Source organism: Kitasatospora sp. Ki12, from assembly GCF_054601375.1.
The window spans coordinates 2,606,470-2,719,328 of sequence record NZ_BAAIHT010000002.1 but is presented as its reverse complement, the minus strand read 5'-3'; the positions used below and the strand labels follow the sequence as shown (position 1 = coordinate 2,719,328).

Sequence of the window (112,859 nt, the reverse complement as noted above, 5' to 3'; positions counted from 1 at the left end):
TCGCCAGGTGGTCGTGGATGCTGCGGAACACCAGCGCCCCGCCGTCGGGCACGTCGTGCTGGACCACCGGGAAGAGGTGTTCCTCCTCGGCGGCGCAGTGGGCGAACAGCAGGTCGGTGAGCCGGGCCAGCCGGTCGGCGCGCTCGGTTCCGCCGGCCGGGGCGGCCTGGACCGCGTCGAGCAGTTCGGTGACCGCCCGGTGGTCGGCGGTGAATTCGCCGAGGATGTCCGGCCTGCTGCTCATGGCGGGTCCGCCTCTCGCACGGAAACTGGCCCCCTACCTTCCAGTATCCGGCGCCGGGCCGGTCGGCCGGCCGGCCCGCGGGGGTGGGCCTTCGGTCACCCTCCGTCGCGCCGCCCGGTGAGGGCGAGCAGCCGGGTCTGCGGGGAGGCGTCGTCGGCGACCGGGACCGGCGGGTCGAAGAGTCCGCTGGCGGAGAGGTCGCCGTAGCCGGTGATCTCGCCGAGCGCGAAGTCGACGAGTTCGGCCGGGAGCCGGGTGAGCCGGCCGGTGCCTTCGGCGAGGTCCCAGGTGTGGATGACGAGGTCGGTGGTGAGCTGGTCGAGGTAGTACTGGCCGGTGACGTCGCCGAAGGAGAGGTGCACGGTCAGTTCGGTGGCGCCGGGGACGGCCCAGGCCTGTCGGGCGGCCTCGGCGGCGTCGGTCCAGGCGGCGAGGGGGTCGTCGCCGAGGACGTCGCCGTCGAAGCGGCCGCCGACCTCGGAGACGGTGGCGCCCATCAGCAGCTCGGGCACCCAGAGCTGCTCGCCGACGAGGTGGTTGACCAGGTCGCGGACGGTCCAGTCGCTGCACGGGGTGGGGGAGTCCCACTGGTCGGGGGTGATCAGCCGGACGCGTTCGCCGAAGGCGGCCAGGGCCTCGGGGTACGGGGTGCCGGTGCGGGTCTCCCGCTGGTGTTGCCTGCGTTGAGCCATGTCTCCACCCTGCCCCGGTGCGGGCGGGGGCCGCGAGTCGCCCACGGGGTGTCAGTTGTTCAAATTCGAACTCCAAGGTACGGTCGGGGGAGCGGCGGTTCAAATTTGAACAATGGGCGCCGGGGTGACGACCCCCGCCCGCCGCACACCCGCACCCCTCACGCCGGCCCCGCCGGCGACGACCGACCTTCGATCGATGGAGACGCGCATGCCGAGCAGCAGCCCGAGCACGACCGCCGCCACCAGTCCCACCCTCCGCCCGGCCCGGGAGTCCGCCGGGTCCGCGACGACCTCCCCGCACGCCTATGACGCGGGCCTCCTGTTGCTGCGCCTGGTCCTCGGCCTGACCATGGCCGCGCACGGCAGCCAGAAGCTGTTCGGCTGGTTCGGCGGCGGCGGGATCGACGGCACCGGTCAGTTCTTCACCATGAGCGGCTACCCGGCGGGCAACGTCATGGCCGTGGTGGCCGGTCTCACCGAGACGCTGGGCGGACTCGCCCTCGCCGTCGGCCTGCTGACCCCGCTGGCCGGTGCCGCGATCGTCGGCACGATGGTCAACGCGATCGCCGTGACCTGGGGCGGCGGCTTCTTCCTGCCGAAGGGCAACGAGTACGAGCTGCTGCTGACGGCCGGTGCCGCCGCGCTCGCGCTGACCGGTCCGGGCCGCTACGCGGTGGACCGCTTCCTGCCCGTGGTGCGGGCGCACCGGCTGGCGTACGGGGTGGCCGCGGTCGTGGTCGGCCTGGTGACGGCGGGTGTGATCCTGCTGCTGCGCAAGTAGCCCGGCCGGGCGCTCAGGGCGCCCTGGTCCGACAACAGACCGGCCCGGAGGCCGTGGTGGCGAACCGTCACCACGGCCTCCGCGCGTTTTCCCCGCGAATCGCGCACAGCAGCCAGGGTTCCCAAGGCCATGTGATGTGTGCCATGGTACATGTCACACTCCCCACCGTGTCCCCGACGGAACCGCCCCCACGCGGCGCCGTCGCCAACGGTCCTCGCCACCCCCACCGGCCGCGCCCCAATCGCGGCCGAAGACGGCCCGGAGGCCCCCACGTGAGTCCCGCACGGCTGCTGCGACTCCCGCAGGCAGCACGATTGCTGACGCTGTTCCTGTCCCTCTTCCTGGCGGTCGGCCTGTTCGCGCCGCAGAGCCAGGCCGCGCCCGCCGCCGCTCCCGGTGGCGCGCCCGCCCCCACCAGCCCGGCCGGACCGGCGCCGCAACCCGCCACCGGCACCGCCACCCCCGAACGCGGCGACGGCGAGGGGCAGTTCGCCTCCGCCGACCAGCGCGCCCCGCTGCCGCTGGACACCCGGCCCGCCGAGGTCCGGCCGGCCGCCACGTCCTTCCGGCTCGGCGCGGCGGCCGAACAGGCCTGCACCATCGGTGACTTCACCGGCCGCACCGGCAGCGACCTGGTCCAGCACATCAAGGCCGCCGACATCCAGTGCGTCAACAGCCTCTTCCAGCTCACCGGCGGCGACGCGCGCGGCGCGTTCCGCGAGGAGCAGATGACCACGGTGGCGTACGCGCTGCGCGACGCGGCGGGCAGCTACCCGGGCGACAACTCCACCTCCGTCGAGCAGTTGGTGCTCTTCCTGCGCGCCGGCTACTTCGCGCAGTGGTACCACCCGGGTGACGTCGGTACGTACGGCACCGCCCTGCAGACGGCGATCCGCTCCGGGCTGGACGCGTTCTACGGCAGCGCCCACTCGCGCGACGTCGCCGCGGGCAACGCGCCGATCCTGAGCGAGGCCGTCACCCTGATCGACAGCGCGCAGGAGAACGTCCGCTACCTCCCGGTGGTCAAGCGGCTGTTGACCGACTACGACAGCGCCAGCTGGAACGCGGCCGGCATGGCCTGGTCGGTGAACCCGGTGTTCACCGTGCTGTTCCGCGGCCACCAGGTGGCCGGCTTCGACGCGGCCGTCGAGGCCGACCCGAGCCTGCTGGACACCCTCTCCGCCTTCGCCACCCGCAACAACGCCCTGCTCGGCGGCGACTTCGGCGTGCTGGTCTACAACGCCACCAAGGAGCTGGGCCGCTTCCTGAAGGACCCGGCGCTCCAGGCCAAGGTCCGTCCGCTGGCCAAGGCGCTGGTCGCCGGGGCGGCCCCGAACGGCCGCACCGTCTTCCAGTGGGCAGCCGTCGCCGAGGCGGTCGGCTACTACGACGCCGCCAACTGTTCGTACTACGGCACCTGCAACGCCGCCGACCAGCTCAAGGCCGGTGTGCTGACGGTGAACTACACCTGCAGCCCCAGCATCAAGCTGATCGCCCAGGCCCTGGACAGCACCCAGCTGGGCACCGCCTGCACCAGCCTGACCGGCCAGGACGCGTACTTCCACTCGGTGGCCAAGGACAAGGGCCCGGTCAAGGACGACGGCAACACCACGATCGAGGTCGTGGTCTTCCACTCCTCGCTCGACTACCAGGTGCTGGCCGCCGCCATCTACGGCATCGACACCAACAACGGCGGCATGTACCTGGAGGGCAACCCGGCGAAGGCCGGCAACCAGCCGCGCTTCCTCTGCTACGAGGCCGAGTGGGCCCGGCCGTCCTTCCAGATCTGGAACCTCAACCACGAGTACACCCACTACCTCGACGGCCGGTTCGACATGTACGGCGACTTCAACGCCGGCATGACGACCCCGACCGTCTGGTGGGTCGAGGGCTTCGCCGAGTACGTCTCCTACTCGTACCGGAAGGTGAGCAACGACGCCGCCATCGCGGCCGCCGGCCGGCACACGTACAAGCTGAGCGACCTCTTCGACACCGTCTACGGCGACCAGGACCGGGTCTACCGCTGGGGCTACCTGGCCGTGCGCTACATGCTGGAGCAGCACCGCTCCGACATGGACGCGGTCCTCGCCAAGTACCGGACCGGCGACTGGGCCGGCGCCCGCACCCTGCTGAAGACCACCATCGGCACCCGCTACGACGCCGACTTCGACAGCTGGCTGACCAGGTGCGCGAACGGCGCCTGCGCCACCACCCCGACCGTCCCGCAGGTGCCGGAGTGCACGGCGGCCGACACCCGGGTGCTGGACGCCGGCTGTGCCCGCAGCAACGTCGCGGCCACCACGGGCAACTACGCGCACTTCTACCTGCTGGTGCCGGCCGGTACCAAGCAGGTGAAGATCACCAGCAGTGGCGGCACCGGCAACGGTGACCTCTACTACAACCCGAGCGGCTGGGCGTACACCGGCAGCTACGCCACCCGCTCGGCCGGCCCGGACAACTCCGAGACGCTGACCGTGACGAACCCGCCGGCGGGTTACGTCTACTTCAGCCTCTACGCCCAGCAGGGCTTCAGCGGGGTGACCGTCACGAGCGAGATGTGAGCCGGACACGGCGAACGGACAGGTGACCGCCCCGGCGGAGCGCTTCGGCGCCCCGCCGGGGCGGGTCCGTGCCGGGGGTCACAGCGCCGGGGGCCGACGGGCCGAGGGGCCGCGCGCCCTCAGCCGCCGACCCGGATCAGGGCCAGCGTGATGTTGTCCGGCCCGCCGGCCTCGATCGCGGCCTTCCACAGCTCGAACGCGGCCTTGCCGTCGGAGCGCTCGCCGTCCTCGGGGGAGCGGGCCAGCAGCGCGGCCAGTTCCTCGTCGGGCACCGGGTCGGTCAGGCCGTCGCTGCACACCAGGTAGCGGTCGCCGGGGGCCAGCGGGGCGGTCCGGACGTGGGGTTCGACGAAGGTGAGCCCGAGCGAGCCGCCGAGGGTCTGGGTGACCACCGAGGTGGTGCGCCGCCCGGGCGGCAGCGGCGGGCTGTCGTCCACGCTCACCCGGAGCAGCCCGTCCGGGGTGATCCGGTAGACCCGGCTGTCGCCGACGTTGAAGGCCACCGCCCGCTCGGGCAGCAGCACCAGCCCGGCGACGGTGGTGCCCATCGCGGCGAGCTCCGGGTCCCCGGCGGCGGCCGCGTAGACGGCCCGGTTGCACTCCTCCAACTCCTCCCGGACGGCCTCCTCGCCGTCCAGGGCTTCCCCGTCGGCGGCGAGCCGGCGGGCGACGAGGGCGCTGGCCACCTCGCCGCCGGGGTGGCCGCCCAGGCCGTCGGCCACCGCGACCACGCAGGGCGGGCCGAGCGGGAAGAGCAGGGTCTGCGGGTTGGCGGTCACGGTGGCGCAGAGTGTCCACGGCCCGACCGTGAGGCTGTCCTCGTTGTGTTCCCGCACCAGGCCCTCGTGGCTCAGCGCGCTCACCGCGATGTACGGCGCCATCGTCCGTCGCCCTTTCCGGAGCCCCCGTCCCCTTGCCGATGCCCCGCCTTCCATTGTGGGCGGGAATAACCATCCGCACCCGGCTGCTAAGGTGGTTGAAAGTTGGACTACCTGGGACGTGGTGAGCAGCATGCAGTTCGGAATCTTCTCCGTCGGCGACGTGACGACCGACCCCACCACCGGCCGCACCCCGACCGAGCACGAGCGGATCAAGGCCATGGTGGCGATCGCGCGCAAGGCCGAGGAGGTCGGCCTGGACGTCTTCGCGACCGGCGAGCACCACAACCGGCCGTTCGTCCCGTCCTCCCCGACGACCATGCTCGGCTACATCGCGGCGCAGACCGAGCGCATCATCCTGTCCACCTCGACGACCCTGATCACCACCAACGACCCGGTGAAGATCGCCGAGGACTTCGCGATGCTGCAGCACCTGGCCGAAGGCCGGGTCGACCTCATGATGGGCCGCGGCAACACCGGCCCGGTCTACCCGTGGTTCGGCAAGGACATCCGCCAGGGCATCCCGCTCGCGATCGAGAACTACGCGCTGCTGCACCAGCTGTGGCGCGAGGAGGTCGTCGACTGGCAGGGCCGCTTCCGCACCCCGCTGCAGGGCTTCACCTCCACCCCGCGCCCGCTGGACGACGTCCCGCCGTTCGTCTGGCACGGCTCGATCCGCAGCCCCGAGATCGCCGAGCAGGCCGCCTACTACGGGGACGGCTTCTTCGCGAACAACATCTTCTGGCCCAAGGAGCACTTCCAGAAGCTGGTGAACCTCTACCGCGAGCGCTACGCCCACTACGGCCACGGCACGCCCGAGCAGGCGATGGTCGGCCTCGGCGGGCAGGTGTTCATGCGGAAGAACTCGCAGGACGCGGTGCGCGAGTTCCGTCCGTACTTCGACAACGCGCCGGTGTACGGGCACGGGCCCTCGCTGGAGGAGTTCACCGAGCAGACCCCGCTGACCGTCGGCAGCCCGCAGGAAGTCATCGAGAAGACGCTGACCTTCCGCGAGACCTTCGGCGACTACCAGCGCCAGCTGTTCCTGATGGACCACGCTGGCCTGCCGCTGAAGACCGTGCTGGAGCAGCTGGACCTGCTCGGCGAGGAGGTCGTGCCGGTGCTGCGCGAGGAGTTCGCCAAGGGCCGCCCGGCCGCGGTGCCGGAAGGGCCGACCCACGCCGCGCTGGTCGCGGCCCACGACGAGGAGAAGGTGGAGGTGGCGGCCAAGTGACCGTCCACAAGCTGGTGGTGGTGAGCGCGGGGCTGAGCAAGCCGTCCTCGACGCGGCTGCTCGCGGACCGGCTCGCCGACTCGGCCGTCCGCCGACTCGCCTTGGAGGGGCGGGAGGTGGAGGTCACCGTGGTCGAACTGCGGGACCTCGCGGTGGAGATAGCGAACAACTTCGTCACCGGCTTCCCCGGCGCCGCGCTGCGCGAGGCGATCGAGGCGGTCACGGCGGCGGACGGGCTGATCGTGGTGACGCCGATCTTCACGGCCTCCTACAGCGGTCTGTTCAAGTCCTTCTTCGACGTGCTCGACAACGACGCGCTCACCGGCAAGCCGGTGCTGATCGCCGCCACCGGCGGCACCTCCCGGCACTCGCTCGCCCTGGAGCACGCCGTCCGGCCGCTGTTCAGCTACCTGCGCGCGGTGGTGCTGCCGACCGCCGTCTACGCGGCCACCGACGACTGGGGCGGCGCCGGGGACGGGCTCACCGACGGGCTGCCGCGCCGGATCGACCGGGCGGCGGGCGAGCTGGCGGCGCTGCTGTCCGGCCGCGGCCCGGCGGCGCCGGCGGTGCCGTCGCAGGCGGCCTCGCAGCAGGTGGTGCCGTTCGCGCAGCAGCTGGCGGCGCTGAAGGTCTGAGGCAGGCCCGGCGGGACGGGGGCGGGTGCGCGACCAGGCGCACCCGCCCCCGCCGTGTCGCCGGACGGAACCGGGCGCGGCTCGGCGCACCTGACGTGCCCTCGAAGGGACGGCCGCTCACTCGAACGGCCCTGTCGGACCCACCGTCCGACGGGGCCGCCCGGCCTGCCCGGCGGGGCCGTCCGGATGAGCGTCGGCCGCGCCGAATCGCCCACCGTGCGGTGTACTGGCCCCGGCGTCCCGAGGAGGCCCGAACCCATGCCGTCCGAATCCCAGCCCGAACCGCAGGCCGTGCTCTCCCCGCAGGCCGCCCCCGAACCGCAGGCCGTGCTCTCCCCGCTGACCGGCGCGGCCGTCTTCCTGGTGCTCACCGTCGGCCCGGGCGGCGAGGACGCCGTCCGCGAGCTGCTGCCCGACCTCGCCGGACTGCGCCGCTCGGTCGGCTTCCGGGCCCCCGAGGGCGGCCTCACCTGCGTCACCGGCATCGGCTCCGAGCTCTGGGACCGCCTCTTCGGCGGCCCCCGACCGGCCGAGCTGCACCCCTTCCGGGAGGTGGCCGGCCCCCGGCACCGGGCCCCCGCGACCCCCGGCGACCTGCTGCTGCACCTGCGGGCCGAGCGGATGGACCTCTGCTTCGAGCTGGCCGGGCAGCTCACCGGCCGGCTCGCCGGGGCGGCCACCGTGGTCGACTCCGTCCAGGGCTTCCGGTACTTCGACGACCGGGACCTGCTCGGCTTCGTCGACGGCACCGAGAACCCCGAGGGCCGGGCCGCGGTCGGCGCCGCGCTGGTCGGCGCGGAGGACCCGGACTTCGCCGGCGGCAGCTACGTCGTCGTCCAGAAGTACCTGCACCAGCTGGACAAGTGGAACGCGCTGAGCGTCGAGGAGCAGGAGGGCGCGGTCGGCCGCACCAAGCTCACCGACATCGAGCTGGCCGACGACGTCAAACCGGCCGACTCGCACGTGGCGCTCACCGTGATCACCGGACCGGACGGCGAGGAACGGAAGATCGTCCGCTTCAACATGCCGTTCGGCTCCTTCGCGCACGGCGGCGAGTACGGCACCTACTTCATCGGCTACGCGCGGGACCCCGGGGTGACCGAGGAGATGCTGCGCAACATGTTCGTCGGGGACCCGCCCGGCACCACCGACCGGCTGCTCGACTTCTCCACCGCCGTCACCGGCTCGCTGTTCTTCGTCCCGACCGCCGACTTCCTCGGCTCCCCGCCGTCGGCGCCGGGCGCCCCCGGGCCCGGCACCCTCGCGCCAGGCACCCCCGCGCCCGGCAGTCCCGCGCCCGGCACCCCCGCGCCCGCAGCCGACGGCTCGCTGGGCATCGGCAGCCTCAAGCAGACCCCCTGACCGCCGCCCCGAACAGGACCCCGCGCATGAACAACCTCCACCGGGAGCTCGCCCCCGTCTCCGCCGCCGCCTGGGAGGAGATCGAGGAGGAGGCCCGCCAGACCTTCAAGCTGCACATCGCCGGCCGCCGGGTGGTCGACCTGAACGGCCCCGCGGGTGCCGAGCTCGCCGCCGTCGGCACCGGCCACCTGACCGGCATCGAGCCGCCGGTGGACGGGGTCCGGGCGCACGCCCGCGCCGCCCAGCCGGTGGTCGAGCTGCGCGTCCCCTTCACCGTCGGCCGCGACGCGGTGGACGACGTCGAGCGCGGCTCCCGGGACTCCGACTGGCAGCCGGTCAAGGACGCCGCCCGCACCCTCGCCCTCGCCGAGGACCGCGCGGTCTTCGAGGGCTACCGCGCCGCCGCCGTCGACGGCATCCGGGCCGCCTCCACCAACGCCCCGGTCCCGCTGCCCGAGGACGTCCGCGAGTACCCCGAGGCGGTCAGCCGCGCCCTCACCGCGCTGCGCCTGGCCGGTGTCGGCGGCCCGTACTCGCTGCTCCTCGGCGCCGCCGCGTTCACCGCCGTCAACGAGACCAGCGACCACGGCTACCCCGTGCACAACCACCTGGCCCGTCTCCTCGACGGCGACATCATCTGGGCCCCCGCGATCGAGGGCGCCTTCCTGCTGTCCACCCGCGGCGGCGACTTCGAGCTCTTCCTCGGCCAGGACGTCTCCGTCGGCTACCTCTCCCACGACGCCGGGACGGTCCGGCTGTACCTGCAGGAGTCCCTCACCTTCCGGGTCTACACCGGGGAGGCCGCGGTCGCCCTGGGCGGTGCGGCGCAGGGCGAGGGCGGCCCGCGGGCCCCGGGGCACCGGGAAGGGTACTGAGTTCCTTTACGAGGGGTACTGAGTGCCGTATTCTCTCGGTGGAGCCTCTGACGCCAGTCGAAGAGAGCCGACACGGTCTGCCGGTCCAGGTGGCGCTCGCGGCGCGCGGGTCGCGCCCGGCCGGACTTGGCACTCAGTACCCTCGGCACGATCTGAGGCCATGGATCAGTGCATCCGTGCACCCGTGACAGGAGAACCGCTCATGAGCTTGAGGATCGTCGTCTGTGTGAAGTACGTGCCGGACGCGACGGGTGACCGTCGCTTCGCGGACGACCACACCACCGACCGGGACGGCGTGGACGGCCTCCTGTCGGAGCTGGACGAGTACGGCGTGGAGCAGGCGCTGCGGATCGCCGAGGCGAACGAGGGTTCCGAGGTCACGGTGCTGACGGTGGGGCCGGACGACGCGAAGGACGCGTTGCGCAAGGCGCTGTCGATGGGTGCGGACAAGGCCGTGCACGTGAACGACGACGACATCCACGGTTCGGATGTGATCGGGACGTCGGCGGTGCTGGCGAAGGCGCTGGAGAAGACCGGGTTCGACCTGGTGATCGGTGGTATGGCGTCGACGGACGGCACGATGGGTGTGCTGCCGGCGCTGCTGGCGGAGCGTCTGGGTGTGCCGCAGGTGACGCTGCTGTCGGAGGTCTCGGTCGAGGGCGGTGTGGTGCGGGGCCGTCGTGACGGTGACGCGGCGACCGAGCTGGTCGAGGCGTCGCTGCCGGCCGTGGTGTCGGTGACGGACCAGTCGGGTGAGGCCCGGTACCCGTCGTTCAAGGGGATCATGGCGGCGAAGAAGAAGCCGGTGCAGTCGCTGGACCTGGACGACCTGGGGATCGAGGCGGATGAGGTCGGTCTGGCGGGTTCGTGGACGGCGGTGGAGTCGGTGGCCGCGCGTCCGGCGCGCACCGCGGGCACGGTCGTCAAGGACGAGGGCGAGGGCGGCAAGGCGCTCGCGGGCTTCCTCGCCGACCAGAAGTTCATCTGAGACCAGAAGCCCAGCTGAGCCGCACCCACCACCCCTCGAACCTGCGAAACACGGAGACATTGAGCAATGGCTGAGATTCTCGTCCTGGTCGACCACGCCGACGGTGCGGTCCGCAAGCCGGCCCTGGAGCTGCTGACCCTGGCCCGCCGTATCGGCGAGCCGTCCGCCGTCGTCCTGGGCGCCGGTGCCGCGGCCGGCGACATCGCCGCCAAGGCCGCCGAGTTCGGCGCCGCGAAGGTGTACGTCGCCGACGGCGCCGAGTTCGCCGACCAGCTGGTCGTCCCCAAGGTGGACGCCCTGGCCCAGATCGCCAAGGCCGGCGACGTGGCCGCCGTCCTGGTGACCTCCTCCGGCGAGGGCAAGGAGGTCGCCGCCCGCGTCGCGCTGCGCCTGGGCTCCGGCATCATCACCGACGCGGTGGACCTCCGTGTCGGCGACGAGGGCCCGGTCGCGACCCAGTCGGTGTTCGCCGCCTCGTACACCGTCGAGTCGCGCGTCAGCAACGGCGTGCCGGTCATCACCGTCAAGCCGAACGCCGTCGCCCCGGAGGCCGCTCCGGCCGCCGGCGCGGTGGAGTCCGTGTCGGTGGAGTTCACCGGCAACGCCGCCAAGGTCACCGCGCGCACCCCGCGGGTGTCCACCGGCCGCCCGGAGCTGACCGAGGCCGCGATCGTGGTCTCCGGCGGCCGTGGTGTCGGCGCCGCCGAGGGCTTCGGCGTGGTCGAGGAGCTCGCGGACGCGCTCGGCGCGGCCGTCGGCGCCTCCCGTGCCGCCGTCGACGCCGGCTGGTACCCGCACAGCAGCCAGGTCGGCCAGACCGGCAAGCAGGTCTCCCCGCAGCTGTACGTGGCCAACGGCATCTCGGGCGCCATCCAGCACCGGGCCGGCATGCAGACCTCGAAGACCATCGTGGCCGTCAACAAGGACCCCGAGGCCCCGATCTTCGAGCTGGTCGACTACGGCGTGGTCGGCGACCTCTTCCAGGTGCTGCCGCAGCTCACCGCCGAGGTGACGGCCCGCAAGGGCTGATCCCGCGGGAACACCAGGAGGGCGTGGCACCGGGTACTCGGTGCCACGCCCTCCGTCGTTCGGCCGCCGGCTCGAACCGCTCCGTTCACTCCGCGAAAGCCGCCAGGTGCTGCGTGAATCCTCCCTGGGAGGGCGGCAGCGGACGCGGCTCCTGGTCCTGCACCACGGGCGGTTCCTCCACCGTCAGCAGCCGCAGCTCCGGCTGGTCGGAGTCGGCGGAGGGGAGCAGCCGCACCCGGGTGCCGACCGGCACGGTGCTGCGCAGCCCGTCCACGATGCACCAGACGTCGAAGCCCTCCGCCATGCGGATCAGCGACTTCTGCCGGACCAGCGGCGTCCGGGCCTGCTCGACCGCGCAGCGCCGGACCACGCCGGTGCCCTCGCTGGGCTCCAGCCGGAGATCGGTGGAGCCGCAGGTGGGGCAGAGCAGCCGCTGGAAGGTCGGGTTGTTGCACCACGCGCAGCGCTGGAAGTACAGCGTCGTGCTGCGGGTGTCGGCATCGATGGCTGAGGGGACCACGCTGTCATCTCCCTGCGCTCGGAGCGGCTTGTTCGGCAGAAGTTCCGCAGAAGTTCGGCACGGAAAGGATAGGGAACTCAGTACCGCCAAGGGAAGGCACTGAGTTCCCTTTTTGCCGCACGCATGCATAATGAAGGGTACTGAGTACCGTCGTGAAACAGGAGTGACGATCATGAGCCAGGACTTCGATCTCTTCCGTATCTCCGAGGAGCACGAGATGCTCCGTGAGGCGGTGCGTTCGCTGGCCGAGGCGAAGATCGCTCCGTTCGCGGCGGAGGTGGACGAGCAGGGGCGGTTCCCGCAGGAGGCGTTGGACGCGTTGCAGGGGAACGACCTGCATGCGGTGCACGTGCCGGAGGTGTACGGCGGTGCGGGTGCGGACGCGTTGGCGACGGTGATCGTGATCGAGGAGGTCGCGCGGGTGTGCGCGTCGTCGTCGTTGATCCCGGCGGTGAACAAGCTGGGGTCGCTGCCGGTGCAGCTGTCGGGTTCGGAGGAGCTGAAGGCGAAGTACCTGGGGGCGCTGGCGCGGGGTGAGGGGATGTTCTCGTACTGCCTGTCGGAGCCGGAGGCGGGTTCGGACGCGGCGGGGATGCGGACCCGGGCGGTGCGCGACGGGGACTTCTGGGTGCTGAACGGTGTGAAGCGGTGGATCACCAACGCGGGTGTGTCCGAGTTCTACACGGTGATGGCGGTGACCGACCCGGAGCTGCGGTCGAAGGGCATCTCGGCGTTCGTGGTGGAGAAGGGCGACGAGGGTGTGTCGTTCGGTGCTCCGGAGAAGAAGCTGGGGATCAAGGGGTCGCCGACGCGTGAGGTGTACTTCGACAATGTGCGGATCCCGGCGGACCGGATGATCGGTGCGGAGGGGACGGGTTTCGCGACGGCGATGAAGACGCTGGACCACACCCGGGTGACGATCGCGGCGCAGGCGATCGGGATCGCGCAGGGGGCGCTGGACTACGCGAAGGGGTACGTGAAGGAGCGCAAGCAGTTCGGGAAGGCGATCGCGGAGTTCCAGGGGATCCAGTTCATGCTGGCGGACATGGCGATGAAGCTGGAGGCGGCGCGTCAGCTGACGTACGCGGCGGCGGCGAAGTCGCAGCGTGGGGACGGGGATCTGACGTTCTTCGGGGCGGCGGCGAAGTGTTTCGCGTCGGACGCGGCGATGGAGATCACGACGGACGCGGTGCAGTTGCTGGGCGGGTACGGGTACACGCGTGACTACCCGGTGGAGCGGATGATGCGGGACGCGAAGATCACGCAGATCTACGAGGGCACCAACCAGGTCCAGCGGATCGTGATGGCCCGCAACCTCCCGTAACCCGACCCGGCCCGACGTGCGCCGACGGCCGGACCGGGCACCGCCCGGCCGTCGGCGCCCCGGCAGTGAGCCGGTGTTAGGTTGCGGAGAATGAGCGAGAAGGAAGAGCAGGACCTGCCCATGAACGACGGGCCCACCAAGCCCGCGATGCGCGAGGCGCTGGTGGCCGCGGCCTTCGAGCTCTTCCTGGAACGCGGCTTCGAGCAGACCACCGTCGACGACATCGTCTCGCTGGCCGGCGTCGGCCGGCGCTCCTTCTTCCGCTACTTCCCGGCGAAGGAGGACGTGGTCTTCCCCGACCACGAGCGCAGCCTGGCCGAGATGACGGAGTTCCTGGAGTCCGGCAACGGCGAGGAGGACCCGGTCAAGCACGCCTGCGACGCCGCCCGCCTCGTCCTGCGGATGTACGCCGAGCAGCCCTCCTTCTCCGTCCAGCGCTACCGGCTCACCCGCAAGGTGCCCGGCCTGCGGGCGTACGAGCTGTCCGTGGTCTGGCGCTACGAACACACCCTGGCCGCCTACCTGCGCGGCCGCTTCGCCGACCGCCCGGACGGGCCGCTGCGCGCGGACGTGATCGCGGCGGCCGTCGTCTCCGCGCACAACCACGCCCTGCGGACCTGGCTGCGCTCCGGCGGGGAGAGCGACTGGGTGGCGGAGGTGGACGCGGCGATGGCCTTCGTCACCGGCACCTGGAGCGACCGGCCGTCCGAGACCGCCGGGGAGGGCGAGTCCGACGAGGTGGTGGTCCTGGTCGCCAGCCGGCGGGCGCCGCTGTGGCGGATGGTCCAGGGCATCGAGAGCGCCCTGGGCAGCGAGACCCGCCAGGTGTGACCCGCCGGGTGTGACTCGCCTGGTGTGACTCGTCGCGGGTGACTCGGGACCCCGGCGGGCCGTACCCACCGCTCACCCGTACGGCGCAACCGTTGCGGCGTCAGGGTCCGCTCCGGGCCCGCTCGAAGGCCCGCGCCGCCGTGCGGCGCCCCCGGCCCGGGGCGAGACTCGGTCGCAGGACGGGCCGCCGGGCAGCGGGCGGCCGGGAGCGCGAAGGAGCGGTCATGCCGGGGACGCCCCCGCAGCGGAACGGCAGTCCGACCCTTCGTGAGGTGCTGCTGCACAAGGGCTACCTCCGCCTGCTGCTGGTCTCGGCGCTGGTCGGCATCCCGGTCTCGCTGGCCGCCTTCGGCTTCGTCGGCCTGGAGCACGAACTCCAGCACTGGATCTGGGAGAGCCTGCCGAAGACCGCCGGCTACGACCGCGCCCCCTGGTGGTGGCCGCTGCCCGCCCTGCTGCTGGCCGGCCTGCTGCTCGCCCCGGTTGTCACCCGGCTGCCCGGGCACGGCGGCCACGTCCCGGTGGACGGGCTCGGCGGCCCGCCCACCCTGCCCCGGGCCGTTCCCGGCGTGGTGCTGGCCGCGCTCGCCTGTCTGCCGCTCGGCGCGGTGCTCGGCCCCGAGGCGCCGCTGATGGCGCTCGGCGGCGGCCTCGCCCTGCTCGCCGTCCGCTCCGCCAGGCGCGCCGAACAGCCCGAACTGGTGGCCGTGTTGGGCACGGCGGGGGCGTCCTCGGCGATCTCCACCATCTTCGGCAGCCCACTGGTGGCCGGCGTGATGCTGATCGAGGCGGCCGGGCTGGGCGGCCCGCGGCTGATCGCGCTGATCCTGCCCAGCCTGCTGGCCAGTGGGATCGGCGCGCTGGTCTTCACCGGCTTCGGCCACTGGACGGGCCTGGCGATCGGCGCGCTCTCGCTGCCGAAGCTGCCCGCGAGCGGCGTCCCCGACCCCGGTGACTTCCTCTGGGGCGTTCCGCTGGCCGCCGCGATCGCCCTGGTCTGCGTGGCCGGGCAGACGATCGGCAGACGGGTCAAGGCCTTCACCGCGGCGGACACCGCCCGTACCACCGCCGCCCGGACGGTGCTGTGCGCGGTCGCGGTCGGCTGCTGCCTCGCCCTCTACGCCCTCCTCACCGACCGCTCCCCGGAGGAGGCCGCCCTCTCCGGCCAGGCGACCCTGGGCGCGCTCGCCGCCGACCCGGCCGCCTGGCCGATCGGCGCACTGCTCGCCCTCGTCCTCTGCAAGGGGCTCGGCTGGTCGATCGCGCTCGGCAGTCTGCGTGGCGGCCCGATCTTCCCGGCGATCCTGCTCGGCGCCGCCCTCGGCGTGGCCTGCGCCCCGCTGCCCGGCTTCGGCACCGCGCCCGCCCTGGCCGTCGGGCTGGCCGCCTCCGGCGCGGCCGTCACCCGCCTCCCGGTGACCAGCGCCGTCCTCGCCGCGGCCCTCCTCGGCGGCGAGGCGGCGGCCGCGATGCCGCTGCTGATCGTGGCCACGGTGACGGCGTTCATCACCGCGGAGGCGCTCCGGGGCCGGCCCGGACGGGCGGGGACGGCGGCCGGAGTCGGCTGAGCCGAGCCGAGCTGAGGCGGGCCGGAGCTGGGCCGAGGTCAACCGGGACGAGGGTCGTCCTCGCCTTCCGGTTCCCAGCCCTGGCACACCGACGGCCGCACCGCCCGCACCGGCCCCGCCCGCACCCGGAACCACCGCCGGCAGCAGCCCGCCGACACGCCCTGGCTCCCGGCGGCCGACGCCGAAAGGGCCTCCCCGGTGCGGACGGTGGTCCGGCCGGGGAGGCCTTCGGTGCTCCCTCGCCGCCTGCGGGGGTTCAGGCGGGTGAGGAGCGGTGTGTCGCGGACGCCCGGATCGCGGGGTCCGCCGGTCGAGGGGGTCAGCCGGCCGCGGGGGCCTCGGCGCGGCGCTCGGAGCGGGCGACCAGGCGCCAGGCGAAGAACGCGCCGAGCAGGTAGGCGATGCCGACCAGGACGAAGGAGACGGAGGCGCCCTCGCTCCAGTCCGAGGTGGCGTGCAGCACCACGCCGACCACGGCGATGCCCACCAGCGAGCCGATCTGGCGGTTGGCGTTCAGCACCGAGCCGGCGACGTTGGCGTGCTCCGGCCCGGCCGAGTCCACCATGGCCGCCGTCATGCCGGGGGAGATGATGCCGGAGCCGAGGCAGGCCACGCCGATGCCGAGGGCGATCAGCCAGTACGGGGTCGACGCGGAGATCCCGGTCAGCGCGAGCGAGCAGACGCCCGCCAGCAGCATGAAGACCGTCAGCAGCGGCCCGTTGGCGTACCGGCCGGAGATCTTGGAGTACACCACGTTCGCGAGCGGCGACAGGATGGTGATCGGGATCAGCTCCAGACCGGCCACGAACGGGCTCGCGCCCTGGGCGTGCTGGAAGAACAGGCCGAGCATGAAGATGGTGCCGAACAGCGCGAAGTTGAAGCAGAAGCCGACCAGGTTGGCGCCGGAGAAGCCGGGGCGGCGGAACAGCGTCCACGGCATGACGAGCTTGTCACCGCGGCGCTCGCGCCGGACCAGGAGGGCGGCGGCGACCAGCGCCACGCCGTACGCGACGAGCACCGGGGCCGCGGCCCAGCCGAGCTGCGGGCCCTCGATCAGGGCGTAGCTGACTGCCGCGAGGGCCACGATCCAGATCAGGTGCCCGAGCGGGTGCGGCCGTGCGGAGCGGGCCTCCGGCGCCGCGATGAACCGCTTGGTCATCAGCATGCCGACCACGCCGATCGGCAGGTTGAGCAGGAAGATGCTCTGCCAGCCCAGCGAGCCGACCATCAGGCCGCCGAGCGTGGGGCCGATGCCCGAGGAGGTGGCGACGATCGCGGACCACAGGCCGAGCATCTTGGTGCGCCGGCGCTTCTCCGGGAACGAGAACACCAGCAGGGACAGCGAGCTGGGCATGAACAGCGCCGCGCCGGCGCCCTGCAGCATCCGGGCCGCGATCAGCAGCTCCGGTGAGGTGGACAGCGCGCAGCCGAGCGAGGCCAGCAGGAACAGGCCCATGCCCCACATGTAGACGGTCTTGGCGCCGAGCCAGTTGGCGAGGCCGCCGGCCAGCATCAGCAGGGACGCGAAGGTCAGGATGTAGCCGTCCACGACCCAGGTGAGCTGGGTGAGCGTGGCGCCCAGCTTCTCCTGGAGGGTCGCGCCGGCGACGTTGACGATGGTGACGTCCAGGGTGGCCATCACGAAGCCGGTGGCCAGCGCGGCGATCTTCAACCCGCTGGCGGTGGTCGGTGGGTCGGCGGGGGAGACCTCGGTCTGCGCCGGGCTGGTCTCGGCGGTTGTCATCGCTGGTTCCTTCGGTGCGGGTGACCGCTGCGCGGCGGGCGAGCGCGGGGGGCGAGCGCGGGGGCGATCGCACGGCGCGGGCAACTCGCTCTCGGAGCGGTCGAGTTGATGGGGAGGCGCGGTTCAACTGAAGGGCATATGACGACGCATGTCAAATTGGATGGTGGTCGTCATATGCCCGGGGTCGGGCGACGGAATCGGGCCGGCGGGGTCGTACGATGGGCGTCGTACGATGGACGTGCAGCGAGACCCTGAGAGGTGCCACGTGACCGCCGCCCACGCCGCCGTCGACCGCATCGGTGACCACCCCGACGCCGCGGACATCACCCTCCAGCGCATCCTGGAGGCCTTCGCGGACCCGGTGCGCCGCAGCATCGTCCGGCAGATCGCCAACGCGCCCGACGACACCGCCTGCGGCACCTTCGACATCTCGGTGACCCGGTCGACCGGGACCCACCACTTCCGGGTGCTGCGGCAGTCCGGGCTGATCCGGCAGTACTACGTCGGCACCTCCAAGATGAACACCCTGCGCCGCGACGACCTGGAACAGGCCTTCCCCGGGCTGCTGGACGCCCTCATCGCGGCGGCGAACCGGGAGGCCGCCGCCGCGCGGGGTGCTCAGGACGCTTCCCAGGAGCCCTAGTCGAGCTAGTCGAGCGAGGCGAGCGCCGCGGCGTCGAACGGGCGCAGCCCGTCCGTCCGCCCGGTGCGCACCTGTTCGGCCCAGGCCGGGTTCGCCACCAGGGCGCGCCCGACCGCGACCAGGTCGAACTCGCCCTCCGCGAGGCGCCGGGCCACCAGGCCGATGTCGTCGACCTCCGCGCCCTTGCCCTCCACGTACCCGAGGAAGTCGCTGTCGCGCAGGCCGACCGAGCCCACGGTGATGGTCGGCCGCCCCGTCACCTTCTTCACCCAGCCCGCCAGGTTGAGCCCGGAGCCCTCGAACGCGGGCTGCCAGAACCGCCGGGTGGAGCAGTGGAAGACGTCGACCCCGGCGTCCACCAGCGGGGCCAGGAAGGTCTCCAGCGCCCGCGGGTCGTCGGCGATCCGGGCCTGGTAGTGCGCCACCTTCCACTGCGAGACCCGCAGGATGACGGGGAAGTCCGGCCCGGTCGCCGCGCGGCAGGCCCGGACCACCTCGGCGGCGAACCGGGTGCGGCCGGCCGGGTCGCCGCCGTAGCCGTCGGTCCGGTGGTTGGTGGCCGTCCAGAAGAACTGGTCGAACAGGTAGCCGTGCGCGGCGTGCAGCTCGATGCCGTCGAAGCCCAGCCGCTGGGCGTCGGCGGCGGCCCGGGCGAAGGCCTCGACGACCTCGGCGATGTCGGACTCCGACATCGCCCGCCCGGCCGGGCTGCCCGGCTCCAGGCCGGAGGGGCTGATCAGTCCGCCCGGCGGGTCGAAGAGCTCGACGCCCTTCGGTGCCGTACGGCGGGCCTCCGCCAGGGACTTGCCCCACAGCAGCGGGTCCTGGCCGACGTGCCACAGCTGGGGCACGATCCTCCCGCCGGCGTCGTGCACCGCGCGGACCACCCCGGCCCAGCCGGCCAGCGCGTCGACGCCGTGGAAGCGCGGCACCGACGGCCGGTTCCCGGCCGCGGGGTGGCCCACGAAGGTGCCCTCGGTGATGATCAGCCCCACGCCGTGCCGGGCCCGGCGGGCGTAGTACTCGGCGACGTCCGCGCCGGGCACCCCGCCGGGGGAGAGGTCCCGGGACATCGGGGCCATCACGATCCGGTTGTCCAGGGCCAGCCCGCCGGCCTTGAAGGGCTCGAAGAGCGGTGCCGCGGCCGGGTGAGGCGGTTCGGTGCTCACGTGACTGCCTTTCTTCCAGACGGCCGGGCGGTCAGCCGGCGAGGCCGGTCAGCGCCCGCATCTCGCCGGGGGTGAACATGTGCGGGAACAGCACGCCGCCGGGGTCGAGCGGCGCCGACTCGTCCAGGCCGCCGAGGTCCACCGGGGTGAACCCGGCGTCGTGGACCAGCCCCGCCACCACGGCCTTGGCCGGGGCGTCGTCGCCCGCGATCGCCATGGCCCAGAAGTGGCGCTGGCGGGTGCCGCGCGACCAGAGCAGCTCGTCCATGACGTGGGTGAACGCCCGGACCACGGTGGCGGCGGGCAGCTGCTTCGCGACGTGCCGGCCCTGGGTCACCCCGGGGGTGAGCGTGGAGACCACCCGGCCGTCCTCGGTGAGCGACACCGGGTTGGTGGCGTCGATGACGATCTTTCCGGCCAGGTGCTCGCCGACCTCGGCGAGCACCCCCGCCGCGGCCTCGTACGGGACGGACAGCAGCAGGACGTCGGAGGTCCTGGCCGTCTCGGCGAGCGTCGCGGCCGTGGCGCCGGCGCCCAGCGGTCCGACGAAGGGGGCGAGCTGCTCCGGGGTGCGGGAGCCGAAGGTCACCGAGTGGCCCGCGGCCAGCCAGTGGCGGCCGACGGGCCGGCCGATGTTGCCGGCGCCGAGGACGCCGAGCTTCAGCGGCGTCGTGGAGTTGGTCATGGCGGTGGATTCCTTCCGGGGCGCCGGATCAGGCCGCGGCCTGGGCGGCGAGGGCCTCGGCGGCGGCGTTGCGCTCGGCCTCGGTACGGACGTCGAGCTGCGCGTAGTCCTTCTTCGCCGCCTCGATGGCGTCCTCGATCGACATGACCCGGGGGAGGCCGAAGACCTCGGTGATGCCCTCCAGCCGCTCCGGGATCGTGCCGCCGATGATGTGGGTGGGGATCTTCAGCTCGTCCAGCACGTTCAGCAGGTGCTCGTCGGAGAGCACCCGGAAGCGCTCGTTCACCGGGCGGTGGCCGTTCGGGTCGAGCGGGAACTCGATCGGCAGGTGCACGAAGGCGTCGTAGGTCTCCTTGGCGTACTGCTTGAGCGCCACGCCGAGCTGGGCGACGACCTGCTCGTAGAAGCGGATCTCGTCGGTCTTCTCCACCGACTCCAGGCCGATGGACTCGTTGGGGTTGATGCCGACCGTGACCCGCACGGTGGCGTAGGTCCACTCGTGCAGCGAGGAACCGTCGGAGATGTAGCCGCCGGGCAGGTGGCTCTCGTGCACCGCCCGCTCGACGTAACGGCGCATCACCAGCTGGATCAGCTCGGCCGCGTTGCACTCCTCCAGGGTCTTGCCCGGTACGGCGTGCGGCAGGATCTCCCGCATCGTCTTGGCGTGGGTGCGCGGGACACCGGTCAGCTGGGCCAGCGCCATGGTGGTCAGGGTCTTGCCGGAGGAGTAGGTCCCGGAAATCGCGAGCTTCATCGTGTGCCTCTCGGAGGACGGAAAACACGGAAAGGGAAACGGGGGGAGCGGAGTTCGGAAAAGCGGACCGGGCGATCGGTGACCGGGGATCGGTGCCGGGGAATCATGAACGCGGCGAACGCGGGGAGAAGCGGAAGACACGGCCTTCGGCCCGGGGGCCGTCACCGGCGGTCCGGTTCGTGGTGTCCGGTCCCGCGGGAAGCGGTGCGTGAGAAAGGCTAGCCGCCGTGGAACTCGCGGAGCCAGGTCTCCCGTTTGCACATCCCCGCCTGATTTCGCGGGCCGTCCGATTCCGCGCCCGAAGAGGAATGGCGGCGTAAGCGGACGAGTGACTGTACGGCTGGATGGCTGTGCGACTGATGCCCGGTCCGCAGTTGCACACGGCCGGTGCCCGCTCGGATCGGCTCGGTCGCGGACAGACCCGAGCGCGGCCGGGGGAAGGGGAGTCGCCGGTGGTCAGCCGAGTCGGAGGGCGGTGCGCAGCACGTGCCAGGCGTCGTCGGGCTCGACCGGCACGCCGTGGGTGTCGTCCCAGGCCGGCATGTAGGAGAAGCCGTACAGGACGACCAGGATCAGGTAGGCGAGGGATTCCGCCGGGTAGGACGGCGTGATCTCCCGTTCCTCCTGGGCTCTGCGCACGCTCGTCACCATCTCCCGGCGGATGTCGCCGAAGAGGCCGTCCGGGTCGCCCTCGCAGCGGTCGCAATCGGCGGCGAGCCGGAGGGCGGCCCGGAAGCGGACGTTGGTCTCGAACTGTCCGCGCATCCGGCCGATGAGTTCGGTGAGCGCGGCTCCCGGCGACGGGCGGGGGAGTTCGGCGGGGGGAGCGTCCCGGAGCCGCTTCCAGTGTTCGACGCTCTCGTCGACCAGCGCGGAGGCGAGCTGGTGCTTGGAGCCGAAGTGCGCGTAGAGCGCACCCTTCGTCATGCCCGTCCGGGCCACCACGGCCTCGACCTTGGTGGCCGTGAAGCCGTGGACGGCGAACTCCTCGGCCGCGGCGTCCAGTACGCGTTCACGGGTCAGCCATGCCCGGGCCTGTTTCACCACCGTGGCAACCTCGTCACTCTGTTCACCCCTAGAAACCTACCTATGCGAAGGTTTGTTGTCGAGGGTAGCGGACCCCGGGGGCCCGGTCGGCCGTCCGGCGGGTCACCCGCCCGACGGACGGCCAGTGATGACGGACCGTCAACGACCGTCGGCGGGGCTCACCGTCCGTCCGGGGCGGGCGGGCCGAGCACGGTGTCCGCGTACTCGGCGGCCGCCGCCGCCGGCCCCAGCGCGCCGTGGGTGGCCGCGGTGGTGATGTCCCGCCAGTAGCGTTGGAAGGGGGAGCCGTCGCGGTGGACGTGCGAGCCGGCGGCGTGGAAGAGGCGGTCGACCGCGGCGGCGCACCAGCGTACGGCCGTGACGGCGTCCCGCCGGTTCTCGGCGACCAGCAACGGTGTCACCTCATCGTGGTCGGCGCGCCGGGCGGCCCGTTCCAGCAGCAGCCGGGCCGCCGCGATCTGCGCCGAACTCTCGCTCAACGCCTGGTCGGAGGCCGCGCTGCGGACCGGCCGCGGGGTGACCGCGGCGGCGCGCCAGGCGTCCAGCGCGCCCTGCGCCGCACCCGCCACCGGCGCCGCGAACATCAGCGTGCCGGCCAGCTGCACCGGGACCCGGTGGCAGCGGGCCGCGTCCGTCGCCACCGGGTGCGCCAGATCGGCCATGGTGAAGGAGAGCCGCTCGGGGACGAAGGCCTCCGCCACCTCCACCGCGTGGCTGCCCGTCCCGCGCATGCCCAGGCTGCGCCAGGAGTCCAGGACGGTCCAGTCGGCCCTGGGCACGGCGAGGATCCGGTGCTCGGGGCGGTCCGGCGCTCCGGTGCGGCTCGCCAGCAGCAGCCAGTCGGCGTGGTCCACGCCGCTGGCGGTGTCCCAACGGCCGCTGAGCAGCCAGCCGCCCGGCACCGGGACGGCCCGCCCGCGCGGGGGCATGATGGCCGTGGCGATCGGCACGTCGGGGGAGTGGCCCCACAGCGCCTTCCGGCCCTCCGCCGGGAGGTAGGAGGCGAGCCGCCCGTGCGCGGCGAACAGGGTGGCGCACCAGGCGGTGGACGGACAGGTCCGCCCCACCGTCGCCGAGGCGTCGAGCAGCGCGGAGAAGGTCCCCGCGGTGCCGCCGAACTCCCGTGCCACGAAGTGCCGGAGGAACCCGGCGGCGGTGATCCCGGCCATCGTCTCCGCGCCGAGCCGGCGCCGCTCCTCCAGGGCGGGCAGGTCGCGCTCGGCCGCCCGGACCAGCCGGTCGACGGCCCCGGCGGGGAGCTCCGCGGCCGTGGGCTCGGCGGCGGGGTCCTCGGCGGCGCGGATCTCGGCGGCGCGGTTCTCGGCGGTGGACCCGCTCACCGGGCGTCCCGGCGGGCCGTCGGGTCGTCCACCGGCTCGTACCCGAGCAGGGCCGAGGCGAGGGGCGTGCCGCCCTGGACGGCGGTGACCTCCGTGGTCCCCGCCGCCGGACCGGGGCGCGCGGTGACGGTCACCGGCACGTCCGGCTCCCCGAACGCGGTGAAGGCGGCCCGGATCCGGGCCGGGTCCTGCGGAGCGCCGGTGGCGTGGGCGGCCTGCCGGAACGCCTCCAGCAGCACCATGCCCGGCACGTGGTCGGAGGGGTGGTCGAAGAGCACCGGGTGGTCGGGGGCGGGGGCGAGCAGGAACTCGCCGGGCGCGCCCTGCGGGCCGCGGGCGAGCAGCACGTGCCGGTCGTCCGGGTAGCCCGCCACCCAGGGGGCGAGCCGCCAGGACTCCCCGGCGGACGGGCCGGTCGGCCGGGCCGCCGTCCGCCGGGCGCGGTCGCGCACCAGGGCGTAGAACTCGGGGTGCCGGACCTCCCAGCGGAAGCCGCCCCGGCCGAGCGGCACGCCGTCGACGGACACCACGGCGTCCAGCGCGAGGCCGGTGCGGTGCGGGGTGGTCAGCGTCCGGGTGTGGACGGCGTCGAGCAGGACCTGCTGCGGTCCGGCGGGCCGGTGCGTCGAACCGGCCCGGGTCAGTTCGAGGTCGAGGGAGTCGAGGACGAACGGGTGGCCCTGCGGAACGCCGTGGAAGCGGTGGGACAGGTGGATCAGCGCCTGGCGGACCGTCTCGACCAGCAGCAGCGGGTCGACCGGCAGGCCCGCCCCGCCGTGGTGCAGGAAGCGGTGGCGGTGCCAGACGGCGGCGACCCGGAACCGGTCGTCCCCCGTCCGGGCGGCGTCGGTGAGCAGGACCTCCGCCGGCGCGGTCTTGTGGACGGCGGCGGCCGGCAGCCGGTGGCGGAACGAGAGCCGGCGGTCGCGCGCCGCCGGCGCGGTCGTCGGCAGGTACCTTGGCGATGCGGTGATGCTGGACATTACGAGCACGTCTCCCCGTCGGTGAGCCGTTCCCTAAGGTGGTGCCACCCCGCTCCGGACGCGGGTCACCCCCCAGGTGGCCGTTGATCACGGCCCGAAAATATACCTGGGAGAAGGTATATAGCCAGGATCGACGGGATGCGAGAGAGGAACAGAGAACAGTGAGCCAGAGCAAGAGCGCCGCCACCGAGCCGCTGTGGCCGGCGCTGCGCACCGGCGCGACCGGGCCGTTCCTGCGCCAGGAGCGCGCCGAGCGCACCAGGGAGCAGATCCTGCACTGCGCCGCGCGGATCTTCGCCGAGCGCGGTTACGAACGGACCGGCATCAAGGACGTGGCCGACGAGGTCGCCATGACCAAGGGCGCGGTCTACTTCCACTTCCCCAACAAGCAGGCACTGGCTGTCGCCGTGGTCGAGGAGCTGTACTCGCGCTGGCCGGTGACGCTGGAGGCGGTGCGGGGCAAGGGCCTCTCCCCGCTGGACACGGTGATCGAGATGTTCAACGCGGCCACCACCGCGTTCCTCGAGGACCCGATCATGCAGGCCGGCACCCGGCTGCAGAACGAGCGCGCCGCCATCGACGTCGAGCTCCCGCTGCCGTACGTGGACTGGACGAACCTGATCTCGATGCTGCTGCGCGAGGCCGCCGCGCAGGGGCAGTTGGCGGAGCACGTGGACCCGGACGTGGCCGCCCGGGTGGCCGTCGCGGCCTTCTTCGGGTCCCAGCACATCTCCGACAACCTGTACGCCCGCGCCGACTTCGCGGAACGCTGGCGCGAGGTCCGGGACACCCTGTTCCCGGCGCTGCGCGCCCGGCCGGCCGCCACCCGCGGCACGACCGGCACCCGTGGCCCGGCGGGTGGCCGCGCCGCGGCCGGCACCCGTACCGCCCGAAGCGTCACCCCCAGGTGACCCGAGCCCCCGAGGAGCCCCCCGTGGCCCTGCCCACCCGTCTGGCGTTCAGCGACGTCGACGAGACGCTGATCGACTGCAAGAGCATGTTCGACTTCCTCGACCACTACCTCGGCGCCCGGTACGGCAGCGAGGGCGTCCGGCGCGGCCGTCGGGTGCGGGAGGAGCTGACCGCCCGGGCCGCCGCCGGGAGCCCGCGCGAGGAGAACAACCGCGCGTACTACCGGGAATGGGCCGGGGAGCCGGCCGAGTCCGTCGCCGCGGCCGGCCGCGCGTGGTTCGCCGAACGGGCCGCGGAGCCGGACTTCTACATCGCCGCCGTCCGGGACGCCCTGACGGACCATCGGGCGGCGGGCGGTGCGATCGTGCTGGTCTCCGGCTCGTTCCCGGCGATCCTCGACCCCATCGCGGCGGACATCGGCGCGGCGCACCTGGTGTGCAGCCGCCCCGAGGTGCGCGGGGGAGTGCTCACCGGCGGGCTCGTCGGCGAGCCGGTCATCGGGGAGGAGAAGCGCCGGGCCGTGCGCGCCCTGTACGAGGCCCACCCGCAGGTCGATCCGGCGGACTGCTACGGCTACGGGGACCACGCCTCCGACCTGCCGATGCTCACCGAGGTCGGGCACCCGGTGGTCGTCGGCGACCCGGGGCTGGCCGAACTGCTACCCGGTGCCCGGCTGTTGCTGCTCGACGGCGCCCCCGCCGGAGGCTGAAACGGGTGGGCGCGGTGGCCGTCGTGTGACGGTATTGCTGCCGTACGTTACGCGCTCGTTAAAATACCTTCCCAGAGGTATGTTCGTGTGTCACGATCACGATGGAGCATTCGGCAGCGGCCGTCGTGGAGCCACCCGGAGGTCCGTGCCGACGAACCCGCCCCCACGGGCGTCGTCGGCCGGCCGGGTCCTCGGCGGCCCGCGCCGGTGCGCCTTTGGCCTGTCTCGACGAGGAGACGACCCAGCAGACCCAGGGAAAACGGGGCGGTACTTCCCCAAGGCGGGTGGTGCCGGTACGACGCACCGCCCGTCCGACCGCCCTCCCGCGACGCACGCCAGAGGACTCGCCGTGAAGAAAGAGACCGTCAGCGACAGCGCCGAACCGCCCTTCACGTCCCGGCCCGGTTTACCGTCCCCGGCGGCCGGTCCGGTGGCCAGTCCGGCGACCGGCCAGGTAGCCGGTTCGGTGGCCCGGGAGGCCGGTGCCGTGACCCGGGAGCCCGGCCCGGTGGCCCCGGAACCCGGACCGCCGCCGTCCCAGGAGTGGGCGCCGGCCCTGTCCGAGGTGGTGCCGGTCCCGGTCGCGGCACTGCTGCCCGCCGACTCGCCGCGCACCGGCGGAGAGGACCCGGAGCACCTCAGGGCGTTGGCCGAACTCGACCGGGACCTCCCGCCGATCATCGTCCACCGCCCCAGCATGCGGGTGATCGACGGCATGCACCGGCTGCGGGTGGCCGCCGCCCGGGGCCGGTCCGTCATCCCCGCCCGCTTCTTCGAAGGCTCCGAACGCGACGCCTTCGTCCTCTCCGTCCAGAGCAACACCCGCCACGGCCTCCCGCTGTCCCGGGACGACCGCACGGGCGCCGCCAGGCGGATCCTCACCTCGCACCCCGAGTGGTCGGACCGGATGGTCGCCTCCGTCGCCGGGCTCTCCACCAAGGCGGTGCGCGAGCTGCGGCGCAGCGAGAGCGGCACCATCCCGCACGCCGCGGCCCGGGTCGGCCGGGACGGGCGGGTCCGGCCGCTGGACGGCACGCTGGGCCGGCGGCGCGCCGTCGAACTGATCAGCGCCAACCCCCGGGCGTCGCTGCGCGCGATCGCCGACGAGGCGGGCATCTCCCCGGGGACGGTCCGCGACGTCCGGGAGCGGCTGCGGCGCGGCGAGGACCCGGTGCCCACCGGGCGCCGCACGGCCCGGCCCGCCTCCCAGACCCGCCCCGCGTCCCCGCCGGGCCAGGCCGCCGGCGGCCGGCGCACCGGCCCCGGCCCGCAGCAGCCCGGCCAGGACCTCGCCCGCGTCATGGAACGGCTGATGAGCGACCCGGCGCTCCGGCTCACCGAGAGCGGCCGCCATCTGCTGCGGATGCTCACCAGCAGCCTCCTCCCGGCCGATCAGCGCGACCAGCTGGCGCGCAGCATCCCGCCGCACTGCGCCGGCCGGGTCTCCCAGCTCGCGCTCGAATGCGCGGCGGCCTGGCGGGAGTTCGCGCACCAGGTGGAGACCGCCCGGCCGGAGCCGGACCTCGACCTAGGTCCCGGCCCTGGCCCTGGCCCGGGCCCTGGTCCCGGCGCCGATCTCGGTGCCGAGCGGCCGTCGGCCCCGCAGAGCACGGTGGGGAGGGCCGGTGTTCCGGCAGCCGTCTGACCCGGTGCGCCGCCGCCCGGCCGGCGGCGCACCGCCCCCGGCCGGGGCGTGCAACCAGGGACGGTCCGCAGTCGCACAGCCGCTCGCCCCGGTCGGCGGCCCGGGTGGCGGTTTCGACGAGGGCGGCTTCGACGAGGGCGCGGGCGGGGGAGCGGACGGCGGCCCGGTCACCCTGCTCGGGCTGCACCCGGCCGGCGGCAGTACGGCGTTCTTCTCCGGCTGGCAGCGGGCGCTGGGGGAGCGGGTGAACCTCGTCCCGGTCCGTATCCCCGGGCGGGACCCGGCCGGCGGCCACTGCCGGCAGGGGCTGCCCCGGCTCGTCGCCGAACTGGAACGCGACCTCGGCCCGCTCCTGGAACGGCCCTACCTCCTGTACGGGCACAGCATGGGCGCCCTGCTCGCCTACCGGCTCACCCGCCGCAGGGCCGAGCACGGGCGCAGGCTGCCCGAGCGGCTGCTGGTCGGTGCCTACCCGGCGCCCCACCTGCCGCACCCGCTGCGCCGGGCGACGCGGCTCACCGACGCCGAACTCGTCTCCTGGCTCGTCGACTTCGGCTCGCTCCCGGCCGCCCTGCGCGCGGACACCAGCTGGCTGAGCGAGCGGATCGCCCTGGTGCGGGCGGAGATCGGCCTCTGCGCGGGCGATTCCGAGGGCTTCACGCACCGGCCGCTGCCGTGCCCGGTCGAGGTGTTCGCCGGGCGGGACGACCCGCTGGTCTCGGCCGCGGACGCGGCCGCCTGGGCCGAACACGCCGACGGGGGTTTCGCGTTGCACCCGGTCCCGGGCGGGCATTTCTTTCCGAGGGAATCCAAGGACGCCTTCTTCGGCCGTCTCGGCGGCCTGATCGCGCCCTTGGCCGCGGTCTGAACGAGCCTTTCCGGCGGGAAAGCCGGGTGCGTCCCGGGTGCGTTCCGGGCGTGATCCGGGGGGCATTCCGGGCTGGGTTCCGAGCAGGGTTCCGGGGCGGTCCCGGTATGCGCCTCGGAAGCGGCTCCCCCACCCGGCGCGGGTGTTTTCCACCGAGTGGAATCCACTGCTTGCGTGACGGCGTGGGCGGCGGGCAGAGTTCTCCGTACCGGGTCGAACTCCACGGGAAACAACGGGAGTTCGGATGCCGAGGGGGTCGGGGCGAGAAGCCAGCCGCCGGCCGTGCCTCCCGTCCCGCACCGCCGCCCGGCACCGTTCCGGGCGAGCCGCTCTCCCCGTGCCCGCGCCGTCGGCACCGAGGCCCTTCCGCCCGGTCCGCCCGACGCCGCCCGTCACGCCCCGCACCGTCACGCACGGCCCGTCACGCCCCGCCCGTCATGCCCCACCCATGAGGAAGGAGGTCGCCATGCCGCACGCGCACACCCCGGCCGACGCCGTCCAACTGCTCACCCCGGACGGCGAGCGGAAGCACCACCCCGACTACCCGCTCGATCTGACGGACGATCAACTCCTCGGCCTCTACGAGTCCATGGTCCGCGCCCGCCGGATCGACGCCGAGGGGGTGCTGCTCCAGCGCCAGGGCGAACTCGCCCTCTGGCCCTCGCTGCTCGGCCAGGAGGCGGCCCAGATCGGCTCCGCCCTGGCGCTCGACGACGAGGACCACGTCTTCCCCAGCTACCGCGACCACGGCGTGGCGCTCGCCCGGCAGGTCGACCCCCTCGACCTCTTCGCACTGTTCCGGGGCACCACCAACGGCGGCTGGGACCCGAGGGAGCACAACTTCCACCTCTACACCCTCGTCATCGGCGCCCAGACGCTGCACGCCACCGGCTACGCGATGGGCGTTGCCAAGGACGGCGCCGACACCGCCGTCATCGTGTACTTCGGCGACGGCGCGACCAGCCAGGGCGACGTCAGCGAGGCCTTCAACTTCGCCGCCCTCAACGACGCCCCGGTCGTCTTCTTCTGCCAGAACAACCAGTGGGCGATCTCCGAGCCCACCGAGAAGCAGAGCCGGGTGCCGATCCACCGGCGGGCGGCCGGCTTCGGCTTCCCCGGGATCCTGGTGGACGGCAACGACGTGCTGGCCTGTCTGGCCGTCACCCGGCAGGCACTGCGGCGCGCCCGCAGCGGGCAGGGCCCGACGCTGATCGAGGCGTTCACCTACCGCATGGGCGCCCACACCACCTCCGACGACCCCTCCCGCTACCGCGACGCCGAGGAGGTGCGCGCCTGGGAGCTGAAGGACCCGATCACCCGCCTCCGGGCGCACCTGCTGGCCGACGGCCGGGCGGACGAGGAGTACCTCGCCCGGGTCGACCGGGAGAGCGAGGAGGCGGCCCGGGCCGTCCGCGCGGCCGTCCGGTCGATGGCCGCGCCCCCGGCGGAGGCGATGTTCGGCCACGTCTACGCGGACGGCCACGCCCTGGTGGCGGAGGAGGCCGCGCAGTTCGCGGCCTACACCGCCGCCCTCGCGACCGCGGAAGGGGTCTGAGATGGTGGCGACGAACCGCGATCCGGCCGCAGGGCCCGCCCGCACCCTCGCCCAGGCGGTCAACTCGGCCCTGCGCGCCGCGCTGGAGGAGGACCCCAAGGTCCTGGTGATGGGCGAGGACGTCGGCAGGCTCGGCGGCGTCTTCCGGGTGACCGACGGCCTGCAGAAGGACTTCGGCGACGGCCGGGTGATCGACACCCCGCTGGCCGAGTCCGGCATCGTCGGCACCGCGATCGGCCTGGCCTTGCGGGGCTACCGACCGGTGGTGGAGATCCAGTTCGACGGCTTCGTCTTCCCCGCCTTCGACCAGATCGTCACCCAGCTGGCGAAGCTGCACGCCCGCTCGAACGGCCGGCTCACCCTGCCGGTGGTCATCCGCATCCCGTACGGCGGCGGCATCGGCGCGGTCGAGCACCACAGCGAGTCCCCCGAGGCGCTGTTCGCCCACGTCGGGGGAGTGAAGGTGGTCTCGCCGTCCAACGCGGCCGACGCGCACTGGATGCTCCGGCAGGCCATCGCCGGGAACGACCCGGTCGTCTACTTCGAGCCCAAGCGCCGCTACTACGACCGCGCCCCGGTGCCGCCCGCCGCCGAACTGCCCCTGCACGCCGCCCGGGTGGTCCGGCCCGGCCGGGACCTGACGCTGCTCGGCTACGGGCCGACCGTGGCGACCTGCCTGGAGGCGGCGGCGGTCGCCGCCGAGGACGGCGACAGCCTGGAGGTGGTCGACCTGCGCTCGGTGTCCCCGATGGACTTCGACACCATCGAGGCCTCGGTGCGGCGCACCGGGCGGCTGGTGGTCGTGCACGAGGCGCCGGTGTTCTTCGGCGCCGGCGCCGAGATCGCGGGCCGGATCACCGAGCGGTGCTTCCACCACCTGGAGGCGCCGGTCCTGCGGGTCGGCGGCTACCACATGCCGTACCCGCCGGCCGCCTTCGAGGAGTCGTACCTGCCGGACGTGGACCGCGTCCTGGACGCCGTCGACCGCGCCCTGGCGTACTAGAGGAGAGGAACCGTGACCACAACCGCGCAACGCGTCCGCGAGTTCCCCCTGCCCGATGTGGGCGAGGGGCTCGTGGACGCGGAGATCCTCACCTGGCACGTCCGGCAGGGCGACCGGGTGACGGACGGCCAGGTCGTCTGCGAGGTGGAGACGGCCAAGGCCAGCGTCGAACTGCCGATCCCGTACGACGGCGTGGTGCACCGGATCCACGTCGAGGCGGGGACGACGGTCGCGGTGGGCGCCGTCATCATCTCCGTCGACACCGGGGCGGACGGCCCGGAGGGCCCCGACGGCCCCGGTGCGCCCGCGGCCGGAACCCCGGACGCCGAGGCGCCCGAGGCCCGGCAGCCGGTCCTGGTCGGCTACGGCGCGGCTCCCGGGCGGTCCGGCCACCGGCCCCGCCGGCGGAACGGGACGCCGGCGCCCACCCCGGCGGCACCGGCCGCCCCGCCCGCTCCGGCCGCGCGCACCGAGCGGCCCGCCGCCAAGCCGCCCGTCCGCAAACTGGCCAAGGACCTCGGCGTGGACCTGGCCGCGGTCGTCCCCACCGGCGCCGACGGCGTGGTGACCAGGGCGGACGTGCACGCGGCCCACGACGCACCGCCCGCTCCCGTCCCCGCACCCCCGGTGGCCGTCGCCCCGGCCCCCGCACCCCCCGTGGCCGTCGCACCCTCCCCGAGCGGGGGCGAGACCCGCATCCCGGTGAAGGGCGTGCGCCGGGCCACCGCCCGGGCGATGGTCGCGAGCGCCTTCACCGCCCCGCACGTCACCGAGTTCGTCACCGTGGACGTGACCCGCACCATGACCCTGGTCCGGGAGCTGAAGCAGGACCCGGAGCTGGCCGGCCTGCGGGTGAGCCCGCTGCTGCTGGTGGCCAGGGCGTTCCTGCTCGCGATCCGGCGGCACCCGGAGGTGAACGCCCGCTGGGACGAGGAGAACCAGGAGATCGTCCGGACGGACCGCATCAACCTGGGCATCGCCGCCGCCACCGAGCGCGGTCTGCTCGTTCCCAACGTCAAGGACGCGGGCAGTCTGACGCTGCCGCGACTCGCCCGAGCGCTGGGGGAGTTGGTCACCACGGCCCGCGAGGGCAGGACGACCCCGGCCGCGCTGGCGGGCGGCACGGTGACCCTCACCAACATCGGCGTCTTCGGGGTGGACACCGGGACGCCGATCCTCAACCCCGGCGAGTCGGCGATCCTCGCCTTCGGCGCCGTCCGGGAGCGGCCGTGGGTCCACAAGGGCGAGGTCCGGCCCCGGCAGGTCACCACCCTGGCGCTCTCCTTCGACCACCGGCTGGTCGACGGTGAGCTGGGGTCGAAGGTGCTGGCCGACACCGCCGCCGTCCTGGAACACCCGAAGCGCCTGCTCACCTGGGCCTAGCCGGACGACCGGGCCCAGTCGACTCCGAGCCCGGCCGGACCGGGCCCGTCGAACCCGGGCCCGGCCGTACCGGCCCGGCCGACTCTCCGAGGGAAGCCATGACTGACACCGCAGCGCAGACCCGCCCCCGTCGCGTCACCGTCGACGACTACCTGGGGCCGGGAGAGAAACGTTTCTTCGGTGAGGGCTACAAGCGCGCCCACCAGCGACTGACGGACATCCGGGTCAGCGGCGGCCCGGACGGCACCGGCTCCGTCCGCGCCCTCGCCTCCGTCCGCTACCCGGACGACTGGTCGAAGAAGGGCAAGCACAACCAGCGCCCGCACCTCAGCAGCATCGACGTCCTGCTGCTGGCCGGCGAAGCCGCCGAGGTCCACCTCGCCCACGTCCTGGGCCTGGACGCCGAGCAGCGCGGCACCGCGCGGCTGCGCCGGGTCCGGATGAAGGCCGGCACCAGCCCGGTGGAGGAGGAACTCGACGAGTTCCCGGTGGCGGCGACCGTCACCGAACTCCCCGGCGCGAGCCCCGACCCGAGCCGACGGGTGTCCGCCGTCGACTGCCAGGTCGGCGCCCTGCGGGCACGCCTGGAGATCGAGCACCCGGCCGGCGCCGCCCGCACCGAGCCCGGCTCGTACGCCGACCCCGACGAACTGCTCGGCAGCGCCGCGCTGCGCCCGTACGGGGCGGCGCACCGGAGCAAGTACCAGGTGATCGAAGGACTCTCGGTCGACTTCCCGGCGAACTCGGCCGCCGCCACGGTCAGTTCCCGGTTCCGGTCGGACCAGGACCTCCCGGTGCGCGGGCTGGAGGGCTACAGCCACCGGGCGACCTCGATCCTCGACGTCTTCGTCGCGGCCATCCAGCTCGGCCAGATCCTGCTCTACGAGATCGACGGCGTCCCGCGCTCGGAGAGCAACACCCTCTGGATGCGGCAGACCGTGCTCGACATCGGCGACCCGCGGCAGCCGGTCACCGTGCCCGACCGGCTCACCGTGCGCCTCGACGATGCCGAACTGCTCACCTCGCGCGACGGCGAGACCTGGCGGCTGGTCGACATCGTCGGCGGCTTCCGCCACATGTCGGTCCGCTGCTCGGCCGCCCACCGGCTGCCGTGACGACGCCGCCTCCCGCTGCCCCCCACCACCTCCTTCGGACGCCGACCGTGGAAAGGACCCCGAACATGACCGATCGACTCCGCCGCGCCACCCCCGGAGGCCGGTCATGAGCCGGGCCGCCGTCCTCGCCGGCCTCGGCGCCATGGTGCCGGAGCGGGCCGTGGACAACGAGGAGATCTCCCGGCTGGTCGACACCAGCGACGAGTGGATCCGGACCAGGACGGGCATCAGCCGCCGCTACTGGGCCGCCCCCGGCACCGCCACCGGCGACCTCGCCGTGGTCGCCGGCCGGCGGGCGCTGGAGTCCGCCGGGGTCGACACCGTCGACCAGGTGATCCTGGCGACGAGCACGCCCAACCGGCCGATGCCCGCGACCGCCCCGGAGGTCGCGGCCGCACTGGGACTCGCCGGGGTGCCCGGCTTCGACCTGTCGGCCGCCTGCGCCGGCTTCATCTACGGCCTCCACTCCGCGGCGGGCGCGATCGCCGCCGGGTTCGCCGAACGCGTCCTGGTGATCGGCGCGGACATCTGGTCGACCCGGCTGGACCCGGGGGACCGGGCCACCGCGATCATCTTCGGCGACGGCGCCGGCGCGGCGGTGCTGCGCGCCGGGGACGCCACCGAGCCGGGCGCCCTGACCGGCTTCGACCTCGGCAGCGACGGTGCCAACCGCGACCTGGCCTTCCTGCCCGCGGGCGGGTCCCGGCAGCGCTCCGAGCGGGCGCCGCTGCGCGAGGAGGACAACTACCTCGCCATGCGCGGGAAGGAGATCTTCACGCACGCGGTCTCACGGATGGCGGGCTCCTCGGAGACGCTGCTGAAGCGGATCGGCTGGACCGCCGAGGACCTCGACTGGTTCGTCGGCCACCAGGCGAACGTCCGCATCCTGCACACCGTGGCCGACGTGATGGACGTGCCGCGCGACCAGGTGGTGGTCCACCTCGACAAGGTCGGGAACACCTCGGCCGCCTCGATCCCGCTCGCCCTCACCGACGCGGCCGCCGAGGGCCGGCTGGAGCCCGGCCAGAAGATCCTGCTGACCGCGTTCGGCGGTGGCCTGAGCTGGGGCTCGGTCGCCCTCAGCTGGCCCGACATCAAGGTGACCGGCATCGAGACCGCCTGATCCGGGCCTTCCCCTTCCCCTGCTACCTCCCTCCCGAGCTGTGTGAAAGGACCGACGATGGACCGCATCACCGAGCGCATCCTGACCATCCTGCAGGACAAGTTCTCCCTGGACGGCGAGCTCACCGCCACCACCGCCTTCTCCGACCTCGACCTCGACTCCCTCGTGCTGCTGGAGCTGTCGGTGATCCTGGAGCGCGAGTTCGGGGCCCGCGTCCCCGAGGACGAGATGGCCGAGGCGGGCAGCGTGGCGGGCCTCGCCGCCCTGATCTCCGCCCGCACCGCCGCGGTCTGACTCCCGCCCTCACCCCGCCCCTTCCGACACCCCTCCGACTTTTCCGATCAACAGGAGTCACCGATGACGCTGAAGAACCGCTCGGGACAGCCCGTCGAGCAGGCCCACATCGACGCCCTCCGCGCCGCGGTCCGCGGCGAGGTGTTCGCCCAGGACGACGAGGGGTACGCCCAGGCGCGGCTGGTGTGGAACGGCTACTTCAACCGCCGCCCGGGCCTGATCGTGCGCTGCGCGGGCGCCGCCGACGTGGTCGACGCGGTCCGCTTCGCCACCGAGCACGACATCCTGCTGGCCGTGCGCAGCGGCGGCCACAGCTACCCCGGGCACTCGACCATCGACGACGGCCTGGTCGTCGACCTGAGCCGGCTGAAGGGCATCCGGGTCGACCTGCAGCGCGGCGTCGCGATCTGCGAGCCGGGCCTGCTGCTCGCCGAACTCGACGACGAGACCTACCGGTTCGGGCTCGCCGTCACCGGCGGCCAGGTGTCCCACACCGGCATCGCCGGGCTGACGGTCGGCGGCGGGATCGGCTGGCTGTGCCGGGCCCAGGGGCTCACCGTGGACAACCTGGTCGCGGCGGACGTCGTGCTGGCCGACGGCGAGGTACGGCGGGCGAGCGCGGAGGACGACGCCGACCTGTTCTGGGCGATCCGCGGCGGTGGCGGCAACTTCGGCATCGTCACCTCCTTCGAGTACCGGCTGCACCCGCAGGGCGCCTGCCGCACCGGCGTCGTGGCCTACCGCGCCGCCGACCACGCGGCGGTGGCCCGCGGCCTGTCCGCCTTCGCCGCCGCCGCCCCGGACCGGCTGGCCCTGGCCGCCGGGTTCTTCGACCTGGAGGACGGCTCGACCGGCATCGCCGTCCGCTACGTCGACACCGCGCCGGCCGAGGACACCGACGCGCTGATCGACGCCCTGGCCGCGTTCGGCCCCGAGCCGGTGCTGCGGACCACCGAGACCCTCCCGTACCCGAAGGTCCAGCAGCTGGCCGACGCGGACATGGCCCACCACCGCCGCTATTACACCCGCTCCTTCATGGTCGACACCGTGACCGAGGAGGCCCTCGCCACCCTGATCGAGGGCTACCGGAGCCGGAAGTCGGAGCTGTCCCAGATCGGCCTGATGCTCCTCGGCGGCCAGGTCGCCCGGGTTGCCCCGGAGGCCACCGCCTTCCCGCACCGCGACCCCGGCTTCCTGGTCACCCTGCTCGGCGGCTGGACCGAGGAAAAGGACGACCGCGCCAACACCGACTGGTGCCGCTCGGTCTACGACACCCTGCAGCGGTTCACCTCGGGCGGCGTCTACGTCAACGAACTGGTCGACGAGGGCGAGCGCCGCATCCTGTCCGCCTACGGCGAGGACCACTACCGCCGGCTCTCCGAGCTGAAGGCGAAGTACGACCCCAACAACGTCTTCCGGGTCAACCAGAACATCAAGCCCGCCAAGCCCGCCGAGCCCGCCCGGGCCTGAGCCGGAAGGAACCCCGGAAACGAAAAGAACCCCAGACGAATCTGGGGTTCCTGCCGGTGTCCGAGGGGGGACTTGAACCCCCACGCCCGATAAAGGGCACTAGCACCTCAAGCTAGCGCGTCTGCCATTCCGCCACCCGGACTAGGTGTCGTCCTCGCGGCTTCCGATCTCTCGTCCGTCGCGCTGACAGATGTAACTGTAGCAAAGATCGGCTTGGGCTCCCAAAACGGTTTCCGGCCGGGGTGCGGCGCGGGTGGCGGGAGCAAGGGCCGACGTGTGGCGGGGGCGTGACCAGCGGGTTTCGGGAGCGTGCGGGGGCTGGATCCGGGTCGGGGGCTGGGGGAGGATGGACGGACGTGCTCGTACGGCCCGGGTGCAGGTCCCGGGGGTGGCGCGCTGGTGCGTCGGTGCGGGCCAAAGACGAGGAGTGACCGTGAGCGAGCGGAGCGAGTCGGCGGCGCCGAAGGTGACGGCTGAGTCGGAGGTCGCCGGGATCTGTCGCGATCTGATCCGGATCGACACCAGCAACTACGGTGACGGCTCCGGCCCGGGCGAGCGCAAGGCGGCCGAGTTCGTGGCCGAGCAGCTCGCCGAGTTCGGGCTGGAGCCGCAGATCTTCGAGTCGGCCAAGGGCCGGGCCTCGACGGTGGTGCGGATCGAGGGCGAGGACCGCTCCCGCCCGGGCCTGCTGATCCACGGCCACACCGACGTGGTGCCGGCCAACGCCGCGGACTGGACGTACGACCCGTTCGGCGGCGAGATCGCCGACGGCTGCGTCTGGGGCCGTGGCGCGGTCGACATGAAGGACATGGACGCGATGACCCTGGCGGTCGTCCGGGACCGGCTGCGTACCGGGCGCAAGCCCCCGCGCGACATCGTGCTGGCCTTCCTCGCCGACGAGGAGGCCGGCGGCACGTACGGCGCGCGCTACCTGGTGGACAAGCACCCGGGGCTGTTCGAGGGCGTGACCGAGGCGATCGGCGAGGTCGGCGGCTTCTCCTTCACGGTCAACGACCAGGTCCGCCTCTACCTGGTGGAGACGGCCGAGAAGGGCATGCACTGGATGCGCCTGACGGTCGAGGGCCGGGCGGGGCACGGTTCGATGGAGAACGACGACAACGCGATCACGGAGCTGTGCGAGGCGGTCGCCCGGCTCGGCCGGCACCAGTTCCCGCTGCGGATCACCAAGACCGTCCGGGCCTTCCTGGACGAGCTGTCGGACGCGCTCGGGGTCGAGCTGGACCCGGAGAACATGGACGAGACGCTGCGCGTCCTCGGCGGCATCGCCAAGATGATCGGCACCACGCTGCGCAACACCGCCCAGCCGACCATGCTCGGCGCCGGGTACAAGGTGAACGTGATCCCCGGTCAGGCCACCGCGCACGTGGACGGCCGCTTCCTGCCCGGCTACGAGGAGGAGTTCCTGGCCGAGCTGGACAGCGTGCTCGGCCCGCGCGTGAAGCGCGAGAGCCTGCACTCGGACAAGGCGATCGAGACCGGCTTCGACGGGGCGCTGGTCGAGGCGATGCAGACGGCGCTGCGGGCCGAGGACCCGATCGCCCGCGCGGTGCCGTACTGCCTGTCCGGCGGGACGGACGCCAAGTCCTTCCAGGACCTGGGGATCCGCTGCTTCGGCTTCGCCCCGCTGCAGCTGCCGCCGGAGCTGGACTTCGCCGGGATGTTCCACGGCGTGGACGAGCGGGTGCCGGTGGACGGCCTGAAGTTCGGCGTCCGGGTGCTGGACCGGTTCATCGACGCCTGCTGATCAGGCGACTGGGTCGGCCCGCTCCCGGGGTGCCGGGGGCGGGCCGACCGCATTGTCGGAGCTGATGATTGTGGGATGGGCTCAGGGCGATCAACAGAAACGATTCTCCCTGGAAATCCAGGCTGATCATGTGTGCGAGTCATCACCGTTGCGGGTGAATGGCAAATCTGTTCCGTACCCCGTTTGCCGCAGCGTCGTTCATTCCTGTGTAGCCCGCCGAACGGGTTGCGTTGTCCATACAGGAGGAATGATGAAGGTCAAGAAGATCGCCGCCGTCGCCGCCGCCACCGGTGGTCTGGTTCTCGCCGCCGCCGGCGTGGCATCCGCTCACGGCGGTGCCGGTGCCGAGGGTGTGGCCGCCGGTTCCCCGGGCATCGTGTCCGGCAACCTGGTCCAGGTCCCGGTGCACATCCCGGTGAACGCCTGTGGCAACACCGTCAGCGTGATCGGTGTGCTGAACCCGGCGTTCGGCAACCACTGCGCCAACTTCTGAGTCGACCCCGGGCTGCTGAGGCCCGTTGAGAGGACTCGACCCGGCCCCCGGGCGGCGGACGCGCCGCACCGGGGGCATTCGCGCGTCCGGAGCGCCGGACACGTGTGCGGAGCGGGTGAGCCGGACGGGTCGGCCGGGCGGATAAACCCGCCGGATACAAAAGGCACGACACGATCGCTCGATCGGGTGAAGCTGCCGCGTTCGGCCCAACCTCGCCGTTGGCTTCTCGTTAACTCCTGTGCAGCCGAAGACCTTGCGTGATTTACGGATATATCAAAATTCCGACTTTCATAAGGTTCATGTCAACGTCGACATCTCGTCTCGAAACGTCAGGGGAAAACATGAGGAATGTAGCCAAGAAGGGGATCCTCACGGCCGTGGCCGCCGGCGGCGTGCTGGCCTCGACCGCCGGCTACGCCTACGCGGGCGCCGAGGCACAGGGGGGTGCCATCGGGTCGCCGGGTGTCGCCTCGGGCAACTCGGTGCAGGTGCCGGTCGAGGTGCCGATCAACGCCTGCGGGAACACCGTCGACGTGATCGGCGCGCTGAACCCGTCGTTCGGCAACCGGTGCGCCAACGCCGGCGGCGGTCGCCACGCGGCGCCCCAGGGCGGTCAGGCCGGCCACTCCGGTCAGACCGGCGGCGGCACCGCAAGCTCCGGCACCGGCGGGAACCGGGGCACCACCGCCGCGGGCTCCTCCGCCTCCGGCACCGCCGCGGGCTCGCCCGGCGTCGCCTCCGGCAACAGCATCCAGGCCCCCGTGCACATCCCGGTCAACGCCTGCGGCAACTCCGTCAACGTGGTCGGCGTCGGCAACCCGGCCTTCGGCAACGAGTGCGGCACCGTGGCGCACCCCGCCCCGGCCCCGAAGCCGAAGCCGGGCGACGACTGCCCCGAGAGCAGCCACCCGACCCCGCCGCAGACCGGCGGCGAGAACGCCCCGGGCAACCCGCGCAACGGCGGCCCGTCCACCGCGAGCCCGGCCGCGCCCACCGTCAACGGCGGCCCGAGCGCCCCGGCGGTCGTCCCGGCCGCCGCCCGTACCTCGGCCCCGGCCGCCGCCGCGCCGGGCGCCACCGCTCAGGGTGCCCCCGTCGGCAGCCAGCTGGCCTCGACCGGCGCCGGCGGCGTCGAGCTGCTCGGCGCGGCCGGGCTGGCGCTGCTGCTCGGCGGCGGCGTGCTCTACCGCCGCGCCCGCGCCGGGGCCCGCTGACCGGGTAGGCCGGCGGCCCGGGTGCCCCCACCCGCGGCCGCGCGCCCCCGCCGGGGAAACGACGGACCCGCGGCCGCCCGAGGAACGGGCGGCCGCGGGTCCGTGAAGGCCGTGTGCCGGAAGGCCGCGTACGACAGGTGTGGCGCCGGTGCCCGCTCGACGGGGAGCGGGCCGCCCGTCACCAGTTCCGGACCTGGCGGATGATCCTCCGCTTGAGCCGGACGGTCCGGCTGCCGTCGGGGAACAGCCTCAGCCGGTCGAGCTCCCAGTGCCCGTACTCGGCGTGCTCGGTGAGCAGTTGGCGGGCCGCGTTGCGCGAGGTGCCGCGCGGCATGCGCAGCGACTGGTACTCGTACTCCGGCTGCCGGACCGGTTTGCGTGGGATCAAGACGCTCCTCCTGGGGATCACCTACGGGCAAGCCTACGGCCTGCCCCGGACAGTCGGCCCGGGTATTTCCGGCCGTCCTCCCGCACGGGAACGGCACCCCGGGAGGGTCGCGACCAGGGCCGCCGACTGACAGTGGATCAGTTCTGTTGCTCCTGTGGAGGGGATACCCCGATCCCGGCGCGCGAAGCGGTGCCCGAACGGCCCCGGCGGCCCCGCCGCGCGCCCTCTGCGCGGGTTCCACGCCGGTACCGCAGGGGGACGTTCCCACGCAGATCGGACATCAGGGCGGAAGTTGCGGTGAAATCGCGGGTGTAGGTGACAACCGCTGTGCGTACCGACACCGCGGGGAGATAGCGTCTGCACCATGTCTGATGCCGCGCAGCCCACCATTGCCGAGGTACGCGCCGCCGCTGAGGCGGTCAAGGCCGCCATCGACCGTCATCTGGAAGCGGTGTCAAGCCCCAACGCAACCGATGATCCCGACGTGTCCGCCGCCTACGAGCAGCTCGCGACGGCGGCCATCGCCTACGACCAGCTCCTGTACGAGGCCTACGACGAGGTCACGCCCTTCGAGATCCCCGGGGACGAAGGGCCCGGCGGGTACCACGGCCCCGAACAGCCCGAGGCGATCAGCGTGTTGATCCGCCGCGACTACCACGTCGTCGACCCCGAGCGGCTGCGCGCCCAGGCCGAGCGCCTGGACGAGTCGCTGACCCCGGGCGGCGCCGGCGCGAGCGGGGTCAACGCCGCGATCGGCGTGCTGTTCGGCGAGTACGAGCCGGACGAGATCGCCGCCCGCAGCGAGGAGTTCGGCCTGGAGGAGGCGGACTCGACGCTCTGGGTCGCGGCGGCCGAGCCGACCGAGCCGGGGGAGTGGCTGCCCGAGCCCTTCGAACACGCCGATCCGCAGCTGCTGATCTGCCGCTTCGACGTGAGCGAGGTCTACGACGACGAGGACCCGGACGACTGACGGACGGCGTCCGGGACGGACGACGGGCGGGCCCCTGGCCGGGGGCCCGCCCGTCGCGCGTTCGCGGTCCGTCGGCGGTCCGCCGCCCGCCCGTCGTCAGCCGACTCAGTGCCTCAGTACGCCGAGGCGGCGTTCTCGGCCAGGACCGCCCGCAGTCGGGTGGTACGTGGCTGCGCCGGGCGCTCGGTGACGGCCTGGACGAGCGCCGGACCCGCCGCGTGGACAACGGACAGGTGCCGCTCACCGCGCCCGAAGGCGGTGTAGACCCACTGCCGGGTGAGCCCGGGAGCGGCGTCCTCCGGGAGCACCACCACCGCGCCCGGCCAGCGGCGGCCCAGCGCCTGGTGGACCGTCAGCGCCCAGCCGTGCCGCAGCCGGGCGGCCTCGGCGGGCCGGACCGTCCGGCGGGAGCCGTCCGCGTACTCCAGGTGCAGACCGGTGGCGTCGCCGTCCAGCACCCGGGCCGGGTGGGTCACGCCGGGCGCCGGGGAGTCGACCACCCGGTCGCCCGGGTCGAAGCCGCCGAACCGGCCCGGGCCGGGGTTGAGCCGCGCCTTGGCGGCGGCGTTCAGCGCCCGGGTGCCCGCCACGCCGCCGTGGCCCGGGGTGAGCAGCACCACCTGCTCGGCCGGGATGCCGAGGGCGCGCGGGATGGAATCGGTGAGCAGCTGGATGGCGCGGTGGACGGCCTCGCCGGCGTCCTTGGCGGTCAGGATGACCACCTCCTTGTCCGGCGCCTCGACCGGCTGGAGCTCGCCGATGCCGACGCCGGAGACCAGCTCGCCGATCGGGCCGAAGTCCGGGGTGCGGGAGGCGACCGCCGGGCAGACCTTGGCGGCCAGCAGGTCGGCGAAGAACCGGCCGGGACCGGCCGACCAGAGCTGGCCCGGGTCGCCGCTGAGCACCAGCCGGGTGCCGTCGGCGAGCGACTCCAGGACGGTCGCGGCCAGGTCGACGTCCAGCAGCGGCGCGTCCAGGACGACCAGCAGGTCCAGGGCGAGCGTGCCGTCCGGGGCGCGGCCGGGGCCGGCGGCGCCGGAGAGCAGCTCGGCGAGGGTGGCCACGGGGGTGTCCGCCCCGGCCGTCCCGCCCTCGACGAGTGCGGCGAAGGAGTCCCGGCCCTGGTCGGTCCAGGTGGCGGCCCAGGCGCGCAGCCCGAGCCCCCGGGCGGCGGTGACCAGCGCGGCCGGTTCGGCGCGGGCCGCCTCGCCGCCGGTGTGCAGCACCAGGGCGCTGTCGGCGACGGCACGGATCAGGGCCGTCGAGGAGGAGGACGCTGCGGCCTCGGCGGCGGCCTCCCAGGCGGCCTGGCCGGGGGCGACCGGGGCGGCGGGGATGGCGGCGGACTCGGGCTCCTCCGCGTCGCGCTCCGCGCTGCTCTCCGCGTCGCCGTCCGCGGCGTCGTCCGTCGCGTCGGCATCCGCGGGCCCGGCCTCGCCCGGGGCCGGGTCCTCGCCCGGGACGAAGGTGGCCATCAGCTGGAGCAGCTTCTCGGCGAGGCTGTCCTCCGCCATCGCCAGCCCCTCCAGCGCGAGCAGGGTCCGGGTCGGCGGCTCCTCCTCGTCCTCGCTCTGCACGCCGCGCCCGTCGGCGCCGGTCAGTGCCTCCTGGAAGGGCAGGACCTGCCCGTCCTCCACGGCGGCCCCGATCGCGGCGGCCGGGTCGGGCACGCGGAGCCGGCCGAGCCCGGCCGCCACCTCGTTGAGCTCCAGGGCCGAGTCCCCGCGCAGGGACGCCTGGGCCAGCAGCCAGAGCACCAGGGCGTGGGCGCGGCGAGGGTCCTCGGGCCGGGCCTCGGCGCCGAGCAGCCCGCGGGCGAAGCCGTCCGCGTGCTCGGGGCGTACGCCGGGCAGGCCCAGCACCGCCCACGGGTCCTCGCGCAGGCGGTCGGCGGCGTCGCCACCGAGGGCGGCCACGGCGGGCGCCGCGAGGTCGGCGGGGGCGCCGCCGGCGGCCAGCACCTCGGCGACGGCCCGCAGCGCGTCGGCGTCCGCCGGAGCGGGCGAGGCGGCCCTGGCGGGAGCGGATGCGGCCGACCGGGGCGAGGCCGGGGTGGCCGCCTGGGTGGGCACCTGGGCCGACGCCTGGGGGTCGACGGCCTCCCGGGTGTCGTCGGTCCCGTCGGCCTCGGGAGCCTCCGCGGCCTCCGGCTCCGGGAGTTCGACCGGCGGCGGCGTGCCCGGCGACTTGAACGGCGCCATCCCCCGGATCTGCTCCGCCAGCTGCGCGAACTTCGCCGCCTTCTCGGCGTCCCCCGGAGCGCCGCCGCCCGTCTCAGTCATCGTCGTCCGCTCCAAAGGTCACTCCACGTGCTTGAAAGACAGGACCTAGAGCTCGCTCCAGCCCTGGTCCGGGTAGCGGTGCACCGGCGACGAGATGTCGTCCAGCGCACCGCGGATCTCACCCGGAAGCGTAAGCGCCTCCACCGACAGTGCCGCCTGCAGCTGTGCCACCGTCCGTGCCCCGATCAGTGCGCTCGCGACCCCCGGCCGGTCCCGGACCCAGGCCAGGGCGACCGCCAGCGGGCTGCTGGCGAGCCCGTCGGCGGCGGTGGCGAGGGCATCCACGATCCGCCGGGAGCGGTCCCCGAGGTACGGCTGGACGAACCCGGACAGGTAGGGCGAGGCCCCCCGGGAGTCCTGCGGAACGCCGTGCCGGTACTTGCCGGTGAGCACCCCGCGGCCGAGCGGCGAGCCGGCCAGCACCCCGGCCCCGGCGTCCTGCGCGGCGGGGAGCGCCTCCCGTTCGATCCCGCGCTGCAGCAGCGAGTACTCCAGCTGGGCCCCGGCCAGGGGGACCCGCCCGTGGTGGGCGCGCTGCCAGGTGGCGGCCCGGGCGAGCTGCCAGCCGCTGAAGTCGCAGACCCCGACGTAGCGGGCGCGCCCGGAGGAGACGGCGATGTCGAGGGCACTGAGCGTCTCCTCGACCGGGGTCGCCGGGTCGAAAGCGTGCAGTTGCCAGAGGTCGACGTAGTCGGTGCCGAGGCGGCGCAGCGAGGCGTCGAGGGCGGCGAGCAGGTGGCCGCGCGAGCCGTCGAAGCGGCGGGCGGAGCCGGGGACGCTGCCGGCCTTGGTGGCGATGACGAGTTCGGAGCGCGGGATCAGGTTGTCGGTGAGCCGGGAGATCAGGTACTCGGCGCCGCCGTCGGCGTACACGTCGGCGGTGTCGACCAGGTTGCCGCCCGCGTCGACGAACTCCTTGAGCTGCTCGGCGGCCTCGTGCTCGTCGGTGTCGCGGCCCCAGGTCATGGTGCCGAGGCCGAGCCGGGAGACCTGCAGTCCGGTACGGCCGAGGTGACGCTGTTCCATCGGACGGGCCCTCCACTGGCCGTGGCCCCGGGAGCCCCCGGCGGCCCTGTGAACGCGCAGGTGGGGAGAGTGCTCCCCACGTCGGCTGAGCGTAGCGGCCGGTGGCGCGCACAGGTGCGAAGACCCGCAGGACGTCGACGGCGGGTGAGCGGCGAGTGCGTGGGGGCGAGAGTGTGGGGGCGGCCCGGGGCCGGGCGAGGACCGGGAACGGACCGGATGTGACCCAGCCCACCACTACTCGTCAGTAGCATGGCGGGCGCGGGCGCGGCTACCCTCGGCCCGACCCCCAACCCACTGGAAGGTGCGGCAGATGCGACTCGGGATCAACCTCGGCTACTGGGGACTCGGCATGGACGCCGACAACATCGCCGTGGCCCAGGAGGCGGACCGGCTCGGTTACGCCGTCTGCTGGGCGGCGGAGGCGTACGGTTCGGACGCCGCGACGGTGCTCAGCTACGTCGCCGCGAAGACCGAGCGGATCGACGTCGGCTCGGCCATCTTCCAGATCCCGGCCCGGACCCCGGCCATGACGGCGATGACCGCCGCCACCCTGGACACCCTCTCCGGCGGCCGGTTCCGGCTCGGCCTGGGCGTCTCCGGCCCGCAGGTGTCCGAGGGCTGGTACGGCGTGAAGTTCGACAAGCCGCTGGCCCGCACCCGCGAGTACGTGGAGATCGTCCGCAAGGCGATGTCCCGCGAGCGCCTGGTGCACGAGGGCGCGCACTGGACGCTGCCGCTGCCCGGCGGGCCCGGCAAGCCGATCAAGCTCACGGTGCACCCGGTGCGCGAGCGGATCCCGCTGTACATCGCCGCGATCGGCCCGAAGAACCTGGAGCTGACCGGCGAGATCGCCGACGGCTGGCTGGGCATCTTCTTCTCGCCCGAGCACGCCGCGATGTCCCTGGACCCGCTGGCGGCCGGCCGCGCCAAGGCCGGGAAGTCGCTGGAGGACTTCGACCTCTGCCCGACCGTGAACCTGGCGGTCGGCGAGGACATCAAGGCCGGGGTCGACGGCCTGCGCTCGTACGCCGCGCTCTACATCGGCGGCATGGGCAGCAAGGAGAAGAACTTCTACAACCAGCTGACCCGGCGGATGGGCTACGAGCAGGCCGCCGACGAGATCCAGGAGAAGTACCTGGCCAAGGACTACGCGGGCGCCGCGGCCGCCGTCCCGCACGACCTGATCGACGCCACCTCGCTGATCGGCGACACGGCCCGGATCGCCGACCGGATGCAGGCCTACGCGGACGCGGGCGTCACCACGCTCACGCTGGCTCCGTCCGGGTTCTCCCTGGACGAGCGGATCCACGCCCTGCGCACGGGCGTCGAGGCGCTGGAGCGTGCCGGACTGGCGTGACCGGACTGGCGGACCGGCGTGACCGGACGCCGGGGCGGGCGGCGGGCGGCACGACAGGCGCTGTCAGGGCAGCATGGGCCCTACAGCCAGTCGTGCCGCTTGAACACCCGGTGCAGGCCCACGCAGACCACCGCCATCAGCACCAGGACCGCCGGGTAGCCCCAGGGCTGGTGCAGCTCGGGCATGTCGTCGAAGTTCATCCCGTAGACGCCCGCGATCATCGTCGGCACGGCGGCCAGCGCCGCCCAGGCGGAGATCTTCCGCATGTCGTTGTTCTGCTGGACGCTGACCTGCGCCAGGTTGGCGCTGAGGATGTCGGACAGCAGCCGGTCCATGCCGTCCACCTGGTCGTTCACCCGGGCCAGGTGGTCGGCGACGTCCCGCAGGTAGGGCGCCGTCTCGGGGCGGACGAAGCGGGCGCCGCGCTCCAGCGTCAGCATCGGCTCCAGCAGCGGGCCGGTGGCACGGCGTACGGACATCACCTGGCGCTTGTAGCCGTAGATCCGTCCGGCGGTGTCGCGGCCGACCCGGCCGGGGGCGAAGATGTCGGCCTCCAGCTCGTCCAGGTCGGCCTGGAGGCCGGTGGCCACCTCCACGTAGCCGTCCACGATGGTGTCGGCGACCGTGTGCAGCACCGAGCTGGGCCCGTAGCGCAGCAGTTCGGGCTCCTGCTCCAGCCGGGACCGCAGGCCGCCGAGCGGGGAGTCCTCGCCGTGCCGGACGGTCATCACGAAGTCGTGGCCGAGGAAGACCATCACCTCGCCGACCGTGACGACGTGGGCGCCCGGGGCGTAGCCGAGGGTCTTCAGGGCGATGAACAGCGAGCCCTGGTAGGCCTCGACCTTGGGGCGCTGGTGGGCGCTGACGGCGTCCTCGACGGCCAGCGGGTGCAGCGCGAACTCCTTGCCGACGTGGTCGAGTTCCTCGACGGTCGGTTCGAAGAGGCCTATCCAGACGAAGCCGTCCGGACCGGCCGCGCGGGCGGCGGCGAGCGCGCCGGCCAGGTCGTCGGGGGCCTCGATCCGGCGGCCGTCGCTGTAGGCGGCGCAGTGGACGATCATGCAGGCCATTGTCACCCGATCGCGGCCGTCGGGCACGGACCCGGGCGGAACGCGTTCACCGGCCGGGGGCCGCCGGGTTGGCCGCAGGGCCGGCTGCCCGGGGCCGCCGGACGGCGTGCCGGTCGGATAACCGGTCGGTAACCCGCCGCCGCGGCGGGGCCGGGAGGCCGTAGGCTGAGCCCCATGCCCACCCTGCTGCTCGTCCGTCACGGCCGCTCCACCGCGAACACCGCCGGGATCCTGGCCGGTTGGACCCCCGGCGTGGACCTCGACGACACCGGACGCGCGCAGGCCGCCGCGCTGGCCGACCGGCTGGCCGGCATCCCGCTGGCGCGGGTCGTCAGCAGTCCGCTGGAGCGCTGCCGCCAGACGCTGGAGCCGCTGCTGGCCGCCCGGCCCGAGCTGGGCGCGCCGACCGAGGACGAGCGGCTGGGGGAGTGCCACTACGGCGAGTGGACCGGCCGTCCGCTGGCGGAGCTGGCGAAGGAGCCGCTCTGGCGCACCGTGCAGGACCACGCGGCCGCCGCGGCCTTCCCCGGCGGGGAGTCGCTGCGCGAGCTGAGCCACCGTACGGTGAGCGCGGTCCGCGAGTGGAACGGCAGGATCGCCGCCGAGCACGGCGAGGACGCGGTCTGGATCGCCTGCTCGCACGGTGACGTGATCAAGGCCGTGGTGGCCGACGCGCTCGGCCTGCACCTGGACCACTTCCAGCGGATCAGCGTCGAGCCCTGCTCGGTCACCGCGATCCGCTACACCCCGCAGCGGCCCTTCGTGCTGAGGACGGGCGACACCGGCGACCTCGGGTCGCTGGCGCCGAAGAGCGGGCCGGAGCCGGTCACCCCGGCCGGTGACGCGGTGGTCGGCGGCACCACCTGAGCGGCAGCACCCGAGCCGTACCACCCGAGCGGCACCACCCGAGCCGCACTCCTTGAACGGCACCGCCCGGGCAGTCCCCCGTCCGAGCGGCACCGCCCGGGCCCGCGGGTGCCACCCGGCCCGCGGCCGTCGGCTCGGCTCCCCGGCCGGAGCCCGGAGGTCGTAGGGTGACTAACGAGTCCGAATGGCCACGATCCCCCACGGCGGATCCGCGCCGACCGACACGATCCGGAGCGAGAGCGTGACCCGTCAGGTCTTCTTCTACGACCAGCCCGAACGGTTCGTGGCCGGCACCGTCGGCCAGCCCGGCGCCAGGGCGTTCTACCTGCAGGCCAGCGCCCGGGGCCGGATCACCAGTGTGCTGCTGGAGAAGACCCAGGTCGCGGCGCTCGCCGAGCGGATCGAGGAGGTCCTGGACGAGGCGCTGCGGCGCAGCGGCGGCGACTCCGCCATCCCGGCCGCCGCCCCCAAGGACCTGCTGGACACCGCTCCGCTGGACCTGCCGCTGGAGCAGGAGTTCCGGGTCGGCACGATGGCCCTGGCCTGGGACAGCGCGGACGGCTGCCTGGTCGTCGAGGCGCAGGCGCTGGTCGAGGAGGAGGAAGAGGAGGAGGCCGCCGAGGTCTTCACCGACGACGACGCCGGCCCGGACATGCTGCGGGTGCGGCTGTCCGGCGCGATGGCCCGGGTGTTCGCCAAGCGCGCCCTGGACCTGGTCGCGGCCGGCCGCAAGCCCTGCCCGTTCTGCAACCTGCCGCTCGACCCGGAGGGCCACCTGTGCCCGCGCGCGAACGGCTACCGGCGCTGAACACCGACACCCCGCCGCAGGCCGACCCGGCGGCCGCCGCCGCGCTGGCCGCCGACGTGCCCACCGCCCTCGCGCTGCTGCGCCAGGGCGAGCTGACGGTGCACGGCCGGCTCACCGAGGCCTCCAACGCCGCGCTGTACTGCACCGTCGCGCACGGTTCGCTGAGCGCCCAGGCCGTCTACAAGCCGGTGGCGGGGGAGCGCCCGCTCTGGGACTTCCCGGACGGCACGCTGGCCGGCCGCGAGGTCGCCGCGTACGAGCTGTCCGCCGCGACCGGCTGGGCGCTGATCCCGCCGACGGTGCTGCGCGACGGCCCGCACGGGCCGGGCATGGTGCAGCTGTGGGTCGAGCCGGACCCGGCGGCCGAACCGCTGCTGGCGCTGCAGGACCCGCGCGGCCCGGAGGAGGGCTGGCTGCCGATCGTCCGGGCCGAGGTGGAGGGCGGGCGCACCGCGCTGCTGGTGCACCACGACGACCGGCGGCTGCGCCGGCTCGCGGTGCTGGACGCGGTGCTCAACAACGCGGACCGCAAGGGCGGCCACCTGATCCCGGCGGCGGACGGCCGGGTGTACGGCATCGACCACGGCGTCACCTTCAACACCGAGGGCAAGCTGCGCACCCTGCTCTGGGGCTGGGCGGGCGACCCGCTGCCCGCCGAGGCGCTGGAGGTACTGGCCCGGCTGGCCGAGCAGCTGGACGGCGAGCTCGCCGAGCGCCTCGCCCCGCACCTGACCGGGGCCGAGCTGGACGCCACCCGGGCCCGGGTGGCCGAACTGCGCGGTTCCGGCCGTCATCCGCTGCCTCCCGAGGACTGGCCCGCGATCCCCTGGCCGCCGGTCTGAACCACCTCCGTCACCGCCTCCGTCGATGGTCTGGACCTGTCCCCGGGGCGGGTCGCAGACTGCTCCGATGGACGCGCGACGGACCACCCCCACTCCCCGAGGCACGCCGGACCTGCCGTTGCACCGCCTGCAGGTCCCGCTGCCCCAGCTGCTCCCCTTCGCCATCGGCAGCTTCGACGCGATCGGCCCGCTCTCCCGGGCGGGCTTCCCCCACCGGCACTCGTTCCACGAGATCGTCCACGTCACCGGCGGCCGCGGCGCCCACGTCCTGGACCTGGTCCACCGGACGCTGGCGCCACCGCAGTTGTGCGTGATCACCCCCGGCCAGGTGCACTACTGGGCGGACGCCGAGGAGCTCACCGGCCGGGTCCTGCTGTTCAACGAGGACTTCCTGCTCGGCAGTCCCCAGGACCTCGCCGCCCTGCGGGCGCTGGCCACCCGGCCGGCCCTCGCGCTCGGTGAACAGGCCGACGCGATCGGCGCCCTGTTCGCCGACATGGAGCACGAGTTCCTGGCCAGGGCGCCCGGCTACCAGGGCGTGCTGCGGGCCAGCCTGCACATCCTGATCGTCCGGGCGCTGCGCGCCCGGGTCCCGGACGACCGCCCGGCGGTGGCCGGCCGGTCGTCCGAACTGGCCGCCGCCTTCGCCCGGTTGATCGCCGAGCCGGGCGGGGTGCGGCATTCGGTGGCCTCCATCGCCCGACGACTGGGTGTCTCCCCGGGGCACTTGCAGACCCTGGTGAAGCGGGCCACCGGCCGCACGCCGGGCGGGCTGATCCGCCGCCAGCAGACCCTGGAGGCCAAGCGGCTGCTCGCCTGCACCGATCTGACGATCCGTCAGGTCGCCAAGGACGCGGGATTCGCGGACCCGGCGTACTTCTGCCGCTTCTTCCGCCGGGAGACCGGGATGACGCCGGGGGAGTTCCGGGCCCGGGTCGACGGAAAGCACCACGATCCCCGGATCATGTCCATCGCGGTCGCGCCGGACGGCCCGTAACTTTGCTGCTGGCCCGCCTCGGGAGCCGAAGGCCGCGCCGGTGTCCGGTCCGGCGCACGGGCGGGCCGCCGGTCCGGCCCTTGTCATGCCCCCACCATGGCAAGGGTCACCCCCCACCCCCACCCCCACCCCCGCCTCACGAGAAGGAGACGGCGCATGCCCGAGCCCGACGGCATGATCAGCCGCAAGACCGTCCTGAAAGCCGCCGCCGCACTCGGGGCCGCCCCGCTGCTGGTCGGCGGCGGGGTCGCACTGGCCCGGGAGCAGGCCGGCAGCGGCCGGACCCCGGAGTTCACGCCCGAGTGCCACGACGGCGACGCCCCCACGATCGAGCAGACCGAGGGCCCCTACTTCAAGCCGAACTCCCCGCTGCGCGGATCCCTGGTGAACGACGGCCCCGGCACCCGGCTGGTCGTCAGCGGCTACGTGTTCGGGCGGGCCTGCCGGCCCGTCTCCGGCGTCCTGCTGGACTTCTGGCAGGCCGACGACAACGGCGAGTACGACAACGTCGGCTACACCTTCCGCGGCCACCAGTTCACCGACGCCAACGGCGCGTACAAGCTGGACACCATCGTGCCCGGCCTCTACCCGGGCCGTACCCGGCACATCCACGTGAAGCTCCAGGCCCCCGGCCGCCAGATCGTCACCACCCAGCTGTACTTCCCGGGTGAGCCGCGCAACAGCACCGACACCATCTACGACGCCCGGCTGCTGATGAACGTCCGGCAGAACGGCAACGTCCGCGAGGGCAGCTACGACTTCGTGCTGAACGTGCCGCAGAGCCCCGGCACGCCGAGCCCGACGCCCAGCTCGCCCACGCCCACCCCGACCACGCCCACCCCGACCGGGACGCCCACCGCGCCGCCGGGCGGCACCTGGGCCCCGGGCGCCTCCTACCGCGCGGGCGACCGCGTCACCTACTCCGGCGTCTCCTACGTCTGCCTCCAGGCGCACACCGCCATGGCCGGCTGGGAGCCGCCGAACGTGCCGGCCCTCTGGCAGCGGTCGTAGCGGCTCCGGCCGCGTTCCCCGGGGAGCCGGGCGCCCGGTCGGCGGCAGGGCCGGCCGGGCGCTCACCCCTGTCCGGGGGCCGGGCGGGGTGCTCCCGTTCCGTCACGTTCCACCGGAGTTTCCGTGCAATACCAGTCGGGAAGCGGTCAGGCAACGCCAGGAAGCGATTCCAGTCGATCTTGCGCACTGGTTAGGCTTTCAAATGTTCGCAAGGTTAAAGTTGTTTCCATGCATGCCTGGCCCGCCTCCGAGGTTCCCGCCCTGCCTGGTCAGGGGCTCCCCCTCCGTATCCACGACACCGCAGCGGGTACGGTCCGAGAGGTGGTGCCGCAGGACGGCACCGCCCGGATCTACGTCTGCGGCATCACCCCCTACGACGCGACCCACCTGGGCCACGCCGCCACCTACAACGCGTTCGACCTGGTCCAGCGCGTCTGGAAGGACGCCGGCCACGACGTCCTGTACGTCCAGAACGTGACCGACGTGGACGACCCGCTGCTGCAGCGCGCCGTCGAGACCGGTCAGGACTGGACCGCCCTGGCCGAGCGCGAGACGGCCCTGTTCCGCGAGGACATGACCGCGCTGCGCATGCTCCCGCCGGCGCACTACATCGGCGCCGTCGAGTCGATCCCGTGGATCGTCCCGATCGTCCAGAAGCTGCTGGCCTCCGGCGCCGCCTACGACGTGGACGGCGACATCTACTTCTCGGTCGACGCCGACCCGCGCTTCGGCGAGGTCTCCGGCCTCACCCGCGAGGCCATGCGCCCGGTCTTCGCCGAGCGCGGCGGCGACCCGGACCGCCCCGGCAAGCGCAACCCGCTGGACGCCCTGCTCTGGATGGCCGCCCGCCCCGGCGAGCCCGCCTGGGACACCGAGCTCGGCCACGGCCGCCCCGGCTGGCACATCGAGTGCGTCGCCATCGCGCTGCGGTACCTCGGCATGTCCTTCGACATCCAGGGCGGCGGCAGCGACCTCTCCTTCCCGCACCACGAGATGGGCGCCGCGCACGCCCAGGTCGCCACCGGCGCCCACCCGTACGCCCAGGCGTACGTGCACGCCGGCATGGTCGCCCTGGACGGCCACAAGATGTCCAAGTCCCGCGGCAACCTGGTCTTCGTCTCGGCGCTGCGCCGCGAGGGCGTCGACCCGGCGGCGATCCGCCTGGCGCTGCTCTCGCACCACTACCGCGCCGACTGGGAGTGGACCAAGGACGTCCTGGACGAGGCCGTCGAGCGCCTCGCCCGCTGGCGCGCCGCGGTCTCCCGGCCGGACGGCCCGGCCGCCGAGGACCTGCTCGCCGAGGTCCGCACGGCGCTCGCGAACGACCTGGACGCGCCCGCCGCGCTGGCCGCCGTCGACCGCTGGGCCGAGCGGCAGGAGACCGGGGGCGGCACCGACATCGGCGCGCCCGGCCTGGTGACCCGCACCGTGGACGCCCTGCTCGGCGTCGCGCTCTAGGGCGCGTCCGACAACTCCCGGCGGGACAGCACCCCGCACCACAACGCCGAAGGGGCGTCAGGACCGAGGTCCTGACGCCCCTTCGGCGTACCCGTCGACCACTACTCGTCCTCGGCGCCGTCCTGGCTCTCCCGGGCGCCGCCCGGCGCCTCCGGCTCGGCCGGCCGCTCCGCCGTGGCGTGCCCGGACACCGGCTTCTCGCCGGTCGGCCCGACGTTCTCCCGGCGGCGCAGGTAGCGCTCGAACTCGCGGGCGATGGCGTCCCCGGAGGCCTCCGGAAGCTCCGCGGTGTCCTGCGCCTCCTCCAGCTGCTGGACGTACTCGGCCACCTCGCTGTCCTCGGCGGCCAGCTGGTCCACGCCGAGCTGCCAGGCCCGGGCGTCCTCGCCGAGCTCGCCCGGCGGGATGCGCAGGTCCAGCAGGTCCTCCAGCTTGTTGAGGAGGGCCAGCGTGGCCTTCGGGTTCGGCGGCTGCGAGACGTAGTGCGGCACCGCGGCCCACAGCGTCACGGCCGGGACCCCGGCGTGGGTGCAGGCCTCCTGGAGCACGCCGACGATGCCGGTCGGGCCCTCGTAGCGGCTCTCCTCCAGGTCCAGCCGACGGGCCAGCTCCGGGTCGGAGGTGACCCCGCTGACCGGCACCGGGCGGCTGTGCGGGGTGTCGCCGAGCAGCGCGCCCAGGATCACCACCAGCTCGATGCCCAGCTCGTGCGCGAAGCCCAGCAGCTCGTTGCAGAACGAGCGCCAGCGCATGCTCGGCTCGATGCCGCGGACCAGCACGAGGTCCCTGGTCGTCGGCTCCGTCACCCGGATCACCGAGATCCTGGTCGTCGGCCAGGTGATCCGGCGGATGCCGCCGTCCAGCCAGACCGTGGGCCGGTTGACCTGGAAGTCGTAGTAGTCCTCCGCGTCCAGGGCGGCGATCACCTTGCCGCCCCAGGTCTCGTCCAGATGCGCCAGAGCGGCGGAGGCGGCGTCGCCCGCGTCGTTCCAGCCCTCGAAGGCGCAGACCATCACCGGGTCGATCAACTCGGGAACATCTTCCAGCTCGATCACCCAGCGTCTCCCTCCGGTCGGCGGCTGGGCCGGCACCGCCCCGGCTGGTTTGCCGGGGCGCCGACGGGCCGGCTGCCGACTGTCGAACCTCTCGTCTCCCATGGAACGCCTCGCTCCATGGTCCCTACCTGCCCAGCCTACGGGCTTTGATGCGCACCGCGGCCGGGCACCGGGACAGTCTGGGGGAGCCGGCCGCCCCGATCCAGCGGATATCGCGGCCCCATGGACTGACGGGCCGTCAGATCGCCGGTCGGGCGCGCACCGCGTCCGACCGGTGGCGCAGGGCGACGCACGTGCCTCCTCGGCCCAGTGGCGCGATGATGAACGGGCGGGGGCCGGGCGGAAGGGGCCACACCGATGAACGGATGGCTGTGGATCGGCGCGGGCACGGGTGCGGCCGCGCTGGCCGGCGCCGCGCTGCTGGCGGCGGACCGGGCCGGGCGCCGGCTGCCGGTGGAGCACGTCACCGAGGGTGGGCTGGAGCTCGCCCAGCCGCCCGGCGCGGTCTGGGACGTGCTGACCGACATCGACCTCTACCCGGCCTGGCGGCCCGGCCTCACCCACGTCGAGCGGCTGCCCGCCGCGGCCGGCGGCCGGGTGCGCTGGCGCGAGTACGACCGGCACGGGCACGTCACGTACGAGGTGGTGGCCAGCGAGGCGCCGCACCGCCTGGTCACCGGCATCGCCGACCCGGACCTGCCGTACGGCGGCACCTGGACGTACGTGCTCACCCCGGCCGGGCCGGGCTGCTCGCTGACCGTCACCGAGCGCGGCGAGGTCCGCAAGCCGCTGTACCGGGCGGTCTCGCACTACGTGGTCGGCGAGGACGCGACCGTCCACCGCTACCTGGGCGCCCTGGCCCACCGGCTGGCCGCGTAGAGCCTGACCTTCCCCACCGACCCGGCCGCGCTACCGGACGTCCACCCAGCCGCGCCGGTAGGCCGCCCAGTTCTCCGGCGTCGAGGCGAAGTCCACGTACAGCGCGACGCCGAAGTGGGCGCGGCGCAGGTCCTCCCGGCCCAGGCCCAGCCGGACGCCGCGGACGGCCGCGTCGACGGTCTCGGCGTCACCCCAGTGGCCCCACTTGTCGTCCCAGTAGAACGGCAGGCCGATCAGCAGGTCCACGTCGGCCGGGGTGGACCGCAGGGCCAGTTCGGTCTGCTGGGCGACGTAGCCGCCGTACAGCGGCTCGGTCGGCATCGAGGTGTCGTAGGTCATCACGGCGACCTGGTCGACCCGGCGGGCGGTCTCGGTGAAGTACGCCCGGTCCCACCACTTGCCGTGGTCGGTGAGTAGGATGCCGGCCGTGTGCAGGCCCGGGACGGGGTCGATCTGCGGGGCGGCCACCGAGAGCACGGCGCCGCGCGCCGCGGTGACCGGGCGGACCCGGTCGAGCAGGTCCAGCCAGCCGGCCGAACCGGGGCGGATCGGCTCCATGTCGAAGTGCACGCCGTCGAAGCCCTGGTCCAGCACCTGGCGGGCGGAGGCGGTCACCCGGTCCCGGGTGGGGGCGTCCTCCAGGTCCAGGGCGTCCTTCTCGGGCTTGACCTCGTCACCCAGCCAGCCCTGCAGCCGTACGCCGGGCAGCGCCCGGTGCACGGTGTCGGTGAACCAGCGGGCCCGGGGGTGGACGGCCGGCGGCAGCGAGCCGTCGTGCTCCAGCGGTCCGGTGTGCACGTACAGGTCGCGAATGCCGGTACCGGAAAGTTGCCGGGTCAGCGCCTCGACGTCGGCCTCGGTCTTGCGCCCGTCCACCCAGGCGTGGCCGAGCCAGACCGCGTCCCGCCCGCGGGTGCGGGCCTCGGCGGCCGGCTCACCCGTGTAGTGCAGTCGGATAGAGACGAACACCGAGCCGAGCGCGGTCACGGGCACCGCCACCACCAGCGCCAGGACCAGCAGCGACCGGCGCCACCAGGACCACCGGCGCCAGCGCTCGCGCAGGGCCCGGAACGGGGCCCCCAGGGCCTTGCCGGTTTGCCGCACCACGGTCCGGAATCGACTCACGCACTTGCTCCCCCCTTGCGGTAAAGCGCTCAGGATACGGAATGGGTCCGCAAGCCGACCCGTCGGCCGGATACGCTGACCACGTGTGTCCCCGACCAAGCGGGGCGCAAAGCCGACAGCCGTCGCACCAGGGAGAAGCCCCATGGCCACTGCAGCCGACCCGTCCATCACTCAGCAGAGTCGCGCGAACGCGTTGCGTGAAGCGCTTGCCACCCGGGTGGTGGTGGCCGATGGTGCGATGGGCACCATGCTCCAGGCGCAGGACCCGACGCTGGAGGACTTCCAGAACCTCGAAGGCTGCAACGAGGTCCTCAACATCACCCGGCCCGACATCGTCCGCTCCGTCCACGAGGCCTACTTCGGCGTGGGCGTGGACTGCGTGGAGACCAACACCTTCGGCGCCAACTTCTCGGCGCTCGGCGAGTACGAGATCGCCGAGCGGATCTTCGAGCTGTCCGAGTCGGGCGCCCGGATCGCCCGGGAGACCGCCGACGCCCACACCGCCGCCGACGGCCGCGTCCGCTGGGTGCTCGGCTCGATCGGCCCCGGCACCAAGCTGCCCACCCTCGGCCACGCCCCGTACGAGACGCTGCGCGACGGCTTCCAGGAGAACGCGGCCGGCCTGATCGCGGGCGGTGCCGACGCGCTGCTGGTCGAGACCAGCCAGGACCTGCTGCAGACCAAGGCCGCCATCCTCGGCTCCAAGCGCGCCCTGGCCGAGGCCGGGCTCGACCTGCCGGTGCTGGTGCAGGTGACGGTGGAGACCACCGGCACCATGCTGCTGGGTTCCGAGATCGGCGCCGCGCTCACCGCACTGGAGCCGCTCGGGGTGGACTACATCGGCCTGAACTGCGCCACCGGCCCGGCCGAGATGAGCGAGCACCTGCGCTACCTGGCCAAGAACGCCCGGATCGGCCTGTCCTGCATGCCGAACGCGGGCCTGCCGGTGCTCGGCAAGGACGGCGCCCACTACCCGCTCTCCCCGGCCGAACTGGCCGACGCGCACGACGTGTTCACCCGCGAGTACGGCCTCTCGCTGGTCGGCGGCTGCTGCGGCACCACGCCCGAGCACCTGCGCCAGGTGGTCGAGCGGGTCCAGGGCCGCCCGGTCGCCGCGCGCGAGCCGCAGCCCGAGCCCTCGGCCTCCTCGCTGTACCAGGCGGTGCCGTTCCGCCAGGACACCTCGTACCTGGCGATCGGCGAGCGCACCAACGCCAACGGCTCGAAGAAGTTCCGCGAGTCGATGCTGGCCGGCGACTGGCAGGCCTGCGTGGAGATCGCCCGCGACCAGATCCGGGACGGCTCCCACCTGCTCGACCTCTGCGTGGACTACGTCGGCCGCGACGGCGTCGCCGACATGAAGGAGGTCGCCGGCCGGCTGGCCACCGCCTCCACCCTGCCGATCGTGCTGGACTCCACCGAGCCGGACGTGCTGCGGGCCGGCCTGGAGGCCCTCGGCGGCCGCGCGGTGCTCAACTCGGTCAACTACGAGGACGGCGACGGCCCGGACACCCGCTTCGGCCGGATCGCCTCGCTGGCCCGCGAGCACGGCGCCGGCCTGATCGCGCTGACCATCGACGAGCAGGGCCAGGCCCGCACCGCCGAGACCAAGGTGGCCATCGCCGAGCGGCTGATCGCGCAGCTCACCACCGAGTACGGCATCGACGAGGGCTCGATCCTGGTCGACTGCCTGGCCTTCACCCTGGGCACCGGCCAGGAGGAGTCCCGCCGGGACGGCATCGAGACCATCGAGGCGATCCGCGAGCTCAAGCGCCGCCACCCGAAGGTGCAGACCACCCTGGGCCTGTCCAACATCTCCTTCGGCCTCAGCCCGGCCGCCCGCATGGTGATCAACTCGGTCTTCCTGAACGAGTGCGTCGAGGCCGGCCTGGACTCGGCGATCGTGCACGCCTCCAAGATCCTGCCGATGGCCCGGATCCCCGAGGACCAGCGCGAGGTCGCGCTCGACCTGGTCTACGACCGCCGCGGCGAGGGCTACGACCCGCTGCAGAAGCTGCTCCAGCTCTTCGAGGGCGTCTCCTCGGCGTCGGTCAGGGCCTCCAAGGCCGAGGAGCTGGCCGCGCTCCCGCTGGACGAGCGGCTGCAGCGCCGGATCATCGACGGCGAGCGCAACGGCCTGGAGGCCGACCTGGACGAGGCGCTGACGGAGCGTCCGGCGCTGGAGATCGTCAACAGCACGCTGCTGGCCGGCATGAAGGTGGTCGGCGAGCTGTTCGGCTCCGGCCAGATGCAGCTGCCGTTCGTGCTCCAGTCCGCCGAGGTGATGAAGACCGCGGTGGCCCACCTGGAGCCGCACATGGAGAAGTCCGACGACGAGGGCAAGGGCACCATCGTGCTGGCCACCGTCAAGGGCGACGTCCACGACATCGGCAAGAACCTGGTCGACATCATCCTGTCCAACAACGGCTACACCGTGGTCAACCTGGGCATCAAGCAGCCGGTCTCGGCGATCCTGGACGCCGCGCAGGAGCACAACGCGGACGTGATCGGGATGTCCGGCCTGCTGGTCAAGTCGACCGTGATCATGAAGGAGAACCTGGAGGAGCTCAACCAGCGCAAGCTGGCCGCCAGCTTCCCGGTGATCCTCGGCGGCGCCGCCCTCACCCGGGCCTACGTCGAGCAGGACCTGCACGAGATCTACGAGGGCGAGGTCCGCTACGCCCGGGACGCCTTCGAGGGCCTGCGGCTGATGGACGCGCTGATCGCGGTCAAGCGCGGGGTGCCCGGCGCGACCCTGCCGGAGCTCAAGCAGCGCCGGCACGCCCGGGTCGAGGTGGAGGAGCCGGAGCCGGAGGTCAACCTCGGCCAGATCCGCTCCGACGTCGCCGTGGACAACGCCGTGCCCACCCCGCCGTTCTGGGGCGACCGGATCGTCAAGGGCATCCCGTTCGCCGACTACGCCTCCTGGCTGGACGAGGACGCGCTGTTCAAGGGCCAGTGGGGCCTGAAGGCGGCGCGCACCGGCGAGGGGCCGTCCTACGAGGAGCTGGTGGAGACCGAGGGCCGGCCGCGGCTGCGGGCCTGGCTGGACCGGCTGCAGACCGAGGGCTGGCTGGAGGCGGCCGTGGTCTACGGCTACTACCCGGCCAACTCCAAGGGCGACGACCTGATCGTCTTCCACGAGGACGGCACCGAGCGCACCCGCTTCACCTTCCCGCGCCAGCGCCGCGGCCGCCGGCTCTGCCTGGCCGACTTCTTCCGCCCGGAGGAGGCCGGCGTGCGGGACGTGGTCGGCCTGCAGGTGGTGACGATGGGCAACCGGATCTCGGAGGCGGCCAACGAGCTGTTCGCCGGGAACTCCTACCGCGACTACCTGGAGCTGCACGGCCTGTCGGTGCAGCTGGCCGAGGCGCTGGCCGAGTTCTGGCACGCCCGGGTCCGCTACGAGCTGGGCTTCTCCGGCGAGGACCCGCAGGACGTCAAGGACATGTTCGCGCTCAAGTACCGGGGCGCCCGCTTCTCGCTCGGCTACGGGGCCTGCCCCGAGCTGGAGGACCGCGCCAAGATCGCCGAGCTGCTGAAGCCCGAGCGGATCGGCGTGGTGCTCTCCGAGGAGTTCCAGCTGCACCCGGAGCAGTCCACCGACGCGATCGTGATCCACCACCCGGAGGCGAAGTACTTCAACGCCCGGTAACGCGGGCGTTCCGCTCCGTTCGCGCTTTCCGGACGAAGCGGGCGTATCCTTGATGATCCTGAACGGGCCGGTCCGCTCACCAGCGGGCCGGCCTGTGCCATCCCCGGGCACGGTCCGGGGCCTGCCGGAAGGAACCCGCCATGACCACCAGTCCCACCGCCACCCGCGTGCTGGACCACGGGGACGACCGCGGTCTGCAGGCGGTGCTGCTGGACATGGACGGCACGCTGGTGGACACCGAGGACTTCTGGTGGCAGGCCGAGGTCTCGCTCTTCGCCGAGCTGGGCCACCAGCTGGACGAGGCGGACCGCGCGCACGTGGTCGGCGGCCCGATGACCCGGGTGATGGACTACCTGGTCGCCCGGACCGGCGTGGACATCGCCCCGGCCGACCTGGGCGTGCTGGTGAACCAGCGCTTCGTGGACCTGCTGGGCGGCGGCGTGCCGCTGATGCCGGGCGCCGAGCGCCTCCTCAACACCCTTGCCGCGCACGGGATCCCGGCCGCCATGGTGTCCGCCTCGCACCGGCACGTGATCGACATCGTGCTGCGCTCGCTGGGCGCCCACCACTTCGCCTTCACCATCGGCGGGGACGAGGTGCCGCGCACCAAGCCGTTCCCCGACCCGTACCTGGAGGCGGCCCGCCGGCTGGGTGCGGAGCCGGCCCGCTGCGTGGTGGTCGAGGACACCCCGACCGGGGTGAGCGCGGGCGAGGCGGCCGGCTGCCCGGTGATCGCGGTGCCCTCGGTGGCGGCGATCGAGCCGGCCCCGGGGCGCCTGGTGCTGCCCTCGCTGGAGCAGGTCGACCTCGACCTGTTGCGCTCGCTGGTCGCCTCGCGGGTCTGAGTCACCCACCCCTGCGAGTGTGATTGTCCTCTCATTGCGGCCCGGCCCTACCGGCCGGTACACGGCAGGACGGGGCCCCGGTCCGAGGTGATCGAGGGAGAAATGGGGCATTGGCTGACATCTCGTCGAGCGCGAGGTGCTGCCCTGAACCGCCGTGTCCCAAACGTCATCTGCGCGGGTATCGGTCGTGCGTGTTCGATATGGCACGCTACTCGGGTTTCGTGCCACCGATAAGGACGCGCCCCGTGAAGACTTCAGCTGAACGCCTCGCAGTACTCGGCTGTGCCGGTCTGGTCGCCGTGACGGTGGCCGGCTGCGGATCGGTGACCGACGCCGTGAAGGGGGACAGCGGCAAGTCGATCACCATGGGCACCGCCCAGCTGACCGGCACCCTGGACCCGGCGACCTCCTACGACTCCGGCTCCTGGCTGGTCATGCGCAACACCTTCCAGTCGCTGCTGACCTTCCCGGCGGCCGCCAGCAACCCGAGCCCGGACGCCGCGCAGTCCTGCGAGTTCACCGGCGGCGAGGCCACCGAGTACCACTGCACCCTGCGGCCCGGGCAGAAGTTCTCCAACGGCCACCCGCTGACCGCCGCGGACGTGGTGTTCTCGATCGAGCGCACCAAGAAGATCAACGACGACAACGGGCCGGTCTCGCTGCTCTCCTCGATCAAGTCCGTCGAGGCCAAGGGCGACAACGAGGTGCTGTTCCACCTCTCCGCGCCGGACGCCACCCTGCCGGCCAAGCTGGCCACCCCGGCCGGGGCCATCGTGGACCACCAGGTCTACCCGGCCGACAAGGCGCTGGCCAACGACAAGCAGGTCGGCTCCGGCCCGTACCGCATCGACTCGGTCGAGAACAGCGGCAAGCAGGTCGGCAAGGTCGTGCTGTCGCCCAACGACAAGTACGGCGGCGAGGCCAAGCTGCGGAACACCAAGTTCACCGTCCGGTACTTCGACAAGGCCGACGACCTGAAGGCCGCGCTGGACAAGGGCGACGTCGACCTCACCGACAACAGCCTGGAGCCGAACACCGCCGCCCAGATCCGCTCCGACCAGCAGGGCGGCAAGACCGACCTGCAGGTGACCGAGGGCGACAGCAACGACACCCGTTCGCTGGTCTTCAACACCAAGGACGCGGTCGGCGGCAACCCCGCGGTCCGCCAGGCCGCCGCGCAGCTGATGGACCGCAAGGCGCTCGCCCGCGACGTCTTCGCCCGGACCGTCCAGCCGCTGTACGCGATGGTCCCGGCCGGCGTCACCGGCCACACCACCGCCTTCTTCGACCGCTACGGCGAGCAGGACGTGGCCAAGGCCAAGAAGATCCTCACCGACGCCAAGGTCCCGACCCCGGTCAAGCTCAACCTCACCTGGTCCCGCTCGCGGGCCGGCGCCAACGAGGCCGAGACGCTGAAGAAGCAGCTGGAGGCCGGCGGCCTCTTCCAGGTCACGGTCCAGCAGGAGCCGGACTGGGAGGCGTACAAGAAGGGCTGGGCCGACGGCAAGTACCAGGCCTACGTCATCGGCTGGTTCGCCGACTACCCGGACCCGGACAACTACATCGCCCCGCTGCTGGTCAACGGCGGTGCCTACCACCACGGCTGGGACGACCCGCGGATCAGCGGCAAGCTGGTGCCGGACGGCCTCAAGCAGGCCGACCGCAGCGCGGCCGCGGTCGGTTACGGCCAGATCCAGCAGATCGAGGCCGAGAGCGTCCCGCTGATCCCGCTGTACCAGAACAAGGCCTTCTACGCGGCCCGTTCGTACGTCACCGGCGTCGAGTCCACCGTCGACACCACCGGCTTCTTCCGCTTCTGGGAGATCAGCCGCAGCGCCAAGTAGCGCGCACAGGACGGCGGCCCGTCCACCGCCCCCTCACCACGGGGAGCGGCGGACGGGCCGCCGTGACGTTTCCGCGGGCCGTCACCGGCCGCGGAGGCCGCTACAGGCTGCCCGGGCGCACCAGCCCGCTCTCGTACGCGTACACGGCCGCCTGCACCCGGTCGCGCAGCTGCAGCTTGGTCAGCACATGGCCGACGTGGGTCTTCACGGTGGTCTCGCTGACGAACAGCTCGGCCGCGATCTCCGCGTTCGACAGCCCCCGCGCCACCAGCTTCAGCACCTCCAGCTCGCGGTCGGTCAGCGCGCTCAGCGCCTGCGGCGGCGCCTCGTCGCCCGACGGCAGCTTGGTGGCGTACATGTCCAGCAGCCGGCGGGTGATGCTCGGCGCCAGCATCGCCGCGCCGTCCGCGACCACCCGGATCGCCTGCACCAGCTCCTCGGCCGGGACGTCCTTCAGCAGGAAGCCGCTGGCGCCCGCGCGCAGCGCCTCCACCACGTACTCGTCCAGGTCGAAGGTGGTCAGCACCAGGACCTTCGCCGGGCCGTCCCGACCCGGGCCGGCGATCCGGCGGGTCGCCTCGACGCCGTCCATCCGCGGCATCCGGATGTCCATCAGCACCACGTCGGGCTGCAGCGCCCGCACCTGGTCCAGCGCCTGCTGACCGTCGCCGGCCTCACCGACCACCACCAGGTCGGACTCGGCCTCCAGGATCATCCGGAAACCGGTGCGCAGCAGCGGCTGGTCGTCGACCAGCAGCACACGGATCGTCACCTAGGACACTCCTCGTTCATCGGATCCCCCGTCGGGATCGTCCTCATCGATCGTCTTCGTCAGGCGTACGGGACAGCGGCAGCGGGTACGGCGGCGGGGTGCCGCCGAACTCCGGGCAGCTGGCCCGGTGGTCGCACCAGTCGCAGAGGCGGTTGCGGGTGGCCGGGAAGTCCCCGGTGGCCACCGCGTGGCCGATCCGCTCCCACAGCGCCTGCAGCTTGCGCTCCACCGCGAGCAGGTCGGCCTGGTCCGGGTCGTAGCTGACCACGTCCCCGCCCCCGCCGAGGTAGACCAGCTGGAGGCGCTTGGGGATCACGCCCTTCCACCGCCACACGACCAGCGCGTAGAACTTCATCTGGAACATCGCCTTGCCCTCGAAGTCCCGCGAGGGCGCCCGGCCGGTCTTGTAGTCCACCAGCCGGACCTCGCCGGTCGGGGCGACGTCGACCCGGTCGATGTAGCCGCGCAGCAGCAGCCCCGACTCCAGGGCCGTCTCCACGTACAGCTCCCGCTCCACCGGGTGCAGCCGGGTCGGGTCCTCCAGCCGGAACCACTGGCCGACCAGCTTCTCGGCGTCGGACAGCCAGCGGGTCAGCGCCGCGCCGTCCGGGTCCTCCGGGTCTTCCGGGAACAACGAGCCCAGCTCCGGCCGTTCACCGAGCAGCCGCTCCCACTGCGGGCGCAGCAGGCCCAACGCCCGCTCCGGCGTGCGCTCGGCCGCCGGGCTGTCGAACAGCCGCTCCAGCACCGCGTGCACCAGCGTGCCCCGGGTGGCCGCCGCGCTCGGCGGCTCGGGGAGCCGGTCGATCACCCGCAGCCGGTACAGCAGGGGACAGGTGAGGAAGTCCCCCGCCCGGGACGGGGACAGGCCGGTCGGCGGCGCCGCCGGGCGCACCGGGGCCCCGGTGGCGCTGGTGGTGTCGGTCTGCTGCATGGCTACGACCCTATTGCCCTTTGCTGTCATCCCGCTGCCACGGTGCTGCCACCACGGCCCGCGCAGTGGGTATGAGAGCACCGGGAGGGGCGCGCGGCGCCGGAGCGCCGCGATCACGTAGCGTGGGCGCACCGGGGCACGACGGGGGAGACGACCGAAGGGATCACGGTGAGCGACAGCAGGGGGCAGCAGACCTCCGACCAGCCACCGCAGGACGACCGCAAACGCCCGGCCGGGCCGCCGCCGGAGCGCCGCAGCGGCCTCCTGATGGGCCGGCCCTTCGGCGTGCCGATCTACGTCACCCCTTCCTGGTTCGTCATCGCCGCGCTGATCACCTGGGTGTTCGGCGGCCAGCTGAACGACGTGCTGCCCGACCTCGGTGCCACCCGCTACCTGGTCGCGTTCTCCTTCGCCGTCGCCTTCTACGCCTCCGTCCTGGTCCACGAGCTCGCCCACACCCTGGTAGCGCTGCGTTACGGGCTCGGGGTGCGCCGGATCCAGCTGCAGTTCTTCGGCGGCGTCTCCGAGATCGAGAAGGAGGCCACCACGCCCTGGCGGGAGTTCTGGCTGGCCTTCGTCGGCCCGCTGCTCTCGCTGGCGCTCGGCGGGGTGTTCTACCTCGCGGTGCGGGCCGTGGAGCTGTCCAGCGTGCCCGGGGTGCTGCTCACGGGCCTGATGGTGTCCAACCTGGTGGTCGCCGCCTTCAACCTGCTGCCCGGCCTGCCGCTGGACGGCGGGCGGATGCTGCGCGCCGTCGTCTGGGCGATCACCGGCCGGCCGATGGCGGGCACGGTGGCCGCCGCCTGGGTCGGCCGGATGCTGGCGGTCGCCGTCCTGATCGGCCTGCCGCTGATCAGCGCCGCCCGCGGGGTCGAGCGCACCACCACCGACACCCTGGTGGACGCGGTGCTCGCCGCCGTGCTCGCCGCGATCATCTGGAACGGCGCCACCGGCAGCGTGCGCAACGCCCGGCTCAAGGAGGCGCTGCCCGGCCTGCGGCTGCGCGACCTGGCCCGCCGCACCGTCGAGGTCACCGCCGACACCTCGCTCGGTGAGGCGATGCGCCGCGCCCGCGAGGCCCGGGCCGGCGCCGTGGTCGTGGTGGACGGCCGGGGCGAGCCGATCGCCATCCTCCGGGAGTCCAAGGCGCGGGAGGTGCCGGAGCACCGCCGCCCCTGGGTCGCCGTCGGCCCGTACGCCCGCGACCTGGAGCCCGGCCTGCGGCTGGACGCCGACCTGGCCGGCGAGGACCTGCTGCGGGCCGTCCAGGCCACCCCGGCGGGGGAGTACCTGGTCGTCGAGGCCGACGGCCGGGTGTACGGCGTCGCCGCGCTCAGCGACATCGAGCAGCGCCTGACCTCGGCCGTCAGCGGCCGGTGACGCCCGGGACGACGGCCGCCGCCAGGGGCTGGTGAGGCGGGGCGGTCCGCTTCCCTTAGGATTGTGCGTATGTCCGAACCGACCGGTGCCACCCGCCGACGCGGGCCCTTCCAGGTCGGGGACCAGGTCCAGCTGACCGACCCCAAGGGTCGCCACTACACGTTCACGCTCCAGGCCGGGAACCAGTTCCACACCCACAAGGGTGCGTTCCCGCATGACGAGCTGATCGGCGCCCCCGAGGGCACGGTCGTGCGCACCACGGGGAACGTCCCGTACCTCGCGCTGCGCCCCCTGCTCCCCGACTACGTCCTGTCCATGCCGCGCGGCGCCGCCGTGATCTACCCCAAGGACGCGGGGCAGATCCTGGCGATGGCCGACATCTTCGCCGGTGCCCGCGTGGTCGAGGCCGGAGTCGGCTCGGGCGCGCTCAGCACCTACCTGCTGCGCGCCGTCGGCGAGCAGGGCATGCTGGCCTCCTACGAGCGCCGGCAGGACTTCGCCGACATCGCCCAGGGCAACGTGGAGCGCTACTTCGGCGGCCCGCACCCGGCGTGGAAGCTCACCGTCGGCGACCTCCAGGACAACCTGGTCGAGACCGACGTCGACCGCGTCATCCTCGACATGCTGGCCCCCTGGGAGTGCCTGGACGTCGCCTCCAAGGCGCTCGTCCCCGGCGGCCTCATCTGCTGCTACGTGGCCACCACCACGCAGATGTCGAAGACCGTCGAGGCGCTGCGCGAGCACGGCACCTACACCGAGCCGCAGGCCTGGGAGACCATGGTCCGCACCTGGCACCTGGAGGGCCTGGCGGTCCGCCCGGACCACCGGATGATCGGCCACACCGGCTTCCTGCTCACCGCCCGCCGCCTGGCGGACGGCGTGGAGCCGCCGCTGCGCCGCCGCCGCCCGGCCAAGGGCGCGTACGGCGAGGACTACGACAACGGGTCGCCCGAGGCGTCCCTCAAGGAGCGCGCCGCCGCCCGCAAGGCGGCCCGCGCCGGCGAGGACGACCAGCCCGACCTGGGCTGAGCCTCCGCGGTACCGACTCAAGGGGCGGCACGAGCGATCTCGTGCCGCCCCTGCCCCCTTTTTTGTGGCCGGCTCGCCTCCGGGGCGCTCGGACCCGGTGCCGACGGTCGGCGCTCCAAGGCCCTCGTCCCTCGGGCCTCCTCGCTTCTCCCTTTCGGCACCGGCGCGCCCCTTCGGCTCGCCGGCCGGGCTTCGGCGGAGGCCCGTTCCATGACGGGCTCCCCGGCGGGCCGTGGGTGGGCCTGCCCCATGACGCGCTCCCCGGCCGTGAGTTCACCGGCACGGTGTGGGACGATGCTCGCTCGAACGGACCAGCTCCTGGAACTCTGGAGGGGACGCCTGGTGGAGACCGCGGTCGGGACGACGGCGACGGTTGGACAGCAGACACCGCGGGGCGGCCCCCGGTCCGGGCACGCCCGGACCGCGCCCTGGCACTGGGCCGTGGCCCTGGCCGGCTGCGGGGCGGTGGTGGGCGCGGCCCTCGCGGCCTCCCCGGCGACCGGCACCCCGGTGCCCGCCCACGGCGCCCCCGCGGCCCTCGCCGCGACCGCGGCCCCCGATCCGGCCCTGGCCCAACTCCCGCTCGACTGCGGACCGTTCCCGGTCAGGACGGCGATCAGCGTGCCCGCCCGGCTGGGCGACGGACGCCCCGGCACGGTGGTCGCCGCGCACTGCGGCGCCGAGACCGGCACCCCGCCGGACTCCGTCTTCCTGCTCGGCTTCGGCCCCGGCGACCGCCCGACGGTCCTGGCCACCCTGCTCACCGAGCGCGAGAACCTCACCGTGAGCCGGCTCGCGGTGCGTTCGGACGGCGCCATCACCGGCCACGCGCAGGGGTATTCGAGCGAGGACGTGCCGCGCTTCCGCCCCGACATCTCACTCGACCTCACCTGGACGCGCAAGGGCGGCGGCTGGGAACGCTCCCAGGCCGCCGCCCCGGCGGGCCAGGCCTGAGCGGCCCGGCCCTACACCCTCACTACCCTCACTCCGCGTCCGGGCCGTACACCTCGACCCGGTCGGCGACCCGGCGCACGTGGATGCAGTCGCCGGGGCACTCCTTCGCCGAGTCCACCACGTCCTGAAGGAGCGTCAGCGGCACCGGGGCGGTCTCCCCGGGCTGCTGGCGCAGCTCGTCGTCCTCGCCCTTCACGTACGCCAGGCCGTCGATGTCCAGCTCGAAGACCTCCGGTGCGTACTGGACGCAGATGCCGTCGCCGGTGCACAGATCCTGGTCGATCCACACCTCCAGCGCCTCGGTCGTCGCCGCAGTCTGCTCGGTCACCGACATGGTTCCCTGCCGTTTCTGTCCCGGGTCGCCCATTTCTGGGAGCAATCCCGCCATTCGTACAACGATCGGACCTCGCGTCGTGGTCGCGATCGGATATCACTTCGCTCGACGATACATCTGGCCCGCTTTGGGCGGTGCGCGGTGGGTATCCCCTTAGCAGAGGGGAAGCACGCTGGGGCGAAGATCGGACACGCCCGTTCCATCTTTCTTGATCTAGGGGTTTACGGACCCCTGGTCCCAGGTAGGGTCTGGAAGCGTCCAGCTCCCCGGAGGAGGTGAGGACCGTGGCAGCCCACGATGACGACTACAACCGCAGCACCGGCAGGCCCGCTCGTGGTTCCGACGAGGCCGCTCAGGTCTCGTACCTTGAGCAGGAAATCGCCGTGCTGCGCCGCAAGCTCGCCGACTCGCCGCGCAATTCGAGAATCCTCGAAGAGCGGATCGTCGAGCTCCAGACCAACCTGGCCGGCGTGTCCGCCCAGAACGAACGGCTCGCCTCCACCCTGCGTGAGGCCCGCGACCAGATCGTGGCCCTCAAGGAGGAAGTGGACCGGCTGGCACAGCCCCCGGCGGGCTTCGGCACCTTCCTCGACGCGAACGAGGACGGGACCGCCGACATCTTCACCGGCGGGCGGAAGCTCCGTGTGAACGTCAGCCCCAACGTCGCCCTCGACGAGCTGCGGCGCGGCCAGGAGGTGATGCTCAACGAGGCCCTCAACATCGTGGACGCGATGGCCTTCGAGCGCATCGGCGAGATCGTCACCCTCAAGGAGGTCCTGGAGGACGGCGAGCGAGCCCTGGTTCTCGGCCACACCGACGAGGAGCGCGTGGTGCGCCTCGCGGAGCCGCTGCGCGAGCTCACCATCCGGGCGGGGGACGCCCTGTTGCTGGAGCCCCGCTCCGGCTACGTGTACGAGGTCGTGCCGAAGTCCGAGGTCGAGGAGCTGGTCCTCGAGGAGGTCCCGGACATCGACTACCGCCAGATCGGCGGCCTCAGCAACCAGATCGAGCTGATCCGCGACGCGGTCGAGCTGCCGTACCTGCACGCCGACCTCTTCAAGGAGTACGAGCTGCGCCCGCCGAAGGGCGTCCTGCTCTACGGCCCGCCCGGCTGCGGCAAGACGCTGATCGCCAAGGCGGTCGCCAACTCGCTGGCCAAGAAGGTCGCCGAGGTGACCGGCCGGCCCCAGGGGAAGAGCTACTTCCTCAACATCAAGGGCCCGGAGCTGCTCAACAAGTACGTCGGCGAGACCGAGCGGCAGATCCGCCTGGTCTTCCAGCGGGCCCGGGAGAAGGCCAGCGAGGGCACGCCCGTCATCGTCTTCTTCGACGAGATGGAGTCGCTGTTCCGCACCCGCGGTTCCGGTGTCAGCTCGGACGTGGAGAACACCATCGTCCCGCAGCTGCTCGCCGAGATCGACGGTGTGGAGGGCCTGGAGAACGTCATCGTCATCGGCGCCTCGAACCGCGAGGACATGATCGACCCGGCGATCCTGCGGCCCGGCCGCCTGGACGTCAAGATCAAGATCGAGCGCCCGGACGCCGAGGCCGCGAAGGACATCTTCTCCAAGTACCTCAAGGACTCGCTGCCGTTCCACCCGGACGACCTCAAGGAGCACGACAGCTCCGTCGCGGCCACGGTGGCCGCGATGATCCAGTCGGTGGTGGAGCGGATGTACTCCGAGACGGAGGAGAACCGCTTCCTGGAGGTCACCTACGCCAACGGTGACAAGGAGGTCCTGTACTTCAAGGACTTCAACTCCGGCGCGATGATCCAGAACATCGTCGACCGCGCGAAGAAGATGGCCATCAAGGACTTCCTCGACCACGGTCAGCGCGGTCTGCGCGTCTCCCACCTGCTCGCCGCCTGCGTGGACGAGTTCAAGGAGAACGAGGACCTCCCGAACACCACCAACCCGGACGACTGGGCCCGCATCTCCGGCAAGAAGGGCGAGCGGATCGTCTTCATCCGCACGCTGGTCACCGGCAAGCAGGGCGCCGAGTCCGGCCGCTCGATCGACACCGTCGCCAACACGGGGCAGTACCTGTAAGCACGCGGTTACCCGGGCCGGCAGCGGTCCCCGGAGCTGTACGCACACCGTCCGGCTGTGGCGCCTCGCGGCCCCGCAGCCGGACGGCGCGTCTCGGGGGCCGCCGTCCCGCGCCTGGACCTAGGCTCGACCCACCGTCCGCGGTCAGATGGCCGGCGCCGGTGTTGTTCAGCGGTACGTCAGCGTGCTCCGCCCGCCGGGGGCGGCGCACCGGGCAAGGAGGGCCGCATGACCGTACGGCGAGTGATGGGCATCGAGACCGAGTACGGAATCTCCGTGCCCGGCCACCCCAACGCCAACGCCATGCTCACCTCGTCCCAGATCGTCAACGCGTACGCGGCGGCGATGCACCGGGCACGGCGGGCCCGCTGGGACTTCGAGGAGGAGAATCCGCTGCGCGACGCGCGGGGCTTCGACCTGGCGCGCGAGGTGGCGGACGCCAGCCAGCTGACCGACGAGGACATCGGCCTGGCCAACGTCATCCTCACCAACGGGGCCCGGTTCTACGTGGACCACGCGCACCCCGAGTACAGCTCGCCCGAGGTGACCAACCCGCGCGACGCCGTGCTCTGGGACAAGGCGGGCGAGCGGATCATGGCGGCCGCGGCGCAGCGCGCGCTGGAGCTGCCCAACGGGCAGAACATCCACCTGTACAAGAACAACACCGACAACAAGGGCGCCTCCTACGGCACCCACGAGAACTACCTGATGAAGCGGGCGACGCCGTTCGCCGACATCGTGCGCCACCTGACCCCGTTCTTCGTCTCCCGCCAGGTGGTGACCGGCGCCGGCCGGGTCGGCATCGGCCAGGACGGCTCGGCGCACGGCTTCCAGATCAGCCAGCGGGCGGACTACTTCGAGGTCGAGGTCGGCCTGGAGACCACGCTCAAGCGGCCGATCATCAACACCCGGGACGAACCGCACGCCGACGCGGAGAAGTACCGCCGGCTGCACGTGATCATCGGGGACGCCAACCTCTCCGAGATCTCCACCTACCTCAAGCTGGGCACCACCGCGCTGGTCCTGTCGATGATCGAGGACTCCTTCATCGCCGCCGACCTCGCCGTCGACCAGCCGGTGCGGACCCTGCACCGGGTCTCCCACGACCCGACCCTCAAACACCTGATCACCCTGCGGAACGGGCGCAGGCTCACCGCCGTCCAGCTCCAGCTCGAGTACTTCGAGCTGGCCCGCAAGTACGTCGAGGACCGCTTCGGCAACGACGCGGACGAGCAGACGGTGGACGTGCTGACGCGCTGGGAGGACGTCCTGGGCCGGCTGGAGCGCGACCCGATGTCGCTCTCCAAGGAGCTGGACTGGATCGCCAAGCGGGAGATCCTGGAGGGCTACCGCAGCCGGGACGCCCTGGAGTGGTCCAACTCCCGGCTGCAGCTGGTCGACCTCCAGTACAGCGACGTGCGGCCCGAGAAGGGCCTCTACAACCGCCTGGTGGCCCGTGGACGCTTCGAGCGGCTGCTGACCGAGGACGAGGTCGAGCGGGCCGTCTCCAAGCCCCCGGAGGACACCAGGGCCTACTTCCGCGGGCGCTGCCTGGAGCAGTACGCGGACCACGTCGCGGCGGCCTCCTGGGACTCGGTGATCTTCGACCTGCCGGGCCGGGACTCGTTGCAGCGGGTGCCCACGCTGGAGCCGCTGCGCGGGACGCGCAACCACGTCAAGGAGCTGCTGGACCGCTGCCGCACGGCGGAGGACCTGCTCCGGGTGCTCTCCGGCGGGTAACTTTTCGATCACCACGGGTGAACGTCCGCCGAATGGGAATCATCCGGGGTGGCAGCGGGTGTTGGACAGGAAGCGCCACCGGCAAACCGGGAGCGGCAGTCGCACCTTGTGTATAGGGTCGGTGCAACCGGCAACGACCCAACCGACCAAACCGTGCCAGACGAATCGAGCGGGGTGAGGGAAATGGCGAGCAAGGACACCGGCGGCGGCCAGCAGCGGGCAAACCGGTCCTCCGAGGAGGTCGAGGAGCAGGCTGCCGAAACGCAGAATTCCGACGACCTCAAGGAGCGCCAGGAAAAGCTGAGCGACGACGTCGACGCGGTGCTGGACGAAATCGACGAGGTCCTCGAGTCGAATGCGGAAGATTTCGTGCGTGGATTCGTGCAGAAGGGCGGGCAATAGCCCGTACCGGTCATCGGGAATTCACGGTCGCGACCGTCGAGGGCGGTCGGGCGGCGCTCGCCGCCCGGCCGCCCGGCACCTCCCCACCACCCGTGGACAGTGATCGTCGGGCGGGTAGGGTGCGGGCAACGCGAGCTTCAAGCTACCTGGAAGGAATCGTGTGGAAGCCAACACTCGTGGCACCGGGCGTCTACCGGCTGCCTTCCTGACCCCGGGGTCGTCCTCGTTCCTCGACTTCCTCGCCGAGCACAAGCCCGAGCTGCTCCCGGGCGGCCGGGGGCTGCCCGAGGGCTCGGTGGTCGAGGCGCCGCACGGGACCACGATCGTGGCCGCGGTCTTCGACGGCGGTGTCGTGATCGCCGGCGACCGCCGCGCGACGATGGGCAACGTGATCGCCCAGCGCGACATCGAGAAGGTCTTCCCGGCCGACGAGTACAGCGCGGTCGGCATCGCCGGCACCGCCGGGCTCGCGGTCGAGATGGTCCGGCTGTTCCAGCTGGAGCTGGAGCACTACGAGAAGATCGAGGGCGCCACGCTCTCCCTGGAGGGCAAGGCCAACCGCCTCACCACCATGATCCGGGGCAACCTGGGCATGGCGATGCAGGGCCTCGCGGTCGTGCCGATCTTCGCGGGCTACGACCTGGACCGCGGCCGCGGCCGGATCTTCAACTACGACGTCACCGGCGGGCGTTCCGAGGAGCGCGGCTTCGCCGCCACCGGTTCGGGCTCGGTCTTCGCCCGCGGCTCGATGAAGAAGCTCTACCGCGACGGCCTGACCGCGGACCAGGCCGTCACCCTGGTCGTCCAGGCCCTCTACGACGCGGCGGACGACGACTCCGCCACCGGCGGCCCGGACCTCGCCCGCAAGATCTTCCCGATCGTCTCGCTGATCACCGAGGACGGCTTCCGCCGGCTCACCGAGGCGGAGGTCACCGAAGTCGTCGTCGCCATCACCGACGAGCGCCTGACCCACCCCAACGGCCCGCAGGCCCCGCTGATCTAGCCATCACCTCACAGGAAAGGGACGACCGCCGGTGTCGACACCGTTCTACGTCTCGCCCCAGCAGGCCATGGCGGACCGCGCGGAGTACGCCCGCAAGGGCATCGCGCGCGGCCGCAGCGTGGTCGTGCTCACCTACGCCGAGGGCATCGTCTTCGTCGCGGAGAACACCTCCAGGGCGCTCCACAAGGTCTCCGAGATCTACGACAAGATCGCCTTCGCGGCGGTCGGGCGCTACAACGAGTTCGAGAACCTGCGCATCGGCGGCGTCCGCTACGCCGACCTGCGCGGCTACTCCTACGACCGGGCCGACGTCACGGCCCGGGGCCTGGCCAACGTGTACGCCCAGACCCTGGGCACCATCTTCTCCTCGGTCGGCGAGAAGCCGTACGAGGTCGAGCTGATCGTCGCCGAGGTCGGCAAGAGCGCCGACAACGACCAGATCTACCGGCTCACGCCGGACGGCTCGGTCGTCGACGAGAAGAACTACGTGGTGGTCGGCGGCAACGCCGACTCGATCGGCAACTACCTGGGCCAGCGCCACCGCGTGGGCATGAGCCTCACCGAGGCGGTGAAGGTCGCGGTCGACTCGCTCGCCCGGGACCCCAACGGCGGCAGCCCGCGCAGCCTCACCCCGGAGCAGCTGGAGGTGGCGGTCCTCGACCGCCAGCGCTTCCAGCAGCGCAAGTTCAAGCGGATCCTCGGCAACCAGCTCGGCCGGCTGCTCGACGGGGACCAGTCCGCCGAGGCGGACGACGACGAGAAGCCGGCGGCGGCCACGCCGTCGGACGAGTAGTACGGCGGAGTCCCGTACGACGGCGCAGCCCGCCGTGCGGGACTCCGATGCCCCTGCGGCGGCCCAGTCGTCGTGGAGGCGGTTTCGGACAGCTCCGACCAGAATGGAGTGCTCATGGACCGCCGGATTTTCGGGCTGGAGAACGAGTACGGCGTGACCTGCACGTTCCGCGGGCAGCGGCGGCTGTCGCCGGACGAGGTCGCGCGGTACCTGTTCCGCCGGGTCGTCTCCTGGGGCCGCAGCAGCAACGTCTTCCTGCGCAACGGCGCCCGGCTCTACCTCGACGTCGGCTCTCACCCCGAGTACGCCACCCCCGAGTGCGACGACGTGGTCGAGCTGGTGACCCACGACAAGGCCGGGGAGCGCATCCTCGAAGGCCTCCTGGTGGACGCCGAGCGGCGGCTGCACGAGGAGGGCATCGCCGGCGACGTCTACCTCTTCAAGAACAACACCGACTCGGCCGGCAACTCGTACGGCTGCCACGAGAACTACTGCGTGGCCCGGCACGGCGAGTTCTCCCGGCTGGCCGACGTGCTGATCCCCTTCCTGGTCACCCGGCAGCTGATCTGCGGCGCCGGCAAGGTGCTGCAGACCCCGCGCGGCGCGGTCTTCTGCGTCAGCCAGCGGGCCGAGCACATCTGGGAGGGCGTCAGCTCCGCCACCACCCGCTCGCGGCCGATCATCAACACCAGGGACGAGCCGCACGCGGACGCCGAGCGCTACCGCCGGCTGCACGTGATCGTCGGCGACTCCAACATGTCCGAGACCACGACGCTGCTCAAGGTCGGCGCCACCGACCTGGTGCTGCGGCTGATCGAGGCCGGCGTGGTGATGCGCGACCTCACCCTGGAGAACCCGATCCGGGCGATCCGCGAGGTCAGCCACGACCTCACCGGGACCCACCAGGTGCGGCTCGCCAACGGCCGCGAGGCCAGCGCGCTGGACATCCAGGAGGAGTACTACACCAAGGCCCTGGAGTTCGCCGACCGCAAGGGCATCAACACCGGCACCGTCGCCCGGATCCTCGACCTGTGGGGCCGCACCCTGGAGGCCGTCCGCAGCGAGCGGCTGGACGGGGTGGCCACCGAGATCGACTGGATCATGAAGTACAAGCTCATCGAGCGCTACCGCGAGAAGCACCAGATGAGCATGTCCAACCCGCGGGTGGCGCAGATCGACCTCGCGTACCACGACATCCACCGCCGGCGCGGCCTGTTCTACCTGCTCCAGGCCAAGAACCAGGCGCAGCGGGTGACCACCGACCTCAAGACCTTCGAGGCCAAGTCGATCCCGCCGCAGACCACCCGGGCCCGGCTGCGCGGGGACTTCATCCGCCGGGCGCAGGAGCAGCGCCGGGACTTCACGGTGGACTGGGTGCACCTGAAGCTGAACGACCAGGCGCAGCGCACGGTGCTGTGCAAGGACCCGTTCCGTTCGGTGGACGAGAGGGTGGAGAAGCTCATCGCGGGGATGTAGCCCGCGCCGTCGTGATCAAGGTCGTGACCGGCCCCGGTGGTGTCTACCGGGGCCGGACGCGTGCCGGGCATACGCTGTCCGTCGAGTCAGGAGAGCCGACTTCGACCGACAGTTAGGACCACCGTGCGCCGCACCGCCGGTTTGCTTCTCACCCTGCCGCTACTGCTGGCGGTCGCCTGCAGCAGTTCCCCCAAGGCGGCCGGCCCGGCGACCCCGTCCCCGGCGAGCGCCGCCCCGACGGTGCCGGCGCCGGTCGGCGAGGCCTCGCCGATGCCCACCCTTTCGGGTGGCGGATTCGGCAGCAAGGCGACCATCACCATCCCGGAGGGCCGGCAGCCCACCGGCCAGTTCGTGGTGAACACGGTCACCGAGGGCGAGCGTTCCACCGTCAACAAAGGCGACTGGGTCACGGTCAACTACACCGCGAAGGACTGGACCACCGGCAAGGACCTGCCCAGCTCGTACGACGACAACGGCAAGCCGCAGCTCTACCAGGCCGGCAGCGGGCAGCTGGTGCCGGCGCTGGACCAGAGCGTGATCGGCAAGAAGGTGGGCAGCCGGCTGCTGGTGGTGGCGCCGCCGGCGGCGGCCTTCGGCGAGCAGGGCTCCGGCCAGCTCGGGGTCAACAAGAACGACACCGTGGTGTTCGTGCTGGACATCGTGGAGAGCCTGCCGCAGGACTCCGCGCTGACCGGGAACATGACCGAGCCCGCCGCGACGCTGCCGCAGGTCAAGGACAACGGCAAGGCGCCGGCGACGATCACCGTCCCGGCCGGGCAGGCCGCGCCCACCGACCTGCAGCAGGCGGTGCTGATCAAGGGCGAGGGCAAGCAGGTCAAGAGCGGGCAGACCCTGGTGGTGCAGTACACCGGGGTGCTGTGGAGCAACGGCCAGCAGTTCGACGCCTCCTGGACGCACGGCGGCGCGCAGGCCGTGCAGATCGGCACCGGCAGCGTGATCGAGGGCTGGGACAAGGGGCTGGTCGGGCAGAACGTCGGCAGCCGGGTGCTGCTCGTGGTGCCGCCCGCGCTCGGCTACCAGGACAAGGCGCAGGGCGCCGTCCCCGCGAACTCCACGCTGGTCTTCGTGATCGACATCCTGGAAGCGGTGTAGGGCGTGCCCGACGATTCCCGCCGGGTGCGCGAATTGTCAGGCACACACTAGGAACACTAGGAAGTCACCGGGGGGATTCCGTACGCTTGGGCGGACGCTCGTACAACGAAGCGTCCGTCCTCATCCTTAGCTGTCATACTGCCCTCGCGCTGTGGCAGGCGCCGCCCGGCGCCAAGGTCCGGGGCGGGCGGTGCGACGGCAGGCCGGCGCTCAGCACGCCGGACGCAGACCTGGAAGACCTGTGGCGAGATGGATGGGGAGTCATGACTGAGAAGACGCCGAGCCCGGGCGGGGCCGGCACCGCGGCCAACGACAGCGCTGCGGGTGACCCGGCGGCCTCTCGTCCCGGCGGCCCGCTCCCGGGGGACGGCGAGTCGATCGTCGTCCCGCCGTCGATCCTGAAGCAGCAGGCCGGCTGGGCGCAGCCCGGCGAGGCCCCGCGCGCCCAGGGCGGGACGAAGACGGACGAGGCCCCGCAGATCTTCGCGTCCACGGTGCGCCGGGCCGACACCTCCGAGGCCGGGTACGACGAGAACCCGCCGGGAGTCGGCAGGCTCGGTGTGATCCTCGGCACCGTGCTGGCCGTGCTGCTGGCCGGCAGCGCCGTGACGCTGTACCTGGTCAACAAGGACGGCGGGGACAAGGACGCCACCGCGGCCAAGCCGGACGCGGCCAAGACCGCGCCGCCCACGCCGAGCGCCGAGCCGGTGCCGCCGATCAAGGACAGCGCCAAGGTGCTGCCGACCGTCACCGGTGACTTCGGCAAGAAGGCCGAGATCCAGGTGCCGGGCGAGGCCTCCGACGGCTCCTTCGTGGTCAAGGTGCTCTCCGAGGGCTCCGGCGCCAAGGTCGAGAAGAACTCCTGGACCTCGGTGGACTACACCGCCAAGGACTGGAACACCGGCAAGGACATCCCGAGCTCGTACGACGCCAACGGCAAGCCGCAGATCTTCCAGGCGGGCACCGACGCGCTGATCCCGGCCCTGGACCAGGCCGTGGTCGGGAAGAAGGCCGGCAGCCGGCTGCTGGTGGTGGCCCCGCCGGCCGCCGCGTTCGGCCCCCAGGGCAAGGCCGACATGTCGATCGGGGCGAAGGACAACCTGATCTTCGTGATCGACATCCGCAACGCCAACGCGCCCGACGCGGTGCTCAGCGGCACGGTCACCCCGCCGCCGGCCGACTTCCCGCAGGTCAAGGACAACGGCAAGAAGCCGGCCGAGATCACCCCGGTGGCCGGCGCCAAGGACCCGACCGAGCTGAAGTCCCACGTCCTGATCAAGGGCACCGGGCCGAAGGTGGAGAAGGGCGAGAAGGTCGTCGTCCAGTACACCGGCGCGCTGTTCAAGGACGGCAAGGTCTTCGACTCCTCGCTCAGCAAGGGCCAGGCGTTCACCTTCCCGGTCGGCGGCGGCCAGGTCATCCCGGGCTGGGACCAGGGGCTGGAGGGCCAGACCGTGGGCAGCCGGGTCGAGCTGGTGATCCCGGCCGCGCTGGGCTACGGCGACAAGGGCCAGGGCGACATCCCGCCCGGCGCGACGCTGGTCTTCGTGGTGGACATCCTGGACGCCGGTCAGGGCTGATCCACTTTCGGGTGACAATGGTGTGCGTGTGACCTCCGGGCCCGGCCGCGTGGCCGGACCCGGACGGGCGGCGGGCGCCGGTACCGTGGTCCGCCCGCACCGTCGTGCGGGTGGGCCGGGTGCGGGCGCCCGCCGCTTGGTCGTGAATGCAACGCGAAACGTGAGAAGAGGGACTGTGAGCGTCAACCTCAACGAGAAGCCCGAGATCGACTTCCCGATCGGGGACGCCCCGGCGGAGCTGCAGATCCGCGACATCGTCGTCGGCGACGGCGCGGAGGCCAAGAAGGGCCAGAACGTCAGCGTCCGCTACGTCGGCGTGACCTTCGAGACCGGCGAGGAGTTCGACGCCAGCTGGAACCGGAGCCCGAACGAGTTCCGCTTCCCGCTGGGCGGCGGCCGGGTCATCAAGGGCTGGGACCAGGGCGTCGTCGGCATGAAGGTCGGTGGCCGCCGCGAGCTGACCATCCCGGCGCACCTGGCGTACGGCAACCAGTCGCCGACCCCGGCCATCCCGGCCGGCTCGACCCTGATCTTCGTGGTCGACCTGCTGGCCGTCTGAGCCTGCTCGCACCGTGGGCCGGACCCCTCCGGGGGCCCGGCCCACGGGCTTGTCCGGGCCCGGTCCACGGGCTTGTCCGGGCCCGGTCCACGGGCTTGTCCGGGCCCGGTCCACGGGCTTGTCCGGGCCGGGACGGCACCGCGCGGGGACGGGGTGCGGGAGGCCGCTTTTGCAGTGCGTACCGCTACCGGTACGGTCGGTCCCGCCGGGTGGTGATCGCCCGGTTGGCGCACCCCGCGCACGGCGCGGCACACCGGAAGGGTCAGCGATGGCGATCGCCAAGGCAGAGCGGCTGATGAATCTCGCCCTGTGCCTGATGAACACCAGACGTCCGCTCTCCAAGAAGGAGCTGCGGGAATCCATCGAGGCGTACCGCGAGGCCTGGCAGGGCGCCAGCGAGGACGCCTTCAACCGGATGTTCGAGCGGGACAAGGACGACCTGCGCGAGCTCGGCCTGGTGATCGACGTCGACGAGAGCGCCCTGGACGGCGAGCTCGGCTACCTGGCCCGGGCCGACCGCAACCGGCTGCCCGAGATCGCGCTGGACGCCGAGGAGGCGGCCGCGCTGACCCTGGCCGCCCGGGTCTGGCAGCAGGCCAAGATGTCCGGCGCGGCCAGCGGCGCGCTGCAGAAGCTGCGCGCGGCCGGGGTGCCGTTCGCCGAGACCGAGGGCCGCACCGCCCTGGAGCCGCGCATCCCCGCCCGGGAGGCCGCGTTCGAGCCGCTGCTCACCGCCGCCCGGGACCGCCGGCCGGTCACCTTCGAGTACCGCAAGGCCGGCGCCGCCGCCGTCGAGCAGCGCAGCGTCGAGCCGTGGGCGCTGGAGTGCTGGCGCGGGCACTGGTACCTGGCCGGGTACGACCGCGACCGCAGCGACGCCCGGGTGTTCCGGCTCAGCCGGATCACCGGCAAGGTGCGCGCCAAGAACGGGGCCTTCCTCGGCACCGTCCCCGAGCACGTGGACGTCCGGGCGACCGTGGCGAAGTTCGCGGGGGAGGGCGCCACCGCCACCGCGACCGTGCGGGTCCGCCGGGGCGCCGGCTTCCCGCTGCGCACCAAGGCGCTGACCACCACCCGGGTGGACGAGGTCTGGGACGAGCTGGAGATCCCGTACGGCAACGGGCTGGGCGCCGACCTGGCGGAGTTCGGGCCGGACGTGCTGGTGCTCGGGCCGGAGGAGCTGCGGGTGGATGTGGTCGACCGGCTGCGGGCGGTCGCTGGGCTGGACGTGGAAGGTGTGCGGGCGTGAGTAATGCGATCGACCAGACCAGGCGGATGCTGTCGCTGGTCACCTACCTGCGCGAGCGGCCCGGGGCCGAGGTCGCCGAGGTGGCCAGGGCCTTCGGGATCAGCGAGCGCGAGCTGATCGGCGACCTCAACGTGCTGCCGATGTGCGGCACCAGCTTCCGCGGCGGTGACCTGCTCGACATCGACACCGACGGCGAGCGGATCTGGTGGCACAACGTCGACGACGTGGCCCAGCCGCTGCGGCTGGCCTCCGACGAGGCGACCGCGCTGCTGGTGGCCGCCCGCGCGGTGGCCGGGCTGCCCGGACTGCGGGCCGGGGACCGGGAGGCCCTCACCCGGGCCGTCGCCAAGATCGAGAACGCCGCGGGGGAGAGCGCCGAGGGCAGCGCCCGGGTCGGCGTCACCTTCGAGGCGGAGAGCCACGTGTTCGCCGACATCGACCGCGCGCTCAGCGAGGGCCGCCGGCTCTGGCTGCGCTACTACTCGCACGGGCGCGGCGGGATGACCGAGCGCGAGGTCGACCCGATCCGGCTGCTCACCGAGGGCCACACCTACCTCGAGACCTGGTGCCGCACCTCCGAGGACCACCGGATGTTCCGGCTGGACCGGGTCGCCGAGATCCGCGTGCTGGACGTCCCCGCCGACCCGCCCCGGCGCGAGCCCCGCGACCTCAGCGGCGGGCTGGTCAACCCGGCGGCGGACGACCCCGAGGTGGTCGTCGAGGTCTCCTCCGGCGGGCGCTGGGTGGCCGAGTACTACACCCACGACCGGGCCGAGGAACTGCCCGACGGCGGGCTGCGAATCACCCTGCGCAGCGCCGACCCCTCCCAGCTGCGCCCGCTGGCGCTGCGGCTGGGCCGGGACGGCCGGATCGTCTCGCCGCCCGAACTGGCCGAGCAGGCGCGCTCGGCCGCGCGGGAGGCGCTGGCCGCCTACGGGGAGGGGCAGGTCTGAGCGGTGGAACCCGGGACCAGATTCAAGGTGTACTGCTCGGAGTGCCGGGAGAAGGTGGAGCTCCCGGCCGAGGAGTTCCGGCTGACCCTCGGTCGCACCCCGGCCCAGGCGCACTACAGCTTCGGCTGCCCGCTGTGCGGGGCGGCGGTGCGCAAGCAGGCCGGGGAGAAGATCGTCGAGGCGCTCACCGGGGCGGGGGTGCGCACCATGCGGCTCGTCCCGGCCGAGGGGTAGCGCCTCGTCCTGTGGGGCGGGGCGGGCCTCGGCTGATCCGCGGGGCGGGCGCCGAGCCCGTATAGGGTGGGGCGCATGTCCTGGATGCTCGTCGCCGCCGTCCTGCTCGCCACCGCGGGCCTGCTGGTCCTGGGGGTCCTCGCGATCCGGCTCTGGCTGGACGTGCGGGCACTGGCCAAGGGCGTGGACACGGCGGCGCGGGCGCTGGCCTCGGCCGCGGAGGACCTCGCGGACGCGATGCCGGGCCGGGCGTAGCGCCGGCCGCCGTAGCACGGCGAAGCCGTTCCCGGTACGGGGGCTGCTGCGGGGAGGCAGGGGCGGGTTACGCTCTCAGATGGCTCCTGAGAACCGTGTAGCGGGGGCCGCTGTCCTGTTCGGGCGGCCGTCGTCGTGGCGTCATCCGCAGCGGTTACCATCCGCAGCGGACGGCCCGTCGGGCCGCCATGACTGAAGGTGGTCGCGCATGCGCATCTCGATGACCGGGATCGTGGTGATCGTGGTACTCGCCATCGTGCTGTTCGGAGCCAAGCGGCTGCCGGAGGTGGCGCGGTCGCTGGGGCAGTCGCTGCGGATCCTGAAGAGCGAGGCCAAGGCGATGCGTTCGGACGGGAAGTCCGGGGAAGCGGCGCAGGCCGCCGCGCCGCCGGTGGCGGGCGACCAGGTCAAGACGGTCCAGGCCGCTCCGGGAGCCTCGGCCACGGCCCGTCCGGTGGCGGAGCCCGCCGCCGGGACGACCGCGTCCGACGGCGACCGCCCGCGCTGAGCACGGCGCACGTGACGTACGCGACCACGGAGGCCCGCCGACCGGCGGGCCTCGACGCACGAGTTGAGGACCGGGGTTGAGCAAGCTCTCCAAGGCGCCGAAGGCGTCAAAGGATCCTGAGGGGCGGATGGCCCTCGCCGACCACCTGCGGGAACTGCGCAACCGCGTGGTCAAGTCGGTCCTGGCGATCGTGCTGTTCGCGGTCATCGCGGCGATCTACCACAAGCAGATCGAGCACTTCCTGCTCCAGCCGCTGCCGCAGTGCAACTCCAAGGTGGACGCGGACCACTACCACGGGCGCTGCGCCCAGGTGTCTAACATCGGCCTCACCGCAGGCTTCAACTGGATGCTGAAGGTCGCGCTGACGGCGGGTGTGGTCGCGGCCGTCCCGGTCTGGCTGTACCAGGTGTGGGCCTTCGTGGCGCCCGGTCTGCACCGGAACGAGAAGAAGTACGCGGTCCTCTTCATGGTCTGCGGCGCCCCGCTGTTCCTGGCGGGTGTCGGCTGCGCGATCATGGTGATGCCGACCATGGTCGAGATGCTGATCTCGTTCACCCCGAGCGACACGGTGCCGATCCTGCCGCCCGAGGACTACTTCGACATCGCCACCCGGATGGTGCTGGTCTTCGGCCTGGCCTTCGAGTTCCCGCTGCTGCTGGTGATGCTCAACCTGGTCGGCATCGTGACCGGCAAGCGGCTGCTCAGCTGGTGGCGCGGGATGGTCATGGCCATCACGGTGTTCGCCGCGTTCGCCACCCCGGGCGCCGACCCGGTCAGCATGCTGCTGCTGTCGGCGCCGATCTGGGCGCTGTACTTCGTCGCCGTGGCGATCGCGCTCTTCAACGACAAGCGCAAGGCGCGCCGCAACCCGGACGCGGGGCTGGACGACGAGGAGGCCTCGCACCTGGACCTGTCCGTCCAGCCGGTGGCCGGTGCGGAGACCGTCCAGGCCTCGGCGGCCCCGGCGGCCAGTAGCGCCCCGGTGCCGGCGGCGCGCCACGAGCAGCTGGACGACATCACCTGAGCCGGTGGGCCCTGAGGGAGCCCCGGTCCGTCGCTTCGAGCGGTGGGCCGGGGCTTTCCGCTGGTCGGGGGCGTTTCCGGGTTTCGGGCGGGTGGTCTTGGCAGGGTGGATGGCATGTGACATATTACTGACGTGCTGAAGACCGAGAGACCTCCCCTGGATGTCGTCGTGGTCGGCGCCGGAGTGGTCGGTGCCGCCTGCGCCTACTACGCCGCCCGCGCCGGGCTCGCCGTCGCCGTCGTGGACCGCGGGCCGGTGGCCGGCGGCACCACCGGCGCGGGCGAGGGCAACCTGCTGGTCTCCGACAAGGAGCCCGGGCCCGAGCTCGACCTCGCCCTGCTCAGCACCCGGCTCTGGCGCGAACTCGCCGAGGACCTCGGCGAGGCCGTCGAGTACGAGCCCAAGGGCGGGGTGGTGGTCGCCTCCACCGCCGCCGGGCACGAGGCTCTGCGGGCCTTCGCCGCCGGGCAGCGCGCCGTCGGCGTGATCGCCGAGGAGGTGCCCGGCGAGCGGCTGCGCGAGCTGGAGCCGCACCTCGCCCCCGGGCTGGCCGGCGGCTTCCACTACCCCCAGGACGCCCAGGTTCAGCCCGCCCTGGCCGCCGCGCACCTGCTGCGCGCGGCCCGCCGGATGGGCGCCGAGCTGATCACCGGCGAGACCGTGACGGCGGTCGACCTGGGGCCGGACGGCGCCGTGCGCGGCGTGCGGACCGACCGCCGCCGGCTGGCCGCTCCCGCCGTGGTGAACGCGGCCGGCACCTGGGGCGGCGAACTGGCCGCGCTGGCCGGGGTGCACCTGCCGGTGATGCCCCGGCGCGGCTTCGTCCTCGTCACCGAGCCGCTGCCGCGGGTCGTCCGGCACAAGGTGTACGCCGCCGACTACGTGGCCAACGTGGCCAGCGGCTCCGCCGGCCTGGAGACCTCCGCCGTGATCGAGGGCACCCCGGGCGGGCCGGTGCTGATCGGCGCTAGCCGGGAGCGGGTCGGCTTCGACCGCACGCTCTCCCAGGAGGTGCTGCGCCGGCTGGCCGGCCAGGCCGCCGAGCTCTTCCCGGTGCTCGCCGACGTCACCGTGCTGCGCGCCTACCGGGGCTTCCGCCCGTACCTGCCGGACCACCTGCCGGCCATCGGCGCGGACCCCCGGGTGCCCGGGCTCCACCACGCCTGCGGGCACGAGGGGGCCGGGATCGGGCTGGCCCCGGCGACCGGGCTGCTGATCGCCGAGCAGCTCACCGGCAAGCAGCCGGAGCTGGACCTCGGGCCGTTCCGCGCGGACCGGTTCCCGGTCGTCGGAACCGCCTGAGCGGCCCTCCGCCGCTGACGGGGGGCGTGTGCCCGCCGTCATTCCGTACGAGATTCCGTCCTGGATTGGAGACGCCGCCGATGCGCCGCCGCACCCCCGCCGGGCTGGTCGAGGCCGAGCCCGGGCCCGCCCACCACATCGAGTTCGACGGGCGACCCGTCCCCGCGCTGCCCGGGCAGACGATCGCCGCCGCGCTCTGGGCCGACGGCGTGCTCGCCTGGCGCACCACCCGGGTCGGCGGCAAGCCGCGCGGGGCCTTCTGCGGCATCGGCAGCTGCTTCGACTGCCTGGCCACCGTGGACGGCCGGCCCAACCAGCGCACCTGCCTGCTTCCCGCCGAGCCCGGCACCACCGTCACCACCCAGGAGGGCCACGGCCGTGCCGACCTCGCCGTCTGACCCCTCGTCGTTCGGGCCGCCGGCCGACGCGTCTTCCGACCCGCTCGCCGACCCGCTCTTCGACCTCGTGGTGATCGGGGCCGGCCCGGCCGGGCTCGCCGCCGCCGTCACCGCCGCCGACCTCGGGCTGCGCTGCGTCCTGCTGGACGGCGGGCAGAGCACCGGCGGGCAGTACTACCGCCACCCGGCCCCCGGGCTCGGCGCCGCCCGTCCGGACCGGCTGCACCACCACTGGTCCGCCTACACCGGGCTGGCCGACCGGCTCGCCGCCCACGAGCGGGCCGGGCGGGCCGCCTTCCGGGGCGGCCACCAGGTCTGGGCGCTGGAGCGCACCGGGGACGGCTTCGCGGCGCACGTCACCCGCGGGCCGGAGAGCACCGACCGGGCCACCGTCCGGTCCCGGTCGGTGCTGCTCGCCACCGGCGCGTACGAGCGGCAGCTGCCGTTCCCCGGCTGGACCCTGCCCGGGGTGGTCACCGCGGGCGGTGCCCAGGCGATGCTCAAGGCCGGTCTGGTGCTGCCCGGACGGCGGATCGTGGTGGCCGGGAGCGGCCCGCTGCTGCTCGCGGCGGCCTCCTCGCTGGTCACCGCGGGCGCCGAGGTGCCCGCGGTGGTCGAGGCCACCGCCTACCTCGGGTACGCGCGGCGCCCCGGCGTGCTGGCGGGCGTCCCCGGCAAGCTGGTCGAGGGCGCCGGGCACGGTGGCGCGCTGCTGCGGCACGGCGTACGGCTGCGGCCGCGCAGCGCCGTGGTCGAGGCGCACGGGACGGACCGGGTCACCGGCGTCACCGTCGCCCGGCTGGACGCGCGGTGGCGGCCGCTGCCCGGTACCGAGCGGCGGATCGACTGCGACGCCCTCGCGGTCGGCCACGGCCTGCTGCCGCAGATCGACCTGGCCACCGAGCTGGGCGCGCGGACCCGGATCGGGCCGGACGGCGCGGTCGCGCTGGCGGTCGACGCCCGGCTGCGCACCAGCGTGCCCGGCCTCTGGTCGGCGGGGGAGACCAACGGCGTCGGCGGCGCCGACCTCGCGCTCGCCGAGGGCGAGCTGGCCGCGTACGCCGTGGCCGGGGCGCCGCCGGAGGCGGGAACGCTGCGCCGCCGCTCGCGGCTGCGGGCCTTCGCCGAGCTGATGGCCGCCGCGCACCGGCCGGGCCCCGGCTGGACCGGGTGGCTGCGCCCGGACACCGACGTCTGCCGGTGCGAGGAGGTGCCGGTCGCGGCGATCCGGGAGGCCGTGGACGACCTGGGCGCGGGCGATCCGCGCACCGTCAAGCTGCTCACCCGGGCCGGGATGGGCTGGTGCCAGGGGCGGATGTGCGGTCCGGCCGTGGCCTGCCTGGCCGGATCGGCCCCGGGGTCGGCGTCGGGCGGTCCGGGACCGGACCGGCGGCCGCTGGGCTGCCCGGTGCCGCTCTCGCAACTGGCGGCGGGGCCCTCCCCGGAGTCCCCGGCCTCGTAGCCGGCCCGTCGTCGAACGGACGGGCCGGGGACCTTGTCTCCGGCCCGTCCGCACTTATAAAATGTCACACCTCACCAAGGAGTTCACCGTGTCCATCACCCCGCACGACACCACCCGTCCCTGGCGCGGCATCATGGTCGCCACCACGATCCCGCTGCGCCCGGACCACTCCGTCGACTACGACGCCTACGCCGAGCACGTCCGCTGGCTGATCGACTCCGGCTGCGAGGGCGTCGTCCCCAACGGCTCGCTGGGCGAGTACCAGACGCTCACCGCCGAGGAGCGCACCCGGGTCGTCGAGGTGGCGGTCGAGGCGGCCGGGGACGGCGCCCGGGTCATGCCCGGCGTCGCCGCGTACGGCAGCGCCGAGTCCCGCCGGTGGGCCGAGCAGGCCGCCGAGGCCGGCGCCGGCTCCGTCCTGCTGCTGCCGCCGAACGCCTACCGGGCCGACCACGCCTCGGTGCGCGCGCACTACGCCGAGGTGGCCAAGGCGGGCCTGCCGATCGTCGCGTACAACAACCCGATCGACACCAAGGTGGACCTCGTCCCCACGCTGCTCGCCGAGCTGCACGGCGAGGGCTCGATCGTCGCGGTCAAGGAGTTCAGCGGGGACGTCCGCCGGGCGTACGAGATCGCCGAGCTGGCCCCCGGGCTGGACCTGCTGATCGGCGCCGACGACGTGCTGCTGGAGCTCGCGCTGGCGGGCGCGGTCGGCTGGATCGCCGGCTACCCGAACGCCCTGCCGGAGGCCTCGGTGGCGCTCTACGACGCCGCCGTCAAGCACGAGCTGGAGACCGCGCTGCCGCTGTACAAGGCGCTGCACCCGCTGCTCCGCTGGGACTCCAAGACCGAGTTCGTCCAGGCCATCAAGCTCTCCATGGACATCGCCGGGCGCCCCGGCGGTCCGGTCCGGGCGCCGCGCCAGCCGCTCACCCCGGAGGTCGAGGCGGCCGTCCGCGCGGCCACCGAGAAGGCGCTGGCCGAGGGCCTCGCCTAGGCCCTGGTCGTGCCCCCTCCTGGCCGGCTGCGGGGGCAGCCGGCCCGGCCCCACCAACCAAACCGACCTGTACGGGAGTTGTGACCCATGCGCAGCCGTCACGTGTTCCACGCCGTCGACTCGCACACCGAGGGCATGCCGACCCGGGTGATCACCGGCGGCTTCGGCGTCATCCCCGGCGCCACCATGGCCGAGCGCCGGGTGCACTTCCAGCAGCACCTGGACCACTTCCGCACCCTGCTGATGTACGAGCCCCGCGGCCACGCGGCGATGAGCGGCGCTGTCCTGCAGCCGCCCACCCGGCCGGACGCCGACTTCGGCGTGCTCTACATCGAGGTCTCCGGACTGCTGCCGATGTGCGGGCACGGCACCATCGGGGTCGCCACCGTCCTGGTCGAGACCGGGATGGTGCCGGTGGTCGAGCCGGTCACCACCGTACGGCTGGACACCCCGGCCGGGCTGGTCGTCGCCGAGGTGCGGGTCGAGGACGGCGCAGCCAAGGCGGTGACCATCCGCAACGTGCCCTCCTACTCGGTCGCCCTGGACAACAAGATCGAGGTGCCCGGCTACGGCACGGTGACCTACGACCTCGCGTACGGCGGCAACTTCTACGCCATCCTGCCGCTCGCCGAGTTCGGCCTGCCCTTCGAACGCGAGCGCAAGCAGGAGATCCTCGACGCCGGACTCGCGATGATGGACGCCATCAACGCGAGCCCCGACCGGCCGGTGCACCCGGAGGACCCGTCCATCCACAGCTGCCACCACGTCCAGCTGCTCGCCCCCGGCTCCACCGCGGAGCACTCCCGGCACGCGATGGCCATCCACCCCGGCTGGTTCGACCGCTCGCCCTGCGGCACCGGCACCTCCGCGCGGATGGCCCAGCTGCACGCCCGCGGGGAGCTGCCGCTCGGGCAGGACTTCCGCAACGACTCCTTCATCGGCACGACCTTCACCGGGCGGCTGGTCGAGGGGACCGAGGTGGCCGGGCGGCCCGCGGTCGTGCCCACCGTCACCGGGCGGGCCTGGGTCACCGGCACCGCCCAGTACTTCCTCGACCCGAGCGACCCGTTCCCGGCGGGCTTCCTGTTGTAAGCAGAGCCTGTTGTAAGCAGAGCCTGTTGTAAGCAGAGCCTGCTGTAGGCGGAGCCTGTTGTCAGCGGACCCTGCTCCGAACCGGCGGGCTTCCTGTTGTCAGCAGAGCCTGATCCACCCGGCGGGCTCCCGCCTCCCCCGCGGTGGGCCTCCCGCTCCGAACCTCCCCCGAAGGGCTGCCAGTCGTGACCATCACCTCGTACAACCCCGCCGACCCGGACGACCTCGTGATCGCGGTCGAGGAGCCCGGCGCCGAGGCCGTCCGGGCCGCCGTCGGACGGGCCCGGACGGCGCAGGCCGACTGGCTGGCGGCCGGGGCCGGCGTCCGGTCGGCCGCGCTCGGCCGGGTCGCCGACGCGGTCGAGGCGCACGCGGAGGAACTGGCCGCGCTGATCGTCCGCGAGGTCGGCAAGCCGCTCGCGGAGGCGCGCGGCGAGGTCGCCCGGACCGCGGCGATCTGGCGCTACTACGCGCAGGCGCCGTACGCCCCCTCCGGTGCGGTGCACGAGACCGCCGCCGGGCCCGGGCTGCTGCTCACCCGGCGCCGCCCGTACGGGGTGGCCGGGCTGATCGCGCCGTGGAACTTCCCGCTGGCGATCCCGAGTTGGAAGGCCGCCCCGGCGCTGGCGGTCGGTAACACGGCGGTGCTCAAGCCCGCGCCCGAGGCGACGGCCTGCGCGCTGCGGCTGGCGGAGCTGACCCTCGCGGCCGGGCTGCCCGCGGACGTGCTCACGGTGCTGCCCGGTGGCGCCGAGGAGGGCGCGGCACTGGTCGACGCGGCGGACGTGGTCTCCTTCACCGGCTCGACCGGCGTCGGCCGGGCCGTGGTGCGCGCCGCGACCGAGCGCGGGGTCCCGGTCCAGGCCGAACTCGGCGGACTGAACGCCGCGTTGGTGCTGCCCGACGCCGACATCGCGCAGGCCGCCGGGCACATCGCGGCGGCCATCGCCGGGTACGCCGGGCAGAAGTGCACCGCCACCAGCCGGGTGATCGCGGTCGGCGCCGCGTACGAGCCGCTGCGTGAGGCCCTGGTCAAGGCGCTGGCGGCGGTCGACGACTCGGTGTGCGGGCCGGTGGTCAACTCCGGTGCCCGGGAACGGCTGACCGGGGCGGTGGACTCGGCGGTCGAGGCCGGGGCGAACCTGCTCACCGGCGGCCGGGTGCCCGAGCGGGCCGGCTGGTACGTCGAGCCGGCCCTGCTCGCCGACGTGCCGGCCGAACACCCGCTGGCCCGCGAGGAGTTCTTCGGCCCGGTCGCCGTCCTGCACGCCGCGGCCGACCTGGACGAGGCGATCGCCCTCGCCAACGACACCCCGCACAGCCTCTCCACCTCGGTGCACACCCGCAGCCTCGACGTGGCGCTGGCCGCCGCCGACCGGCTGGACGCGGGCATGATCCGGGTCAACGCCCCCTCCAGCGGCGTCGACTTCCACCTGCCCTTCGGCGGGGCCAAGGGCGCGAGCCACGGCGAGCGCGAACAGGGCCAGGCCGCCCTGGACTTCTACACCGTCAGCCGGACGGTCAGCGTGCTGCCGGGCGGGGGTGCCTGATGTACGTCCGCACCGTCGACTACCACACCGCTGGCGAGCCGTTCCGGATCGTGCTGGACGGCGCACCGGTGATCCCCGGCGACACCGTCGCCGAACGGCGGGCCATCGCCCTCGGCGCGGGCGGCACCGCCACCGCCCCGCGGCCCGGCGCCCTGGACGACGTCCGGCGGCTGCTCACCCGCGAACCGCGCGGACACGCCGGGATGTACGGCGGCTTCCTGGTGCCGCCGGACGACGACGAGGCGCACCTGGGCGTGCTGTTCTGGCACAAGGACGGCTACTCGACCGCCTGCGGGCACGGCACCATCGCGCTCGGCGCGTGGGCCGTCGACTCCGGACTGGTCGCGGCCCCCGCGGACGGCGTGGCCCGGGTGCGGATCGACGTGCCCTCCGGCCGGGTCACCGCGCTGGTGCACCGCACCGGCGGGCGCACCACCGGAGTGACCTTCCGCAACGTGCCCACCCGGGTGAGCGCGCTGAAGCTCCCGGTGCGGACCTCGCGCGGCACGGTGGAGGTCGCGGTGGCGCACTCCGGCGCCTGCTACGCCTCCGTCCCGGCCGCCGCCCTGGGGCTGGCGGTGGAACCGGCGCAGCTGCCCGAACTCACCGCCCTGGGGCGGGAGATCAGGGCGGCACTGGCCGGGGAGGAGGCGGTGGCGCACCCCACCGACCCCCGGCTGTCCGGCGTGTACGGGGTGATCCTCTACGATGAACTCCCCTCGGAAGACGACGTGTTGAACCAGCGGAACGTCACCGTCTTCGCGGACGGGCAGATCGACCGCTCGCCCTGCGGCTCCGGCACCTCCGCCCGGCTCGCGGTGCTCGCCGCCGAGGGCCGGCTGGCCCCGGGGGAGCCGCTGCGGCACGAGTCGGTCATCGGCACGGTCTTCACCGGCCTGGTGCTCCCCGGCGGCGACCCCCTCGGCGCGGGCGTCGTCACCGAGGTCGGCGGGACGGCCTTCCGCACCGGCGAGCACGGCTTCGTGCTCGAACCGGGCGACGACCTGGGGACGGGATTCCTGCTGTGAGTCCCGTCGAGAGTCCAACCGCACGGCCCGGAACGGCGCTTGTGCCGCTCCAGTACGCCGTCCCGGGCACCGGCGGAGTCGGGCCCGCCGACGCGGTGGGGGCGATCGAGCGGGTGCTGCTGAACGGGTTCGACCCCGAAGCGGCACCCGCCCGGTCCGCCGTTCCGGTGCCGGCCGGCGAGCTGCTGATGATGCCGGCCGCCGCCGGGCCGTACGCCGGCGTGAAGATCGCCGGAGTCGCGCCCGCCAACCCGGAGCGCGGGCTGCCCCGGATCACCGGCAGCTACCTGCTGCTGGACGGCCCCACCCTGCAACCGCTCGCCCTCCTGGACGGCGCCGCGCTCACCGCGCTGCGCACGCCGGCCGTCACCGCCGCGGCGCTGCGGCGGCTGGCGGTGCCGGAAGCCGGACACCTGGTGGTGTTCGGCTCCGGACCGCAGGCGTACGGGCACCTCGACGCCCTGCTGACCGTACGGCCGCTGACCCGGCTCACGGTCGTCGCGCGCCACCCCGAGCGGGCCGCGGCCCTGGTCGCGTACGGGCGGCGGCTCGGTCTGACGGCCGGTGTCGGCGGGCCGGAGGCGGTCGCCGAGGCGGACCTGGTGGTCTGCTGCACCACCGCGCGCACGCCGCTGTTCGACGGCACGCTGGTGCCCGCGCACGCGGCGGTCGCGGCGGTCGGCTCGCACGAGCCGGACGCGCGGGAGGTCGACGAGGCGCTGGTCGGGCGCGCCGAGCTGTACGTGGAGGCGCGCTCGGTCGCGGCCCGGGAGGCCGGGGACCTGCTGATGGCGGGCGTGGCCGGACGGCAACTGTGGAACCTCGCCGAGCTGGTGCGCGGCGACGCGCTGGTGCCGGCCGGGCGGCCGCGGTTCTTCAAGAGCGTCGGGATGGCCTGGGAGGACCTGGCGGTCGCGGCGGAGGTGTACCGGGCGGCGGGAGAGCCGTCGTCGTAGCGGCGGCGGCGCCCTGCTGTTGCTCGGCTGCTCGGCTGCTCGGCTGCTCGGCGGAGAGGTCGCTCAGTCGCCGATGAAGCAGAGCCAACTTCCGGGTGTGGCCGCACAGTTGGCGATCAGGTTGCGCAGGTCCCGGACGGCGGCCCGCTGCGCCTCGGTGGTGCAGCGGGCGAGCAGCGCGGTGGCCTCCTCGAAGGCGGCCGCCGCCTCCTGTTCGTTGAGGTAGGTGTCGCGGTACGGGTCGATCCGGCCGAGTCGGTGCTCGGACGGACGGGTGTGCGAGGCGAGGGCGTCGGCGAGGGCGTCGCCGTGGTCGATCGAGAGGTGCAGCGGCCCGGTGGTCCGGGCCCTGTCCGGTCGGCCGTCGTACAGGGCGATCTCGATGCCCAAGGCGGTTGCTCCTGACGGTGTTCGGGAGTCGTGAGGCCGGAGCCGGCCCGGTGGGAAGGGATCCCCCACCGGGCCGGCTCCTTCGCGTCCTCGGGTGCGGTCAGCGGTAGGTCGCGAGCAGCCGGGCCAGGTGCTTGCCGGTGACCAGCAGGGGCTCTTCGCTGCGGGCGATCTGGGCGGCGAGCTCGGCGCCCTCCAGGGTGCTGACGACCGTACCGGCCAGTTCGCGGGCGTCCTCCGCGTCGATGCCCGCCGCGACCAGGTGTTCCGTCACGATGGCCCGCCAGTTGGCGAAGGCCGCGGCCACCGCCTGCTCGATCGCCGGCGCGCGGCCGACCGTCTCCAGGGCGGTGCTGCTGATCGGGCAGCCGTCCTGCCAGTCGGAGGCGCGCAGCTCCCGGGCGAGCATCCCGGTGCAGGTGACGACCGCCTCGCCGATGTCCGCCGAGGAGCCCAGCCCGGCGCGCAGCAGGACGGCGAACTCCTCGTCCCCGTGCCGGATCGCCTCGGCGGCCAGCTCCTGCTTCCCGCCCGGGAAGAAGTGGTAGACGGAGCCGAGGGTGGCCTCGGCCTCGCGGGAGATCTGCTTGATCCCGGTGCCCTCGTACCCCTGGCGCTGCAGCAGCCGGGAGGTGGCCCGGACGATCCGCTCGCGGGTGCCGACGGGGGTGGTCTTCGCGGGGGTCTCGGGCCTCTCGGGCGTCTTCACGGCGCGATCCTAGCCGATGAATTGAATAGAGCGTTCGTTCCAGAGCTGTGTTAGCGTCAGCCTCGTTGTTCTGGATAGAGCGTTCGTTCTAGCGGAGGGGAATCCGTATGTCCGTCGAGCAGAAGCGGCAGGAGCAGCAGGAGCAGCGGGGCCGGCAGGAGCGATCGGTGACGGTGATCGGGCTCGGCCCGATGGGGCAGGCCATGGCCGGGGCGTACCTGGACGCCGGGTACGCCGTCACGGTGTGGAACCGCACCCCCGAGCGGGCCGCCGAACTCGTGGCCCGCGGCGCGCAGTCCGCGCCGACCGCGGAAGCGGCCGTGGCCGCGAACGAGTTGGTCGTCCTCAGCCTCACCGACTACGACGCGGTGTTCGCCGTGCTGGACTCGCTGGACCCGGCGGTGCTGAAGGGCAAGACCGTCGTCAACCTCAGCTCCGACACCCCCGAGCGCGCCCGCGAAGCCGCCCGCCGGCTCGCCGGGCACGGCGCCGGACACCTGACCGGCGGGGTGCAGGTGCCGCCGTCCGGCATCGGCAGCCCCGAGTCCTCTACCTTCTACAGCGGGCCGGTCGACCTGTTCCAGCGGCACCGGGCCGCGCTCGACGTGCTCACCGGCGCCGACTACCGGGGCGACGACCCCGGGCTGGCCCAGCTGTACTACCAGATCCAGATGGACCTCTTCTGGACCTCCCTGGTCGGCTACCTGCACGCCACGGCGATCGCCGAGGCCAACGGCATCTCCGCCGAGGACTTCCTGCCGTACCTCAGCTCGACGGCCGCCTCGCTGCCCGGCTTCCAGGCGTTCTACGCGCCGCGGATCGCCGCCGGGGACCACCGCGGGGACGTCGACCGGCTCGCGATGGGGCTCGCCAGCATCGAACACGTACGGCACACCGCGGAGGCCTCAGGGGTGGACGGCGCGCTGCCGGCACTGCTGGCGGAGACGTTCCGGCGGGGCGTGGAGGCCGGGAACGGGGCGGCGAGCCTGACCGCGCTGGTCGCGCAGTTCCGGGCGGCGTGACCGGCGCCGCCGTCACCCCGTAGCCCGTCCGACGTGGCAGATCGTGTGCCGTCGGCCGTTGTCACGGCCGACGGCGCGCTGCCACCATGAGCGTCGGCGGGCTTGACGGGCCGTTCGAATCACGGACGGTTGCACACGCAACGCAACGTGACATTGTACGCTGGTGTTCTGCACCCACCCGGAGGAACACCATGGCCGACCTCAAACCCCGCACCCTGATCTCCGTCCAGGAGCGGCTTCGCGACCAGGTCGCCCACGCACTCCGGGCCGCCCTGATCTCCGGCGAACTGCGCCCCGGCGTCGTCTACTCGGCCCCCGCCCTCGCCGCCGACTTCGGCGTCTCCGCCACCCCCGTCCGCGAGGCCATGCTCGACCTCGCCCGTGAAGGCCTGGTCGAAGCCGTCCGCAACAAGGGCTTCCGGGTCACCGAGCTCACCGAACGCGACCTCGACGACTACACCGAGATCCGCGCCCTGATCGAGGTCCCGACCATCGGCCGGGTCACCCGCACCGCGACCGAGGACCAGCTGGAACGGCTGCGCCCGCAGGCCGAGGCCATCGTCGCCGCCGCCCGCAAGCACGACCTGATCGGCTACCTCGAAGCCGACCGGCAGTTCCACCTCGACCTGCTCGGCCTGGCCGGCAACGCCCGACTCGTCGACGTCGTCGGCGACCTGCGCAAGCGCTCCCGGCTGTACGGCCTCACCCGGCTCGACGAGCGCGGCGAGCTGGTCTCCTCGGCCGAGGAGCACCTGGAACTGCTCGACCTGATGATCGCCGGCGACGCCGACGCGGCGGAGGCCTGTATGACCCGCCACCTCAGCCACGTCCGCTCCCTCTGGGCGGGCCAGGAAGAGGCGGCCGAACCGGAGCGGCCGGCCCTGCGACTGCGGGCTCGGTAGCGGCCAAACCACCCGATGGGGTGAATGCGGAGGATCGGGCGTCGGGGGACGCCCGGGCTCTACGATGATGCTCTCGACATCGGCAGCCAGGAGGAATTCCATGTCCGCCGCAGCAGTGGAAGAGCCCTTCGAGCAGATGACGCTGCTCGAAGCCGCCGAGCTGATCTCCGAGCAGCTCCCCGGCTACCGGGTCGAGATCATCGGGAGCGAAATCACCGTGACGCCCACCCCGAATATGAGGCATGACCGATCGGTGAGGCGCTTCGATCGCGCGTTCAACCGCGCGGGGCTCGACGGCGGCGAGACCGAGGTGTGGCAGAACATCGGCATCTGGCTGCCTGATGGACCGTTCGACTACGCGCAACCGGATCTGGCGATCACCGACGCGGATTGCGATGACCGGATCCTGGACTACGGGGCCTACGATCCCGCAATCTTCCGGCTCGTGTTGGAGGTGACGTCCTCGAACCTCGGCAATGACCTGAAGAAGAAGCCGGGTGCTTACGCCTCGGCCGGGGTGCCGGTCTACGTCATCGTGGACCGGACGAACCAGCGGGTGATGGTGCTGACCGACCCCAAGGACGGCGAATACCGGGTGCACGCCGTCCACCACCCCGGGCAGTCGTTCACCCTGCCGGAATCCATCGGTGCGTCGGTGACGCTCTCGGTGGACGACGTGCTGACGGCCAAGAAGTAGTGCCGCACTCCGTGCTCGGCATGGCCGAGGTTCTCTTCGAGCGCTTTCCCGGGCTCCGGGTGGAGGTGCTCGGTGGTGAGGTGTCCGTCGAGCCGTTGCCGGACGGGCGGCACGCCGAGATCCTCACGGATGTGATGGCCGCCTGTTTCAAGGCGGGGATGACCGAGGGACGTCCTTGGCCGGTCCAGCGGCTCGCGATCTGGCTGCCCACCGGGCCGGATGACTTCGCGATGCCGGATCTGTCGATCGTCGATGCCGCGAGCGACGATCAGATGGTCGCCTACAACTGCTACGACCCGAAGGTCTTCCGGCTGGTGCTGGAGGTGACGTCGGCGGCGTTGTGCAGTGATCTCACCAGGAAGCCAGCCGCGTACGCGATGGCGGGTGTGCCGGTGTACGTGGTCGTGGACCGGGTCGGCCGGCGGGTGCTGGTGCTGACCGCCCCCGAGGGCGGCGAGTACCGGAAGCGGGTCGAGCACGGTCCCGGGCAGGTGTTCACCCTGCCCGGGACCTCGGTCACGTTGAGCGTGGACGCCCTGTTCTCCTAGGCCACCGCCGCGGGCAGGGTCAGCCGGCCGTCGTGGACCTCGGCGATCTGGTCGACGGCCGTCAGGTGGGTGCGGTCGTGGGTGACCAGGACGGTGGCGGTGGCGCGGCGGTGGGTGAGTTCGGTGATCAGGTCCAGGACGGCGGCGCCGCGTTCGTGGTCGAGGGCGCTGGTGGGTTCGTCCACCAGGAGCACCGTGGGGTCGTTCATCAGGGCCCGGGCGATGTTGACGCGCTGGCGCTGGCCGCCGGAGAGCTGGTGCGGGCGGCGGGCGGCCTGGTCGCGGAGGCCGACGGCGTCCAGGAGGTCCAGGGCGCGGGGGAGGGCTTCGCGGGGGGAGCGGCCGTCGAGGTGGGCCATCACCTGGAGCTGTTCGGCGGCGGTGAGCGAGGGCAGCAGGTTGGCCTGCTGGAAGACGATGCCGATGGTGGTGCGGCGCAGGGCGGTGAGGTCCGCGCGGGTGAGGCCCGCGGTGTCGGTGCCGTCGATGAGGACCCGCCCGGAGTCCGGGGCGATCAGGGTGGCGGCCACCGCGAGCAGGCTGGACTTGCCGGAGCCGGACGGGCCGACGACGGCCGTGATGGAGCCCTTGGGGACGGTCAGTGACACGTCGTCGAGGGCGGTGAGCCGGCCGTCGCCGTCCGGGTAGGTGAGGGTGATGCGGTCGAGGGCCAAAGTCATCGGGCGCTCCCCAGGGCGGTCAGCGGGTCGACGGAGGTGATCCGGCGGATGGACAGGGCCGCGCCGACCACGCCGAGGGCGATCATGACGGTGGCGGGCAGCAGCAGGGTCGGGGCGTCCAGGACGAACGGGACCGCGGAGCCGATCAGCGCTCCGGCGCCGAGCGCGATCGCGGTGCCGGCGGCCGTACCGAGCAGCAGGAGCAGGACGGCCTGGCCGAGCGCGTCGCGCAGCAGGTAGCGGGTGGAGGCGCCGAGGGCCTTGAGGACGGCGATGTCGCCGCTGCGCTGGATCGTCCAGACGGTGAAGAACGCGCCGATCACCAGCGCCGAGATGGCGAACAGGAAGCCGCGCATCAGCTGCAGGGAGCCGTTCTCCGAGGTGTAGGAGCCGATCGCGGCGAGGGCGTCGTCGCGGGTGCGGGTCTCGGTGCCGTGGCGGGCGTCGGCGGCGGCGAGGTCGGTGCCGCCGGCCGTGCCGAGGGCGATGACGGTGGCGTGGCCGGTGCCGCCGGGGGCGAAGGCCTGCCAGTCGGTGAGGCTGGTCCAGACGACCGGGGTGTGGCTGTAGGCGGCGTCGCCGTCGACGGCCGCGACCCGCAGCGGGTGCCCGGCCAGGGTGAGGTCGGCGCCCGGGGCGAGTCCGCCCAGGTTCGCGGCGGCGGTCTTCGACAGCACCGCCTGCCCCGGGGCGATCCGGCGGCCCTGCGGGGCGAGCAGGGAGCCGTCCGGGACGCCGAAGGCGGACAGCGCGGCGGTGCGCTTCCCGGCGGCGGCCTTGGTGGTGGTGATGCCGAGCGGCTGGGCGGAGGTCACGCCGGGCTCGCCGGCCCAGGCCTGCCACTGGTCGGGGGTGACCTGGGAGTCGGTGAAGGAGAGCTTCTGTCCGTCGGCGGGCTTGCCGAAGACCAGGTGGTCGGCGGGCAGGCCGGTGATCGCGGAGATGTTCTGCCGGCCGAGTCCGGCGGTCAGCCCGGACAGCAGGCCGACCAGGACGGTGATCAGTACGATGACGGTCCCCATCAGGGCGAACCGCCCCTTGGCGAACCCCAGGTCCCTCCAGGCGACGAACACGGCGGCCTTCCTCTGTACGGGTGGGTGCCGGACCGGTGTTCTCCGACGTTCCCACCGTCGCGGACCGCCCGGGTCCGGGGCATCGAGCCGGGGATTGCATCCTGGGCATCAAAGGGCAGAAGCGGAGTTCAACCTTTTGATTGATGCCGGAGCCGGGCGCGGAACCTAGGCTGGACGGATGGCGACCGAACGATCCAGAACCACACCCGTCGCCCGCGTCCTCCAGGTCTGCCTGCACCTGCTCGTGGCGGGCCTGCTCGTCCTCGCCGTCGCCCGCTCCGTCGTCGACGGCCGCGGCGCCGACCCGGCGGCCGTCGCCGCCGCGGCCACCGCGATGGGCGCCGTCTACGCGATCGGGCCCCAGCTGGCCGCCGTCCGCCGCTCGCGCCGGGCCGCGGCGCTCTGGCTGGCCCTGCTCGGCGTCACCTGGGCGGGCGTGCTGCTCGCCACCCAGGACGGGGTCTGGCTGGCGTTCCCGCTGTACTTCCTGGAACTCCACCTGCTCGGGCGTCGCGGCGGGCTGACGGCCGTCTCCCTCACCGCCGCCGGGGCGATCGCCGGCTGGTCCTGGCACCAGCACAGCTTCAGCGTCGCCGCCTCCATCGGGCCCGCCCTCGGCGCGGCCGTCGCCACCGCGACCGTGCTCGGCTACCAGGCGCTCTACCGGGAGAGCGAGGAACGGCGCCGGCTGATCGACGAACTCACCGCCGCCCGCGCCGACCTCTCCGCCGCCCACCACACTGCCGGGGTGCTGGCCGAACGCGAACGCCTCGCCCGCGAGATCCACGACACCCTCGCGCAGAGCCTCAGCTCCATCCAGCTGCTGCTGCGGGCGGCCCAGCGGGCCCTGCCCGAGCGCACCGAGGCCGCCGCCGGGTACGTCGAACAGGCGCGGCAGGCCGCCCAGGACAACCTGGACGAGGCCCGGCGGTTCGTCCGGGCGCTCACCCCGCCCGCACTGGACGGCGACCCACTGCCGGTCGCCCTGGAACGGCTCTGCGCCACCACGACCGCGCAGAGCGGCCTGCCGGTGAAGCTGCACCTCTCCGGTGACCCGGTACGGCTGCCGCCCGCCCAGGAGGTCGCGCTGCTGCGGATCGCGCAGTCCGCGCTCGGCAACGCCGTCCGGCACGCGAAGGCCCAGCGGGCCGAGGTGACACTCAGCTACATGGAGGGCGAGGTGGCGTTGGACGTGGTCGACGACGGGGCCGGGTTCGACCCGGCGGCTCCCGCGGGCCGCACCGGCGAGGACGGCGGATTCGGGCTGCCCTCGATGCGGGCCCGCGCCCGGGCGCTCGGCGGCACCTTCACGGTGGAGTCCTCGCCCGGCGAGGGCACGGCGGTCGCGGTGCAGCTGCCGGTCACCCCGGAGGCCGGGTCGTGATCCGGCTGCTGATCGCCGACGACCACCCGGTGGTGCGGGCCGGGCTGCGCGCCGTCCTGGAGAGCGAACCGGACTTCGCCATCGTCGCGGAGGCGGCCACCGCCGAGCGGGCCGTCGAACTCGCGGCCGAGGCCGAGGTCGACGTGGTGCTGATGGACCTGCAGTTCGGGCCCGGCTCGGCGATGAACGGCGCCCAGGCCACGGCGGCGATCACCGCTCGGGCGGGCGCGCCGCGGGTCCTGGTCGTCACCACGTACGACACCGACGCCGACACCCTGCCCGCGCTGGAGGCCGGCGCCACCGGGTACCTGCTGAAGGACGCGCCGCCCGAGGAACTGGCCCAGGCCGTCCGGGCCGCCGCGGCCGGACGCTCCGCCCTCGCGTCCAGCGTCGCCGACCGGCTGCTGGAACGGATGCGGACGCCCGCGGCGGCGCTCAGCGCCCGGGAGACCGAGGTGCTGGGGCTGGTCGCCGACGGGCTGACCAACCAGCAGGTCAGCCAGCGGCTGCACCTGAGCCAGGCCACGGTGAAGTCGCACCTGGTGCACATCTACACCAAGCTGGGCGTCGACTCGCGCACGGCGGCCGTGCGGGAGGCGCGCGGCCGGGGCCTGATCCGGTAGGGCGGGCCGGAGTCGGGCGCCCGAGCGTAGGGTGGGCGACGGTCCGTACCCGCAGCGGTGTGAGGAGTGCCCCGATGGTCGTGCGTCTCGACGGGCTCGCCGTACCGGTGATCGCCGCGCCGATGGCCGGCGGCGCCTCCACGCCCGAACTGGTGGCCGCGGTGAACCGGGCCGGCGGGCTGGGGTTCCTCGCGGCGGGCTACAAGAGCGCCGCGGCGATGGCCGAACAGATCGCGCTGGTACGGAAGTCGGGCGACCGGCCGTACGGGGTGAACCTCTTCGTGCCGGCGCCGCCCGGGGACGCGGCGGCCGTCGCCGCCTACCGGGAACGGCTGCGGCCCGAGGCCCAGCGGTGGGGGGTGGCACTGCCGGAGGAGATCGGGCCGGACCGCGACGACTGGGAGGCCAAACTCGCGGCGCTGCTCGCGGACCCGGTGCCGGTGGTCTCGTACACCTTCGGGCTGCCCACGGCGGCGGAGGCGGCCGCGCTGCGCGCGGTGGGGACGCTGCAGGTCGGCACCGTGACCACGCCGGAGGAGGCGCGCGCGGCGGAGGCGGCCGGCATGGACGCGCTGTGCGTGCAGGGCCCGGAAGCGGGCGGGCACCGGGGCACCCACCGGGTCACCGACCCGCCGGGGGAGCTGCCGCTGCTCGAACTGCTGCCCGCCGTACGGGCGGTGACGACGCTGGCGCTGATCGCCGCCGGCGGACTCGGCGACGGCCCGGCGATCGCGGCGGCGCTGCGGGCCGGGGCGGTCGCGGTGCAGCTGGGGACGGCCCTGCTCCGCGCCGACGAGTCCGGCGCCTCGGCCGCGCACCGGGCGGCACTCACCGACCTCCCGGAGACCACCGTCACCCGCGCCTTCACCGGCCGCCCGGCCCGCGGCCTGCGCAACGCCTTCATCGACCGCCACGGCCCGTACGCCCCGCCCGCCTACCCCGAGGTCCACCACCTCACCGCCCCGCTCCGCACCGCCGCCACCCGCCGCGGCGACACCACGGCCATGCACCTCTGGGCCGGCACCGCCCACCACCTGGCCCGCACGGGCCCGGCGGAGCGGATCGTCGCCCAGCTGTGGCAGGCCGCGCGGGGGTAGCGCGCCCGGGGCGCGCGGGAGGTGGAGTGTCATCCCTCGCAGGAGTGGATTGAGCGGGAAAGCGCGCGGTAGATTATAAGCAGTGGCTTAACTGCGTCCTATGTGGGGCATTGGTGGCGCAGGTCGAGGAGTGGTACTTGCAGATCTGCGAGGACGATCCCAAGACTGCGAGCAACATCCTTGACGCACTGGACCTCCTGGAGGTGGAAGGTCCGACACTGGGGCGGCCCATGGTGGACAGGATCCATCGCAGCCGCTTGCACAATATGAAGGAACTGAGGCCCGGGTCCTCGGGCGGAAGCGAGGTGCGCATGCTCTTCGTGTTCGACCAGGAGCGGGAGGCCATCGTCCTCGTGGCAGGTGACAAGTCCGGCCGTTGGTCGGAGTGGTACGACGAGTCGATCCCCCTGGCGGAGAAGCGGTACGCGGATTACGTCGAGGAGCGACGGACGGGAGCACGCGCATGACGAGTCGTAGTTGGGCTGAGGTTCGTGCCGAGGCACTGCGCATCAACCCGTGGCTGGCCTCGCCGGAGGCAGAGGCGCAGCGGGCTCGGATCAGGCAGGAGAACCTGGCCCGAATCCGCGGGTATGAGCTCGCGGAGCTGCGGCGGAAGGCCGGGCTCACCCAGAAGCAGGTGGCTGAGCTGCTCGGTGTGAGCCAGGCGAGGGTGTCGCAGATCGAGCACGGGCAGGTCGACAGCCTGGACAATCTGCGGGCGTACGCCGCTGCCATCGGCGGCGAGGTCGAGGTCAACATTCGCCAGGGTGAGCGGACGATCAAGGTGGCTTGATCGTCCGCTCACCTCCCTCAGGCAAGCAGGGTGGCCATCCAGGACTCGATGTCGGGGGCTGTCCGGGGGAGGGCGTTCGACATCAGGTGGGCGCCGTCCTCGGTGATCACCAGGTCGTCCTCGATGCGGATGCCGAGGCCGCGGAGTTCGACGGGGAGGGTTTCGTCGTCGGGCTGGAGGTAGAGGCCGGGTTCGACGGTGAGGACCATGCCGGCTTCGAGGGTTCCGTCGAGGTAGCGGTCGGCGCGGGACTTGGCGCAGTCGTGGTAGTCGAGGCCGAGCATGTGGCCGCTGCCGCAGAGGGTGTAGCGGCGGTAGAGGCCGTTGTCCTCGGCGAGGGCCTCTTCGGCGGGGATGCGCAGGACGCCCCAGTCGGCGAGGCCTTCGGCGATGACCCGCATGGCCGCGCGGTGGAAGTCGCGGAAGCGGGCGCCGGGGCGCAGGGCGGCGATGCCGGCGCTCTGGGCGGCGAGGACGAGATCGTAGGCCTGGCGCTGGACGGGGGTGAAGGTGCCGCCGAGGGGGAGGGTGCGGGTGATGTCGGCGGCGTAGAGGGTGTCGGTTTCGACGCCGGCGTCCAGCAGGAGCAGGGCGTTCGGGTCGAGGGCGCCGTCGTTGCGGATCCAGTGCAGGACGCAGGCGTGGGCGCCGGAGGCGGCGATGGTGGTGTAGGCGGTGCCGTTGCCCTCGGCGCGGGCGCGCAGGTCGAAGACGCCTTCGATCCAGCGTTCGCCGCGGTGGTGGCGCAGGGCGGTGGGCAGGGCGCGGACGACGTCCTCGAAGCCGGTGACGGTGTGGTCGACGGCGAGTTGCAGCTGGCCGATCTCCCATTCGTCCTTGACCAGGCGCAACTCGGAGAGCACCGCGGCCAGTTCGCCGTCCGCGGTGGTGGCGGCGGGGTGTCCGGCGGTGGCGCGCCGTCCGGTGGCCTCGTCGACCAGGGCGTCGGTGCCGGCCAGGACGCGGGTGGGCGGCTGGGGGCCGGAGAGCAGCTTGCCGAGGTCGTCGAGGTGTTCGGTGCGGATGCCGGTGAGCCGGGCGGCTTCGGCGAGGTCGGGGCGGGCGCCGACCCAGAACTCGCCGTAGCGGCGGTCGCGGTAGAACTCGCCGCCGTCGCGCGGCGAGCGGGGGCGCAGGTAGAGGACCGGTTCGTGGCCTTCGGGGCCGGCCGGTTCGAGGACGAGGACGTGGTCGGCCTGGTCCTCACCGGTGAGTCCGGTGAGCCAGACGTACGCGCTGTGCGGGCGGAAGCGGTGGTCGAGGTCGTTGCAGCGGACCTTGAGCCGGCCGGCGGGGACGAGGAGCCGTTCGCCGGGGAAGGCGGCGGAGAGGCGGGCGCGGCGGCCGGGGAAGCGGTCGTGTCCGGGGACGCGCCGGTCGGCGGGGAGGGGGGTGGCGGCCCAGCGGGTGCCCATGAAGGCGGCGAGGGCGGGGGAGACGGGGAGGTCGTGGCTGCCGGTGTTGAGGCCGGCCGGGGGGAGGGTCACCGGTGAACTCCTGGGCGGGGCTGGGGAGATGTTCGGGGCGGGGCGGGCACGGACACAGCTCGGTAACGGGTGGTGTCACCTCTTGTGCAGTGCAATTTCACATTACTATGTTACGGGTCACACAGCGGAGCGGCCAGATCTGGCCCCCCACAGCGGAGTTGCAACATGACCAGGCGCACCCATGCCGCCCTCGCGGCGGCCCTCGCGGCGACCCTCACCCTCGGCCTCGGGGCCTGCAAGAACGACAAGAGCGACAGCGGCGGCGACGCGGGACCCTCCAGCACCAAGGGCCCGGGCGCGGAGAGCGGCTCGGTCGTCGGCGGCACCCCGGCCAAGGGCGGCACCCTCACCGTCCTGACCAACCAGGACTTCGCCCACCTCGACCCGGCCCGCAACTGGGTGGTGCCGCACATGGACTTCGGCACCCGGCTGCTCTACCGCACCCTGACCACGTTCAAGGCCGAACCGGGCGCCGCCGGCAGCGAGATCGTCCCGGACCTCGCCACCGACCTGGGCAAGTCCTCCGAGGGCGGCAAGGTGTGGACCTTCACCCTGAAGGACGGACTCAAGTACGAGGACGGCAGCCCGATCAAGTCCGCCGACATCAAGTACAACGTCGAGCGGTCCTTCTCCCCGGACCTCACCGGCGGCCCCGACTACGCGCAGCAGTACCTGGCCGGCGGCGAGAGCTACAAGGGCCCGCTGACCGGCGAGCACCTGGCGAGCATCGAGACCCCGGACGAGAAGACGATCGTCTTCCACCTGAAGCGCCCGGTCGCCGAGTTCTCGGACACCGTCACCCTGCCGACCTTCTCCCCGGTGCCGCAGTCCCAGGAGAAGGGCACCCAGTACGACTCCCGGCCGTTCTCCTCCGGCCCGTACAAGATCGAGGCGTACGACCGCGGCAAGCAGCTGGTGCTGGTCCGCAACACCAACTGGGACCCGGCCACCGACACCGTCCGCAAGGCGTACCCGGACAAGGTCGTGGTGACCCAGGGCATCAAGGGCGGCCAGGCCGACGACCGGATCATCGCCAGCGACGGGGCCGACGCCAACGCGATCAACATGCCCTGGATGCAGCACGAGACGGTCGCCAAGGTGCTGCCCAAGGCGGACGTCAAGTCCCGCATGGTGGCCGAGCGGACCGGCTGCACCGACATGCTGTACCTGAACACCGCCAAGGCCCCCTTCGACGACCCGAAGGTGCGCGAGGCGATGATGTGGGCGGTCGACCGCGAGGCCCAGGTGACGGCCTTCGGCGGCCCGGCGGTGACCGACGTGGCGACCTCCTTCCTGCCGCCGTCGCTGACCGGCGGCGCCACCTCCGACCCGCTGAAGATCCCGGCGGCCGGCGACCCGGAGAAGGCCAAGGCGCTGCTCAAGGAGGCGGGCAGGACCGACCTCAAGGTCGCGCTCACCGTCTCGCTCGGCGACAAGACCCGCGCCGAGGCGATCCAGCAGTCGCTGGCCAAGGCCGGCGTGCAGGTCACCGTCAACACCACGGACCCGTCCGCCTTCGCCGACACCGTCGGCGACATCAAGAACGCCCCCGAGCTGACCATCAACGGCTGGTGCCCCGACTACCCGTCCGGTGCGACCTACCTGCCGTTCCTCTTCGACGGCCGCACCATCAAGGAGAAGGGCAACCAGGGCAACTACAGCCAGTTCCGCGACCAGGCCACGATGGACCGGATGGACCAGATCGCGGCCATGACGGACGTGGCCGAGGCCAACAAGGCCTGGCAGCAGCTGGACCAGGACCTGATGAAGAAGGCCCCGGCCGTCCCGCTGATGTGGCAGCGCCGCCCCCTGCTGGTCGGCACCAACGTGGCCGGCGCGTTCGGCAACTCCGGCTACGCCGGCATGATCGACCTCGCCGTGGTCGGCCTCAAGGACCCCGCCAAGGGCAAGGGCTGAGGGGCCGGTGCCGATGAGTACCACCACTGAGCCCGACGCCCCGGTGGCGGGCGTCGAGGCGGGTGCCGGGCGCGGGCCGTGGCGGCTGGTCTGGGACCAGCTGTGGGCCAAGGGCTCGGCCCGGTTCGGGCTGATCACGGTCGGCGTGCTGCTGCTGGCCGCCGCGCTGGCCGGGCCGCTGAGCTCGCTCGGCGGCTGGACCCCCGAGGAGTTCGACAAGCGCGCCGTCGACGCCTACCTGGGCGGCCTGCCCCGGGGCGACTTCGGCGGCATCAGCGCCCGGCACTGGCTGGGCGTCGAGCCGATCACCGGGCGCGACCTGTTCGCCCGGGTGCTGCACGGCGGTCAGGTGTCCCTGCTGATCGCCTTCACCGCGACCGCGGTCGTCGTGGTCGCCGGCACCCTGGCCGGGATCGCGGCCGGCTACTTCGGCGGCCGCACCGACACGCTGCTGTCCCGGCTGATGGACCTCACGATGTCCTTCCCCTCGCTGATCTTCATGATCGCGATGATGTCGGTGGCCAAGGACGTCAACCGGATCCTGCTGATCACCCTGGTGATCGGGCTGTTCACCTGGCCCGGCATCGCCCGGGTGGTCCGCGGCCAGACCCTCTCCCTCAAGCACCGCGAGTACGTCGAGGCCGCCAAGGTCGGCGGCGCCCGCTCCTGGCGGATCCTCACCCGGGAGATCCTGCCGAACGTCTCCGGCCCGATCATCGCCTACACCACGCTGCTCATCCCCGGCATGATCGCCACCGAGGCCGCGCTCAGCTACCTCGGCGTGGGCGTCCGCCCGCCGACCCCGTCCTGGGGCCAGATGATCGCCGAGAGCATCGTGCACTACGAGACCGACCCGACCTACTTCCTGATCCCGACCGCCTTCCTGTTCCTCGCCGTGCTCGCCTTCACCCTGCTCGGGGACGCGCTGCGCGACATCCTCGACCCCCGGGGAGGCCGGTCGTGATCCTCTACCTCGGCCGCCGGCTGCTCGGCGTGGCGGGCATCCTGCTCGCCATCTGCGCCATCACCTTCACCATCTTCTACCTGCTGCCCAACGACCCGGCCGCGGCGGCCTGCGGCAAGACCTGCAGCCCCGAGCGGCTGGCCGACGTCAAGGCCGCGATGGGCCTGGACAAGCCGGTCTGGGACCAGTTCCTGGCCTACCTCGGCGGCATCTTCGCAGGCCGCGACTACGGCTCCGGCCCCAGTGCCGTGCACTGCGGCTTCCCCTGCCTCGGCTACTCCTACGAGTACGGGCTGCCGGTGTGGGACCTGCTGACCGACCGGCTGCCGGTATCCGTGTCGCTGGCCCTCGGCGCGGCCGCGCTCTGGCTGGTCCTCGGCCTCGGCGCGGGCGTCACCTCGGCCCTGCGCAAGGGCAGGCCGCTCGACCGGACGCTGATGGTGCTCTCCGTCGGCACCGCCTCGCTGCCGGTCTACTTCACCTCGATCATGCTGATCTGGGGCGTCGTCAGGACGGCCGGACTGCTGCCCTACCCGGCGTACCACCAGTTCACCGAGAACCCCTTCGCCTGGGCCTCCAACCTGCTGCTGCCGTGGACCGCCCTGGCCCTGCTGTACGCGGCCATGTACGCCCGGCAGAGCCGCAACTCGATGATCGAGGCGATGTCCGAGCCGTACATCCGCACCGCCCGGGCCAAGGGCCTGCCGGCGCGGACCGTCACCGTCAAGCACGGGCTGCGGGCCGGGATGACGCCGATCCTGACCATCTTCGGCATGGACCTCGGCGGCCTGCTGGCCGGGGCCGTCATCACCGAGTCCATCTTCGGCCTGCCCGGCGTCGGCCGGCTGTTCTACGACGGCCTGGGCCGCTCCGACCAGCCCGTCATCCTCGGTGTGACCCTGCTCGCGGCCTTCTTCATCGTCGCGGCGAACCTGCTGGTCGACCTGCTCTACGCGTTCGTCGACCCGAGAGTGAGGTACTGATGACCAGGCTGTTGGAGGTCGAGGACCTCAAGGTCGCCTTCGACACCCCCCGCGGCACCGTCCGGGCCGTGGACGGCATCTCCTTCGCCGTCGAGGCCGGGCGGACCCTCGGCCTGGTCGGCGAGTCCGGCAGCGGCAAGTCCGTCACCTCGCTGGCCGTCATGGGCCTGCACCGCGGCGCCACCGTCACCGGCTCGATCCGGCTGCACGGACAGGAGTTGAACGGGCTCGGGGAGAAGGCGCTGGGCACCGTCCGGGGCCGCCGGATCGCGATGATCTTCCAGGACCCGCTGTCCAGCCTGCACCCCTTCTACACCGTCGGCGAGCAGATCGCCGAGCACTACCGGGTGCACTTCAGGGCCAACCGCAAGGCGGGCCGGGCCCGCGCGGTGGAGATGCTGGCCGAGGTCGGCATCCCGGAGCCGGCCCGCCGGGTCGACGAGTACCCGCACCAGTTCTCCGGCGGCATGCGCCAGCGCGTCATGATCGCCATGGCGCTCGCCTGCGAGCCCGACCTGCTGATCGCCGACGAGCCCACCACGGCGCTCGACGTCACCGTCCAGGCGCAGATCCTCGACCTGATCGCCCGGATCCAGCAGGAGCGCGGCCTCGGCGTCGTGATGATCACCCACGACCTCGGCGTGGTCGCCCGGGTCGCCCACGAGGTCCTGGTCATGTACGGCGGCCGGGCGGCCGAACAGGCCCCGGTGGAACGGCTGTTCGCGCAACCCGCGCACCCGTACACCCGCGGCCTGCTGGACTCGCTGCCGCGCCTGGACGACACCGACGACGCCCCGCTGCGGGCCATCCCCGGCAGCCCGCCGTCGCTGATCGCCCCCGCCCCCGGCTGCTCCTTCGCCCCGCGCTGCGCCCGCACCACCGCCGCGGCCGCCGAGGAGCACGCCCGCTGCCTGGCCGAGCGCCCCGTGCTCGGCCCGCTCGCCCCCGGCCACCAGGCCGCCTGCCACCTGCCGCTGGTGCCGGAAGGGGTGCTGTGATGACCGAACCCTCGCTGACCGGACCGCCGACAAGCGAACCCCTGTTGTCGGTACGGGACTTGGTGAAGACCTTCCCCGGCCGTCGCCGCCGCACCGGGCGGCCGGGCGCACCGGTCCGGGCCGTGGACGGGGTGAGCTTCGACGTCGGGGCCGGGGAGACGCTCGGCCTGGTCGGCGAGTCCGGCTGCGGCAAGTCCACCACCGGGCGGATGATCGTCCGGCTGCTCGACCCGACCTCGGGCACCGTCACCTTCGACGGCACCGAGATCGGCGGCCTCTCCCAGGCCCGGCTGCGCCCGCACCGGCGGGACCTGCAGATGGTCTTCCAGGACCCGTACTCCTCGCTCAACCCCCGGCAGACGGTGTCCCGGATCATCTCCGAGCCGCTGCTGGTCCAGGGCGAGAGCGCGACGGCCGCGCGCAAGCGGGCCGCCGAGCTGATGGAGCTGGTCGGGCTGATCCCCGAGCACCTGGACCGCTACCCGCACGAGTTCTCCGGCGGCCAGGCGCAGCGCATCGGCATCGCCCGCGCGCTGGCCACCTCGCCGCGGCTGGTGATCGCCGACGAGCCGGTCTCCGCGCTGGACGTGTCCATCCAGGCCCAGGTGGTCAACCTGATGGAGCGGCTCCAGCAGGAGCTCGGGCTGGCGTACGTGTTCATCGCGCACGACCTCTCGGTGGTCAAGCGGGTCTGCGACCGGGTCGCGGTGATGTACCTGGGCCGGATCGTCGAGATCGGCGACAAGGCCGAGGTGTACGGCAGCCCCGCGCACCCGTACACCCGGGCGCTGCTGTCCGCCGTGCCGCTGCCGGACCCGGAGGCGGAGCGCACCCGGGAGCGGATCGTGCTGCTCGGCGACCCGCCGAGCCCGGCCGACCCGCCGCCCGGCTGCAGCTTCCACCCGCGCTGCCCGAAGGCGCAGGACCTGTGCCGGACGGAGCGGCCGCTGCTGCGGATCGCCGGCCCGGGCACCCGGGAGGCGGCCTGCCACTTCCCGGAGGTGCCGGGAAGCTGAGAGACCCCCGGTCGGGCGCGGCGGGGAACCCTTCGAGGGCCGCGTCCGACCGGGTTCCATCAGTCCTCGTGCGGCAGCAGCCGGCGCGGGCCGGGCCCCTCGGCGGCCAGTTCGTCGCCGGGGTTGAGCACCCGGCAGCGGCGCAGCGACACGCAGCCGCAGCCGATGCAGCCGGTCAGCTCGTCCTCCAGCCGTTCCAGTTCGAGGCGACGGGCGCGCAGCTGCTCGGCCCAGCGCAGGGAGATCCGCTCCCAGTCGTGCTTGCCGGGCATCCGGTCCTCCGGGAGGCCGGTGAACACCTCGGCGACCTCGCTGAGCGGGATGCCGAGCCGCTTGGCGACCAGGATGAGCGAGATCCGGCGCAGCACGTGCCGCCGGTAGCGGCGCTGGTTGCCGGTCGACCGCTCGGAGCTGATCAGCCCCTGGTCCTCGTAGAAGCGCACCGCCGAGGTGGCGATCCCGGCCCGCCGGGCCACCTCCCCGACGCTCAGCAGGTCGACCGGTGCGGTGGTCATGACGGCTCCTTGACTTCAAGCTCTCTTGAAGTCCTACGGTACCCGACACGACCGGATCCGCCGCCGCGAGGACCGGCACGACCGGTCCCCAGCAGGAAAGTTACCCAGCGCAGTCGCCGTCCGAGGGTGCCTCCGGCGTCCGGCGCGAACTCCTCTCCCGCCGGTACGCCGCCGCGGCCTCGCTCCTCGCGAGCTCCCCGGTGGCGGCGCTGGTCCTCGGCTGTGGGCGGCGCCGATCCTTGGGCGTGGGCACCCCGTGAAGCGGGCCCCCGGATCCCCTTCGTCGGGGGGATCCGGGGCCCGCTCACGACCGGCTCAGGAGGCCGGGCCCACCCGGACGGTGGTGATCCGCCCGCCCTGGGACTCCCGGACGACCTCGATCCTCGTGTTGGTGTCCGGCACCTTCACGGTCAGCTGCGGCGTGGCCGGGTCGGCGTACACCCCGCTGTGGTCGTTGAAGACCGGGACGGCCGGCTCGGCCGGGATCCGCACCGCGACCCCGCCCTTGTGCAGGGTGAACGGCGTGGTCGGCTTGAGCGAGAAGGTGGCGTCGAAGGTCTGCGCCCGTCCGTTGACCAGGGTGCCGTCGGCGAAGCGGATCGGCGCCGGGTGGGCGTCGATCGGCAGGATCAGCCCGCCGCCGGGGTGGTCCTTGGTGTTGTTGTCGCCGTACGAGGTGTCCCAGAGCCAGAGCAGGACGCCCTCCTGGTACGGGTAGGTGTCGACCACGTTGGCCTTGCCCGCGACGCCGGTGTAGCCGAAGTTGTACGGCCCGGTCCTCAGGAACGCCCCGTAGCCGCTGTAGCGGCGGTTCTCGGCGAGGTAGGCGCGCGGGTGCTGCTTGACGGCGGCGCGGCCGGTGATGGCCGTGAAGCCGTTGGCCGTCCAGCCGCCGGCCCCGTTCTCGGCGCCGTCGGCGAACAGCTCGGTGCCCCCGGCGGTGGCCTTGACGGCGTCCACCAGCACGCCCTTGCCGTGGGTGTTGCCGTCCGAGGTGACGTGGAAGCGCAGCCGGACCTGCTGCCCGAGGTAGCCGTCCAGCGGGATGTGCAGCTTCCGGTAGGCGCCCGAAGTGCCGCTGAGACCGGGGGTGTTGGCGCTGGTGTTGCCGATCGGCGCGCCGTCCACGGTGCCGCCGAGGGCGGTCCAGTGCTTGCCCTGGTCGGTGGAGGCCTCGACGGTCAGGAAGTCGTAGTCCTGCTCGACGTCGTACCAGACCGCGGCGTCCAGTGCGGCCGGACCGGCGGCGGTGCGCAGGTCGACGTCCCGGGCGAGGGAGTTGTCGAGGTTGTCACCGGTGTCGCTCCACCACTGCTTGCCGCCCTCGTACGGGTCGGCGAGGTCGGTGCTGGTGGTGCCGTCCGGCAGGTGCACCAGGACGGCCTGCGCCTGGTCGGTGTTGTAACTGCTCACCCCGAGGGCGTGGCTGGAGCGGGTGGCGGCCTGCGCCTCGTCGTAGTTGAGCCAGCCGAACTGCAGCTTGCTCCAGGCGTCGAGGTCGCCCGGGTAGCCGCCGGTGGTGTTCGGGCCCTTGCCCAGGTATGAGCCGGAGGACATCAGCGACCAGAAGTTGACGCTGTTGTCGCCGCCGCTGGTGCTGTAGAGGTCGGGCAGGCCGAGGTTGTGGCCGTACTCGTGGGCGAACAGGCCGACGCCGCTGTTCTCGCCGCCCTGGACGTAGTCGTAGACGTAGAGGCCGGTGTCGCCGACGGGTGCGCCGCCGATCCTGTCGCCCTCCGGGCCGGTCTGCCCGGTCGCGTCCGGGAAGGCCCAACTGCGGTGCGCCCACAGCGCGTCGGCGCCCTGGGCGCCGCCGCCCCAGGTCTCGTCCACGCCGGCGTGGACCACGATGACGTTGTCCAGGTAGCCGTCGGGCTGGTTGAACTCGCCGTCCTTGTCGTGGTCGTAGCGGTCGTAGACGTCGTACTGGGCGAGCTGCGCCTTGATGTCGGCGGTGGAGCGGCCCTTGGCGACCTCGCCGTCGTACCAGGCCTTGACGGCGTCCCGGACGAACTCCTGGCCCTGGGTCCAGGCGCCGGAGCCCTGCGGGCCCTTGTTGCTGCCGTAACGGGCCTCGTTGTACGGGACGGTGACCCAGTCGCTGACGGTGCCCTCGACGTCGTACCGGCCGGAGGACTGGGTGCGGTAGTAGTTGCGCATCGACACCGCGCCGGGCGCGTCGTCGAAGAACATCTTCTGGTAGTACGCGCGGTCGAAGTCCTTGGACCAGAGCGTGTGGTTGTCGTCCGAGCCGGGCTTGGGGATCAGGTTGTGGCGCGGGCCGGGGGTGCCGCCGTAGCGGGGCTGGCCGTTCCACTGGGTCGAGTCGTCGACCTGGTCGCCGAACTGGGCGAGGATCACGAAGACCTTGTCCGTGCGCTGGTGCGCCAGTTGGACGTAGTCGTCGCCGATCCGCACCTTCGCCGGGGCCCGCTTGTCGGCGCTCTTGGCGACGGCGCCCTTGTTGAGCTGTTCCAGGGCCTTGCCGCGGAGCGCCTGGCGCTCGCGTTCCTGGGGGACGAGCGGTGCGGGCGGGGCCTCGGCGCCCTGCGGGGCGGAGCCGGCCGCCGCGGCGGAGGTGACGGTGAGGGGCGGCGGGGGAGCGGCCTGGGCAGGGGTGCCCAGCAGGGTGGCCGCTATCGCGCTCGTGGTGAGCGCTGCTGCGAGGGCCGCGGACAGTCTGCGCAACTGACCGGTCCTTTCCGGGGGATGGGGGTGTCTGGGGGTGCTTCGTGGCATGGGCCGGTGAAGCGCAGGTAATATTTCACATGTCACGGGTCACGTGGAAGGGGTCCGGGGCACGTGGAGATTCCGGGGCAAGAGGAAGGGGCGCCGCACCCGGAGGTGCGGCGCCCCTTTCGGTGGGCCTCTGTCGGTGGGCCCCTTTCCGTGGGCCTCGTCTAGCCGTTGCTGAAGTCGAGCGCCAGGCTGAACACCACCAGCGCCGCGAACACCGCCGCCAGGGTGGTCAGTCCGGTCGCGTACAGCGCCACCGCCCCCGCGCCGAGCAGCACCAGCTTGAGCAGCAGCCGGGCGGCGAGCGGCAGTTCGACCTTCGCCCGGCGCTCGGCCAGGAACACGTCCCAGACCGCCCGGGCCGCGGCCGGGACGCCGAGCCCCAGCAGCAGCCGGACGCCCAGGCCGTCGCCGGTGCGGAAGCCCCAGTAGCAGAGCGCGGCCAGGCTCGCGAGCTGTACCCCGAAGCCGAGTTCGGTGCCGGTCCGGGCCAGTGACCGGCGCAGTCGGCGCTCCCTCGGGCCGGGTCTGTCGATCGTCATCCGCGCGCTCTCCCCGCCTCGTCCCCCGCCTCGCGCGCCGCCCGGGGCCGGACGGCGGTATGGGGCGTGTCTGACGGGAGTGTCCCAGCCCGGCCGGGCGAACTCAACGGATCTTCCCGCGGCTGCCGGTCGATGCCTCCGACCTGCCGGTTCCTCAGTTCCGTTGCCGTCAGCGGGTGGTGTACTCGACGGCCACGCTGACCACCACCAGCGCGCCGTACACCACCGCGAGGGCGGTCCGCCCGGTGGCGTACAGGGCCAGCCCGGCGGTGCCGAGCGTCAGCAGCTTGAGCACGATCTCCGCGGGGAGCGGCAGCCGGTACGTCGGGCCGCCCGCGGCCAGGAACAGGCCCCAGATGAGGGCCGCCAGGGCCGGTGCGCCGAGCCCCAGCAGCAGCCGCACGGCCAGGGTGGAGCCGGTCTTGAAGCCCCAGTAGCAGAGCGCCGCCAGCATGGCGAGCTCCAGGCTGAAGGCGAGGCCCGCGTTGCCCGCGGTCAGCGGGGTCCACTGCCGCTGTCCGACCGGTCCCGGTCTGTCGATCCTCATCCGCGCTCTCCCCGTTCCGCTGGTCCGCCCGGGCCGGGCGGCGAACACGCGGAGTGTCGCAGTCCGGCCCGGGCGGGCGCAATGGACCGGCGCCCGCGGATCAGCCCAAGGCGGCGCGGAGGAAGGAGAGTTCGGCCAGCGTCAGTCGCTCGTTCATCCCGTCCGGGGTCATGTGGGTGACGCCCGGCAGCGG

Annotated in this window: 108 protein-coding genes and 1 tRNA gene (2 of these 109 only partly in view); 78 read left to right on the top strand and 31 right to left on the bottom strand. The window is 73.1% G+C overall.

The window, feature by feature from the left end; all coding sequences use genetic code 11:
* Both ACYP53_RS29640 and ACYP53_RS29635 read right to left on the bottom strand, forming a co-directional pair.
* Positions 1 to 244: the 5' portion of a hemerythrin domain-containing protein gene (locus ACYP53_RS29640; protein WP_189925759.1), read on the bottom strand. Its footprint begins 215 nt before the window's first position; the window shows 244 of its 459 coding nt (coding positions 1-244); it begins with the start codon at positions 242 to 244; its stop codon lies off the left edge, out of view.
* A 95-nt stretch (positions 245 to 339) separates the two neighbouring features.
* Positions 340 to 936 carry a TIGR03086 family metal-binding protein gene (locus tag ACYP53_RS29635; RefSeq protein ID WP_189925761.1) on the bottom strand — a complete coding sequence of 199 codons (597 nt, stop codon included), beginning with the start codon at positions 934 to 936 and terminating at the stop codon, positions 340 to 342.
* Positions 937 to 1,144: 208 nt separating this feature from the next.
* On the opposite strand from ACYP53_RS29635, the gene ACYP53_RS29630 reads away from it, so the two are divergent.
* Together ACYP53_RS29630 and ACYP53_RS29625 are read left to right on the top strand one after the other, a co-directional pair.
* The gene (locus ACYP53_RS29630) at positions 1,145 to 1,717 is read left to right on the top strand and encodes a DoxX family protein (protein ID WP_459649641.1); all 573 of its coding nucleotides are present in this window, start codon (positions 1,145 to 1,147) and stop codon (positions 1,715 to 1,717) included.
* A 272-nt stretch (positions 1,718 to 1,989) separates the two neighbouring features.
* On the top strand, positions 1,990 to 4,278 hold the full coding sequence (locus ACYP53_RS29625) for a M9 family metallopeptidase (protein WP_459649640.1): 2,289 nt from the start codon (positions 1,990 to 1,992) through the stop codon (positions 4,276 to 4,278).
* A 119-nt stretch (positions 4,279 to 4,397) separates the two neighbouring features.
* Here the strand turns inward: ACYP53_RS29625 and ACYP53_RS29620 are convergent, their stop codons facing one another.
* Positions 4,398 to 5,159 (bottom strand): PP2C family protein-serine/threonine phosphatase, encoded by a 762-nt coding sequence (locus tag ACYP53_RS29620; RefSeq protein ID WP_189925768.1) that lies wholly within the window; start codon positions 5,157 to 5,159, stop codon positions 4,398 to 4,400.
* A 130-nt stretch (positions 5,160 to 5,289) separates the two neighbouring features.
* On the opposite strand from ACYP53_RS29620, the gene ACYP53_RS29615 reads away from it, so the two are divergent.
* The 6 genes from ACYP53_RS29615 (at position 5,290) to ACYP53_RS29590 (ending at position 11,279) form a co-directional block, all read left to right on the top strand.
* Entirely contained in the window at positions 5,290 to 6,390 is a 1,101-nt protein-coding gene (locus ACYP53_RS29615; RefSeq protein ID WP_459649639.1) for an LLM class flavin-dependent oxidoreductase, read from the top strand.
* A complete protein-coding gene (locus ACYP53_RS29610; protein ID WP_459649638.1) occupies positions 6,387 to 7,025 on the top strand; it encodes an FMN reductase in 639 nt (212 codons plus the stop codon). The genes ACYP53_RS29615 and ACYP53_RS29610 overlap by 4 nt, the downstream gene beginning before the upstream one ends.
* A 258-nt stretch (positions 7,026 to 7,283) precedes the next feature.
* The gene (locus ACYP53_RS29605) at positions 7,284 to 8,387 is read left to right on the top strand and encodes a Dyp-type peroxidase (RefSeq protein ID WP_459649637.1); all 1,104 of its coding nucleotides are present in this window, start codon (positions 7,284 to 7,286) and stop codon (positions 8,385 to 8,387) included.
* 26 nt (positions 8,388 to 8,413) lie between these two features.
* The gene (locus tag ACYP53_RS29600) at positions 8,414 to 9,262 is read left to right on the top strand and encodes a family 1 encapsulin nanocompartment shell protein (protein ID WP_189925783.1); all 849 of its coding nucleotides are present in this window, start codon (positions 8,414 to 8,416) and stop codon (positions 9,260 to 9,262) included.
* A 202-nt stretch (positions 9,263 to 9,464) separates the two neighbouring features.
* Positions 9,465 to 10,250, top strand: coding sequence for an electron transfer flavoprotein subunit beta/FixA family protein (locus ACYP53_RS29595; protein WP_391556173.1), 786 nt, complete (start codon positions 9,465 to 9,467; stop codon positions 10,248 to 10,250).
* A 66-nt stretch (positions 10,251 to 10,316) separates the two neighbouring features.
* Positions 10,317 to 11,279 carry an electron transfer flavoprotein subunit alpha/FixB family protein gene (locus ACYP53_RS29590; protein WP_459649636.1) on the top strand — a complete coding sequence of 321 codons (963 nt, stop codon included), beginning with the start codon at positions 10,317 to 10,319 and terminating at the stop codon, positions 11,277 to 11,279.
* A gap of 85 nt (positions 11,280 to 11,364) precedes the next feature.
* On the opposite strand, the gene ACYP53_RS29585 is transcribed toward ACYP53_RS29590, so the two are convergent.
* Entirely contained in the window at positions 11,365 to 11,799 is a 435-nt protein-coding gene (locus ACYP53_RS29585) for a PhlB family protein (protein ID WP_459649635.1), read from the bottom strand.
* A gap of 172 nt (positions 11,800 to 11,971) precedes the next feature.
* On the opposite strand from ACYP53_RS29585, the gene ACYP53_RS29580 reads away from it, so the two are divergent.
* The 3 genes from ACYP53_RS29580 to ACYP53_RS29570 all read left to right on the top strand — a co-directional run bounded on the left by ACYP53_RS29580 (position 11,972) and on the right by ACYP53_RS29570 (position 15,522).
* Entirely contained in the window at positions 11,972 to 13,123 is a 1,152-nt protein-coding gene (locus tag ACYP53_RS29580) for an acyl-CoA dehydrogenase family protein (RefSeq protein ID WP_459649634.1), read from the top strand.
* Positions 13,124 to 13,270: 147 nt separating this feature from the next.
* Positions 13,271 to 13,954: a TetR family transcriptional regulator gene (locus ACYP53_RS29575; protein ID WP_391550784.1), complete on the top strand. Its 684-nt coding sequence runs from the start codon at positions 13,271 to 13,273 to the stop codon at positions 13,952 to 13,954.
* Positions 13,955 to 14,178: 224 nt separating this feature from the next.
* Positions 14,179 to 15,522: a chloride channel protein gene (locus ACYP53_RS29570; protein ID WP_459649633.1), complete on the top strand. Its 1,344-nt coding sequence runs from the start codon at positions 14,179 to 14,181 to the stop codon at positions 15,520 to 15,522.
* Positions 15,523 to 15,841: 319 nt separating this feature from the next.
* On the opposite strand, the gene ACYP53_RS29565 is transcribed toward ACYP53_RS29570, so the two are convergent.
* Positions 15,842 to 17,266, bottom strand: coding sequence for an MFS transporter (locus ACYP53_RS29565; protein WP_459649632.1), 1,425 nt, complete (start codon positions 17,264 to 17,266; stop codon positions 15,842 to 15,844).
* Positions 17,267 to 17,531: 265 nt separating this feature from the next.
* Here ACYP53_RS29565 and ACYP53_RS29560 point away from each other — a divergent pair, with 265 nt between their 5' ends.
* Complete coding sequence (locus ACYP53_RS29560; RefSeq protein ID WP_229928925.1) at positions 17,532 to 17,909, top strand: ArsR/SmtB family transcription factor; 378 nt, start codon at positions 17,532 to 17,534, stop codon at positions 17,907 to 17,909.
* Between the two features lie 5 nt (positions 17,910 to 17,914).
* On the opposite strand, the gene ACYP53_RS29555 is transcribed toward ACYP53_RS29560, so the two are convergent.
* The 6 genes from ACYP53_RS29555 to ACYP53_RS29530 form a co-directional block, all read right to left on the bottom strand.
* The gene (locus ACYP53_RS29555; RefSeq protein ID WP_189921064.1) at positions 17,915 to 19,078 is read right to left on the bottom strand and encodes an NADH:flavin oxidoreductase; all 1,164 of its coding nucleotides are present in this window, start codon (positions 19,076 to 19,078) and stop codon (positions 17,915 to 17,917) included.
* A 31-nt stretch (positions 19,079 to 19,109) separates the two neighbouring features.
* Positions 19,110 to 19,763, bottom strand: a complete 654-nt coding sequence (locus ACYP53_RS29550) for an NADPH-dependent F420 reductase (RefSeq protein WP_189921062.1) — start codon at positions 19,761 to 19,763, stop codon at positions 19,110 to 19,112.
* 28 nt (positions 19,764 to 19,791) lie between these two features.
* Complete coding sequence (locus ACYP53_RS29545) at positions 19,792 to 20,517, bottom strand: AAA family ATPase (RefSeq protein ID WP_189921060.1); 726 nt, start codon at positions 20,515 to 20,517, stop codon at positions 19,792 to 19,794.
* 456 nt (positions 20,518 to 20,973) lie between these two features.
* Complete coding sequence (locus ACYP53_RS29540; protein WP_189921057.1) at positions 20,974 to 21,564, bottom strand: TetR/AcrR family transcriptional regulator; 591 nt, start codon at positions 21,562 to 21,564, stop codon at positions 20,974 to 20,976.
* A 158-nt stretch (positions 21,565 to 21,722) separates the two neighbouring features.
* On the bottom strand, positions 21,723 to 22,904 hold the full coding sequence (locus ACYP53_RS29535) for an acyl-CoA dehydrogenase family protein (protein WP_459649631.1): 1,182 nt from the start codon (positions 22,902 to 22,904) through the stop codon (positions 21,723 to 21,725).
* Entirely contained in the window at positions 22,901 to 23,887 is a 987-nt protein-coding gene (locus ACYP53_RS29530; protein WP_459649630.1) for a ScbA/BarX family gamma-butyrolactone biosynthesis protein, read from the bottom strand. Before ACYP53_RS29530 ends, ACYP53_RS29535 begins: the two co-directional genes overlap by 4 nt.
* Before the next feature lie 161 nt (positions 23,888 to 24,048).
* Here ACYP53_RS29530 and ACYP53_RS29525 point away from each other — a divergent pair, with 161 nt between their 5' ends.
* The 11 genes from ACYP53_RS29525 (at position 24,049) to ACYP53_RS29475 (ending at position 35,964) form a co-directional block, all read left to right on the top strand.
* On the top strand, positions 24,049 to 24,798 hold the full coding sequence (locus ACYP53_RS29525; RefSeq protein WP_459649629.1) for a ScbR family autoregulator-binding transcription factor: 750 nt from the start codon (positions 24,049 to 24,051) through the stop codon (positions 24,796 to 24,798).
* A gap of 23 nt (positions 24,799 to 24,821) precedes the next feature.
* The gene (locus tag ACYP53_RS29520; protein WP_459649628.1) at positions 24,822 to 25,508 is read left to right on the top strand and encodes an HAD family hydrolase; all 687 of its coding nucleotides are present in this window, start codon (positions 24,822 to 24,824) and stop codon (positions 25,506 to 25,508) included.
* Between the two features lie 487 nt (positions 25,509 to 25,995).
* Complete coding sequence (locus ACYP53_RS29515) at positions 25,996 to 27,153, top strand: winged helix-turn-helix transcriptional regulator (protein ID WP_459649627.1); 1,158 nt, start codon at positions 25,996 to 25,998, stop codon at positions 27,151 to 27,153.
* Positions 27,134 to 28,021, top strand: a complete 888-nt coding sequence (locus tag ACYP53_RS29510) for a thioesterase II family protein (protein ID WP_459649626.1) — start codon at positions 27,134 to 27,136, stop codon at positions 28,019 to 28,021. The genes ACYP53_RS29515 and ACYP53_RS29510 overlap by 20 nt, the downstream gene beginning before the upstream one ends.
* A 448-nt stretch (positions 28,022 to 28,469) precedes the next feature.
* Positions 28,470 to 29,576 (top strand): pyruvate dehydrogenase (acetyl-transferring) E1 component subunit alpha, encoded by a 1,107-nt coding sequence (gene pdhA, locus ACYP53_RS29505; protein ID WP_189921046.1) that lies wholly within the window; start codon positions 28,470 to 28,472, stop codon positions 29,574 to 29,576.
* A 1-nt stretch (position 29,577) separates the two neighbouring features.
* The gene (locus ACYP53_RS29500; protein WP_189921044.1) at positions 29,578 to 30,579 is read left to right on the top strand and encodes an alpha-ketoacid dehydrogenase subunit beta; all 1,002 of its coding nucleotides are present in this window, start codon (positions 29,578 to 29,580) and stop codon (positions 30,577 to 30,579) included.
* A gap of 12 nt (positions 30,580 to 30,591) precedes the next feature.
* Entirely contained in the window at positions 30,592 to 31,962 is a 1,371-nt protein-coding gene (locus ACYP53_RS29495; RefSeq protein WP_459649625.1) for a dihydrolipoamide acetyltransferase family protein, read from the top strand.
* A 98-nt stretch (positions 31,963 to 32,060) separates the two neighbouring features.
* Positions 32,061 to 33,077 carry an AvrD family protein gene (locus ACYP53_RS29490; protein WP_459649624.1) on the top strand — a complete coding sequence of 339 codons (1,017 nt, stop codon included), beginning with the start codon at positions 32,061 to 32,063 and terminating at the stop codon, positions 33,075 to 33,077.
* 106 nt (positions 33,078 to 33,183) lie between these two features.
* Positions 33,184 to 34,200 (top strand): beta-ketoacyl-ACP synthase III, encoded by a 1,017-nt coding sequence (locus ACYP53_RS29485; RefSeq protein WP_459649623.1) that lies wholly within the window; start codon positions 33,184 to 33,186, stop codon positions 34,198 to 34,200.
* A 57-nt stretch (positions 34,201 to 34,257) separates the two neighbouring features.
* Entirely contained in the window at positions 34,258 to 34,494 is a 237-nt protein-coding gene (locus tag ACYP53_RS29480; RefSeq protein ID WP_189921036.1) for a phosphopantetheine-binding protein, read from the top strand.
* 63 nt (positions 34,495 to 34,557) lie between these two features.
* Entirely contained in the window at positions 34,558 to 35,964 is a 1,407-nt protein-coding gene (locus tag ACYP53_RS29475; RefSeq protein WP_459649622.1) for an FAD-binding oxidoreductase, read from the top strand.
* Positions 35,965 to 36,021: 57 nt separating this feature from the next.
* On the opposite strand, the gene ACYP53_RS29470 is transcribed toward ACYP53_RS29475, so the two are convergent.
* Positions 36,022 to 36,106: transfer RNA gene (locus ACYP53_RS29470), tRNA-Leu, on the bottom strand.
* Between the two features lie 291 nt (positions 36,107 to 36,397).
* On the opposite strand from ACYP53_RS29470, the gene ACYP53_RS29465 reads away from it, so the two are divergent.
* From ACYP53_RS29465 to ACYP53_RS29455, 3 genes are all read left to right on the top strand, one after another.
* Positions 36,398 to 37,729 (top strand): M20/M25/M40 family metallo-hydrolase, encoded by a 1,332-nt coding sequence (locus tag ACYP53_RS29465; RefSeq protein ID WP_459649621.1) that lies wholly within the window; start codon positions 36,398 to 36,400, stop codon positions 37,727 to 37,729.
* 247 nt (positions 37,730 to 37,976) lie between these two features.
* Positions 37,977 to 38,222 (top strand): chaplin, encoded by a 246-nt coding sequence (locus ACYP53_RS29460; protein ID WP_189921030.1) that lies wholly within the window; start codon positions 37,977 to 37,979, stop codon positions 38,220 to 38,222.
* 341 nt (positions 38,223 to 38,563) lie between these two features.
* Positions 38,564 to 39,436: a chaplin gene (locus ACYP53_RS29455; RefSeq protein WP_459649620.1), complete on the top strand. Its 873-nt coding sequence runs from the start codon at positions 38,564 to 38,566 to the stop codon at positions 39,434 to 39,436.
* A gap of 178 nt (positions 39,437 to 39,614) precedes the next feature.
* Here the strand turns inward: ACYP53_RS29455 and ACYP53_RS29450 are convergent, their stop codons facing one another.
* Positions 39,615 to 39,821, bottom strand: a complete 207-nt coding sequence (locus tag ACYP53_RS29450; protein WP_268256616.1) for a DUF5703 family protein — start codon at positions 39,819 to 39,821, stop codon at positions 39,615 to 39,617.
* A gap of 367 nt (positions 39,822 to 40,188) precedes the next feature.
* Here ACYP53_RS29450 and ACYP53_RS29445 point away from each other — a divergent pair, with 367 nt between their 5' ends.
* The gene (locus tag ACYP53_RS29445) at positions 40,189 to 40,794 is read left to right on the top strand and encodes a hypothetical protein (protein WP_189921027.1); all 606 of its coding nucleotides are present in this window, start codon (positions 40,189 to 40,191) and stop codon (positions 40,792 to 40,794) included.
* A 113-nt stretch (positions 40,795 to 40,907) separates the two neighbouring features.
* On the opposite strand, the gene ACYP53_RS29440 is transcribed toward ACYP53_RS29445, so the two are convergent.
* Positions 40,908 to 43,076, bottom strand: a complete 2,169-nt coding sequence (locus tag ACYP53_RS29440; RefSeq protein WP_459649619.1) for a helix-hairpin-helix domain-containing protein — start codon at positions 43,074 to 43,076, stop codon at positions 40,908 to 40,910.
* 45 nt (positions 43,077 to 43,121) lie between these two features.
* Positions 43,122 to 44,102 (bottom strand): aldo/keto reductase, encoded by a 981-nt coding sequence (locus ACYP53_RS29435; RefSeq protein WP_459649618.1) that lies wholly within the window; start codon positions 44,100 to 44,102, stop codon positions 43,122 to 43,124.
* Positions 44,103 to 44,412: 310 nt separating this feature from the next.
* Here ACYP53_RS29435 and ACYP53_RS29430 point away from each other — a divergent pair, with 310 nt between their 5' ends.
* The gene (locus tag ACYP53_RS29430; protein ID WP_189921021.1) at positions 44,413 to 45,459 is read left to right on the top strand and encodes an LLM class F420-dependent oxidoreductase; all 1,047 of its coding nucleotides are present in this window, start codon (positions 44,413 to 44,415) and stop codon (positions 45,457 to 45,459) included.
* Between the two features lie 80 nt (positions 45,460 to 45,539).
* On the opposite strand, the gene ACYP53_RS29425 is transcribed toward ACYP53_RS29430, so the two are convergent.
* Positions 45,540 to 46,520 (bottom strand): magnesium and cobalt transport protein CorA, encoded by a 981-nt coding sequence (locus tag ACYP53_RS29425; protein WP_459649617.1) that lies wholly within the window; start codon positions 46,518 to 46,520, stop codon positions 45,540 to 45,542.
* A gap of 183 nt (positions 46,521 to 46,703) precedes the next feature.
* Here ACYP53_RS29425 and ACYP53_RS29420 point away from each other — a divergent pair, with 183 nt between their 5' ends.
* The 6 genes from ACYP53_RS29420 (at position 46,704) to mshC (ending at position 52,512) form a co-directional block, all read left to right on the top strand.
* Positions 46,704 to 47,396, top strand: a complete 693-nt coding sequence (locus tag ACYP53_RS29420) for a histidine phosphatase family protein (protein WP_459649616.1) — start codon at positions 46,704 to 46,706, stop codon at positions 47,394 to 47,396.
* Between the two features lie 241 nt (positions 47,397 to 47,637).
* Positions 47,638 to 48,204, top strand: a complete 567-nt coding sequence (locus tag ACYP53_RS29415) for a DUF3090 family protein (protein ID WP_189921104.1) — start codon at positions 47,638 to 47,640, stop codon at positions 48,202 to 48,204.
* 44 nt (positions 48,205 to 48,248) lie between these two features.
* Positions 48,249 to 49,046, top strand: a complete 798-nt coding sequence (locus tag ACYP53_RS29410; RefSeq protein WP_229928931.1) for an SCO1664 family protein — start codon at positions 48,249 to 48,251, stop codon at positions 49,044 to 49,046.
* Between the two features lie 67 nt (positions 49,047 to 49,113).
* Complete coding sequence (locus tag ACYP53_RS29405; protein WP_459649615.1) at positions 49,114 to 50,043, top strand: AraC family transcriptional regulator; 930 nt, start codon at positions 49,114 to 49,116, stop codon at positions 50,041 to 50,043.
* A gap of 156 nt (positions 50,044 to 50,199) precedes the next feature.
* Positions 50,200 to 51,054: a dioxygenase family protein gene (locus ACYP53_RS29400; protein WP_459649614.1), complete on the top strand. Its 855-nt coding sequence runs from the start codon at positions 50,200 to 50,202 to the stop codon at positions 51,052 to 51,054.
* A gap of 228 nt (positions 51,055 to 51,282) precedes the next feature.
* Positions 51,283 to 52,512 carry a cysteine--1-D-myo-inosityl 2-amino-2-deoxy-alpha-D-glucopyranoside ligase gene (gene mshC / locus ACYP53_RS29395; RefSeq protein ID WP_189921008.1) on the top strand — a complete coding sequence of 410 codons (1,230 nt, stop codon included), beginning with the start codon at positions 51,283 to 51,285 and terminating at the stop codon, positions 52,510 to 52,512.
* A gap of 101 nt (positions 52,513 to 52,613) precedes the next feature.
* Here mshC and ACYP53_RS29390 read toward each other — a convergent pair whose 3' ends face one another.
* Positions 52,614 to 53,567, bottom strand: a complete 954-nt coding sequence (locus tag ACYP53_RS29390; RefSeq protein ID WP_189921006.1) for a PAC2 family protein — start codon at positions 53,565 to 53,567, stop codon at positions 52,614 to 52,616.
* A gap of 357 nt (positions 53,568 to 53,924) precedes the next feature.
* Here ACYP53_RS29390 and ACYP53_RS29385 point away from each other — a divergent pair, with 357 nt between their 5' ends.
* Positions 53,925 to 54,446, top strand: a complete 522-nt coding sequence (locus ACYP53_RS29385) for an SRPBCC family protein (RefSeq protein ID WP_189921004.1) — start codon at positions 53,925 to 53,927, stop codon at positions 54,444 to 54,446.
* 30 nt (positions 54,447 to 54,476) lie between these two features.
* On the opposite strand, the gene ACYP53_RS29380 is transcribed toward ACYP53_RS29385, so the two are convergent.
* Positions 54,477 to 55,571 carry a glycoside hydrolase family 18 protein gene (locus ACYP53_RS29380; RefSeq protein ID WP_459649613.1) on the bottom strand — a complete coding sequence of 365 codons (1,095 nt, stop codon included), beginning with the start codon at positions 55,569 to 55,571 and terminating at the stop codon, positions 54,477 to 54,479.
* A 142-nt stretch (positions 55,572 to 55,713) separates the two neighbouring features.
* On the opposite strand from ACYP53_RS29380, the gene metH reads away from it, so the two are divergent.
* From metH to ACYP53_RS29365, 3 genes are all read left to right on the top strand, one after another.
* The gene (metH, locus tag ACYP53_RS29375) at positions 55,714 to 59,226 is read left to right on the top strand and encodes a methionine synthase (RefSeq protein WP_189921002.1); all 3,513 of its coding nucleotides are present in this window, start codon (positions 55,714 to 55,716) and stop codon (positions 59,224 to 59,226) included.
* Positions 59,227 to 59,366: 140 nt separating this feature from the next.
* Positions 59,367 to 60,071: an HAD family hydrolase gene (locus ACYP53_RS29370; RefSeq protein ID WP_189921000.1), complete on the top strand. Its 705-nt coding sequence runs from the start codon at positions 59,367 to 59,369 to the stop codon at positions 60,069 to 60,071.
* A 245-nt stretch (positions 60,072 to 60,316) separates the two neighbouring features.
* Positions 60,317 to 61,915, top strand: coding sequence for an ABC transporter substrate-binding protein (locus ACYP53_RS29365; RefSeq protein ID WP_189920997.1), 1,599 nt, complete (start codon positions 60,317 to 60,319; stop codon positions 61,913 to 61,915).
* Between the two features lie 100 nt (positions 61,916 to 62,015).
* Here the strand turns inward: ACYP53_RS29365 and ACYP53_RS29360 are convergent, their stop codons facing one another.
* Positions 62,016 to 62,687 carry a response regulator gene (locus ACYP53_RS29360; protein WP_459649612.1) on the bottom strand — a complete coding sequence of 224 codons (672 nt, stop codon included), beginning with the start codon at positions 62,685 to 62,687 and terminating at the stop codon, positions 62,016 to 62,018.
* Positions 62,688 to 62,730: 43 nt separating this feature from the next.
* Entirely contained in the window at positions 62,731 to 63,621 is an 891-nt protein-coding gene (locus ACYP53_RS29355) for a RecB family exonuclease (protein ID WP_459649611.1), read from the bottom strand.
* A 168-nt stretch (positions 63,622 to 63,789) separates the two neighbouring features.
* On the opposite strand from ACYP53_RS29355, the gene ACYP53_RS29350 reads away from it, so the two are divergent.
* The 3 genes from ACYP53_RS29350 (at position 63,790) to ACYP53_RS29340 (ending at position 66,984) form a co-directional block, all read left to right on the top strand.
* A complete protein-coding gene (locus ACYP53_RS29350) occupies positions 63,790 to 65,001 on the top strand; it encodes a site-2 protease family protein (RefSeq protein ID WP_459649610.1) in 1,212 nt (403 codons plus the stop codon).
* 69 nt (positions 65,002 to 65,070) lie between these two features.
* Complete coding sequence (locus ACYP53_RS29345; RefSeq protein ID WP_189920992.1) at positions 65,071 to 66,030, top strand: tRNA (adenine-N1)-methyltransferase; 960 nt, start codon at positions 65,071 to 65,073, stop codon at positions 66,028 to 66,030.
* A 294-nt stretch (positions 66,031 to 66,324) separates the two neighbouring features.
* On the top strand, positions 66,325 to 66,984 hold the full coding sequence (locus tag ACYP53_RS29340; protein ID WP_189920990.1) for a hypothetical protein: 660 nt from the start codon (positions 66,325 to 66,327) through the stop codon (positions 66,982 to 66,984).
* 28 nt (positions 66,985 to 67,012) lie between these two features.
* Here ACYP53_RS29340 and ACYP53_RS29335 read toward each other — a convergent pair whose 3' ends face one another.
* Complete coding sequence (locus ACYP53_RS29335; RefSeq protein WP_189920988.1) at positions 67,013 to 67,318, bottom strand: ferredoxin; 306 nt, start codon at positions 67,316 to 67,318, stop codon at positions 67,013 to 67,015.
* Between the two features lie 284 nt (positions 67,319 to 67,602).
* Here ACYP53_RS29335 and arc point away from each other — a divergent pair, with 284 nt between their 5' ends.
* From arc to ACYP53_RS29220, 23 genes are all read left to right on the top strand, one after another.
* On the top strand, positions 67,603 to 69,369 hold the full coding sequence (gene arc, locus ACYP53_RS29330) for a proteasome ATPase (RefSeq protein WP_189920986.1): 1,767 nt from the start codon (positions 67,603 to 67,605) through the stop codon (positions 69,367 to 69,369).
* Positions 69,370 to 69,597: 228 nt separating this feature from the next.
* Entirely contained in the window at positions 69,598 to 71,109 is a 1,512-nt protein-coding gene (gene dop / locus ACYP53_RS29325) for a depupylase/deamidase Dop (RefSeq protein WP_189920984.1), read from the top strand.
* 183 nt (positions 71,110 to 71,292) lie between these two features.
* Positions 71,293 to 71,511, top strand: a complete 219-nt coding sequence (locus ACYP53_RS29320; protein ID WP_031069167.1) for a ubiquitin-like protein Pup — start codon at positions 71,293 to 71,295, stop codon at positions 71,509 to 71,511.
* Between the two features lie 160 nt (positions 71,512 to 71,671).
* Positions 71,672 to 72,514 (top strand): proteasome subunit beta, encoded by an 843-nt coding sequence (prcB, locus tag ACYP53_RS29315; protein WP_189920982.1) that lies wholly within the window; start codon positions 71,672 to 71,674, stop codon positions 72,512 to 72,514.
* A 31-nt stretch (positions 72,515 to 72,545) separates the two neighbouring features.
* The gene (prcA, locus tag ACYP53_RS29310) at positions 72,546 to 73,307 is read left to right on the top strand and encodes a proteasome subunit alpha (protein WP_459649609.1); all 762 of its coding nucleotides are present in this window, start codon (positions 72,546 to 72,548) and stop codon (positions 73,305 to 73,307) included.
* A 114-nt stretch (positions 73,308 to 73,421) separates the two neighbouring features.
* A complete protein-coding gene (pafA, locus tag ACYP53_RS29305; protein ID WP_189920978.1) occupies positions 73,422 to 74,783 on the top strand; it encodes a Pup--protein ligase in 1,362 nt (453 codons plus the stop codon).
* 123 nt (positions 74,784 to 74,906) lie between these two features.
* Positions 74,907 to 75,896 (top strand): FKBP-type peptidyl-prolyl cis-trans isomerase, encoded by a 990-nt coding sequence (locus ACYP53_RS29300; RefSeq protein WP_189920976.1) that lies wholly within the window; start codon positions 74,907 to 74,909, stop codon positions 75,894 to 75,896.
* Between the two features lie 263 nt (positions 75,897 to 76,159).
* Positions 76,160 to 77,476, top strand: a complete 1,317-nt coding sequence (locus ACYP53_RS29295) for an FKBP-type peptidyl-prolyl cis-trans isomerase (RefSeq protein ID WP_189920974.1) — start codon at positions 76,160 to 76,162, stop codon at positions 77,474 to 77,476.
* 175 nt (positions 77,477 to 77,651) lie between these two features.
* Positions 77,652 to 78,035 carry an FKBP-type peptidyl-prolyl cis-trans isomerase gene (locus tag ACYP53_RS29290; RefSeq protein ID WP_189920972.1) on the top strand — a complete coding sequence of 128 codons (384 nt, stop codon included), beginning with the start codon at positions 77,652 to 77,654 and terminating at the stop codon, positions 78,033 to 78,035.
* Between the two features lie 268 nt (positions 78,036 to 78,303).
* A complete protein-coding gene (locus ACYP53_RS29285) occupies positions 78,304 to 79,284 on the top strand; it encodes a helix-turn-helix transcriptional regulator (RefSeq protein ID WP_459649608.1) in 981 nt (326 codons plus the stop codon).
* Between the two features lie 26 nt (positions 79,285 to 79,310).
* Positions 79,311 to 80,237 carry a helix-turn-helix transcriptional regulator gene (locus ACYP53_RS29280; protein ID WP_459649848.1) on the top strand — a complete coding sequence of 309 codons (927 nt, stop codon included), beginning with the start codon at positions 79,311 to 79,313 and terminating at the stop codon, positions 80,235 to 80,237.
* 3 nt (positions 80,238 to 80,240) lie between these two features.
* On the top strand, positions 80,241 to 80,471 hold the full coding sequence (locus ACYP53_RS29275) for a hypothetical protein (protein WP_189920968.1): 231 nt from the start codon (positions 80,241 to 80,243) through the stop codon (positions 80,469 to 80,471).
* Positions 80,472 to 80,546: 75 nt separating this feature from the next.
* Positions 80,547 to 80,726: a hypothetical protein gene (locus ACYP53_RS29270; protein ID WP_229928918.1), complete on the top strand. Its 180-nt coding sequence runs from the start codon at positions 80,547 to 80,549 to the stop codon at positions 80,724 to 80,726.
* A 208-nt stretch (positions 80,727 to 80,934) separates the two neighbouring features.
* Positions 80,935 to 81,234 (top strand): Sec-independent protein translocase subunit TatA, encoded by a 300-nt coding sequence (gene tatA / locus ACYP53_RS29265; protein ID WP_189920964.1) that lies wholly within the window; start codon positions 80,935 to 80,937, stop codon positions 81,232 to 81,234.
* 127 nt (positions 81,235 to 81,361) lie between these two features.
* Complete coding sequence (gene tatC, locus ACYP53_RS29260) at positions 81,362 to 82,258, top strand: twin-arginine translocase subunit TatC (RefSeq protein WP_459649847.1); 897 nt, start codon at positions 81,362 to 81,364, stop codon at positions 82,256 to 82,258.
* Between the two features lie 132 nt (positions 82,259 to 82,390).
* Positions 82,391 to 83,560, top strand: a complete 1,170-nt coding sequence (locus ACYP53_RS29255; protein ID WP_229928917.1) for an NAD(P)/FAD-dependent oxidoreductase — start codon at positions 82,391 to 82,393, stop codon at positions 83,558 to 83,560.
* Positions 83,561 to 83,640: 80 nt separating this feature from the next.
* Positions 83,641 to 83,958, top strand: coding sequence for a (2Fe-2S)-binding protein (locus ACYP53_RS29250; protein ID WP_189920960.1), 318 nt, complete (start codon positions 83,641 to 83,643; stop codon positions 83,956 to 83,958).
* Complete coding sequence (locus ACYP53_RS29245; RefSeq protein ID WP_459649607.1) at positions 83,939 to 85,420, top strand: FAD/NAD(P)-dependent oxidoreductase; 1,482 nt, start codon at positions 83,939 to 83,941, stop codon at positions 85,418 to 85,420. The genes ACYP53_RS29250 and ACYP53_RS29245 overlap by 20 nt, the downstream gene beginning before the upstream one ends.
* 61 nt (positions 85,421 to 85,481) lie before the next feature.
* Positions 85,482 to 86,417: a dihydrodipicolinate synthase family protein gene (locus tag ACYP53_RS29240; protein ID WP_459649606.1), complete on the top strand. Its 936-nt coding sequence runs from the start codon at positions 85,482 to 85,484 to the stop codon at positions 86,415 to 86,417.
* Between the two features lie 87 nt (positions 86,418 to 86,504).
* Positions 86,505 to 87,509 (top strand): proline racemase family protein, encoded by a 1,005-nt coding sequence (locus ACYP53_RS29235; protein ID WP_459649605.1) that lies wholly within the window; start codon positions 86,505 to 86,507, stop codon positions 87,507 to 87,509.
* 185 nt (positions 87,510 to 87,694) lie between these two features.
* A complete protein-coding gene (locus ACYP53_RS29230; protein ID WP_459649604.1) occupies positions 87,695 to 89,059 on the top strand; it encodes an aldehyde dehydrogenase family protein in 1,365 nt (454 codons plus the stop codon).
* Positions 89,059 to 90,087: a proline racemase family protein gene (locus ACYP53_RS29225; RefSeq protein WP_459649603.1), complete on the top strand. Its 1,029-nt coding sequence runs from the start codon at positions 89,059 to 89,061 to the stop codon at positions 90,085 to 90,087. The genes ACYP53_RS29230 and ACYP53_RS29225 overlap by 1 nt, the downstream gene beginning before the upstream one ends.
* Positions 90,088 to 90,128: 41 nt before the next feature.
* Complete coding sequence (locus tag ACYP53_RS29220) at positions 90,129 to 91,043, top strand: ornithine cyclodeaminase family protein (RefSeq protein WP_459649602.1); 915 nt, start codon at positions 90,129 to 90,131, stop codon at positions 91,041 to 91,043.
* A 63-nt stretch (positions 91,044 to 91,106) separates the two neighbouring features.
* Here the strand turns inward: ACYP53_RS29220 and ACYP53_RS29215 are convergent, their stop codons facing one another.
* Positions 91,107 to 91,433, bottom strand: a complete 327-nt coding sequence (locus ACYP53_RS29215) for a hypothetical protein (protein WP_459649601.1) — start codon at positions 91,431 to 91,433, stop codon at positions 91,107 to 91,109.
* A gap of 100 nt (positions 91,434 to 91,533) precedes the next feature.
* Positions 91,534 to 92,142: a TetR/AcrR family transcriptional regulator gene (locus ACYP53_RS29210; RefSeq protein ID WP_459649600.1), complete on the bottom strand. Its 609-nt coding sequence runs from the start codon at positions 92,140 to 92,142 to the stop codon at positions 91,534 to 91,536.
* Positions 92,143 to 92,249: 107 nt separating this feature from the next.
* Here ACYP53_RS29210 and ACYP53_RS29205 point away from each other — a divergent pair, with 107 nt between their 5' ends.
* The 4 genes from ACYP53_RS29205 (at position 92,250) to ACYP53_RS29190 (ending at position 95,311) form a co-directional block, all read left to right on the top strand.
* On the top strand, positions 92,250 to 93,164 hold the full coding sequence (locus ACYP53_RS29205) for an NAD(P)-dependent oxidoreductase (protein WP_459649599.1): 915 nt from the start codon (positions 92,250 to 92,252) through the stop codon (positions 93,162 to 93,164).
* 191 nt (positions 93,165 to 93,355) lie between these two features.
* Positions 93,356 to 94,066, top strand: coding sequence for a GntR family transcriptional regulator (locus ACYP53_RS29200; protein WP_189920939.1), 711 nt, complete (start codon positions 93,356 to 93,358; stop codon positions 94,064 to 94,066).
* Positions 94,067 to 94,166: 100 nt separating this feature from the next.
* Positions 94,167 to 94,763 carry a Uma2 family endonuclease gene (locus ACYP53_RS29195; RefSeq protein ID WP_189920936.1) on the top strand — a complete coding sequence of 199 codons (597 nt, stop codon included), beginning with the start codon at positions 94,167 to 94,169 and terminating at the stop codon, positions 94,761 to 94,763.
* 20 nt (positions 94,764 to 94,783) lie between these two features.
* On the top strand, positions 94,784 to 95,311 hold the full coding sequence (locus tag ACYP53_RS29190) for a Uma2 family endonuclease (RefSeq protein WP_189921094.1): 528 nt from the start codon (positions 94,784 to 94,786) through the stop codon (positions 95,309 to 95,311).
* Here ACYP53_RS29190 and ACYP53_RS29185 read toward each other — a convergent pair.
* Together ACYP53_RS29185 and ACYP53_RS29180 are read right to left on the bottom strand one after the other, a co-directional pair.
* Positions 95,308 to 95,991, bottom strand: a complete 684-nt coding sequence (locus ACYP53_RS29185; protein ID WP_459649598.1) for an ABC transporter ATP-binding protein — start codon at positions 95,989 to 95,991, stop codon at positions 95,308 to 95,310. The genes ACYP53_RS29190 and ACYP53_RS29185 overlap by 4 nt on opposite strands.
* Positions 95,988 to 97,064 (bottom strand): ABC transporter permease, encoded by a 1,077-nt coding sequence (locus ACYP53_RS29180; protein WP_459649597.1) that lies wholly within the window; start codon positions 97,062 to 97,064, stop codon positions 95,988 to 95,990. The genes ACYP53_RS29185 and ACYP53_RS29180 overlap by 4 nt, the downstream gene beginning before the upstream one ends.
* A 178-nt stretch (positions 97,065 to 97,242) precedes the next feature.
* Here ACYP53_RS29180 and ACYP53_RS29175 point away from each other — a divergent pair, with 178 nt between their 5' ends.
* The 5 genes from ACYP53_RS29175 to ACYP53_RS29155 all read left to right on the top strand — a co-directional run bounded on the left by ACYP53_RS29175 (position 97,243) and on the right by ACYP53_RS29155 (position 100,961).
* Positions 97,243 to 98,448, top strand: a complete 1,206-nt coding sequence (locus ACYP53_RS29175) for a sensor histidine kinase (RefSeq protein WP_459649596.1) — start codon at positions 97,243 to 97,245, stop codon at positions 98,446 to 98,448.
* Positions 98,445 to 99,071, top strand: a complete 627-nt coding sequence (locus ACYP53_RS29170; RefSeq protein ID WP_189920928.1) for a response regulator transcription factor — start codon at positions 98,445 to 98,447, stop codon at positions 99,069 to 99,071. Before ACYP53_RS29175 ends, ACYP53_RS29170 begins: the two co-directional genes overlap by 4 nt.
* A 74-nt stretch (positions 99,072 to 99,145) precedes the next feature.
* Positions 99,146 to 100,168, top strand: a complete 1,023-nt coding sequence (locus ACYP53_RS29165; RefSeq protein WP_459649595.1) for a nitronate monooxygenase — start codon at positions 99,146 to 99,148, stop codon at positions 100,166 to 100,168.
* Between the two features lie 110 nt (positions 100,169 to 100,278).
* On the top strand, positions 100,279 to 100,635 hold the full coding sequence (locus ACYP53_RS29160; RefSeq protein ID WP_459649594.1) for a type II toxin-antitoxin system RelE/ParE family toxin: 357 nt from the start codon (positions 100,279 to 100,281) through the stop codon (positions 100,633 to 100,635).
* Positions 100,632 to 100,961: a helix-turn-helix domain-containing protein gene (locus ACYP53_RS29155; RefSeq protein WP_189920917.1), complete on the top strand. Its 330-nt coding sequence runs from the start codon at positions 100,632 to 100,634 to the stop codon at positions 100,959 to 100,961. Before ACYP53_RS29160 ends, ACYP53_RS29155 begins: the two co-directional genes overlap by 4 nt.
* A gap of 17 nt (positions 100,962 to 100,978) precedes the next feature.
* Here ACYP53_RS29155 and ACYP53_RS29150 read toward each other — a convergent pair whose 3' ends face one another.
* Positions 100,979 to 102,448, bottom strand: coding sequence for an aminopeptidase P family protein (locus ACYP53_RS29150; RefSeq protein ID WP_229928915.1), 1,470 nt, complete (start codon positions 102,446 to 102,448; stop codon positions 100,979 to 100,981).
* Positions 102,449 to 102,613: 165 nt separating this feature from the next.
* Here ACYP53_RS29150 and ACYP53_RS29145 point away from each other — a divergent pair, with 165 nt between their 5' ends.
* From ACYP53_RS29145 to ACYP53_RS29125, 5 genes are read left to right on the top strand one after another with little or no spacing between them, the layout of a single operon-like run.
* Positions 102,614 to 104,365, top strand: coding sequence for an ABC transporter substrate-binding protein (locus tag ACYP53_RS29145; RefSeq protein WP_459649593.1), 1,752 nt, complete (start codon positions 102,614 to 102,616; stop codon positions 104,363 to 104,365).
* 13 nt (positions 104,366 to 104,378) lie between these two features.
* Positions 104,379 to 105,329 (top strand): ABC transporter permease, encoded by a 951-nt coding sequence (locus ACYP53_RS29140; RefSeq protein ID WP_459649592.1) that lies wholly within the window; start codon positions 104,379 to 104,381, stop codon positions 105,327 to 105,329.
* Complete coding sequence (locus tag ACYP53_RS29135; RefSeq protein ID WP_459649591.1) at positions 105,326 to 106,312, top strand: ABC transporter permease; 987 nt, start codon at positions 105,326 to 105,328, stop codon at positions 106,310 to 106,312. Before ACYP53_RS29140 ends, ACYP53_RS29135 begins: the two co-directional genes overlap by 4 nt.
* Positions 106,312 to 107,310 (top strand): ABC transporter ATP-binding protein, encoded by a 999-nt coding sequence (locus tag ACYP53_RS29130; RefSeq protein ID WP_189920908.1) that lies wholly within the window; start codon positions 106,312 to 106,314, stop codon positions 107,308 to 107,310. Before ACYP53_RS29135 ends, ACYP53_RS29130 begins: the two co-directional genes overlap by 1 nt.
* On the top strand, positions 107,310 to 108,326 hold the full coding sequence (locus ACYP53_RS29125; protein WP_459649590.1) for an ABC transporter ATP-binding protein: 1,017 nt from the start codon (positions 107,310 to 107,312) through the stop codon (positions 108,324 to 108,326). Before ACYP53_RS29130 ends, ACYP53_RS29125 begins: the two co-directional genes overlap by 1 nt.
* A 59-nt stretch (positions 108,327 to 108,385) precedes the next feature.
* Here ACYP53_RS29125 and soxR read toward each other — a convergent pair whose 3' ends face one another.
* The 5 genes from soxR to ACYP53_RS29100 all read right to left on the bottom strand — a co-directional run.
* Positions 108,386 to 108,841 (bottom strand): redox-sensitive transcriptional activator SoxR, encoded by a 456-nt coding sequence (soxR, locus tag ACYP53_RS29120; RefSeq protein WP_189920898.1) that lies wholly within the window; start codon positions 108,839 to 108,841, stop codon positions 108,386 to 108,388.
* A gap of 315 nt (positions 108,842 to 109,156) precedes the next feature.
* Positions 109,157 to 111,529 (bottom strand): immune inhibitor A domain-containing protein, encoded by a 2,373-nt coding sequence (locus ACYP53_RS29115; protein WP_459649589.1) that lies wholly within the window; start codon positions 111,527 to 111,529, stop codon positions 109,157 to 109,159.
* 212 nt (positions 111,530 to 111,741) lie between these two features.
* A complete protein-coding gene (locus ACYP53_RS29110) occupies positions 111,742 to 112,119 on the bottom strand; it encodes a DUF2568 domain-containing protein (protein WP_459649588.1) in 378 nt (125 codons plus the stop codon).
* A 169-nt stretch (positions 112,120 to 112,288) separates the two neighbouring features.
* Positions 112,289 to 112,666 carry a YrdB family protein gene (locus ACYP53_RS29105; protein ID WP_459649587.1) on the bottom strand — a complete coding sequence of 126 codons (378 nt, stop codon included), beginning with the start codon at positions 112,664 to 112,666 and terminating at the stop codon, positions 112,289 to 112,291.
* Between the two features lie 100 nt (positions 112,667 to 112,766).
* Positions 112,767 to 112,859, bottom strand: the final stretch of a protein-coding gene (locus ACYP53_RS29100; protein WP_459649586.1) for a S9 family peptidase. 1,998 nt of this gene lie beyond the right edge of the window; 93 of the gene's 2,091 nt are visible here — the last part of the coding sequence; the start codon falls outside the window, past its right edge — the gene reads right to left on this strand; the stop codon is at positions 112,767 to 112,769.

Coding starts and splice junctions, on each gene's coding strand:
- ACYP53_RS29635 (WP_189925761.1), bottom strand. CDS start 936: ATGGCTCAACGCAGGCAACACCAGCGGGAGACCCGCACCGGCACCCCG.
- ACYP53_RS29630 (WP_459649641.1), top strand. CDS start 1,145: ATGCCGAGCAGCAGCCCGAGCACGACCGCCGCCACCAGTCCCACCCTC.
- ACYP53_RS29620 (WP_189925768.1), bottom strand. CDS start 5,159: ATGGCGCCGTACATCGCGGTGAGCGCGCTGAGCCACGAGGGCCTGGTG.
- ACYP53_RS29615 (WP_459649639.1), top strand. CDS start 5,290: ATGCAGTTCGGAATCTTCTCCGTCGGCGACGTGACGACCGACCCCACC.
- ACYP53_RS29605 (WP_459649637.1), top strand. CDS start 7,284: ATGCCGTCCGAATCCCAGCCCGAACCGCAGGCCGTGCTCTCCCCGCAG.
- ACYP53_RS29600 (WP_189925783.1), top strand. CDS start 8,414: ATGAACAACCTCCACCGGGAGCTCGCCCCCGTCTCCGCCGCCGCCTGG.
- ACYP53_RS29595 (WP_391556173.1), top strand. CDS start 9,465: ATGAGCTTGAGGATCGTCGTCTGTGTGAAGTACGTGCCGGACGCGACG.
- ACYP53_RS29590 (WP_459649636.1), top strand. CDS start 10,317: ATGGCTGAGATTCTCGTCCTGGTCGACCACGCCGACGGTGCGGTCCGC.
- ACYP53_RS29580 (WP_459649634.1), top strand. CDS start 11,972: ATGAGCCAGGACTTCGATCTCTTCCGTATCTCCGAGGAGCACGAGATG.
- ACYP53_RS29575 (WP_391550784.1), top strand. CDS start 13,271: ATGCGCGAGGCGCTGGTGGCCGCGGCCTTCGAGCTCTTCCTGGAACGC.
- ACYP53_RS29570 (WP_459649633.1), top strand. CDS start 14,179: ATGCCGGGGACGCCCCCGCAGCGGAACGGCAGTCCGACCCTTCGTGAG.
- ACYP53_RS29565 (WP_459649632.1), bottom strand. CDS start 17,266: ATGACAACCGCCGAGACCAGCCCGGCGCAGACCGAGGTCTCCCCCGCC.
- ACYP53_RS29550 (WP_189921062.1), bottom strand. CDS start 19,763: ATGACCAACTCCACGACGCCGCTGAAGCTCGGCGTCCTCGGCGCCGGC.
- ACYP53_RS29545 (WP_189921060.1), bottom strand. CDS start 20,517: ATGAAGCTCGCGATTTCCGGGACCTACTCCTCCGGCAAGACCCTGACC.
- ACYP53_RS29530 (WP_459649630.1), bottom strand. CDS start 23,887: ATGTCCAGCATCACCGCATCGCCAAGGTACCTGCCGACGACCGCGCCG.
- pdhA (WP_189921046.1), top strand. CDS start 28,470: ATGAGGAAGGAGGTCGCCATGCCGCACGCGCACACCCCGGCCGACGCC.
- ACYP53_RS29500 (WP_189921044.1), top strand. CDS start 29,578: ATGGTGGCGACGAACCGCGATCCGGCCGCAGGGCCCGCCCGCACCCTC.
- ACYP53_RS29490 (WP_459649624.1), top strand. CDS start 32,061: ATGACTGACACCGCAGCGCAGACCCGCCCCCGTCGCGTCACCGTCGAC.
- ACYP53_RS29485 (WP_459649623.1), top strand. CDS start 33,184: ATGAGCCGGGCCGCCGTCCTCGCCGGCCTCGGCGCCATGGTGCCGGAG.
- ACYP53_RS29480 (WP_189921036.1), top strand. CDS start 34,258: ATGGACCGCATCACCGAGCGCATCCTGACCATCCTGCAGGACAAGTTC.
- ACYP53_RS29475 (WP_459649622.1), top strand. CDS start 34,558: ATGACGCTGAAGAACCGCTCGGGACAGCCCGTCGAGCAGGCCCACATC.
- ACYP53_RS29460 (WP_189921030.1), top strand. CDS start 37,977: ATGATGAAGGTCAAGAAGATCGCCGCCGTCGCCGCCGCCACCGGTGGT.
- ACYP53_RS29455 (WP_459649620.1), top strand. CDS start 38,564: ATGAGGAATGTAGCCAAGAAGGGGATCCTCACGGCCGTGGCCGCCGGC.
- ACYP53_RS29445 (WP_189921027.1), top strand. CDS start 40,189: ATGTCTGATGCCGCGCAGCCCACCATTGCCGAGGTACGCGCCGCCGCT.
- ACYP53_RS29440 (WP_459649619.1), bottom strand. CDS start 43,076: ATGACTGAGACGGGCGGCGGCGCTCCGGGGGACGCCGAGAAGGCGGCG.
- ACYP53_RS29435 (WP_459649618.1), bottom strand. CDS start 44,102: ATGGAACAGCGTCACCTCGGCCGTACCGGACTGCAGGTCTCCCGGCTC.
- ACYP53_RS29430 (WP_189921021.1), top strand. CDS start 44,413: ATGCGACTCGGGATCAACCTCGGCTACTGGGGACTCGGCATGGACGCC.
- ACYP53_RS29425 (WP_459649617.1), bottom strand. CDS start 46,520: ATGATCGTCCACTGCGCCGCCTACAGCGACGGCCGCCGGATCGAGGCC.
- ACYP53_RS29420 (WP_459649616.1), top strand. CDS start 46,704: ATGCCCACCCTGCTGCTCGTCCGTCACGGCCGCTCCACCGCGAACACC.
- ACYP53_RS29405 (WP_459649615.1), top strand. CDS start 49,114: ATGGACGCGCGACGGACCACCCCCACTCCCCGAGGCACGCCGGACCTG.
- ACYP53_RS29400 (WP_459649614.1), top strand. CDS start 50,200: ATGCCCGAGCCCGACGGCATGATCAGCCGCAAGACCGTCCTGAAAGCC.
- mshC (WP_189921008.1), top strand. CDS start 51,283: ATGCATGCCTGGCCCGCCTCCGAGGTTCCCGCCCTGCCTGGTCAGGGG.
- ACYP53_RS29385 (WP_189921004.1), top strand. CDS start 53,925: ATGAACGGATGGCTGTGGATCGGCGCGGGCACGGGTGCGGCCGCGCTG.
- metH (WP_189921002.1), top strand. CDS start 55,714: ATGGCCACTGCAGCCGACCCGTCCATCACTCAGCAGAGTCGCGCGAAC.
- ACYP53_RS29370 (WP_189921000.1), top strand. CDS start 59,367: ATGACCACCAGTCCCACCGCCACCCGCGTGCTGGACCACGGGGACGAC.
- ACYP53_RS29355 (WP_459649611.1), bottom strand. CDS start 63,621: ATGCAGCAGACCGACACCACCAGCGCCACCGGGGCCCCGGTGCGCCCG.
- ACYP53_RS29345 (WP_189920992.1), top strand. CDS start 65,071: ATGTCCGAACCGACCGGTGCCACCCGCCGACGCGGGCCCTTCCAGGTC.
- ACYP53_RS29340 (WP_189920990.1), top strand. CDS start 66,325: ATGCTCGCTCGAACGGACCAGCTCCTGGAACTCTGGAGGGGACGCCTG.
- ACYP53_RS29335 (WP_189920988.1), bottom strand. CDS start 67,318: ATGTCGGTGACCGAGCAGACTGCGGCGACGACCGAGGCGCTGGAGGTG.
- dop (WP_189920984.1), top strand. CDS start 69,598: ATGACCGTACGGCGAGTGATGGGCATCGAGACCGAGTACGGAATCTCC.
- ACYP53_RS29320 (WP_031069167.1), top strand. CDS start 71,293: ATGGCGAGCAAGGACACCGGCGGCGGCCAGCAGCGGGCAAACCGGTCC.
- pafA (WP_189920978.1), top strand. CDS start 73,422: ATGGACCGCCGGATTTTCGGGCTGGAGAACGAGTACGGCGTGACCTGC.
- ACYP53_RS29295 (WP_189920974.1), top strand. CDS start 76,160: ATGACTGAGAAGACGCCGAGCCCGGGCGGGGCCGGCACCGCGGCCAAC.
- ACYP53_RS29285 (WP_459649608.1), top strand. CDS start 78,304: ATGGCGATCGCCAAGGCAGAGCGGCTGATGAATCTCGCCCTGTGCCTG.
- ACYP53_RS29280 (WP_459649848.1), top strand. CDS start 79,311: ATGCTGTCGCTGGTCACCTACCTGCGCGAGCGGCCCGGGGCCGAGGTC.
- ACYP53_RS29270 (WP_229928918.1), top strand. CDS start 80,547: ATGTCCTGGATGCTCGTCGCCGCCGTCCTGCTCGCCACCGCGGGCCTG.
- tatA (WP_189920964.1), top strand. CDS start 80,935: ATGCGCATCTCGATGACCGGGATCGTGGTGATCGTGGTACTCGCCATC.
- tatC (WP_459649847.1), top strand. CDS start 81,362: ATGGCCCTCGCCGACCACCTGCGGGAACTGCGCAACCGCGTGGTCAAG.
- ACYP53_RS29250 (WP_189920960.1), top strand. CDS start 83,641: ATGCGCCGCCGCACCCCCGCCGGGCTGGTCGAGGCCGAGCCCGGGCCC.
- ACYP53_RS29240 (WP_459649606.1), top strand. CDS start 85,482: ATGTCACACCTCACCAAGGAGTTCACCGTGTCCATCACCCCGCACGAC.
- ACYP53_RS29235 (WP_459649605.1), top strand. CDS start 86,505: ATGCGCAGCCGTCACGTGTTCCACGCCGTCGACTCGCACACCGAGGGC.
- ACYP53_RS29225 (WP_459649603.1), top strand. CDS start 89,059: ATGTACGTCCGCACCGTCGACTACCACACCGCTGGCGAGCCGTTCCGG.
- ACYP53_RS29205 (WP_459649599.1), top strand. CDS start 92,250: ATGTCCGTCGAGCAGAAGCGGCAGGAGCAGCAGGAGCAGCGGGGCCGG.
- ACYP53_RS29200 (WP_189920939.1), top strand. CDS start 93,356: ATGGCCGACCTCAAACCCCGCACCCTGATCTCCGTCCAGGAGCGGCTT.
- ACYP53_RS29195 (WP_189920936.1), top strand. CDS start 94,167: ATGTCCGCCGCAGCAGTGGAAGAGCCCTTCGAGCAGATGACGCTGCTC.
- ACYP53_RS29190 (WP_189921094.1), top strand. CDS start 94,784: ATGGCCGAGGTTCTCTTCGAGCGCTTTCCCGGGCTCCGGGTGGAGGTG.
- ACYP53_RS29185 (WP_459649598.1), bottom strand. CDS start 95,991: ATGACTTTGGCCCTCGACCGCATCACCCTCACCTACCCGGACGGCGAC.
- ACYP53_RS29175 (WP_459649596.1), top strand. CDS start 97,243: ATGGCGACCGAACGATCCAGAACCACACCCGTCGCCCGCGTCCTCCAG.
- ACYP53_RS29165 (WP_459649595.1), top strand. CDS start 99,146: ATGGTCGTGCGTCTCGACGGGCTCGCCGTACCGGTGATCGCCGCGCCG.
- ACYP53_RS29155 (WP_189920917.1), top strand. CDS start 100,632: ATGACGAGTCGTAGTTGGGCTGAGGTTCGTGCCGAGGCACTGCGCATC.
- ACYP53_RS29145 (WP_459649593.1), top strand. CDS start 102,614: ATGACCAGGCGCACCCATGCCGCCCTCGCGGCGGCCCTCGCGGCGACC.
- ACYP53_RS29140 (WP_459649592.1), top strand. CDS start 104,379: ATGAGTACCACCACTGAGCCCGACGCCCCGGTGGCGGGCGTCGAGGCG.
- ACYP53_RS29130 (WP_189920908.1), top strand. CDS start 106,312: ATGACCAGGCTGTTGGAGGTCGAGGACCTCAAGGTCGCCTTCGACACC.
- ACYP53_RS29125 (WP_459649590.1), top strand. CDS start 107,310: ATGACCGAACCCTCGCTGACCGGACCGCCGACAAGCGAACCCCTGTTG.
- soxR (WP_189920898.1), bottom strand. CDS start 108,841: ATGACCACCGCACCGGTCGACCTGCTGAGCGTCGGGGAGGTGGCCCGG.
- ACYP53_RS29110 (WP_459649588.1), bottom strand. CDS start 112,119: ATGACGATCGACAGACCCGGCCCGAGGGAGCGCCGACTGCGCCGGTCA.
- ACYP53_RS29105 (WP_459649587.1), bottom strand. CDS start 112,666: ATGAGGATCGACAGACCGGGACCGGTCGGACAGCGGCAGTGGACCCCG.